Genomic DNA, 115,343 nt, shown 5'->3' on the forward strand with positions numbered 1-115,343 from the left:
CACCAAACGCTTAAGCATATCGTCCGCACCCAAGAGCCCTTGCGCATACGTTTCAATAAGACCCTTGGACTCTCCGGTCACTCCGGTCACCTGAATCGTATTTTCCTTGAACTTCCCGGGGGAATAGTGGTAATGGTTCTCCATCGTATTGGCAAAAACAAAATCGGGTCCCGGCGTCTCATCGCTTGATTGAATGATATATTTGGCCACAGCCCGGTCGGCTATATAAGGTCCCTCGTAATCCGGTTCAAAAAATTCCTGCGAAATATATTTGGAGAAGCCGAAATGGTTGTATACGTTCTTGCTGTTGTAAAACCAGCTGTGAAACGGGTTGATCGCCGTAGCTTCATACCCCTGACGCCTCAAAATGCTCGCAAGCGAATCGGTTGCTTTATGGATATATTGGTTATACGGAATCGAGCCCTGCGGCAAAAAGCGCATCGAATTGCCCGTCAGCACTTCAAATTCCACATTTGCGGTCCCGCCGCCATACTGTGGGGACAGCAGGGTGCCGCTTGTATACTTTTCGACTAACGAATGGTAGAACGGCAGAGGATCCCGACTAAACTTCAATCCCTCAACCCGGGTGATGTCCCAGAACGATTCGCTCAAAACGATAATAATATTAGGCTTGACGTCCCCCGCCTGCGTTACCGCAGGAGTGACGCCCGAGGCAATCGACCGAATGGAGGACTCATCGTACCCCTTCGGCGCTTTCAGGAAAAGATATTTTAAATTCATCATGGTCGTTAACAAAAAGCCGTTGGTTTTTACATTCAGCGTTTGGTCGTATGCGATATTTTTGATCTTTGCCAGCCTGGTTAACGAGAGCTCTCCGTCGTTATAGATAGAAACCAGCAGCAAGGCGGAAATCAGCCCCATCGCAACCCGCTGCTTTCTGCCTATCTGAAGCGCTGTCTTCGAAAGCTTGTAAAGCAGCAGAATGCTGATCACAAAGAATAGAATGAACCCGGACATGACCGTAAAACTCAGCAGACCGCCGAGATAGGGTGTCATATCTTTCGTTTCGCTGGCCAACAGCAAATCCCATGGCAAAAAAGGCACGCCCAAAATTTCCAGTTTAATTCCGCTGATCAGCCCGAAAGCTAAGCATAATGCGGCTATGAGCCAAAACGAAAGACGTATGCTGCCCGTGAGCGCCGTTAGAAATAGCAATAAGCCTAAAACAATCAAGGTATTGAGAAGCAGCTCCGGGACCGCATCGAAAGTCCATCCGAAGGCATCCAGCCATTGGCCGCGGCTTAATAGCTCTACCAAAAATACAATCCAAAGAGAACATAAAAGCAGGGGCAGACGGCGCACCGTAACAAGCCCGTATCGACGAAGTGAAAGTTGCAGTTCTCCCATGTTTTCCCCACTCTTTTGGAAATATTAATGTTTTGTAAATTCCATGCAATAGTATAGCACAATTTATTCTTTTTGGAGCTTGCTCCGGCTTAATTTTTTTGGTTGCGATGAAGTCATTTGGTATAATGGGGGGGAGCCAGGAAATGGTTTGATCCTGCTATCCAAAATTCTAATCAATCGGAGGAAACTTATGGATACGTTTATGTACTATAATCCGACCCGACTTTATTTCGGTAAAGATACAATGGAGCATCTCGGTACGCAAATCCCGCCCATCGGCAGGAAGATTCTGCTTGTTTACGGGGGAGGCAGCATCAAGAAAAACGGGGTTTACGATGAAGTCATGCGCCGGTTGAACGGTTTTGATGCTCACGTGCATGAATTAAGCGGCGTCGAACCAAATCCCCGATTGACCACTGTACAAAGAGGGATCGACCTCTGCCGAAAAGAAGGGATTGATTTCATTCTCGCCGTTGGCGGGGGCAGCGTCATCGATTGTGCTAAAGCCATTGCCATTGGCGCCAAGTTTAAAGGCGATGTATGGGATATTATTACACGCAAGGCGACGGCTGAAGAAGCCCTGCCTCTCGGTACGGTGCTTACTTTGGCGGCCACCGGATCGGAGATGAATTCGGGTTCCGTTATCACCAATTGGGAAACGCAGGAAAAGTACGGTTGGAGCAGTCCGCTGGTGTTCCCCAAATTCTCCATCCTCAATCCCGAGTTTACTTATACGGTGCCCAAAGACCAAACGGTTTACGGGATCGTCGATATCATGTCGCATGTGATAGAACAGTATTTCAACCATACCGGAAATACCCCGGTCCAGGACGGGTTTTGTGAAACCATTCTCCGTACCGTGATCGCCACAGCGCCCAAGCTGCTGGAAAATCTGAAGCAGTACGAACACCGCGAAACGATTCTGTACTGCGGGACGATGGCTTTAAACGGCACGCTTGCCATGGGAATCCGCGGTGACTGGGCTACCCATAACATTGAGCACGCCGTGAGCGCCGTCTACGACATTCCGCACGGCGGAGGATTGGCGATTCTTTTCCCTAACTGGATGGAACATGTGCTGGATGAAGGCGTCTCACGGTTCAAGCAATTCGCCGTTAATGTATTCGGGATTGATCCCCAGGGCAAGAGCGACCGCGAAACGGCTTTGGAAGGCATTCGGGCACTTCGTTCCTTCTGGTCCTCCATCGGCGCACCCAGTCGGCTGGCGGACTATGGCATCAACGCAGAGAAGTTGGAGCTGATGGCGGACAAAGCGATGGCCAGGGGCGTGTTCGGACACTTTAAATCCCTCGACCGTGAAGATGTCCTTGCGATTTACCGCAAATCGTTATAAAACAAACGAGAAGGCTGCTAACCGGCTTGGGCAAGTGCGGTGCAGCCTTCTTCTTTGATTGACTCCATTGGCTCGGGTGCCGAATCGCTTAAACTATCTGAATTATCCGGGATATACGCTCAGGCCGAGCAGCGGCCAATAGAAGAAAGCGGCAAGCATCGTAACCAGGAAAAGAAGCAGGGTGATCCAACTGCCGACGACCAGATAATCCTTCCCCGTGTAATAACCCATAGCAAAGGTAGTCATGCTGCCGGCAGATTGGGTCGGGATAAAATAACCGATGCTGCTGGCCGCTACGCAGAGCATCCCGAGCCAGAGCGGATTCAGTTCGCTTCCGGCGGCGAACGTCAATGCCACGGGAAGCAAGGAAGCCACCATGGCGGTATAGTTGGTAAATCCGATTCGAATAAGAATAAAGGCCGTCATCATGGCAGCGGCGAGAATGGCTGCCGGCAGATCCGCCAATAAGCTCGTGGCCAAACCGGAGGCCCATCTTACCACGCCGCTTTCATTGAGAGCATCCGCCAGCGCAAAGCCGGCGGCAAACAACAGCGGAACTCCCCAATCCACCTTGCCCATCGCTTCTTTCCAGGTTAATAATTGAATGCCTGGAATGAACAACAGCGTGACCACCAGAACGCCGGTCAGGGCTATCGGAAGATGGTGCAAACTGCCGGTCATCCAAAGAAGCGCAAGCAGCAGATAGAGTGCAATCAGTTTCTTCTCCGCTGCAGTCATAGGGCCGAGCTTCTCTTTTTCCTGTCTGAAAAACCGATCGCTCCCGGTCAATACGGCTGTTTCGGGCGGAAATAAATAAAGGAGCAGCATCCACATAGCGGCGAGAACAACGACGACAATCGGCATCATCAACAGCATCCAGTCTACATAACTCCACCGATGACCTAACATGGAGTCAAATAATCCTACGGCATAAATGGAGCCCCCGGCTCCCGTAAGCAGACCGATCGTGCTGACATAGGGTACGAAAGTGACGGTGAGGAGCACTAATTTCCCGAAATGGGCGCCACCTTGTTCTTTCATGGTTTCAATCATCCCTATGCTTACCGGCAAAAGCACAGTTAACCGGCCCAATGCGTTCGGCATGAAAAACGTAAGCAAAAATGCGATCACAATCAGGTACAAGATAATCGATTTGACGCTGCCTCCCGCCAACAGCAGCATATTATAGGCAAGACGCTTGTCTAAAGCATACTTCTCCACCGCCACTCCCATGATGAGCATGGATAAGATCAGCCATATTTCTTCTTCGCCCAGCGCCTGCGCAGCCTGTTCGAACGGCAGGATGCCCAGCAGCGAGACGAGAACGACGACCATCATACTGGTGACGGAGGCTGGAATGACGTTGGTTAACCAAAGGACGACCGCCAAGACCAGAATCGCTATAGCGCTCCAGCCCTCGCTGCCCATCGTTGAAGATTGCGGTAATACCGGCGACAACAATACAAACAGAAAACAAACCGCGACCGCTGCCTGTTTTAACATGATGTACCACCTCATCAAGTCATGCTGCAAATTTTATTTCATACGATACGTCTTAACATACGAGGCAAATCCGCATGCCGTGCCTGCGTCTACTTTAATTTGGAAAGGGTTTGCCGGTATTGTCCCGGCGTCATCCCCGTCAGCTTCCGGAATGTCCGGATAAAGCCGGTTGAATTCGTATAATTGAGACGGTCCGCGATTTCCGTAATCTTCAGATCGGTATGTTCTAACATCATTTTTGCCATCGTCATCCGGTAATCCGTCAAATATTCAATGAACGTAACGCCGATCTCCTTCTTGAACACCCGGCTTAAATACACCGGATGAAATTTGAGCGCCGCTGCGCACGACTCGAGCGATATATCCTCATCATATTGCTCATGAATCATTTGAACCATTTGATGTGCGGTATTAATATATTCTGAATCCGTACGTTTTTTAAAAAACGCAATGGTCGGCGGCAGCAGTTCCGTCTTAAACCATACCGACACCTCTTGCACCGTATTCAACTTCACGAATTGCGTTACGGCGGAATTGGAACCGATCAGTCCGTCCAGCCTCCCTCCTTCATTCCGAACCAATTGATAGATGCGTGCAACCAATTGAAGCATGAAAACCTGATAGTCGTTAAACTGGATGTCTCTCTCCGTGATCGAGGCCACATAATGATCAAAATGCTCCATCGCCGATTCGGCATCTCCGGATGTAAACGCATTCACGATGTAGTCTTCCAGATGATGTAATGGAGGAATCAGGCTTTTGACATCTCCATGCACCGGGACGAAATCGTCATAATGGAGAATGATATCGCTTCCAAGTCTAATTCTTCGTTTCAGCGCATCCAAGGCTTCGGAGTAAGCGTTCATTGCATCGGTGTACCGGAAAAACGAACGGCTGATCCCGATGCTTGTTTTAAGCTGCAGCAGCTCATGAACCTTCGATTTAATCTGTTCGGCCGTTTGATGAAAATACGCCTTGTTCTCAGCGGGCTCGTCCGTGTCCCCGGTCAACAGCGATACCTGAGACTGGTCGAAAAGCAAGGCGCCAACCAAACGATGGCCGGGCAGCAGTTCGCCTACGATATTATTGATCGCAAAAAGAAGCAGTTCCTTATCGCTTTCCATATATCGGGTTTCCTGCAGGGAATCGATTTGCAGCGCCAGCACCCCCAAAGCCTTCCCCTTGCCGGCGAAACCATAAGTCTCGCTTTTAAACAAAAATTCACTCTCCGTAATTTGCCCCATAAACAGCTTAAGCAAAAAAAACTCTTTCATCTGCGAAAGCTGCCCATGAAGCTGCTGCTGCAGCTGTTTTCGCGTACTGAATAAAGCATGGAACCGGTCCTCGATAAAAGCGAACTCATCTTTCTTCTTTGAATCGGCGGGTTCTCCTCCGATCTGTTCCATAATGACAAACAGTCTTCGGATAGGCGAATACATTCGCCGGCTCCCGTAAAAAGCAATGGCGGCGATCACGACAAAGATAACCAAACATACGTTTAACGTTAACATAGCAATTTTTTTGGACTCCCTGGTCATTCCCTCAATGGATACGACGGAAGCATATGTCCAATTATTATAGGGAGACACCTTATAGTTAACCGCCATAGCGTCTCCTTCAAAATAACCGCTGGCATCGGTCACGGTCCTCAGCTTCTCCATGACCACATCCTGTATAGGAACAGAACCCGGATTGGACAAAAAAGGAACCCGTTCGCGATTCAAAATATAAATATCTCCCAAGGTTTTGTCCTGTGCCAAATCTTGTTCCAGCTCGCTATGGGACATATCTATGAGCAGCAAGGCCTTGGGTGCCGTCGACGTGGCAATCATCGGCAGCTTGACGATCAGGCGAATCCGGTCCCCCTCCTTTTCTCGAACGCCGTTATCCTGCTTTCCTTGACCGGAACCGGAAGCAAGCCAAAACAAATTTTGCGGATGATCCGCATATTCATCCAGGACATTCCGGTCAGAAAATTCCTTGATCGTTGTAAAACCGAGTTTGCTGATCATCCAATCCATTTCCATATTCACCAGATAGGTGTCGGCTACCCCCGATAACGAATGCAGATTGTACAGACCTCTGCCCAGATTCGCTATCGTCTGAAAATCCTCAGGCGTCAAAGGATCGTGAATCGAATCCATCACCAGAGACGAATTTAAATATTGTACCGCCGCCATCTCTACATTTTTTAATACTTCCTCGATTCGCATTTGGTTTTGCAACAGGATTTGCGCATTGCCCTCATTGACCTTTCTTTCGATATCCTGAGAAGCGATGTGATAGGAAATCATCCCGATGGATACAACGGGTGCGGCTACCAACAACAACGTGAACAGAATCAATCGATAGAAGTACTTAGGCAATAGATAATCTCTCCTACCCTATGGAAAGTATCAAAATACAAGAAAACGGGGAAAGGATAAACAGCCCAACCAGATTTTTGATTATCATTATATCAGAAAGCATGTCTACCCGTGATAGAAAAGGGTTATCACACGTTAATTTCAATTTTATAAGCGTTTTCAACCAATAAAAACGATGGCGCCGGATTTCCCGCGCACCATCGTTTTGGTTTCCGTCTATTTCTACTTCCTGGCTTGAGAGGTTCGATCCTGGAGCTGGTGAACTGAAACATTCCCCCAGCTTAAATCATCCGCTTTATATTTTTCTATTTGTTCCCAATCCAATTCGACCCCCAAACCATGCCGTTCACGGCCGGGCACAAGGAGATATCCGTTCTCATAGATGACCGGATTTTTAACAATGTCTCCTGCATACAACTCAGGGCCTATCGGATCCGATGTATAATTTAAATTGGCCAGGGAGCTGCCTAAGTGCGCCATGGCGGCCGTTCCGACCGACAGCTCTTGCGTCGTGCCGATCAGGCAGGATTTCCCCGCAACCTCCGCTGCCGCCGCCGCCTTCCTGGCGTTCGTTAGACCGCCGATAAAGATGGGAGAAATATTAAAGATATCGACCGAATCATGCTTGATCATTTCGTACTGCTGACGATAGCTCCATACGTGTTCGCTTACCGGATGATCCACTTTCATACGGAAATGGCGCAGCCCTTCAAAATCGTTCTGTACGGCAGGACTTTCAATCAGCTGAACATCATATGACGAGAAACGTTGTGTCGCCTGTACAGCGGATTTCCAGTCCAAGAGGTGGCTAAAATCCAGCGACTTGATGGTAACCTTCGAGCCGAATTCCGTTCTTACCCCATCGAGGAACGCTTCATCCGCATCCAGATTTTTTCCGGCATACAACCGGAACACATCGAAGCCCTGCCGAAACCGCTCGCGGACCACCTTCAGATTCTCTTCCACCTCTTCCATGAAACGGTGTCTGAAAATCGGATAGCAGACTTTTATTTTTTCCTTCATTCTTCCGCCGATGAAATCGGCCACGGAAATCTGAAGCGCTTTGGCGCAAAGATCATGCAATGCCGCGTCAACCCCGTTGCGGATAAAATTGCCCTTCTCATAATAAAACATCGTTTCCGGGAAATGACTAAGGAGCTCTTGATTGATCAAAGTGATATCAAACGGATTTTGACCTACTAATATGGACTTCAATACAGCCTTCATATCCCGAGTATCGAGTGAATAATGAGGCAGGTGGGAAAAATCCGACATCTCTCCAATTCCTGTCAGACCTTCGTCCATTTCGATTTCGACGATCACATGCTTGCTGACAAAGCCCGTATGTCTGGGCATTCCAACGACAGTTAACCTAATATCCGAAATTTTCATGGGCTACTCTCCTCGTACGGCTTCGCATAAAGCCAGCAAAGCCAATCCTTGGGTAAATGGGGTAATACCAAATGCAATGCGGTTATATTCCAAAGCGTTCGCTTTCACCGGCGTTCCCGTAGAACCTCCCGTTACATAGCCTTCTTGATCGATGTTGTCCGCCACAGCCGATAAAGCCCGCTCGCCCATGCCACGGAATTTCGGATCGATCAGGCCAAGCCGGATTCCCTTCATCACGCCATATGCGACCCCTGCCGTTACCGAGGTCTCCAGATAGGTTTCTTCGTGATTCAATACCGTCCTCCATAATCCGGACGGATCCTGCAGCCCGGACAAAGCCTGCAGCTGCTTGTGCAGGGTATCCGTCAGCTCCCGGCGTTGGGGCAAATCTTCAGGTGCGATCTCCAGCAGTTCGACAATCCCCGCCGTCATCCAGGCATTACCGCGCCCCCAATGCACACCGATCGGTTTACGCTCCACGTCGTGCCAGCCATGCACAAATAAATTCACCTGCGGATCAAACAACAGCTTGCAATGAATGTCAAGCTGCTTATACGCTTCCCGCCTGTACTCTTCATTGCGCAAAGCCAGTCCTCTCTGCGCCAAATAAAGCAAGCTCATAAATATCGTGTCCGCCCATACCTGATGAGCCCAGTTGTTATCCAATACCGTATGCTCCAATGCGCCGGATGGGGTACGTCGGCCCTCTATCATCAGATAGCGATCAAACGTCTGGAACACTTTTTCATATTTTTCATCCGGATCACGTTCGTTCAGCTCTAACATGGTCATTAAAAGAGAATTCGAATTTACGCATATTTTCTCAATGGCGTCGATCCGCTGATCGATCCACTGCTTCATCTTAATGGGAATCTCCTCATCCCTGGTCATTTCATACGTTTTCCATAGTCCATAAAAAGCGACGCCGATGGACCAATCCCACCTGCGCCAGCGAATGCCTCCGGGCTGATCCGAGTGTTCAAAGGTCAAATCCAGTGTGCGGGCTGCCGTGAGCTTTAACAAATCCAAATGGTTCATCGTTTGATCTCCTTTACTAGAGGAAGCAGGCCCCATTGATGAAGGATGGCCGTCACTTCTTTCTTATCCGCTTCATTCAGCGGATCGACAGGCTCGCGCGTGATGCCCGCACGAAGTCCCCGCTGTTCCATGGCTTCTTTCACGACAGCCACGTTGTTTCCTGCATGATATTTAGCCCGCAAGTTTTCAAAAGGCAACGCCTCCTCCCACAGCTTCCATACGGTTTCCCAATCATGGGTTTGCAGAGCCTTCAGCATCCCTTTGGACAGGTCCGGGTGTACGTTGATTAATCCCGAGGTAAAGCCTTTGGCGCCTGCGTTGTAGAAATACGGCGCCCATTTCTCCGCCGTGCCGCAAATCCAGGTCACATGGTGCTTCGCCGAAACCTGGCGAACCGTCCGGGTAAACCGCGGTAAATCGTTGATGGCGTATTTCACGCCGACGCATTTGTCCAATGGGGCCAGCTCCAATAGGATATCGTCCGAAAGATGCGCATCCTTAAAATAAAGAACCGACGGGATATCAAGGCTTTCGATCACCTTACGGTAATAAGAGACCGCGCCGGGAGTTGTGATGTAAGGATGAACCGGCTGGTGAATCATGACGCAATCGGCGCCCGCTTCCTGGGCATACCTGCCCAATTCGACCGCCGTATCCGCCGCATACCCGATTCCTGCCATGACGATTGCCCGTTTGTTTACCGTATCGATCACACGCTTCATGACCGCCTTCGCTTCTTCGAGGGTGAGCGCATAAAATTCGCCGGTATTCCCGCACGGGACAATGACTTCCGTGCCGTTGGCCATCAAAAACTCAATGTTGGCCTCCAAGCCTTCCCAGTCGATTTGGCGTGTCTCCTCGTCAAAAGGCGTAATATGGATCGCCGTAATCGTTTCAAGCTTCTTGCCGAATGCTGCGTAATCCATCTTATTCCTCCTCCCTTTATGAAGGGCTCTCCTACTTTTTCTGTTTGCCGTACTCCGCCGTAAATTCTTCCATGACCTGATCGCCGCCCGCTTTTTTCCATCGTTCGAGTTCAGCTTCCCAACCGGCGTCGTCGATTTTGCCCATAATATATTTGGTCTGGGCGTCGCGAATCAGGGTATCCAGCTCTGCGCCCTTTTCCATATAGGTCTTCGATGTAAGCGTCAACGCCACATTCGGAACCGCATTTTGCAGGTTATCCGCAACCACCTTCCAGCCTTTGGCCTGCAGTTCGTTTAATTGCAATGGAAGACCGGTGCCTGTAACCTCAAACGACGGAAGGCTGTCGCGGTACGGCTTCACCTCGAGGTTAAACAGTGTCAAATCTTTAAACTTGGCTTTGCCGTCAGGCGTCTTCTCAAAGTGCTTCCCTTCAAATCCTCTGGTCAGCAGCGTGGACATTTCCGGCTCCAGAAGTTGATCGAAGAAGCCCAGCAGACGTTTCAACTCCATTTCATCCTTTACGCTGGATTTCGGGAATACGAAAAACCCGTTGTTCCCCGGCTCGGCAGGCACGCGATTGCCGGAAGGCCCCATATAAGGCGCGATATCTACGGCAGCATTCGGAACGGATTTGGACACGTTGTCATAAGAGGTGGCTGCCGCCGAAGCCACCGTATTAATACGGATGCCGGCTTTTCCCGAATTCCATTTGTTATCGGCATCCGCTGTCTGAACAACGGAGAAATCCTGATTGATTAATTTTTCGGCATACAATCTTCTGAGCAGCTTCATCGAATCCTGATACGGTTTCGTCATAAATTCAGCTACGACTTTCCCGTTTTCGATCCCCCATTTATTGGGAGCCCCTTGCGAAACCGAGAGACGAGTCAAGAAGCTGCTGCTAAGGGCCGTGTCGTTATACGATCTGTCCATAAACAAACCGTACGTATCATTTTGACCGTTTTGGTCAGGATCCTTTTCAGCAATCGTTTTTGCAATGTTATACCAATCATCCAGCGTTACCGGCGGTTTCAGGCCTAAGGCGTCAAACCAATCCTTCCGGTAAACGATTCCGGCTCGTCCGATATCCCGGTACAACGGCAATCCGTACAGTTTTCCTTCCACCTTGATATTGTCGTAATACATCGGATTGGCATCCGATAAATTCTTGTATTCATTTAAGTAGGGTCCGATCTCCCAAAACAATCCGGATTGAATGGCATTGAGAGTTGTGGCGTTATACGTCAATTTAAACGCTTTCGGCATTTCGTCAGACGCAATCATAATATTCTTTTTATCTTCAAATGCAGCCGCCGGAATCCATTGAATGTCTACTTTGGCATTCGTATATTTCTCGATAGCCAGCTCGACTTCACTGTCTTTTTTGGGCGCTTCCCCTACTTGCGGCGTGGCGATGGTCACCTCAAGAGGTGTGCTGTCGGGCTGTCCTTCCGCCCCTTGCCGCGGTTCACTTTTTTCTGCGCACGCTGCAAGCGTTCCTGCGGTTAACGCCAACGACAAAAGCAAAGCTGCACAACGTTTTCTTTCCATGTTTACCCCTCCCGGATATAAAGTAGCATAACTTTTAGAAGAAAAACTTCTTATCGAAGTCATTCTGCGGAGTCAGACCTGCAGATCTTTCAGATCATCCTTTGACCGAGCCTAACAGGACGCCTTTGGCAAAATACTTTTGCAAAAACGGATAGACCATGACAATGGGAAACGTCGCGACGACAATAGAAGCCATCCGTACCGTTTGCGGCAAATAATCCATCGGATCCTGCTGGGCAGTGGAATCTCCAATGCGGTCCTGGGACATCAAAACGATCTGCCTTAATACGATTTGCACCGGCCATTTCTCGGAATCGTTGATATACATGACCGCATTAAAAAACGTATTCCAGTGCCCCACAGCATAAAATAATCCGAAGGTCGCCATAGCCGGCATCGATAAGGGGATGACGATCCGAAACAAGATCCCCAAATCATTGCAGCCGTCCATTTTCGCCGAGTCTTCCAAGCCGTCGGGAATCTGTTGAAAAAAGTTTTTGAGAACGATTAAGTTAAACGCACTGATAGCCGTCGGGATCATAAGAGACCAGTAGGTGTCGATCATTCCTAAAGATCTGACGACGAAATAGGTCGGAATCATGCCCCCGCTGAACAGCATCGTAAGCAGCACCATCAAAAGAATCGGACGGCGTCCCCGCAACGTCGTACGAGCTAACGGATAGGCCATAAACGAAGTGAACAGCAGATTGATGAACGTTCCGAATACGGCTACATAAATCGATACAACAATGCTGCGAGCCATGGTGTCGGTGGAAAATATGTATTTATAGGCGGACAAGGTGAATTCGGAAGGAAACAACAGCAGCCCTCCCTTGGATACCTCCTCCGGTGCGGCAAATGAAACGGCCACAATATAAACGAACGGAATGACGGCAGCGATAGAAACGATAAACAGGAGCGAATAGTTCACCGCATTGAATACCCTGCTGCTTAAAGATTTGTCTTCCATGGCATTGAGCCTCCCCGATGTTTTAGTAGACGCCCTCTTCGCCGAATTTCTTCGCCAGCCAGTTGGCCCCGACCACCAGCACTAGTCCGACAAGCGATTTGAACATACCGACAGCCGCACTGTAGCTGTACTGAGCCTGCGTCAAGCCCTTCACATACACATAGGTGTCGAACACTTCCCCAACTTCCCGGTTCATCGAATTCAGCATCAGGAAAATGTGCTCAAAACCGGTATCCAAAAAGCTTCCCAGCCGCAGGATAAACAAGATGACGATGGTACTCCGTATAGCGGGCAGCGTAATATGCCAGAGCTGCCGCCAACGGCCGGCTCCGTCGATACGTGCCGCTTCGTACAGCTGCAGATCGACTCCCGAGAGAGCGGCGAGAAAAATGATCGTCCCCCAGCCTGCCTCTTTCCAAATGGATTGGCTGATGATCATCGTCCGAAACCATTCTTCGCTGAGCAGGAACGGTATTTTCTCCATACCCATCTGTGCGATCATCTCGTTAATGATTCCGCCCTCTGTTGTAAACAGCACATAGAATATGCCTACGGCAACGACCCACGAAACAAAGTGCGGCAAATACAGCAGCGTCTGCGCAAACCGTTTAAACATTTCCTTGCGTACCTCATTTAACATCAGGGCCAAAACAATCGGAAGCGGAAAAAAGAACACCAGATTGTAAATCGCGAGCAGCAGCGTATTTCGAAGCAGCATCCAAAACTGCGGTTCCGAGAAAAATCGTTCGAAATGCTTCAGTCCTACCCACGGGCTCCCCAGGAAGCCCAAATGAGGCTTGTAGTCCTGAAACGCCATGATCAGGCCCCACATCGGCACATATTTAAATACCAGAAAATACAGCACCCCCGGGAATAAAAGAAAATACAGCCATCGGTCTCTGATGATGTCCCGCATAAGCGGCGACCGTTTGGCCCTGTCGGCCAATATCATGGATGGCTGTGCATCATATCCCTGCTTCATCCGACGACCTCCTGACTGGATTAGTACGCAAGTCCGCATTTGTAATAGCGCTTACATTTCATATCATAGGTTCGGGTATCATGACTGGCAATAGTACTGTTTCAACCATTTCGCTTTAGAGGTAAACATGCCGCCGGAGCAAGGGTTTCCGGCTGTTGAGCCTGGTGTATTATCATTTTTTTCAACCGCATCGTACCGGTTTAACCTGCCGGTTCGGCAGCAAAAAAGCCAGCTTAAACAGCTGGCTTGTAGCGTTCAATATCATCCCCACAGATCCCTGTGAACCTTTACCACAATCTTTTTGATGCTATGCTTCTCCCCATTGACATGACAGCACGGACGGTGAACATCCTCCGGGAAAAACACGGCGAACATGCCGGGCTTAAGCACAATCTCGGACTCATCATGACTATACTTGTAATAAGCGACATCACGTGCAGCAAGCTGGTTGTCCGCCATCTCCAGTTCCGCCGATAACCGGCTGAATCCGATTTTTTCTTCCCCGCTGACTAACAATTGGATATCTGCGTACGTCATATGGGATTCCGCCCGCTGCTCCTCCGCAGGCTTCGTTGACATTTCCTGCACCAACGCATACATCATTTGCCCGTCGAGCTCATATCTCCCCGGTTTCTGTGCGGCAAGGTTTCGGCTTACAATCTGTTCCAGCCCTTGTTGAATCGCTGGGGGGTATAAATGCTTTTCTTCATTATACTTATGCATGTCGCCAATCATCATAAGGATATCCCATCGTCAGCCCGCTTTACTGCAGCGGATGGTTTGGCATAGGCTTTGGTCAGCCGATACAGCTGTTCTACTTCCAGCCGGTTGGTGGCCGTGAACTCCAGATGATTTTTAGACCGGCAGTTGTAATTGGTAAAGATGCCTTCCAGCATAAGATAGTATTTGGCGTTCACCGGATAAAGCTGCTTTTCAATCAAAGAGGCGATGCTCAAAAAATTGCTCAGTTCGTCGGCTTCCTCCGGTTTATCGGACCAGTTGCGCATCAACCAAACATACAAATCCGGATGGAAATTGGCCATGACACCGCTGTAGCCTGTAATGCCGAGCTTCATGGTTTCAAGCAGCGTCGCCGAGTTCGCGTTGTATATATTCAAGCCGGTGCCTTGAACGGCTTCCATTTTCGCTTTCATATTATCCAAATCGCAGCTGGTATCTTTGAGGAACAGGAACCGTCCCGTATCCGCACACCATTTTAACAATTCAGGTGAAATCAGGCGTTTGTACGGAAAAGGACATTCATAAAACCCAAGCGCGATATCCTCCGGTATTTCGTTCAGCAGTTTTTCCAGATTGGTTTTCCAGACCTCGTCTGATTCATCCTGCCGAGCCAGCCGATTCGTAATCAAAACCAGCGCATCAATGCCTGTTGCAGCCATCGCGTTGAGTTCGGTTACCTGATCTTCGTAACGGTCCGAAATATGGCCTGAAGCAATGACAGGCACGCGCCCCGCTGCCTTTTCTTTGACGAACGCCGCGAGCTTCACTCTTTCCTCCAGGCTTAAAAAAAACATTTCACTGGATTGGCAAACGGCAAAGAGACCGTCCACCCCGTTTTGGATATACCATTCGATCGCCCGTTCCAGAGCATGGTAGTCAATTTCGTTGGATGTTGTAAAAGGGGTGACCATCGTCGGCCAAACGCCCGCGGAAATTTGTTTCTTCATAGGTTTCTCCCTCACTGTCCGATATTTAGGAAGGTTATCTGTACGTGTGCTGCTATAAGGATACCGATATTTTCCTGAATGCGATGCTTTCTCTTTTCCAAGTGTACGTCAGGTACAGATGGTTCCCCTGCGCAATCATGGCAGGATAAGAAAATTCTCCCTCTTCATCTTCCAGAATGAATTCGCAGCTCCAGGAGCGGCCGTTATCCTTAGATACCATGAATACAAGCGGTGTCCTCGGACCCCAGTTGACCCCAACCGGGTTGCATACCAATACGAGCATCCCATTATCCAGCTTTACTAGATCGATTCCACTGTTATTATTCGGCAGCGAAGTGGGATAAGCATCGCACCAGGTTCGTCCACCATCTGCGGAATCACTGCGATAAATAAAGCCTTCCGTACTGCGGAGCAGCATATGAACTTTGCCCGGTTCGGACTCCCATAGCGCCGGCTGAATCACGCCTCTGCCCGCAAACGATTGCTCCGAAACCGGAATATCGCTGTCTGTGACGGCTTGGATGCTGCTGTAATCGATATCCGGTATCCGAATGCCGCCGCTCTTCGTCCAATGGCCTCCCTGATCCTCAGACCGGTCGACAAAAGCCTGCCAAATCCCGTCTTCCGTGGACCCCGGCGCAAGCCATGTTCCGTCCGCCAATACGATCAGCTTGTTGCGGACCGGCCCCCGGCCGCCCCGGTCCCCCGCAACCAGCTCAACCGGCTCCGACCAGGTCCGTCCTTGATCCTGAGAAACCTTGAACAGGGTGTACCAGTCTTTCAATAACCGTCCCACTTTGTAAAAAAGGATGAGTTCCCCGTTGTCCTTCATGTGAAAAACAGGATTCCAATGAGGCAGTCCTTCCTCATCGGCCAGTTGAAACGGAGCCGACCAGCTTTCTCCCTGCCGGCGAGAGCACCAGATGGCCACATCGTCAGCGCCTTCCCTGCTTCCGCCAAACCATGCGGCCAGCACGTCTCCATTAGGAAGCAATGCCAAATGAGAGGCATGACAGCTGACAAAAGGACGATCGTGATCAAAAATGAGCTCATGGACTAAGGATGTGAACATCCCCTATTCCTCCTTTTCAAGATTCTATCCCTTGATCCCGGTATTGGATATGCCTTCTACGAAGTACCGCTGCAGCGACAGGAATACGATGACGGAAGGAATAATCGCCATGCAGGCTCCCGCAAGAGAAGTACCGTATTGAAACTGGGCGGTGGAATTGGCGCCGCCCATAAACTGGGCGATCCCGACGGTTAACGGCTTCAGGCTGTTTTCCCTGATGGCAATCAACGGCCACAGGAAGTTATTCCAGTTCGTAATAAACATCAGAATCGTAACCGTAGATATGGCAGGTTTACAGAGCGGCAGCATGATTCTTGCAAAAATGCCGAAATCTTGACAGCCGTCGATGCGCGCCGCTTCTTCAAGCTCGTTCGGGATGCTTTTGAAGAAGCTCGTTAAAATAAACACGCTGGTTACGTTTGCGCCGGCTACCAGAATAATGGAAGAATAGGTATTCAAAATACCCAGCTTGGATACAAGCAGAAACAGTGGAACAATATACGCTTGAATCGGAATGAGCAGCATCGAAACGACCAGGGTAAAGAGAATTTTTTTGCCTCTGAAATGCAGCCGCCCGAAAGCATACGCCGCCGGTGTGGTCAAAACCAGAACAAATATCGTAGAGGCGACAGTCATATATACGCTGTTCTTCATCCAGCTTAAATAAGGATAATTTTGCAATACCATTAAATAATTATCCAGCGTCATTTTATCGGGTATCCATTTGGGAGGATAGCTTACGATATTGGCTTCCGGCTTCAGTGATGAGATCAATGACCAGAGCAAAGGAAACAAGAATACGACGCTGGCAAGCAACATGATGATGTATACGGGAATCTTTTTTACATTCATGCTTTCATTCACTCCTAGTCATCCAGCTTCAGCAATTTCGATTGCAATTGAACCATCAGGACCAACATCGCAAGAATGGCGATGCCGATGGCGGAACCGTAGCCAAGGTTATAGTTCTGGAATGCGGTTCCATACAAATACTGAACAAGCGTAAGCGTTGCCGTTCCAGGTCCGCCGTTGGTCATGACAAAAATCTGGTCAAAGATTTGAATGGTGTTAATCAGCGTTAAAGTAATGATCATCGAGGTAATCGGCTTTAAAAGCGGCAGTGTAATTTTCATAAACGTCTGGTATTTGTTGGCCCCGTCAATGGTGGATGCCTCATACAAATCCTTTGAAATGTCCTGCAGGCCCGCCAAGTACAAGATCATATTGTAGCCGAGATAAGACCATACGGTAACAATCGCTACGGAGAAAAGCGCATATTTTTCATTCGTTAACCATTCTACCGGCGCCATGCCCAACCATTTCAAATAATAATTCAAAATCCCGAAATTGTTATCGTACAACCAGTTCCAGATAATTCCCACCACCGCCGGGATCAGAATATACGGAACAATGGATATGGTTCTGACGGCATTGCGGAACCGCAGCTTTTGGTTAAGCAGCACGGCCAGCAGCAGACTGAAGATCACCAGCGGAGGCAAAGTCATGAGCAAAAAAAACAAGGTGTTCTTTAAAGCAACATAAAAAATAGGGTCACGAAAAAGCTTCGTGAAATTGTCCAAACCGGCAAACGTCGCGTCGCCTACGATATTCCATTTCAGAAAACCGACAAACAGCCCGGCTACGCTCGGTCCGAAACGAAAGACAACGAATATCAACAAGTAAGGCAATAAAAACAACGCGGCAACCTTTCCTTGTCTTCTCATAAAGTCTACAACCCTTCCGCAAATAATATCAGCTTACGTAGAAGGGATACAGCCGGCATACTGCCGGCCGCATCCATGTAACCAGGTTTACCTGTCAGCCAAAATGGCATTCATGTCTGCTTGCAGCTTTCTCGCAATTTCAAGCGGATCTTTGTTATTCAGTACGGCGTCTTGAGCTGCAGTCAAAATCGGGCTCGGTGCCGTGCTGGAGAACAATTGGGTTGCCTTAGGATGGGACGGCAGGAGCACCGAATGATCCAAGCTTTGTACGAAGGCCTCTCTTCCAGGGAGCTTCTTGGCCGCTTCCATTCCATTGTTATTGGAAGGCAGCTGACCCGATTTAGCCCAATCATTGATGTTTTTATCCAACCACTGGACGAATTCGACAGCGGCTGCTTTTTGGCTTGGATCGGCTTTGTCGTTAACCGGGAAGGTCAGAATCTCTGCTGCCCCCCACGCCGCCGGTTTCTCGAAGACTTGCGGATACGGAGCGCTGCCCCATTTGATGTTAGAGGCTTCCAGCTTAGGCATTTGCCAAGGACCGTCTATGAACATCGCTACTTTCCCCGTAGTGAAATCGTCTACAGGAGACTTTTGCCCCTTCGGAACGATTTTGTGCTTGAAGATCAGATCCTGCAGGAAGCCGAAGGCTTTAGCGGCTTTCTGTTCATCCAGCTCCAATTTCGTCATGCTCTCCGTAAACGGGTTGCCGCCCTGTTGGTTAATCAGAGCATACACCTGGTAGAAAGAATGATGATTCATGCCAAAGCCCAAACCGTACTGCACAATATTATTTTCATCGAAACCGCTTTCGTTAGGATGCTTGCCGTTTTTGTCCACGGTCAGCTTCTGGCCGATGGCAATCAGTTCTTCCCCTGTTTTCGGCGGAGCCGTAATTCCGGCTTTGGCTAACAATTCCGTGTTATAGAAAAGACCGTGCATGTGAACATCCAAAGGTACGGCGTATTGCTTCTCTTTATAGAACGTTCCTTCCCATGCGAACTCCGAATAATCCGATTTGTTCAGCTTCGCCGTTTCCACGGGCTTGGGATCCAAGACGCCCATCTCCACAAATTGTCCGAGCTCGAACGGGTGCATAGCCAGTACATCCGGAGGATGTCCGCCTCTCATCTCCGTCAAAAATTTTGTAAACAGCGGAGTCCATTGCATGGATGAAAATTCAACATGAATTTTATTCTGTTCAGCATTAAATTTTTCGACCAGACCCTTCATCGTCTCTAGGTCGGGACCGGTCCAACCGCCCCAATAATCGATCCTGATCGGACCGCTTTGCTGCGAGGTACCGCCTGCTGCGTTATTTTCCCCCGCTGGCTGCCCGCCATTGCTTTGGCATGCCGTAAATACGGTCGTCATCAATGCGGCTGAGGCAAGAACTAAAGACACCCTTTTGAGCTTCATACAAGTTCCTCCAGTCATAAATTTATATATCTTAAAGAGCTTTGATCCGGAAATGAGAATATGAAATCAAAGCTGCTTTTAAGCCCTGTATGATAAAGCGTTTACTTCAAAATACGAGAAGGCGGGTTCACCTTCTCAACAGAACATTAGCGTTTTCCATTCCCTCCGCAAGACTTGCGGATCACCAAATGTGATTCGAACAATTTGTGAACCGATTCATGGGATTTATACTGCATCAAATCGGTCAGCACCTTGACACACTCCGCCGCCATCTCTTCAACAGGCAAATGGACCGTGGACAGCGTCGGAATCGTAAACCGCGTCACTTCGTCATCGTCATGGCCTACAATCTCCATGTCTTCGGGAATTCTCTTGCCGGCTTCCGTTAATGCCATCAAAGCTCCGACGGACATTTGATCGCTGATGGAAAACAGCGCCGTAGGCAGGTCTCCGCTTGCCAGCATCTGCCGGATCGCTTGATAACCGCCTTTTTCCGAGAAATCCGAATACACGATATGCCGGTCTGCAATCTCCATACCCAGCTCGCGGGCCTTCGACAAAAAGCCTTCCATTCGGAGGCGAATCGCCGAAGAGGACACATCCGGAACAATAAGCCCAACTTGTCGATGATCACGACTAGCAAACAGCATGGCCACTTCCTCGCCCGTCTTTTGGCTGTCGACATTCACCCAGGAATACTTGCTTGAGCTTCGCTGATAAAGCACGATGGGAACCATAGGGTTTGCTTGCTCCAAATATTCTTCATCATCCTCGGTGGCATTGGCAATAATCGCTCCGTTAAACCGGGTTCCTGTAATCAGGCTGCGTACTTCATGCAGTCTTGTGCCTACAAACGGTTGGATCAGTAGTTCATACTCTTGGTCCAAAAGGGCAAATGAATGTTGAAGCCCTTTCAAAAACCGGTTGATCAGGGCTGCACGGGTGTCGATCGACCAAAACAAAGCGATGATCGGCAGAACGGTTTCACCGCCACTGCGCAGCCGTCTTGCGGAAATATTCGGCTGGTAATTCAAGCTTTTGGCAGCCTCCCACACTTTTTGCTGCGTAAGGGCCGAGATCCGGTATTGATCGCCTTTGCCGTTAAGCACCATGGAAGCGGTGCCTTGGGACACATTCGCAAGCTGTGCAATTTCCTTTATGCTGGCTATACCTCTCACCTCGTTGCCGTAGTATCCACAAACTGCTAATACGTTTTGCTAATACGTTTTGCTAATACGTTTTTAGTATATTTAATAAGCGTTTTCATGTCAACGACTTTTTCGATTGGCAAGTCCCTAAAATAAAAAAAACTCCGATCGGAGAATTTCTCAGTTCCCTTTAACGTTTTAGTGAACTTAGTACCGTTAAAAAAAGCTTTCCCTCATGTCTTAACGACTTGAGCGAAAGCCCTTTCCCCGCTTCTTTATTTAAACCCGCCGCAGGAGCTGCGGATAACCATGTGCGTTTCAAAAATTTTCGTTAACGGCCCGACCGCTTTGTGGTGCATCAAATCCGTCAGCATGCTCACACACTCGCCCGCCATCTCTTCAACCGGCAAATGGACCGTGGATAACGCCGGGATCGTATATTGCGTCACCTCATCATTGTCATAACCGACGATTTCGATCTCTTCCGGTACTCTCCTGCCGAATTCGTTCAATGCCGATAACGTGCCGACGGCCATCTGGTCGCTAATCACAAACAAGGCCGTTGGCGGCTCTTTACCAGAGGACAGAAGCCGCCGGACCGCCTCGTATCCTCCATGCTCGGAAAATTCCGAGAATACGATATGCTCCGGCGCTGCCTCCAAACCTAATTCGGAAGCCTTCGCCAAAAAACCTTCCTTGCGTAGCCGGATGGCTTTGGAAGAGACATCGGGCACAATAGCCCCGACGGTCCGGTGTCCCCGGCCGGCAAACAGGCGGGCGACTTCCTCTCCGGATTTATAGCTGTCGACATAAACCGAAGAATACCGGGTGGAGCTTCTTTGGTATAAGACAATCGGGACGTTGAACTGTGTCTGCTCCAGAAATGCCTCGTCTTGCTCCGTCGGGTTTGCGATGATCGCGCCGTTGAACCGTGTGCCTGTGGCCAGGCTTTGCACTTCGTGCAGCTTTGTTCCCACATAAGGCTGAATCAGCATTTCGTATTCACCTTCAATATCCAAAAGCTTTTGCTGAAACCCCTTCAAAAAGCGGCTGATCAGCACCGTCCGGGTATCCAGCGCCCAAAACAAGGCAATGATCGGCAGTACAGTTTCGCCTCCGCTGCGCAGACGTCTTGCGGAAATATTCGGCTGGTAATTCAATTGTCTGGCCGCTTCCCAAATTCTTTGCTGCGTTACTGCAGAAATCCGATACTGCTCTCCCTTGCCGTTGAGCACCATGGAAGCCGTGCTCTGCGATACGTTAGCCAACCGGGCGATTTCTCTTATGCTGGCCATTCGGTTAACACCCCGTTACCTGTATATTAGCGGTTATTGCCGATGAACCTAATACGTTTTACTAATATTACTCGTCAAATCCATTTCATGTCAATAATAGGGTGAAGGAAGGGAACTGGGGATAAAATTACATGATCTGAATGTTTCCGTTCATTTTTTGAATGAAACCGCAAACAATCATAAGCACGAAAACAGAGCAGCACGGCATGATACTCCGCACTGCTCCGATTTTTTGTTTTTTAACAACAGCGATTGACTTTCCCGCTTTCGTATCGCTCCTTCAGGGACAGCATATAGAACTCTTTTTCCGTCAAGGGCGTTTGATCCGGGTGGTGGTCCTGTTGATGCTTTATATATTTCTCATAATCCGGAATGTTGAAAATAACCTTGATCGTCGCCTTGGCTTTGTTCGCAAATCCCGTTAGGTTTACCATCGGCATCACGCTCCAAATGTAGATTTGACATACGGTGCTTCCTGCAGCTTCAGCTCTTGTTTTTGAACCAGAATTTTGTACCATACCCGCAAAGATTCGATAATCATCAGAATGACCACGATACCGAAAAAGAGAGTAAGAATCGCATCGACATAGTTATTGGTCACAATTTGCTGCATGACTTCCATATTTTTGGCCGGAGCGATCACTTGCCCGCTGTTGATCCCCTCTTGATATTTTTTCGCCGCCGCCAAAAATCCGATGCTCGCCTGTTCGGAGAACACTTTTTGGAATCCGGCAGTCAATGTCGTCACCGACAGAAAAACAAACGGAACGATGCCTACCCAGGCGTAACGGGCCTTGCCCATTTTAATCATAATCGTTGCCGCTAAAGCCAAAGCGATGGCCGCCAGCATTTGATTCGCGATTCCGAATAGAGCCCACAAGGAGTTGATGCCTCCAAACGGATCGACGGCTCCCTGATACAAGAAATATCCCCAGGCGACGCAAACCACAAAAGAGGCGAGAACATTGTATTTAAACACCTGGGTTTGGGCGAACGGCTTATAGAAGTTGCCGACCAAATCCTGCAGCATAAACCGGCCCACCCGGGTACCCGCGTCAACCGCCGTCAAAATAAATACGGCTTCAAACAAAATCGCAAAATGATACCAGAACGCTTTGGCGCCGGCCAGGAACGTGGAGAAGATTTCGGCCATCCCGACGGCGAGCGTCGGCGCTCCGCCCGTTCTGGAAAGAATGGTGTTCTCCCCGATTTCCTTCGCGGTACTCGTAATTTGCTCCGGTGTTACCGTGAAGCCCCATGACGAAATTTTGGCCGCCGCTGCCGCCGCGTCCGTGCCGATTACGGCCGGGGAGGAGTTCATTGCGAAATAAATGCCCGGCTCCAGGGCGCATGCCGCAATCAATGCCATAACGGCAACGAAGGACTCTGCAGCCATCCCTGCATATCCGATAAAAGGCGCATGGCTTTCTCTTTCGATCAGCTTCGGGGTCGTACCGGACGATATCAGGGAGTGGAATCCGGATACGGCACCGCAAGCAATGGTGATGAATAAGAACGGGAATAAATTGCCGGAGAATACGGGTCCGGTACCGTCGATAAATTGGGTTACCGCCGGCATTTGCAGTTCCGGCAGGGTGACCAGGATCCCGCCGGCCAGCAGAATGATCACGCCGATTTTCAAGAAAGAGCTTAAGTAATCCCGCGGCGCAAGAAGCACCCACACCGGCAGAACCGAGGCAATCAATCCGTACACCACCATCATGATGGCGATTTGCGGAGCGGTGAAGGTAAACATTTGGGACAGCGTCTCGCTTTGCGCTACATACTGTCCTGCCCATAAAGCGAACATTAATAAAACAAACCCGATAATCGACCCTTCGATCACTTTTCCCGGCCGAATAAAGCGCATATAGAAGCCCATAAAAATGGCGATCGGCATCGTCATGGCAATCGTAAACATTCCCCACGGAGACTCCGCCAATGCTTTGACGACGACAAGTCCGAGCACGGCGACAATAATGATCAGGATCGCGAGGGTGGCGATGGAGGCCAGGGTTCCGGCGAATCGCCCCACTTCGTCTTTGGCCATTTGACCGAGCGACTTCCCGTCTCTGCGCATGGAGCCGACAAGCGTCACAAAGTCTTGTACGCATCCCGCAAGAACGGCCCCGATGATAATCCACAAAATACTGGGCAGATAACCCATTTGTGCGGCCAGAATCGGACCGACTAACGGTCCCGCGCCTGCAATGGCCGCAAAATGGTGGCCGAAGAGTACATATTTATTCGTCGGGACAAAGTCTTTACCATCGTTATGAACTTGAGCGGGCGTTGCCCGATCGTCGTTTAATTCATAAATCTTCTTGGCGATAAAACGGCTGTAAAAGCGATAACCGAACGCATAGGTACAAATCGCCGCTATGATCAACCACGCCGCCGAAATGCTCTCGCCGCTCGCCAGCGCGATCATGGCAAAGCCCGCCGCACCTAACACCGCAATAGCTGCCCATACAACATACGAAACGAATTTGTTTTTCATCATGTCACCACTCCATTGTAAGCGTTTTCTTATTATGCGCAAACCATCATATGCGATGCGGAAGCCATCATCTCTCAGCTTATCGTACCCATGTGATACCCCCCAAACGGCTTAAGATTGGCAACGCTTGCAATCAGTATAAACCGTTTGGAATTTGCGCGAAACGCCTGGAACGCAACATGCATGATTACCGAAGCATGATGTTAAATTTCAAGCTTCAAACGTAAGCCCTTCACATAATTCCGGCTGACTGGTATACGGCTTTCCGCCGCGTCGTCCATCAGCAGATCGTAGGCGCCGTTAACCCACGTTTTCATTTCGACAATCGAAGCCAGGTTCACGAGAAAGCTTTTGTGGCAGCGAAAGAAGCCGAACGGCTCCAGCTTTTGTTCCAGCTCCGACAAGGTATAGGCCCCCCCGTAAGCCTTGTCATGCGTGTGAACCTGTACATATTTTCCCTCTTTGCTGATAAACACAATATCTTTGGGAAATACATACTTGATGCCTTCATCCACTTCAAGCGCCAGCTTAACGGGGGCAGGGGCGGCCAGGCTTGGCGATCCGATCTCCGTGCGTTTTTTGCGCAGCTCCCGGAAAACTATGTTCACATCTTCTTCGTCATAGGGCTTGAGCATATAATGGAAAGCCCTCAGCTTGAATGCATCGACCGCATATTGATCATAAGCGGTAGAAAAGACGATCTTCATCTGCGGATTCATCCCGCCGACGATTTCGGCCACTTGAAGCCCGTTCAAATCGGGCATGTTCATATCCAGAAACAGCACATCCGGGGCATGTTCTTTTACCTTTTTGATGGCATCCATACCGCAGTTGGCCTGTATCACACTTTCCACATCATCGATCTGCTCCAATAAATAGACAAGCTCTTCCCTTGCCGGAGCCTCATCGTCCGCAATCACGATATTCCAACCCATCTGCCTTCACCTCACCCAAAAGCTGATTTTTGTGCCTTCTCCCGGTTTGCTGTCAATTTCAAGAGGACGTTCATTTCCGTAATGGTAGCTTAGACGCTGCTCAATATTGCGCAGCGCCATACCCGCGTGTTCCTCCTGACGTTTTAATCCGCCGGCTTTCAGACCTACCCCGTCATCTTCAACGGAAATTCTCGTCTGCAGCTCCTCGCCGTTCTGCTCTTCCTTGACCCGAACTTGAATCACTCCCGGTCTGCCTGCGTTGGCAATCCCGTGAACGATGGCGTTTTCTACGAGAGGCTGAATCGTAAAAGGAGGAATCTGACGATCTAAAACATGTTCATCGATATCGATAAAAAAATCCAGTTGATCTCCCAGCCGCGCTTTGATTAAGTTCAGGTAGGACATCACCAGCTCGATTTCATCACGGATCGGAACCAGCCTTTGATTGCCGTTGCTCATATTTTTACGCAAAAATCGGGACAAATGCATGACCATCTGGCGAGCTTCTTCCGGCTTCGTTCGAATAAACGATTTGACCGTATTGAGTACGTTAAACAAAAAATGCGGATTCATCTGCGCCTGCAGAGAACGGATTTCGGCGTCTGCAAGAAGCTGTGCCTGCCTCTGGGTTTCCACAAAGGCATACTGCTGGGAAAGCAGCCCCGCCAGAGAGGCCAGCATTCTCCTCCGGGAAGGATGATCATCCTGGTCCAAACGTTCGAAAAACAAACGAAATTGTCCTATCGGTTTCTTATTCTGGATTTCAATATTCATATCTATCCAAAAGCCGGTTTTTCTTCCCTCCGCAATCCATTCCGAACCGTTTTTGCTGAAAAACACACCTACAGCCTTCGTCTCCTCGTTAAGCACCTTGGCGATTTCACGAACCGCCTGATCGAATTCCAGCCGCCACAGCGGCATCGTCATGTCGGCGATTTGCAAAGCTTTATGGGCATGCTCCATACCGATTCGTTCTTCCTCGCGTACCATGGAGTTATACAAGACAAAATAAAGAGCGACGCCAACGCTGTTAGCGAATACCTGAGGAAAGCCGATGAGCGATACTAACTCTACTGCTTCATCCCATGGCTTGGCCAGCATCAGAATGAGCAACATTTGCAGTAGCTCGGCAAAAAAACCGACGACAAACGCAAGCTGCATCGATGAAAATTTACGGAAACGCCTTTTCAACGCATTTCTGCAAAGTCCGGCCAAGATGCCTTGAAGGATAGGGGCAACCATACAAGCCACCGCTACAAAGCCGCCCAAGCTGTATCTGTGCAAACCGGCCACCGTTCCGACCACCAGCCCGCTTTTCACTCCGCCAAGCAAACCGGCAATAACAACGCCAACGGTTCTGGAATTCGCTATGGCTGCCGTCGGGGTTACCTCACCGATCCACGGGGCCGGCTGGTAGGTGTAATTTGAAACGCTTACACCGGAATATGTGCCTAGCATCGCATAGGCGCTAAAAAAGACAAGGAACCGCCACTGATACGACTTGTCCCCCTGATAATTCATATAGCTTCTCATCCAACGGCTGCGTGAGAAAACAAAAGCCAATGCGATCAAAAATCCAACTCTTTCCAGCATGTCGACAGACAACTGCAGCATCGGTTCACGCACCTTCGAACATCTTCATCCTGTAGTCCAACATAGGCCACACACTTCACACGGTCACCCGGCCCATCTAAAAAACATTGGCTGATGTACGCCGCGGCGCAGAGCCAATGTTTTAACCGGGAGCAAGATCAACGACGAATCATCGTTATTGCAGTATTCGCGCCGTTACCATGGATCTCGCCACACGAACGCCATTGCACATCATTTCCAAATCGATCTTGCAAAATCTTCGGCTTAATTCAATAATCGTGGGCACGATTTCGATCACATCGTCGATTTGCAGCGCCACGAGAAAATAACTGGAGCAGCTGTCTATGATCAAATCGCCTTTTTTATGCTCCTGTACCGTACGGTACGCGGCTCGAATCATCAGGGTCGATAAGACTCCCTCCGACACCATGCCTTCATAATTGGTCATTTGGGGTGTCACCGAGCCTCTGAAATACAGCTTCCCTTCCGAGTTCCGCAGCTCTTCAAATCCCGCGCTGATTTGAACTTCAAAGGTTTCCGCATTTTGAGGCTGTTTTTGCATGTATTGCATCGCTTTCATGACGTCTTTACGGCTGATGACTCCAACCATTTTCCGATCCTGGTCAATGACCGGAAGCAGTTCGATGCCTTCCCAAACCATCGTATGGCCTGCGGAAGCTACAGACGCTTTGCTGCTGATCACGAGCGGATTCAACGTCATCAATTCTCCGATCGGCTGGTCAGGTTTGGCGCCGATAATGTCTTTGGTCGTAATAATGCCGATCGGGTTTTGGTCTTCATCCACCACAGGATAACGGGTATGTGACGTTTGCTCCACCAGTTTTTCCATTTCTTTCACCGTATTTGTCGGCAGTAAGGAATAAACCGGCGTGTCTTTGCGAATGATATCTTCCACGATCAGGATCTGCTTCTTGATTAATCGATCCTCAATGGCCCGGTTAATCATGGCGGCAACGGTAAACGTATCATAGCTGCTTCCGATAATCGGCAGCTCCAGATCGTCAGCAAGCTTCTTGACCTCGGGGGTTGTGTCAAAACCTCCCGTAATCAATACGCCCGAGCCTTGGCTGAGCGCACACATATGGGCTTGTACACGATTTCCGACAATAAGGAGATTTCCCGGCTCAATATACTTCAGCATCGCTTCAAGCTGCATCGCGCCGATAACAAATTTGTTCAACGTTTTATGGATTCCCGCGGATCCGCCAAGCACAACCCCTTCCACCACTTTGACGATTTCCGCAAAGGTAAGCTTATCAATCTGGTGCTCCTCTTTCTTCTCCACCCGGATGGTGCCGATTCGTCTTTTGGTGCTGACCAGTCCGCTATTTTCAGCTTCCTTAATAGCACGGTACGCGGTGCCTTCACTAACGTCCAGCTCTTGAGCGATTTTCCGAACGGACAGCTTCGTCCCTACGCTTAATGACTCAATGTATTTGGTTATTTGTTCATGCTTTGTATTGAGTTCCGAATTGTCCGAGCTCATCTTCCGCACCTCGCTGAACTGTTCTATAATATTTAGACAATTATATAATAGCTCAGCAAAAAAAAACAGCACCCGATTTGAACAGCACCTCCAATGGCTAGTTATGTCTAACCATTGGGGTGCAGTTCAATGAAGGTGCTGTCCGCTTTTTATTTAATGAGCGAACTGCTCTTCCTCGGTCGAGCCCGTCAGTGCCGTAGTGGAAGAGGTCCCGCCCGAAATGACCTGTGATACTTCATCGAAGTATCCCGTACCAACCTCGCGCTGATGGCGAGTCGCCTCATAGCCCTTGGACTCGCTGGCAAATTCACGCTGCTGGAATTCGGAATAAGCGGCCATGCCACGGTCTTTGTAGTCGTAAGCCAGTTCAAACATGCTGTGATTGAGCGCATGGAACCCGGCTAAAGTGACAAACTGGAATTTGTATCCCAACTTTCCAAGCTCTCTCTGGAATTCGGCTGTTGTTTTGTCATCCAATTTCTTTTTCCAGTTGAAGGACGGGGAGCAGTTATAGGCAAGTAATTTCCCCGGAAATTTCGCATGGATAGCTTCCGCGAACCGCCGGGCCTCATCGAGGTTCGGCTCGGATGTCTCGCACCAGATCATATCGGCGTATGGAGCATATGCAAGACCACGGGCAATCGCTTGATCCAGCCCTTCCTTGACGTAGTAGAAGCCCTCCGGTGAACGTTCCCCTGTAAAGAAAGGACGGTCGTACTCATCGATGTCGCTCGTGATCAAACGGGCGGCATTCGCATCTGTTCTTGCGATCAGGACCGTCTCCACACCCAGGACATCGGCAGCAAGTCTGGCAGCGATTAAGTTCTTGACCGCTTGCTGTGTAGGAAGCAGCACCTTCCCGCCCAAATGGCCGCATTTCTTCTCCGAGGAGAGCTGATCTTCAAAGTGGACAGCCGCAGCTCCTGCTTCGATCATAGCCTTCATTAATTCGAATACGTTCAAAGGTCCGCCAAAGCCGGCTTCCGCATCGGCCACGATAGGCAAAAAGAAATCAATGTCTTCTTTGCCCTCCGAGTACTGGATCTGATCCGCCCGCTGAAGCGCCTGATTAATCCGTTTTACCACGTGGGGAACGCTGTTGGCCGGATATAAGCTTTGATCGGGATACATATGACCTGATAAGTTCGCATCGGCGGCCACCTGCCAACCGCTTAAATAAATGGCTTTAAGTCCTGCTTTGGCTTGTTGGACAGCCTGATTTCCGGTAAGCGCTCCGAGTGCCGGGACGAAATCTTCCGTATTGACCAGTTCCCACAGCTTCTTTGCTCCCCGGGCGGCCAGCGTATGTTCAATTTGCACGGAACCGCGAAGGCGAATAACGTCCTCTGCGGTATACGGCCGCTTAACTCCTTCAAATCTCTTCGAATTCCAACTGGATTGCAATTGCTCCTCTTGAAGCCGGCGGTTACTCATTTGTATCAGCTCTCCCTATTTTAAAATAAAATACACGGTTGCTAGCCTTGCGAATGGAAATTAAATCGATTCTTCCAAATACCCGCTGCCTCCGCAAATCGGGCAAGTGTACGGCAAGGACGTTCTATCCCGATTAGTTCCAGCATGCTGATCTTCTTTCGAATGCTGTTCCTCATCGCTGTAGTTTATCCCTTCCCATTCCCCTGTTCCATAACACTTGGGGCAGTCCATCACAACCAGCTCCTTTTCATTTGTTATAATACAGTTTATTTTTTATATTTATTTTATAACATATAAAATAAAATTGTTCAATACTGTTTTTTATATTTTTTATTTGTTATATAATATTTAGACCATTAAAAAGTCCGCCATTGGTTTGGCGGACTGCAGAGCCGTGTATTCGTTCTTTATGAAATATCCATATCAGGATCAAATGCTGCATAATACAAGGACATATGAACAGGAGATAAATCATAAAAAACCGTTTCTCCCAGTTCATCATGTTCCGTGCGCGCCACCGCTCTTGTTTCTTCCTTGCTCGCTTCCAGCACATGTATTTTCCCAATCCTGCCAGTATTACATTCAGCCGACAATGCCGTGCTATTCATCATTACCGCTCCCTTCGAATGTAATATTATAATACTACAGCATATATAATTTTAATTTATTATATAACAGAAATTAATTATATGCAACAGATAAAAAAAATGATGATTTTTTATATAACAAAATATTTCCCCGCCTTGGATCATGTCGGGCGTACATAAAAAAGGGGCCGTCCCATAAGTGGGACACCCCCTTTGTTTGTTCTTTTAATAAGCATGTTTCTCTTGATTAAAAACGGCTTGCTCCTTCAGCTTGCGGATGTCTCTGCGAATCAACAAGGAAACAATAAGTGCGATAACGAACAGGCCGGCAAAGAAGCTCAAGCTGTTCGCATAGCTTCCTGTTGTATCTTTGATCCATGCGGCAAACATTGGACCGGCCAAGCCGGCGGCCGCCCAGGCGGTTAAAATATACCCATGAATCGCACCAAGCTGCTTGGTTCCGAATAGGTCGCCGATATACGCGGGGATGGCCGCAAAGCCTCCTCCATAACAAGTGTATATCACGGCAAGCATAATTTGGAATAATATAACCGTTGTTGTATAGGGCAGAAGTGCAAACAGGATGATCTGAAGCACAAAGAACGTCGTGTAAGTGTTGGGACGGCCAATGTAATCCGAGACGGATGCCCAACCGATACGTCCGAGACCGTTGAACAGCCCCAGTACGCCAACCAGGGCGGCGGCTTCCGTCACAGACAGCCCGATGCTCTCCTGAGCAAGCGGCTTTGCCGCCGACAGGATGGCAATCCCGCAAGTGATATTAATGAACAGCATAATCCAAAGGTAATAAAAGCGGGATGTCTTGATCGCTTCATTGGCCGTAAGCTGAGAGAGATCGGTATACCGCGATTTGGAAGCCTTGACTTTCTCCTGAAATCCAGCAGGCATCCAACCGGCAGGCGGCTTCTCAAGGTACAAGGACGACACCAGCATCAATAGAAAGTAAGCCGCGCCCAGAATATAAAACGTCTTGGCTGTTCCCACCGACTGGATTAAGGAATTCATAATCGGACTGCTGATCGCGGCGGCAAATCCAAAGCCCATAATCGCAAGACCCGTAGCCAACCCGCGGCGATCCGGGAACCACTTGACCAATGTGGACACGGGCGCAATATAACCAACACCCAGGCCAATTCCGCCAAGCACTCCATAACACAGGTAAAGCAGATTGAGCGATTCCAGGTTCACCGCAAAACCGGAGCCGAATGTCCCTATACCGAAAAAGACGGCGGCAACCAAACCGGACTTGCGGGGACCGTGTTTTTCCACAAAATGACCCATGAAAGCCGCTGACAACCCTAGAAACAGAATGGCCAAACTAAACGTAAACTGAACTTGACTTGCTGTCCAGCCGAACTGTTGGATCAGCGGGTTGGTAAAATTGCTCCATGCATAAACAGATCCGATAGAAATATGGATCCCTACTGCTGATGCAGCAATCAACCAACGGTTTTTAATTTTCTCCATACATTACACCTCTTCATCAAAATTCTCTTATGCAGAGAAATAAAAAGCATCACAAACGCCTGTCCTTGGATCGCATGAGAGCAGTGGACAGGATTTGTGACGCTAGTATACCCGCAGGAGCGCTACGTCAAACCAGCATATTGTGATTATTTCGTATGTTCCGGGAACAGCTTAACGTGGAACAGGATCGCTGCTCACGAATCAAGCGCTTCCGGAATAAATTCCGATTACCATTTCGTTAATATTCTCGTTAATATTCTCGTTAATTATTTCGTTAACATGTTAACAATTTCGACAAATATTAGACTTCCTCATTCTACCATGCAACCGTATTCATGGCAATAGATTTGTTCTGTGTTACAAATCGCAAATTAACGTTCTACAACGAATCGTTGAATCGGTTTCGTATGGACATGAATCCCCTTTCAGCTTTTGGTTGCATACGTTTACAGTGATTTGCTATTCTTGGGATAGGGAGTGGGACTGCGATGGATGAAGATTTTCAAATTCATTTTGCAAAAGGCGAAAATTTCGCTATGCGAAAATTTCACTATCATGATCATTATGAAATTTACTACTTGTTCGCGGGAGAACGTTATTATTACATTGAGAACCGGACTTACTATGTACAAAAGGGCTCGATGATTTTCATTAAGAAGAATGAAATCCATAAGACCATAGCGGGCGGCAAGCTGCATGAGAGGGCGGTCGTTTATTTTACCGACCGCTTTGTCGACCAGTATCACGGGCAGCATATGGATATGCTGCTGTCCTCTTTCATGAGCGCCAACAGAATCGTTGAACTAAACAACCTCGAGCAAAACTATATCGAAAATCTGATCTTCCAAATGAATAACGAATACTCCGATCGCGGCCGTCAAGGACGCTCCTTATACTGCGAAACGCTGCTCGTTCAATTGCTGTTGTTCGCTTCCCGCAAAATGAAAGAAACCGCGGAGGCGGCCCATATTCCAATGCATCCTAAAATTTCGGAGGTCATTGAATACTGCAACGCCAATTTTGTGAAATCGCTTACGATGGAAGGGGTAGCCGCCCGCTTTTTTATCAGTCCGTTTCATTTCAGCCGTTTATTCAAGCGGTATACCGGCTTTAATTTTACGCAATACATTCATACGCTGCGCATCCGCGAGGCCCAGAAGCTGCTCCGGGAAACACCGCATAAAGTGATTGAAATCGCCGGGCAGGTTGGATACGTCAATATCGCCCACTTCAATCGCAAATTTAAACAAATCGCCATGATGTCGCCGATGGAGTACAAAAAAATGATTAAATCCTCGGGTATATTTACGACCGATGCTGCAGCTGCGTCCGGGACTCCGTCTCCCGCAGCCTATGAATCTCCACACCGGCCAATATGAACGGGGCAAGCCCCATCATCGCATCCCGGACAACCTTTTCACCGATATAGTATGAATAGCTTCCGTCACGATAAGGAGTTCCGCCCAGCCCCGCGCCATGGCAGATCTGATTCAAGTGAACGCCGGTTTCATCCGTCTCTACGAGCCGTTCAAGCATTCCCTGATAGCTTTTGACAGCGGCGGGCTTGAATTTAGGCGACAAATATCCTAAACGCACCCCTTTGGCGATCGCATAGGTGAACATCCCTGTACCGGAGGCCTCCAGGTAATTTCCTTCCTTTTGCCCCATATCCAGCACTTGATACCATAAACCGCTCTCCGCTTCCTGCACCCGCACCAAGGCACCGGCCATACGTTCAAAAATGCCGACAATCGTTCCTCTCTTGGGATGATCCGCCGGAAAATGCTCCAGCGCATCCACGATCGCCATCGTATACCAGCCCATAGCCCGGCTCCAAAAATGCAAGGACTTTCCCGTGTCTGGATTACACCAGCGCTGTTCCCTGCTTTCATCCCAGGCATGAACCAGCAGCCCGGTTACGGGATCTCGCGTTTGTTTCTCCACCAGCAGGAGCTGCCGGGAAACTTCGTCAAACCATTCCGGCTGTCCGAACGTTTGGGCATACTGCGCAAGGAAGGGGGAAGACATATACAATCCATCGAGCCACATTTGGAACGGATAAATCTTTTTGTGCCAAAATCCGCCCTCGCTTGTTCTCGGGTGTCCCCTCAGCTGGGCCGCAAGCAAATGCGCCGCCTTCTCATACCGCGTCTCCCCGGTTTGACGAAGCAGCGGGAAAAGCACCTTGCCTTGATTAATTTGATCGAGATTATACTCTTCCAGCACATACGTTCTGATGGCTCCGCCAGGCTCTACGAACAAATCCATATGTTTCTTCATGTAGTCAAAATATTTTGCCTCGCCGGTTTGTTCCCACACCCTCCCGATCGACAAAAGCATCATCCCCGGCACATAAGCCCATCGCTTGGCCAACTCCGGATGATAGCCTTGCAAATCGGAGGCGGACATGAACGTTTCCGCCGTTTGGACTGCCCATTGTAATCCATCCATCGGGTTCACTCCCTTTGCGAACCTTTTATCGGCTTGCCGATTCCTGGTATAACAACTCTTGAATACGCACCGGCGCACCGGATTTAACCGATTTCCAAATGGCCTCGCCGGCCAATACGGAATTCGCTCCCGCTCGGGCTCCCGTTAAGATTTCGTACGGTTTGCGGGGATCGGGGCCAAGAAACAAGTCCTCCAGAATGAGCGGGTCTCCTCCCCCGTGTCCTCCCTCGGTAAACACAACATGAATGGTTTCCTTCGAGCCGAATAAAGGGAAATAATCGATCGTCTGTACAGGTACGGGAAAAGGAATGCGGCCGGGCGCATGGAATTCCTGAGTCTCCAAACGGCCCCTTGTCCCGTTAATGGCCAACCGATAGCCTTCATAAGGTACGGAGAAATTGACCGAGTAGCTGAGCAGCGCACCTTTGTCAAATTTGACGGCTGCCGTATAGGTATCCTCGATATCGATCTCCGAATCGAAAATACAGGCGTCCGGACGGTAATTCGTGTAGCTGCCCGGACCCTTGCCGAACGCAGCCTCGCCGATATGGTCGTCTTTCGGAACCGCCTCCCTGCTTCTGCCGAACCATCTCATGTAATAAGCGCAATCCTGTTTCACATTACAGGTCCCGCAATATCTCCTATCCTCCTTCCTCGGATTCAGCTCTCCTTCAGGACCGTAATAATTCAATGCCCCGTAAGCAAAGGCTTCTACAGGAGTCTGATCGATCCACCAGCTCACCAAATCGAAGTGATGCGTGCTTTTGTGAATGGACAAGCCTCCCGAGTTGCTTCTTTTCCGGTTCCAGCGTTTGAAATAGCTGGCACCATGGTAGGTGTCGATGTACCAGTTCAAATCAACGGAAGTCACACGCCCGATTTTCCCTTCCAGAATAAGCTCTTTGATCCTGGCATGAATCGGCATATACCGGTAATTGAACGTTACGCTCACCCTGCCTTTGGACTTTGCTTCAGCCTCCAGAATTTTCCGGCATTCTTCGCCGGTCACAGCCATAGGCTTTTCCGTAATCACATCCAGATCATGCTCGAGCGCTTTGACAATGTAAGTTTCATGCGTATGGTCCGCTCCGGCAACGATGACCGCATCCGGCCCGGTCCCGCGAACCATGTCTTCGAATTGTTCCGGGCTGTACACGGGAACTCCTTTGAGCTGGGGATATTTCTCAAAGCATACTTCAAACCGCCTTGGATCCACATCAAGCAGTCCCGCAATTTCCGCATGCGTTGAGAATGTTTGAAGCATAGGACCGATAAACATATTCATCGCTCTGCCGCTTACTCCACAAATGACATACTTTTTCACCTGGCTCATCCCCCGTCAGTCTTTTTTCATTTCCATTGCATTGTAGAACAAATCGAAGATGAAATCTTGGACGGATTTTGTCATGATCCATAAAACTTTGCTATTTATGCTCTTTTTCACAAAACAAAAACCGTCCTCTCTCTAGTGAAAGGACGGCTAATCTTTGCTTACATGATTTCGTTTGCTTCGGCTTTCAAAGCTTTGTACTTTGGAGATGATGGCAGAAGGCTGTACAGAAAGCAGCCCTGAAAGGCTTGCGTTACTTACTTCTTTCCAATCGACCATAGCTTCCCGGTTACGAAAGAAGCTGTTCGTCCTTTAATTTTTTCAATACCACGCGGTCTGTCGGGAACGCCAAAACCGGCAGTTCCTCATAAGAGAAGAATCCCACTTCCTCTAGATCATCGCCCGCGGCAAGCTCGCCCTCTATCTCATTGGCCAAAAACCAGATGCCAACGGTTTGTTGTTCAGGATTGTGGAAGTTTGAAAGAACGGTATATACCGCTGTAATCTCTATCTTTAAACCCGTTTCTTCAATAAATTCCCGTCGGGCCGCCTCATACACATCCTCATCCCACTCGACGTAACCACACGGAATACACCATTGTCCCTCATAGCTTCCCTTTCTTTTGCCCAGCAATACCTTTTTATCCCTGATGATGATCGCCGCTACACCTACCACCGGATTTTGATAGAAGACAAAGCCGCATGAAATACAGTAGGGTCTGGAGATTTCCTTTTTTTCATTTAAACTTAGCCTTCCTCCACACTTAGGACAGAAATGATATCTCATTTCCTCAATCACTCCAAATCTATAAGCCGCTTTTGTTTATCTTAACAGAAAACGCTTGGAAAATGATAGAATAAATGAATTTTTTTCCATGACGGGGAACCTGCACTGAAAAGGAGGCATGTATAAATATGATATACTACTGGAAAGAACCTTACGAGCACTGCAAGGAGATGGTTTTCAATGAAGCTGGTATCGTGGAATGTTAACGGCTTAAGGTCATGTGTGAATAAAGGATTTTACGATTACTTTAAAACAGCTGACGCAGACATTTTCTGCATTCAAGAAACGAAGCTGCAGGAAGGACAGATTCGTCTGGAATTGGATGCGGAATATGTTCAATATTGGAATTATGCAGAGAAGAAAGGGTACTCGGGAACCGCAGTATTTACAAGGATCGAACCGGTTTCCGTACGATACGGCATGGAGGAGGAGCAGGAGCCGGAGGGACGGATCATCACTCTGGAGTACGACGCCTTCTATCTTGTTAATGTATACACCCCGAATGCGCGGCGTGATCTGTCAAGGCTGGAATTTAGACTGGCATGGGAAGATCAGTTCCGAAGCTTTCTTCAGCGGCTGGACGCCCATAAACCCGTTATTGTTTGCGGCGATCTCAATGTGGCGCACCAAGAGATCGACCTCAAAAATGCGAAATCCAACCGTAACAACTCCGGATTCACCCCGGAAGAACGATACCAAATGACCCAATTATTAGAAGCCGGTTTTATCGACACCTTCAGACATTTCTACCCCGACCGGACTGATGCCTATACCTGGTGGTCCCTTATGCCCAAGGTGAGAGAGCGGAACATCGGATGGCGAATCGATTATTTTCTTGCCTCATCAAGACTTGCTCCCTTTTTATTGGACGCACAGATCGATGCCCATGTTACAGGCAGCGATCATTGCCCTGTGATCCTGAAAATCGCAGATATAAGCTTGGACGACGGCGCCGGTCCGGTCGACCGGCATGCGGCGGCGGACTCTGCCGATGAGTTCAGGACGCCTCTTCGCATCTACTGTTGAAACATATCTGATATCATGCTTGGCAATGCAAACCCCCCGAGAACGGTGTCCCGGGGGGTCAGTATCAAGTTACTGCGCTTGGTCTTCTTCCACTATTTCCCAATGTATGCTGATCATCTTGTCTGCCCAGCTGCGGATATTGATTTCGATCGCTTGTTCGATCTCTTCATCTGTAAGTTCCCCGAGCTTGCTTTCCTCGATCACGAGCTCGTCTTCCTTTACCGCTTGGCCACCCAAAGACAATTGGACTTTAATTCGCATCCACAGCCCTCTTTTCGTCTTCCAAGTCGGTCCAAGTCCATCTCACGCGCTGCAGCCTTCACATTCATAATACTGGTTTCCGGTCGTTTCCTTTATTTCAATCAGTTTGCCTACCACAACATCTTCCGCTGCAATAAACTCGAAATCGGCTATTTTAGCTTGAACGCCTTTCCTTGCCTCATCCTCCGAGTTAGCTACCCAACTGAATGTGCCTGTTTTTTGGGCTGAGGGAATCTCATATTCAAAATGATATCGTTTCATATATTCAGTCTCCCTTCGATTCGTCTGTGATCGTAATGCTTGAATGTAAAGTATAACTATACCACAGACCGGTCTATTTTTCACCTCATTTCATTTATCTTTTGGGGCTTATATGGACATAAAGCTGTAGATTCCAATCCCAAGCATAGCCACAGAAACAGTACAGCACAGGTAAGTATGCAGGCCGCCCTTTCGCTTTTTCCATGCCATGGCAAGCTGCCTGACGGCAAAGTACATGCCCGTTCCGTTGATGATGAGAAGTACCCAGGTTAACAGTTCCATCGATGCGGAAGCGTCATGCATCATCCCGTGATGGTGCTGCCCATGCATCTCCATCGCACCCATGAGCAGCGGTGCGGAGAACCAATGAATCAGATGCAGAAGCAGGACCAGGAGTACCGAAAGACCGGACACCGTGGTATATTTCATCTCCGCACCCATTTGTCTTCGTTTCTGCATCAATTGCGTTCACCCCTTAACTCTGGCAACCGTTCGCTGTAACCGCGCTGCTGCAGTAATTTTTCTTTGGGGACGGCGGGAGATTGATCGCCGGGCTCTGGTTGAAAAAGCTGACCGGCTTTAATGAGAAGCCGATATAGGCTGCCGGCATAACCGGCCAATCCTCGGGCCGGGGCACATGCGTATGCCCCATCGTGTACCATACGACGATATCTTTATTGCTGATCTCCCGGTTCTGACTCGTCCAAAATTCAAGGCCGTCTCCGCCGGCGTGCTGGTTCGGATAATTTCCGGACGCATAGATTTCATCCTCATGATAAGGCGTCACCCACAAGTGCTGTTTGATGAAACCTGCGCGCTTCATCAGGCTGGAGTTTTCCGAGGCGAACGGGAAGCAGTTTTCTCCAGTTACCATCTTATAGCCTACGGACTGCCCGTACTCGTTTTTCACATTGTCGTTCACGATTTTCCAGTATCTCGCCGTCTCCAGGCAAATATTTCTTCTGGCCTCAAGTTCCGTCGCAAGCAGCGTAGACTTCGCATAGAAGGCGTTCTCTCTCGGGTTATGCTCTCCCGGTTCCTCGGCCACGACATTGACTTCATATACGGAGTTCTCATTTCCGTCAATCTGCATATCCATCCTTACGTTGAAGAAGTGCTGATGGTTCGGAGCATACAAATCAGGGCCTATCATCGTACCGTATTTCGGCGTATCGCCCGGATGCAGGCCGGCTGTAGACAGAATGCCGGTCAGTTTCACTTCGAACTGAATGTTGCCATCCTGATAGAAGTACCAGAAGAAACCATACTCATAGTTGGCAACCGTTGATATCGAGGATATCACAAGTCGGCGGGAGCGTCTTACTTCCACGTCATTGGTCCGCCAATCCGTATGCTTCCAAAGAATGCCGTAGTCCTCCTCATGCATACAAATCGCATTCTTAATAACGACCAATTCGCCCTTGCTGTTCGTCATCGGAGCATCAAAGTACTTGATATAGCCCACGCAGTCGCAGCCAAGCTCCAGAGAATTCGCCAACTGCCCGATTCCGTATTCCCCGCTGTCGAACGCGTTCTTGCGATTCTGAATCGCTCCCGGATCGCCATATGGAACCACCATCTCCGACAATGCGGCACGGTACAGGATCGGACGCTTACGCCCCCCATCCTCGTATGTCACTGTGTGAAGCGTCAGCCCTTCTCGCGGGTTAAAGCCGATGCGGAAATTCCAATTTTGCCATTCGACTTCATGGCCATTTACTGTAAAACTCGGTCCTTCAGGCTGGATAATCTCTATCGGCTTGATCCCTGTACGAAGCGGCCCCACCCGATCAGGCGTGTAATTCGCTTCTTGAGCCGGGATCTTCGTATATTCGTATTCTTCTACCCGGAGAATTTCCATCTTATTGAGATCTACGATCGGAATCAAAGGAAGCGGCCGGGCATATCCGTTATCCTTCTCATCACTGCGCAGGAAGCAGAGCGGACGCGCCAGGCGTACCAAGGAATCCTCCTCCGCCCCGAAATGTCCCGCCGACCACAAATCCACCATAACCAGACTCGGGTCATCAATCCCAAGACGCTTCAGCGCCTCTTGGAATAACGGGCTTCTTTGCACCACCTTCTCGCACTCCAGGTGTTCATCCAGCATGATCATCGGATGTACGCCCGGGATAAGTTTCCAGGAGGTTACTTGCTGCTTCGTCAAGGATACTACCGCCTCGTAGCAGGCATTGTCCAAATTGTTAAGAATAATGATCAATGCTTCCCTCTCTATCGGATTGCTTCCGTCATAAGCCTGCACCAGTTCTTTTTTCGGTTCCTTCAATTGAACCGACACGAATCGGTGGTATGCTCCAAGTCCTTTTTGTTCTTTCAGGATGAAGACGGCGATCCCGATCTCCTCCTTGCTCAACGGCTCCAACGGATGATTCTCAATTTGTACGGTATTTTCGGCCATTCCGATCTTCCTCTCTGTAAGGTTATTGTACTGCATCTTTGCCGGTTGGTTTTGTATTCACCAAACCGTGTTACGTTATATCACAATCATATGACGCAATTTTATTTTCTTAAAGCGATGATTACCGAATATTGAGATGCTTAGAAAGAACTTTTGGTTCTTATGGGAAACAAACCTTTATTTAAATCGATAAAGATTACGGAAACCGAGCTCCCTGGAGATGTAATAAGCATATTTCTTGGTATAAGAACTGTACTTCTCGATATGTTGAGGTGTAAAGCGGGTTGACGGTCCGGCGCAATTCAGCGAGCCGATCACCGTATTCTCACGGGAGAAAATCGGAGCTCCAATGCCTGTTGTTCCGTCCGTAACTTCTCCAACTGACACCGCAAAGCCTTTTTCACGAATCTTCTCAAGTTCGTATTCTACGGATTCTTGAGTCAACCGTCTCAAAGACGGAACGGAAGACCAGTCCACATTTTTCAACATGTTATCCCTTGTTTTTTGCGATAGGTAAGCGAGCATGGCGCGGTTTGAGGCACCGATATATAGGGGCAGCCTTAATCCGATCGGTTCGGAAATGTTGAGGATCTGTGAAGAATCAATCCTATCGATGTAAACACCTTCCATATTTTCTCTCATGGTCAGATATACCGTTTCTTTCGTTTGCCTTGAAAGCTCCTCCATATAGGATCTGGCGACTGACCGGAGCATTAAACTATCCCACATCAGAAAGCTGTATTTCATGATGGTAAAGCCCAATTTATATTTTCTCGTCTTGCTGTTCTGCGAGACAAAGCCGTGCTGCGACAAACAGCCTAAAATCCGATGAACGCTTTGAACCGGCATTTCCAGTTCTCTGCTGATTTCGGTCACACTTACCTCCTTTTCATTTCCCTGCGGCACAAGAATGTTTAAGATACTGATCGCTTTGGATATCACAGACATGAATCCCACCATCCTTGTAATATGAATTTATATTAACAATTTTGCCGGATAATCTGTTTATAATTGACAATCGCCCGAATGGGTGAAAAGGTGTCCAGTATCTGCATTCCGTATTATTGACTCCGTTTCATTCGGTTTCTGTATCCCAACTCCTTCGAGATCATATTTGCATACTTCTTGGCTTGCTGGCTGAAGATTTCTATTTTTTCGGGGGTAAAACGAATAGAGGGGCCGGCGACGTTAAGGGAGCCGATAACAGTGTTGTCAAACGAAAAAATAGGGGCACCGATGCCGGTAGTGCCATCTGTCGCCTCCCCTGACGTCACCGCATATCCTCTGGAGCGAATGATTTCAATATCTTTTTGTATGTATTCCTTTGTGAGTGGAATTAAGGATGGAATGGAATCCCAATTTACGTTTGTCAGGATGGCCTCCTGCACTTTTTGCGGCAGATAGGCAAGTATGGCACGATTGGAAGCCCCTATATAAAGCGGAAGTCTTAATCCGATCGGTTCGGAAATTTTGAGAATCTGCGGGGAGTCTATGGCATCAATATAAACCCCTTCCCGGTTTTCCCTGGTTGCCAGATAAACGGTTTCCTTCGTTTTTTGCGAAAGCTCCGCCATGATCGGACGAGCCAAGGATCTCAACATAAGACTGTCCCACATCAAAAAGCCATATTTCATGACCGATAATCCCAGTTTGTACTTTTTCGACTTTTTATCTTGCGATACAAATCCGTGTTCGGATAAGGAGTGAAGAATCCGATGAACGCTCTGAACGGGCATGGCGAGCTCCCTGCTGATTTCAGTTGCGCTCATTTCCTTTTCACTGCCTTGCGGCACAAGCAGATTTAGAATATAAATAGCTTTTGAAATAACTCCAGACATTGATTGCACCTCCAAGTCGAACATTTGTTATATTATATGACGTGATCATACCATATAAACTACAGCTTTGAAATACAGTTTCCCACGATTCGGGAAAGAGGTTAAAAAGCTTGAAGTGTCGCTTGAATCACTGTCTTTCGTTATATATTCCCGCTTCTTCTCTTCCTTGCGGCATTTATTTTTTTTCGTTTTATCACCATGCGGGATAATTGTCTATGAACTCCTCTTCATCTTATGTGAATATATCGTTAAATTATTTAACATTAGGAGGCTCATCCATGCTATCGAAATCGCGATTCGTTTTGTTCTGTTTCAGCCTGCTGTCCATGCTGTGTCTCGTATTCCCTCTCGGCGCCTTCGCCGCAGACACCGCTGTGCCACAAATTGACACCGGCGACACCGCCTGGCTTTTGGTCTCGACGGCTATCGTTTTGTTTATGTTCGTCCCCGGTCTCGCCTTGTTCTATGGAGGAATGGTCAGCCGGAAGAACATTCTTTCCATCCTTATGCTTAATATGAGCAGCCTGGTCGTGGTCAGCATCGTTTGGGTCCTTTGGGGTCACACCCTTACCTTCGGAACGGATCTTTTTGGAATCATTGGCGGTATGGATTACTTGGGCTTTGCCGGCATAGGCCAGGAGCCGCTCGGAACACTCACGATTCCCCATGTACTTTTCGCTGTTTTCCAGGCCTTGTTTGCAGCCATTACTGTTGCTCTGATTGCGGGCGCTGTCGCCGAAAGAATCCGTTTCTCCGTCTGGATCTTGTTTTCCGCCGCCTGGGCAACCTTCGTGTACGCGCCTATGGCCCACTGGGTTTGGGGTGGAGGCTGGCTGTCCAAATTGGGCGGCCTCGATTTTGCGGGAGGCACCGTAGTTCACATCCTCGCCGGCGTCGGAGCCCTCACGGCCGTCATCGTCCTCGGTCCGAGAAAAGGATTTCCAGGGCGAACCCTCCCCCCGCATAATCTTGTCTTCTTTTTTATTGGAGCCATGTCCCTCTGGTTCGGGTGGATGGGCTTCAACGGAGGAAGCGTATTGGCAGCCGGGGGGCTGACAGGCTTGGTATTTGCCACAACCCACGCAGCCGCCTGCTCGGGAGCGATCGCTTGGGCTGCCATAGAATGGCTCATTCACAAAAAACCGACCCTGGTCGGAACCGTTACAGGCATCATAGCCGGACTGATCGCCATTACACCAGCCGCAGGCTACGTATCCGTCCTGTCTTCAATTCTTATTGGAGGAAGCGCCAGCTTCGTCTGTTATTGGGGAGTCAACATCCTAAAAACGAAATTCAAATATGACGATACCCTCGATGTGTTCGGCCTGCATGGGATCGGGGGAATCTGGGGAGCTTTGCTCACCGGTATTTTCGCAGACATCCGTATCAACCCTGCCGGAAACAACGGATTGCTGCACGGCAATCCCAATCAATTGCTTGCACAGGTATTGGATGTCGCCATCGCCGTAGGCTGGGCCGCGGCCGGCACCTTCGTCGTCCTGAAGATCATTGCTCTTTTCACACCGCTTCGGGTTAGCTCCGAGGAAGAAAGCTTGGGGCTCGATCTGAGCTTCCACGGAGAGCAGGCCTACAACGAACAGGAATCCGGCACAAGCGAAATGCGCCCTCCCTCTTTCCCCGCGCTCGGAATAGAGACAACCAAGGTCACCCAATCGGCCCCATAACGGTATTTTTCACAAAATAATCAATCGCCTTAGTTAGCATAAAAGGAGGAAATGAAATGCTGCCAAAACCAACCCTGAAGATTCTTTCTCTTTGTTTTATCTTGTTATTGTCCTTTCCTTTCTCGGTCTTCGCCGCAGAAGCCGAGACCGCCATCGATACCGGCGATACCACCTGGATCCTCGTCTCGGCGACCTTGGTACTATTTATGTTCGTTCCGGGTTTGGCTTTATTTTATGGAGGCTTGGTAAGCCAAAGAAACATTCTCGCCACGATGATGCACTGCTTAAGCGCTCTTTCCGTTGTCAGCATCGTATGGGTGCTTTGGGGGTACAGCTTTGCTTTTGGCCCCGGGGACAACGGGGTCTTCGGAGGATTCTCCTATTTGGGATTTCATGATGTCGGCCAAAGCCCTAAAGAGGGGTTAACCATCCCCCACCTGCTGTTCGCCTTGTATCAGGGGTTATTCGCGGCAATCACTACAGCCCTGATTTCGGGAGGCGTTGCGGAACGCATCCGGTTTCCCGTTTGGCTTCTCTTCTCGATCGCCTGGGTTACCTTGGTCTATGCTCCAATGGCGCATTGGACGTGGGGCGGCGGCTGGTTGTCCAAATTGGGCGGTCTGGACTTCGCGGGAGGTACGGTGGTTCACATCCTGTCCGGCGTCAGTGCGCTGGTGGCGGCCATCGTTGTCGGCAAGCGCAGAACGTTCCCCAACCAAACCCATCCTCCTCACAATCTGGTATTTTTCTTTATCGGAGGCATGTGCCTGTTTTTTGGATGGTTTGGATTCAATGCCGGCAGTGCATTGGCATCCGGCGCCCTAGCGAGCCAGGCTTTTGCCACAACGCTCATGGCCGGCTGCGCCGGCGGGATATTTTGGATCTTTTTGGAATGGAGGCTTCGAAATAAGCCTACCCTGGTTGGCGGAGTCACCGGGGTCATCGGAGGCTTGGTAGCCATCACTCCGGCTGCAGGATACGTAACCGTCCTGTCCTCCATCGTCATCGGCGGAGTAGCCAGTCTCGTTTGTTATTGGTCCCTGAATGCTCTCAAAGCCAAATTCCAGTATGACGATTCCCTCGATGTGTTCGGTCTTCACGGCGTTGGAGGCATCTGGGGCGCCATGGCAACCGGGATTTTCAGTACAAAAGAAGTCAACGCCGCCGGTGCTGACGGCCTCTTAGCAGGCAATCCGATGCAGGTGCTCATCCAACTGGAGGATGTGCTTGTCGCCGTTACCCTGGCCTTCGCCGGAACCTATGTCATCCTCAAAGCCATCAGCTTGTTCACTCCGCTGCGGGTAAGCGACGATCAGGAAAGCACCGGGCTCGACCTCAGCCTTCATGGAGAAAATGCTTATAACACCTTCGAACTAAACAGCAGTGAACCGCACGATACCCCGTTGTCCGTTTATGAAAAGGATTCATATAACGCCAACCAAACTTCTTTGAAGGGAGTCTGATCTATGAAGCAGCTTACAATCATTGTAAGGCCGGAGAAACTTAGCAGCGTTACCGCAGCGCTTCACCATATCGGTGTAACAGGAATGACAATAAGCGATGTAAGAGGACAAGGAACTCAGAAGGGCGTTACCACCATTTATCGCGGAGTCGAATATCAAACCAATTTCGTCCTCAAAAACAAAATCGAAACCGTCGTGAGCAATGAAATTTACGAGAAAGCCATCGAATCGGTGTTGGAGGCTGCAAGAACCGGCAAAGTCGGCGACGGGAAAATTTTTGTTACCGAGATTACCGATGCCATAAGAATCCGTACCGGCGAACACGGCCAAGCCGCTCTGGACCAGTAAATGTTCAACCCCTCCAAATCCAGCCTTGCCAATGGCGGAATTGGAGGGGCTTGTCGTCTTTTTCAGGGAGGGCTTTCCGCCGCAACAAAAGCGGGTTGACGCCGTTTTCTCGGCATCAACCCGCTTTTGTGCCCTGACAGCATAAACCCACGCTACGCATGAATGATCAAGAAATTACTCTTGGCTCTGGAGATGCAAGGCATCATCACGTTCCGCGAGTTCTTCTCATGGTCTGACAAGAAAAAGTCCCTGTGATCGACCTCCCCCTGTTCCACTTCGATCTCACAGCTGCCGCATCCGCCCACCTTGCAAGAATAAGGCGCATCGATCCCATGTTCCAACATCACATCAAGCAAGCTTTTGTCCTCCGGAATCCGCAGTCTTATATTGCTTTTCGTCAGGACGGCTTCAAAGGGCAGACATGGTCCTGTGTCAGGCGGACTGAACAACTCGTAATGGATGCTCGATGGCGGATAACCGTAATCCAATGCCGCATGTTTAAACTGTCTGATCATAGCCTCCGGACCGCAAAAATACACATGGGTCCCGATCCGCTGCTTCCACATCACCCTGGTTGGCATCCGTTCCCGCTGGCTTGAAAAATAGAAACGTACGCGTTTCCCATAAGCGGTTCCGATTTCTGAATAGAAGGGACAATATTCTTCGGAAGCCGCAGCATAATGCAGTTCAAAGGACTTCCCTTCGGCAGCGAGTTGCGGCATCATCGCCATAAATGGAGTTATTCCGATTCCTGCGGCAATAAACACATGATGCCGCCCTTCGAAGCTCAGCGGCAAATGATTTTGGGGATGACTAATTTCAAGGGTATCTCCTTCTTTCATACGGTCATGCCAATACACCGATCCGCCCCTGGAAGTTTCGCTTCGCCGAACGGCAATCTTATAATATTCGTCCTGCAGCGGATTTCCTGCCAAGGAATAGTGCCTTTCCAACAACCCTCCATCTGTCTCGAGATAGGTTGTAATGTGCGCCCCTGGCGAGAACCCGGGAAGCATTCCTTCGGCGGCAGACAGCTTGAAACTTTTCACAACCGGCGTTTCCTGCATGATTTCCGTCACGACGACTTTCAGTTTCGGACTGTACATGATTGTTTCACCTCCAAGAACAGCACGGATTATACGGATATATACCCCAAATAGGCATTCATTCGTTCAGAATAATGGCTGGACACCAAAAGCGGCGCCCCGCAGTGCTCACACTCCATTTCAGCTTCGGCCGTCTTTTTTTGAAGCCGGTAACATCCCACGCAAAACACGGTCTCCCGTGCTTCTCCGGTAGGATACCCGTCGATTTCATCTTTAGCGAAACCTAGTCCCCGTGACAATGTTAACAAAGGATGATACATTTCCATATCGCAAATCACGATTAGCTGAACTTCCATCGTCTGATTCTCAAGCGTCCGGGATATTGCAGATTGATCCCATACTCCCAACCAGCGTACAGGAACATCGATGCTTCTCGTAAATCTCTTGAATGCTTTGTGGGATTCTCCGCGTACCTTCTGCAAATAATGCACCTCCGCCTGCTTTCCTTGTCTGCCTAAAGCAAGCAGTATCGGAATCGCGTGAAGTATGCTTGTTTCGTCCACAAACAGGATATATTTATGTTTATGATTATTCATGGTGACGGCCTTCTTTGGTGATGGGCATTGGAGAGTCCCTGACTTGGAGTGATACAGAAGATGCATCCTTTCCTCCATCGTGCAGCTCTCCAAGTCGAAATAATACCGGACTTGAGGCGTTTGCCCTCCATTCAAACGGAGAAACGTGACCGGCACATCAACATATATACCATTTAGCTCTACTCCCTGAATCCATCCTGCAGTATGGCTGCACTCCCCCTGGACCCGTTCGGCATGAACGCAGCAATATCGTGCAAGAAAAGTTCCTGATTGTAAAATATGATATACGTTGTCCACGGTAGTCCCTCCTTGATCTATTTCCGGGCGCCGATATGATCTTGCAGATATTCCAGCAGCAGCGGCTTAAATGAAATGAACCCTTTATATTCCGCCAAAGGATCAGGAAGATCTTCTAAAACCTTGTAAAACCGTTCGGCCCACACTTGATTTTGCACCAGCATTTCCAAAGGGAGCAGATGGGTATGAATGCTGAATAAAATGCCGTTATTGCCCGATAACCGGAACAATCTCTGATCCTCTGTGCGCAAGCGCACCTCTTGACCCACATTACCTAGATGGAGCAAGTATTTGTTTTTCCCCCAATCACCGAATTCCTCGGGCGATGTGTCCAGCCTGTCCCCTACATTGATCGTCCAGTTCAAACGGGTCCATGGCTTTCCCGCTTCCATTCGCAGCAGAAACCCGAGCACTTTTTGCGCCAATCCGCTCTCCGAATAGATGGGAACAGGAGAATGAAACTGCAGATAGGTCATTCCGAGATCAAAGGCAAGGGACCAATTGGCGGGAAAACAGAGCTGACCGGCATCCATGTACAGATCACCGTCCCGCTGCTGCAAATAGATCAGATCCTCCTGCACATGACGGCCGATAAAATCAAGCGGTTCATAAGGCAGTGTGGAGGATTCTCCAAAAATAAACTTGTGTTCTTCATGGATGAGCTTGTTTTGAAATGTCCACAGCCGCCCCTCTTTCTCCAATCTGAAATACCGGGGATATACATGGGACATTTCATGCATCAGCATGCCGGCAATTTCCCATTGGGCTGCAAGCGTGTGCGGAAACGACCGGAAGGTCCGCTCGGGGTATTGTTCCAAAAGCCTTCTCTTTTCAAGCACTTCTTCCCGGTATTCCGGAGTGACATCAATGCAAACGGGCGGCACCAGAGCTCTTGAATTGTTTGAATACCGGTAGGAATCGCCTTGAAACGGAAACGGAAACCTTTCCAGCAGCGATCGATCCTTGATTTTCACTTTGAAAGCATCCGTCATTTCTTATACCTCCTCAGAGCCCATAATAGAATCGGGCTCCGGAGCACCCAAGAAGACAAGCTTCTTGTCATGACCGGGGCCCTCTGCAAATAACCCTTTGATTGCGTATCATGTGCAATGCTGCTGTCGGTTCAATCGCCGTGAATGAAACTTATGCTTCGCCCGGTTTACGCAGGCCGCAGAAAAAACCGATTCCGTAATCCGGCGAATCAAACGTGATTCGGCTGCCTTTCTCAAAAAACAGGACATCTCCTTGAACCGCTTTTACCGTATTGCCCGTTTCATCCGAAATGTGCATTTCCCCTTCTACAATGATTTTCATCTCATCGTAAGTATAGGTATAGGACAGCGGTTTGGACTTTTCTAACCGGAAAAAACCGCTTGTCATGGTTTTTTCCTGATCATTAGAAGACAGGACATCCCCCAAAAAGGCATTCGTCTCCGGAACTCCCATGGAAGCCAAATCTGTTTTGATTGCTTGATTTACATACTTCAGCGCCACTTTGAATATCCTCCTTAAAAAATATGTTATATTTCATGACTTGATCATTACATATACATTGAATTCATGAAACACTTCTCTCTCATATAGTGAGAAACAGTGAAATATGATCCCCTGCTTTCGCATCGCAGCAAAGAAAGCTGCGGTTTTACATCTTGGCCATATATCCTCTCGTAACCACGCCAGTCCGGATGGAATTAGCGAGCATACATAGAGCGCTGCCTAGAGCGATCCGGCGGTAAGTTTCCGTTATACGCCGGTCTTCTGCCATGGCCAGCCGGCTTGCAAGAAGCCGCTCCTTACATTCCGTGCTTAAGTTTTCCGTACCTCTTATGGAAGCGGCCACCAGGTTTTCGGCCGCCTGCGTGCTTCTCACCCGAATATCCCCGTCTCGCGTCCGACCCGATGGAGAATAGGCAAGAGAGGTAAGAATCCGCTTCTCCGCACTGCTGATGGTTTCCTGTAGGAACAGGGCACATTCAGGATCGATGGACTCTTCCGGGATAGGTTCATAAAGCGCTGCGGCTTGGTAGGGAACGGCATCCTGAACGAGCAGACGCGTAATGCCCCGATCATTGATCGCTTCCAGAACGAGTTCCGGTTCGTCCCCGACTACCACTTCCTTATGCGGCGGCCAAATGTCCATCCAATAATGATCCAAATGCCGGATGCCCACGTGAAATACATAGTAATCCGGATAAATTCTGAGCTTGTCGGGCCCATTCCCCAGATGCTCCCGGTAAAAATCATAAAATTTGGCTATGGAAGCGGCAAGGAGGCCGCTGGCTCCGATGCTGCCCCCGGAATCACGGACCACGATACCGACGCGGTCCGCCGCATGAAAGCCCGGGAATATCTGCTCAAAGGATACCGGTTGGCCGTCCAGCTCAAAAGCAAAATCAGACGTTCGAATGAGATCAGTCGTATGCATCAGGCAAAGCTCCTTTCCATCACGTTAGAACAAATTTTATCAACAGCTGTTTTTTACGAAAGATAACTTTACATCTATTTGGGAGAACAGCAAAATAAAAATGAAATATAAGACCAATTGTTTAGAATCCCAATAGTCGAGAAAGAAAAGTTGATGCATCCGTAAATATATGAAATATTATTGTTATGTAATATGACATAAAAGGTGTTTGGAATCTTTTACTGAGGAGTGATGTGTGTAATGCCAGCCAACCCAACTACGATGGCAGACGAAAGTTTATTGATGAAAGTCCCTGCCTGGTGGAACTGTATGACGGGATTTGAAGAGATGCGCGACAAAGCCAGACTCGTCAGCGAACAAGTGCTTCGCCCCAATGCGGAAATCTCAGATCGGGAAGGCACATATCCCCGAGCCAGTTTGCAGGCCTTGGCGGATGCCGGTTTTGGTGCGGTTACGATTCCAAAGGAGTACGGGGGGCTTGGGGCAGGATGTTCGGGTTTTGCTATCCTGGCTGAAATCTTTGCCGGCTACTGCGCTTCTACGACCATGGTATGGGTCATGCATACCGCGGCTGTCCAGACCCTTTTTATGGCCGGCTCCGAGGAACAGCGGCAGCGTTATATTCCTCATGTCGTTCGCGGTCAGATCGGAGGACTGGCATTTAGCGAGCCTGCGACCGGCGGCCATTTTTGGAATGTGGTCAGTAAAGCTCCGCGTCATGGCGACGGCTATCTGCTGAATGCGCACAAATCCTTCGTAACCAGTGCGGGAGAGGCCGATTGGTACATCGTAGAAACCAATTCCCCGGACAGTCCGCTGTCCGATCCCTTGATGTTTTTGATTGTTGAAAATAATCAGGAAGGCGTCGTAGCCTTTCCATTTGACGCGCTCGGATTGAGAGGGAACAACAGTGGCCCTATGAAATTTAACGATGTGTTCGTTCCCGAACATAACCGCCTCGGTGAAGAAGGAGGCGCCGGCTTCTATAATGACACGGTCATAGACCCCTTCTTTCTTCTGGGTTCAAGTGCATGCTGGATTGGCATCGCCCAAGGAGCGATCAGCACGGCGGTGGACAATGCCAAGAAAAAGATTCATGCCGACACCGGTCAGTCTGTCGCCAACTATCAAGTCATCCGCCATGAGATGGCCAAAGCTCAAATCCTTGTTGACAGTGCAAGAAGCATGCTGTATCGAGTTGCCGAAAAAATGGATGAAACCACCCGGAAAGGCGAGCTTCTGAGTTCCTGCCTGTACCCGCTTTGGGAACTGAAAACCCATGCTGCGGATATTGTGATTGAGGTAACGAATAAGGCGCTGCAGATCTCGGGAGGCCGAGGCTATTTAAAAGGAAATATTGAACGATTTATGCGTGATGGAAGAGCGGGTGCCATCATGGGCCCCACCAATGAAGTTTTACGGGAATGGATCGGCAGAACGATGATCGGCGTTCCCTGGCTGTAAGTCCCCTAGTTCGAACGAAAAGGGGCTAATGGTATGGTAAAGGCGATGAAGCAGCGATACCGTTTCGACGGAAAAAGCCTGACGCTCCAGGAACTTTATGCCCTTTTGCCAAAGCATAAAAACAAGGAGATTCTGGGCTCGATCATCGTTCAAACCGCCTGCGGTCTGCCGATCAAACTGGTCTTTGTTCAAAATCGCAATCGGCGGCGGGATTGGCTGGTACTGCTCAGTACCGACTTGGCGTTGACAGATGCCGAGGTCGTTCGTATTGCGAAAGTTGAGTTAATAACTTGGAAATTTTTGAACCGGCCGAAAGCGTGTTTTAATAAGGGCTTGCAGAATGGGGTTGAGCTGTTTCAGCTTCAGCCCATTTTGTATGTCTATATCTGCACATCGGGGTGAAGCCCCTTTTTTATGCTTGGAAAATTGGAATGATAGCGTTCGTTTCTCCATAGAGGGGAAAGAAATCGGCGGATTAGAAATTGAAGGTTATATCGAAGATCAAAAACTGGCATATGATTTGTACTTTAACCAAGCGTATATAGATGAACAAACCATGATGAACATTGCCAAGAGCCTGAAGTTAAATCATTAATTTACGGGTTTATTCCCTATCTGGCAATATAACCGCCGTCCACAGGTATGATGGTACCCGTTACATAATCGGAAGCCTCGGACGCCAAAAACACGGTGATGCCCGCCAAATCCTTCGGCGTCCCCCATTTGCCCGCCGGGATGCGGGCCGTGATTTGCGGGTAGCGAGCTTCGTCCTGAAGCAGGTCATGATTCATTGTCGTGGCCATGTAGCCGGGCGCGATGGCGTTCACCTGAATACCGTGCATGGCCCATTCGTTCGACAGCGATTTGGTTAACTGCACCACGCCCCCTTTGCTGACGGCATAGGCCGAAGCTTTGAAGCCGCCGATAAAACTCAGCATGGAGCCAATGTTGATGATTTTGCCCGTCTTCTGCTGCACCATCTGTTCACCGGCCATTTTGCACAAATCGAAAACCGCGGTCAAGTTGATCTCGATCACGGTATTCCAAGCTTCAAGCGGAAGATCCAAGCAGGCCCTGCGATCGTGGATGCCGGCGGCGTTTACCAAGATGTTCATTTTTCCCTCTGTCATTTCAAGCGTTTGCCGGAAAGCCTCCACTCTACCCTCGTGGCTGGATAAATCCGCCCTCACGCTGTGTACGCAAAGCCCCTTGGCCTTCAATTCATCCCTAGCCGCATTGACCTCCTCCGATTTGTCGACCAGGACGACACGGGCTCCCGCCTCAAGCAGCGCTTCCGCCATTCCGCGTCCCAGACCGCGGCTGGAACCCGTCACCATGGCGTTTTTCCCTTTGAGATCAAACATGATGTGATTCACCCCCATCCGTTAGTTTAGCCGCCTATCCTTTCACTGCCCCCATCGTAACACCGCTTATAATATATCTCTGCAGCACCAGCGCGATAATCAGAATCGGCATGGTAATGATGACCGCTGCGGCCATTAAGCCGCCCCAATTGATTTCCGAATACGACAAAAAGTTAAATACGGCAATCGGCAGCGTCTTTGTTTTATCCCCTGACAAAACCAGAGAGAACATAAAATTGTTCCATGAGAAAATGAAAGACAGAATGGAAGCCGTCACCACGCCCGGCATCGATAGCGGAAGCATAATACGGAGGAAAGCGCCCTGAATCGTGCATCCGTCCACCCTGGCCGCCTCTTCCAGCTCACCCGGCAGCCCTTCATAAAACGAGATCATAACCCAGATGATAAACGGCATCCCGACCAGCATGTGGCCCAAAATCAATGACGTATAAGAATCCACCAGTCCGATTTTGCTGAAAATGATAAACCACGGGATCATAAACGAGATACCGGGAATAATTCTCGCAATCAGGATCAATAATCCCAAGCCATGCTGTTTATATTTGGCGATGGAGTATGCCGCAGGTAAACCCAAAAGCAATCCGAACAGCGTGGAAAAGAAGCCGACGATAAAACTGTTCATAATAAACTTCGTAAAATTGTGCTCCTCGAACACGGATAAATAGTTATTCAGCGTAGGTTTAAACAGGAGTATGTTCCCGGTAGACATAATTTGCACCTGCGTTTTGAAAGAGGCCAAAATCATCCAGAAAAACGGAAACAAAAAACTGACTATGATCAATAGAACCAGCAGCATGTAAAACCGCCCGAACCAAAGCTGTTTCGTTTTCAATTGAGCACCTCCAAGCGTCTGCGCAATTGAATAATCAACAGACTGATGCCGAGTACCAGGAGGAAGAAGAGCATTAACATCGCCGAGGTCATGCCTAATTGGAAATACTGGAAGCCGAGTTGAAAGCCGTAGATGTTCAGCGTTTCCGTAGCGAATCCGGGTCCCCCTTGGGTCATGGCATAAATAATGTCGAACGTTTTCAACGCGTCGATCGCCCGCAGCAGACCCGCCGCAAAAATGGTGGGCATAAGCAAAGGCAGCGTGATCTTCCAAAACATTTGCCAGACATTCGCGCCGTCAATTTCCGCCGCCTCATAATTTTCTTGCGGCAGCGTCGCCAAACCGGCTAACAAGATTAAAGAAATCATCGGTGTCCACTGCCAAACGTCAACGAGCACAAGCGACGGGATAGCCTGATCAGGAGAAGCGATCCATAACAGCGGCTCCAAACCCAAAAACTTCAAAAATTGGTTGCCGAACCCGATCGTCGGCTCGAAGATCAACAACCAGACCAAACCGATGGCGACCGGTGTGGATACCATGGGAAGAAGAAATAATGTTTTCACCAGATTTTTCCCTCTAAACTTACGGTTAAACAGCACCGCAATGGCGATTCCCAAAACCAGTTCGAACATCATCGCAGCGATGGTGAAATAAAACGTGCGCCCAAAGGCCGCCCAGAAACGCTCGTCATCGAACAGCAGATGCTTGTAATTATCCATAAATACCCAAACCGGTTTTTGTACACCGGACATGCTCCACTCAAAAAAACTCAGATATAACGTATAGCCGATGGGAAAAACAATCATGATGCCTACAAATAACACAGCAGGCAGGACGAAAATATATTTGATGTTTTTTTCAATGAACCGTTCGATAGGTCTCACCCTCTCCCTCCACGCTGAGATGTGAAACCAGGTTGAACATTCAACCCGGTTTCACGCTATATGCAAAGCTCCCGAATTGTGCCGCAGGATATGATTATTTCTCTTTGTCGATTAAAGCCTGGAACTTGGCGTTTTCTTCTTTCGCCGTTTTGTCCACGTCCCCGCCGGTAATGGCCGTCACGATCACCGTACCGACCAAGTCGCGCGCAGCACCTACATTGATGACCAGCGGACGGTCATGACCTACACCGATTTGGCTGGATTTGTCCATCACCTCGGCCAGCTGCTGAGGGAACGCCTTCGTGCCTTCGGGCTTCGACCAGACCGATTTGCGTGCCCCCGGGTTGCCTGCGCCTTGAATCTTCGTGGAGTTTTCTTTATTCGTTGCCCACTTCACAAACTCCCAGGCAGCATCCTGCTGCTTGGATTTGGAGTTCACCGAAAGCCCCCAGGACGTCACATTGTACGGTTTCTGTCCTGTGGCGCCGGCCGGAAAAACGGCAAAGCCGATTTGATCAGCCGGAACTTTCGATTTTTGTGGATCCAGCATGTTCGGATAAAGACTATCGGCATCCGTGTACATAGCGGCTTTGCCTTGAGCGAATACGCCCAACGCTTGCGGCCAGCTCATGTTCAATACGCCCGGAGGTCCGTAGCTTTTCAGCAGGTCGCCGTAAAGCTTAAACGCTTGAATCGCTTCCGGCGTATCGATCGTCGCTTTGCCGTCCTTTATGAAATCGCCGCCGGAGCTGTAGAGGAAGCTCGAAAACTGGGTCACGGCCGGCGAACGCTGTCCGCGGGCGACAAAGCCGTAGAACTCGTTTTTCGGATCGTTCAGTTTTTCCGCCGCCGCTTTCAGTTCATCCAATGTTTGGGGGACCTGGATGTTATTCTTTTCAAAAATATCTTTGCGGTAGTAAAGAATTTCGCGTTCGGTGATCAGCGGAACGCCGTATAATTTTCCGTCCTGCATCAAGGTGCTGACGGAGCCTTCGCTGAAATCGTTAAAATCCCACTCGGTGTCCTTTGATTTTTCGGTAAGGTCGGCCACCCAGCCGTTTTTCATATACAGCTTCGCATCCTGCAATGGACGTATCATGAACACATCCAGGCTTGAAGAGCCTGCCGTAAGCTCAACGGTCAGTTTCTGCGTCAGCTGATCTTCAAAGAATTGCTCCAAGTTGACTTTCATTCCCGTTGCCTGTTCAAATTCCGGAATCATGGGCTTCAAAGCTTCGGTCCAAGGATGGTTGGCCGTCACAACCCTTAAGCTGACGCCGTCGAATTTTTTGGCCGGGGCGGCTGAATTCGCATCGTTGGCTGCCGCTCCTCCGGAAGGAGCAGGACCCGAACCGGAGCCTGAATTGCCGCTGCAGCCGATGAGGCCGGCAAGCATGACTGCTGACATCGACAGTACTGCCAATTTATTCGCCTTTTTCACCCAAATCATCACCTTTTCTTATAAAAGTAGGTATAAAAGAACTCCGTATTGCCCTTTACACGCTTCTTTTTACTCTTGCCACCAGCTCTTCAAGAATCGTCTTGAGTTCTTCCGGGTTGGCGCTCGGACTGAACTCTTTTTTGTCAATGACCAGCGGAGCGCCTACTACAACCAACGGGGCACCATGTTTCGGCATGTCCGCCGCCTGATCGATGGACAGCCCGCCAACGGCCTGAACCGGAATGTTAACCGCTTTCACAATATCATGCAGATGATCGTATGGCGTCCTGGCAGGGTCTACCGCTCTCTCATCGTAGCCGGTATGGACGATAATATAATCCACTCCGTTAGCCTCCAGCATTTTGGCGCAGGCTACCGGGTCGGGAGACGCCATAATATCGCCCATGACCTGGATGTTGAAATCTCTGGCGGCTTTCACTACCGCACGGATCGTAGCGGGATGGGCTACCCCCATAACGACAACGTGCGTCGCCCCCGCTCTGGCCATCATTTCCGCTTCCAAATAACCGCCGTCCATCGTTTTTAAATCCGCCACGATCGGATGATCCGGAAAGGCCTCCCGCAGCCTTTTTACGGCATGCAGCCCTTCACCCAGGAGCAGGGGCGTGCCGGCTTCGATCCAATCCACCCCGGCTTCCACAGCCACCTTCGCCATCTCGAGAGCGGCTTCAATATGAGGTAAATCCAAAGAGATTTGTAAAATCGGCTTCATAAATGACAAGACCTCCTCTGATTGGTGCTTCGAGCGTTGCGGACTGGCCAAAATAGGCGATTAGGCGTGAACCCATACACTGGATACAATGTGGAGATCGCTTCAGCAGACGCCGGCCCCTTATCTCGAATCCGAATGTCTTTATAGCGGCTGGATGCTCATGGTATGTAACCGCTATCATTTTGTACAATACATTATATGTATAGTTACATAAGTAATACTTATCGTAATAACTTCGATAATTAATACCTCACAAACCTTCATCCGCCGCTTTTTCATAAGCGGCGCGAGGTACCTGGGTCGCCAACTTTCCGCCGCTCACGTCGATCATCGTCCCGGTGATGTAAGAGGCATAATCGGAGGCCAAGAAGCAGATCAGGCAGGCCACATCCTTCTTCTCCCCCCATTTGCGCAGTGTCAATGTATCCAGCAACCGCTCCTGCTTCTCCTTGGGCAGCTCGGTAAAATGGTTCAGCGTTGTCGGGATCATACCCGGGGCGTACGCATTCACCGTAATATCCCACGGCCCCAATTCACCGGCAAGGACGCGAGTAAACTGCCCGACTCCTGCCTTGGCCGATGCATAGGCCGCACTTCCGATACTCGGGATCATCGCCGCAAACGAAGCCGCGTTAAGGATTCGCCCGTATTTCTGTTTTTTCATGACCGGAATGACCGCCTTGCACATCTGAAAGGTGCCCTTCATATTGATATCGTGGCACAAATCCCATGCCTCTTCCGATATCTCATCCACCCAGCCGTCACCCGTGATGCCGGCATTGTTAACGAGAATGTCGATGCGACCGTATGCGGCCGTTACTTCCTGCACAATTTCCTGGATGCGGTGATAGTCTCGCACGTCACAAACATACTGGCGTCCCGTACAGTTACTTGCGGCCAGTTCCTTGGCCAAGTCATCCAATTCGGACGGATTCACATCCAATGCGACGGTCGTTACGCCTTCCGCGGCTAAAGTCACAAGAATTTCGCGGCCTATCCCCCGGCCCGCCCCCGTTACGATGGCTACTTTTCCACGCAAATCGATAAGCACACGTCATCTCTCCCTTGATTATGGAGTTAAGCGAAAAAGCTTTTGAGATTCCCTTAACAGTTACACCTCACACGTCCCCCAAAGAAAAATAGTACCGCTTTCAAATACAAATACACCTCTAATGGCAGACTATGGTTTCTCCGGTAAGGTAGTCGGATTGGGAGCTGGCCAAAAATAAGACGATTTTAGCCATATCATCGGGTTGGGCAACCTGCTGCAGGCGGGACCCCTCCGTTTTGATCTGGTCACCCGCGACGCGGGTAGCCCTAAATCTGCCCGTGTACGTCGCCGCAGGGGCAATACAATTGACATTCACATCGTAGGGGCGAAGCTGCTCGCCTAAACAGAGCGTGTAATGGGAAATGCCTGCTTTTGCGGCCGCATAAATCACACCGACCGTTGTTGCCACGTGACCTGCAGCTGAACCGACGTTCACAATTTTACCGGAACGGCGTTCCCTCATATGGGCTCCGACATATTTACACATGCACATCACATTCAACAGATTGAGATTAAGCACAGCCTGAATATCTTCTACCTTAATATCGATTGCATTGTTAGGATCGGGACGGGGAGTGCTGGCACCGATATCCCCTCCTGCGTTATTAACAAGAATATCGATATGCCCAAATTGATTGATCGCCTGCTCGACAAACGTCTCTATTTGCACAGGATTCGTCAAATCGGCAGCCAGAAAGGCCGAACGCCGGCCCAATGCACGGATCTCGTCTGCCACCGCTTCTCCCGAAACGGCCTCGCCGAATTGAGCGGCCGCTGTCGGACTCACATCATGAATAATGACGTCCGCGCCGGCCCGAGCCAAATACAAGGCATAATAACGGCCCAGCCCCCGGCTGGATCCGGTTACCAATGCTATCTTTCCCGTCAGGTTCATGTCAGTCATCGCTGCACCTCTTTGTTTTATATTTGCGGGGCATCCCGCATTAAGAAAAATATTGGGTTACTTTGCCTTTCAAAAATTGAACCGACTCCCGCAAATCGCCAAGACCGTTCACTCCATCTTCTATCGAGATCCAGCTGCGGAAGCGGATGGAGTGAAGCTGCTCAAAAATTCGATCGTAATCGTTAATGCCTTTACCGATCACGCCATGGGCCAGCGCTTGCGAATATCCTTGCAATGAATATTCTTTTAAATCGTCCAGCGTGTATCCTTCTTTCAAGTATCGATCGCTCGCATGCATGGTGATCAGGCGGTGCTTGACCTGGGCGAGCAGTTTCAGCGGGTCCTCTCCGGCAAAAATGGCATTGGACGGATCAAAGTTGACCCCAAACCATGGTGATGCGATCTGTTCGACGATTTCCAAATAAATATCGGATGGCTGGGCAAACTCGGGATGAATCCAAAACCCGTCTTTGTAGTGATTTTCCATCACCAAATGAACATTTTGGCGTTCGGCATACGGCAGCAGCTCTTGTATGGATTCGACAGTCCAGCGAATGCCGTCTTCCCTGGATACCTCCGGGCGCTTTTGACCGGACAATACCCGGCAGCTGCGGAACCGGTCAGGTCCCAGGAATGCCATGATATCGATGATTTGTCTCATTTTCTCGATTTCTTGCTTGCGAAAGGATGGGTCAGGGTGGGTAAAATCCGGGGAGGAGCACATCATGGGAATTTCCAAACCTTGTTCTTGTGCTGATTCTTTCACTTGGGTCAAATACTCCGCATCCTGCTGTTTCAGGAAAAGCGGGTACAATTCCAATCCGTCAGCGCCTAAGGTCCCTGCCATTTCGATCCACTCAAACAACGTCATTCTGCCATCGGACAATTCGTCCATATAGCCCTTGGGAAAAACCGAGATTTTAGGCCCGTCTTGTAGACTCATCCAGGTTGCTCCTTTTCTGTGGTTTTGAATGAAACGTTTCATGTTTAATGTGAAAATAGTCCGGTCTCTCCCCTGCTTTACGTAATATAAGCGTTATCTATCCACTTCAAGAGACAGCACCTGACGATTCCCTGACGAACAACTCGGGCTTAATGAATACATGGGATACCTCGTTTTGATCCCGGTCGTTCAAACGCCTGAGAATGATCTCGGCCGCTTTGCGCCCGATCGTTAAAGGTGACTGGCTGACATAGGTCACGGAGGGGATGATCAGATTCCATTGATATTCCAATTGACCGAACGTAACGAGAGTAAGGTCTTCGGGAATCCGAATTCCTTTTTCGCGGCAAGCCATGACGATGCCGGCCGTCATGTTGTTATTAACCGATAAAATCGCCGTTGGCGGCTCATCCTGCGAGAAAAAATAGGCGACTGCCTCATATCCCCCGTTATATTGAAAGTTTCCATAGAATTGATTTTCTTCTGAAAGCGGAATCCCATAAGCGGAAAATGCACTGATTATACCATCGTGACGGATTTTTCCATGCACCGTATGGATATCACCGTGCACGACCCCAATTCTCCAATGCCCCAGTTCAACCAAATGCCGGGTCAATAATTCCATGCCTAGCATATTATTATCGGCCACGATATCAGCCGGCACTGACAACACGGGACGATCGACAAGAACGATCGGAATTTGGCGTTCTATGAGTGTACGTATTTCATCATTGACTTTTCCCGTCGTGCAGACGATAATGCCATCCACTCTTTTTTCATACAGCATTTTTAATTTTTTTCGTTCAATCTCAGGATTTTCCTTGGTCGAGCTGATCAGCAATTGGTAATCATGTTCATTCATCACATCTTCGATGGCCTTGGCCAATGTCATTTGAAACGGATTGGTGATATCGCCCAAAAGAACGGCCAATGTATTGGTAGTGGATGATTTCAAGCTTCTGGCAACGGCATTCGGGTGGTAATTCAGCTCATGCACTGCCTTCCAAACCTTTTCCTGGAGCTCGGGTTTCACTTTGCCTTCTCTGTTAATCACTTTGGAAGCGGTTCCAACAGAAACACCGGCTCGCTTCGAGACATCTTTAATGGTTGGTTTCATAATACTTTATACAACCTCCATGCTTCCCTCCTTGACAAGAGAAATGAAACGTTTCATAACCAATATATTCCTGATTTCATTTGGTGTCAAGTGTATTTTATGTAAAATTATGTATAAAAACCATTCCAGCGTACGGGCCGGAATGGTGCATCTTATTAAACATATTTATTAGGGGGTAAACTGACGAGAAAGATCGTGGGGATGGTGCGGATTACTCGTCTTGGCGGTAAATCGGGGCTTCATCATCGTCTTTTTCAACGAGCTTCGCATGCACTACTAATCTCCCATCGACCTGATCAAGCGTATAATCGCACGTGGACAAGGTGACGATTCGGTCTTCAGCCGTCAAAGCCGTATCCGACTTGTACAGCGATTTTTCTTGAATGGTTTGCAGGAACGATCTGTATTCATCTTCGCTATCGAACTCCGTTTGAATATAGTTAAAGTCCGTCGTCGTATAGTAGACCGAAAAAATTTCAGCCCGATAGCTTTGATATAAGGTATCGAAAGTGAAGGTCCGATGACGATTGTAAAAATCTTTGTTAAGAAACTTCTTCAGGTCGCCAAACATGGAACCGTCTTTCATCCGATGCCCGTAAATAACGGTATTCGGATCGGGTGCAATGATCGCGTTGCGAAAGTCCATAAAAATACTTCCTGACCTCGCGTTCTCCCGCTTGTAATTCCGGTTTAAGTAATAGTCATTATTCATCGTTTGCAGGATCGGGTAAGAGATACGGGTGTCATCGATTTTAATCCATCCGACCACATCCCGGTTCACTTGAAGCAAGTCGATAAACGGCGAACGCACATCGGGCACGGCTTCGGCTTGAGCAGCGTTAAAGCTAACGCCGGAAACCGTGTCCCCAGTCCGGCTAAGGGCAGCCTGAGGGTTATCCTCATCTGCGGAGCCCTCATAAAGCGCACGGGCTTCGGCCAATGCTTGCGAATTTCTATAATAATCGATGAAGATGCCGCTTAATTGGAACAGCGAGAAAAAAAACAACACAGTCATCAGGACGTTTACAAGCCTACTGGCTTTCATTTTTAAATACCCACCGGAACCACGTATAATCCCGCAGCGTCGTCATGCTTCACGACCACTTGAACCCCATAGATCGAATGAATCGTCTTCTCCGTAATCACTTCATCCGGTTTGCCTTTCAGTTCGATGACCCCATTCTTCATCACCAGGACGTTGTCGCTATAACGGATCGCTTGATTAATGTCGTGCAGCACCATGACAATCGTCAATCCATAATTTACATTCAGGCTTTTAATCAACTCCAACAGTTCAAACTGGTAATAAATGTCCAGAAAAGTGGTCGGTTCGTCCAAAAACAAGATCGGCGTTTTTTGGGCCAAAGCCATGGCGATCCAAACCCGCTGCCGTTCCCCCCCGGACAGTTGATTTATCGTTGTATGGCGCTTGGTTTGAAGATTCGTGCAAGCTAAAGCCCAATCGATGGCTTCAGCATCCTCATCCCTCCGGGAAGCAAACATGCTTTTATGCGCCAATCGGCCAAAGCCGGTCAGCATTTCAACGGTCATATCGGCAGGCGCATCGTTATGCTGATGGACAACCGCCAATTTTTTGGCGAGTTCTTTCGGTGTGTAGCTGTAAATCGATTTGCCGTCCAATATCACTTGACCGCTATGAGGAGCATAATGCTGCGACATGACCCCAAGAAGCGTCGACTTGCCGCAGCCGTTCGGACCAATAATGGTCGTGATTTTGCCAAGTTCGATTTCACCGTTTACTGATTTCAGATGATCCACTCTTCGATCATACGAAAAGCTTACTTGATTAATTTCCATAGACGCGGTCACTCTTTCTCAGCAGGAATATTAAAAAAGGGCCGCCGATCACGGTCATAATAATGGATGCCGGTATTTCCGCAGGTGCAAGCAGAGTGCGGCCGAGTGTATCAGCCGTCAAAATAAGCAGCGCTCCTGCAAGGGCGGAGAACGGAATGAGAACCCTATGGTCCGAGCCAACCAGCAGCCGGGCAATATGAGGCACCAGCAAGCCGACAAAAGCGATGAGTCCCCCGATCGCGGTGGATACGGCGGCCAAAAGTACGGCGACCGCGGAAATGAGCAGCCTGGCCCGCGATACGTTTAAGCCCAGATTTTTTGCCGATTTGTCCTGAAGCGACAGCAGGTTGCACCACGAGCATAAGAACAAGGAAAGGAGCAGTCCGATCGAACCGTAAATGGCAATCGATTGGACGTCGCTCCATGTTTTCATCGTAAAAATGGAAGTCGTCGCCTGATTCACGGTTGTCACCGCATAGCTGCCTCTGTAATTGAACGATTGTCCTAAACCCGTAAACGTAGCGTTAATGGCAATCCCGACCAGAATGATCCGTATGGGACTAAGACCCGACTTCCAGGAGAGCGAATAGACCAGAAAACATGCCAAAGCGCCGCCGATAAAAGCGAACAGCGGCAGCCAGAAAAAAAAGGTCGGAAAAATCGTGACAAAGAGGACGGATATGAATCCGGCTCCCGAAGAGATGCCGATGACGCCGGCATCCGCCAGAGAGCTTCTCATGACGGCTTGCAGCAGCACACCGGATACCGCCAACGATGCCCCGACAAACAGAGCTACGATAATCCTTGGCAAGCGCAAATCTTTAATGACTTCCACATTTTTATTCGTACCGGTAAACAGACCTTGAATCAGCTCCAAGCCGCCAACCTTTATACTTCCTGTAGTTACGGAAAAGACGGTCACGGCAAGGAGCAAAACGACGATACCGGTAAAGCTTAAAACGATTTTATTCATAACCATTGCCCTCTATCGTTTCGTAGTTAAGGATACAGCATCTTGACGAGTTCATTCAAAGCTTCAACCGCAGCAAGATTACCTGTTGTTCCAAACAACTCTTCTTTCAGGTCGTAAACTCTGTTGTTTTTCACAGCGTCAAAATGCTTCCAAATATCATTTTTCTTAAACTCTTGATCAAACATTTTGACGACCTCGTCCGGCATGCCATGCGCCGCCCTAAGAATGACGTCGGGATTAGCCTGCTGTAAATATTCGGTGTTGGAAGCCAAATATTCGACGGTTTCGCCCTGCACAATATTTATCCCACCGGCCAGCTTCACGAGATCTCCAATGTACGAATGTTCGGTAGCCACAAGATAACTCCCCGGCACGCCGAGCAATATAAGAACGCTAGGTCTTTTTTTGCCCTCCGTTTCTTTTCGGATTTGTTCCATTTTGTCGTTAAACCGATGAATGATCGCTTCCGCTTGCTTTTCCCGGCCGTATTTGTCGCCGAGCGACCGAATCGCGTCGTTCATCCTGCCGATGCTGGTCAGGTCCAGAAAGTTCGCCGGAACAGCCGCGTTTTCAAATACCGGTGCCAGATCGTACTCCAGTGTGGTCACGGAAAGCACTTCCGTCGGGTCGAGCGATTTCAAAATTTCCATATTCGGACTCATCGGATTGCCAACCTTCGTAATTCCTTCGTATCGTTTGGGCAGCTGCTTATAGCTGGTCGGGATGCCTACCAAATCAAGTTCCAATGCATCCATGATTTCCGTGGCTGCTACTGTCGTCGCCACGATTCGATGCCCGGTATTCTCTTCCGCTGCAGCCGTATCGACCTTCGCATTCGAATTCGCGTCAGCTTCCGATGAGCAGCCTGTAATCACAGCTAACAGAAGAATAGTCATTATCGCGCTTATTACTTTGTTCATCTTGCTATTGCCTCCTTTCGTCGGATCGAAGCGGCCTGTCAGGTATTCCAAAAATACGGAGGACGCCGGTCTCCCGGCCTCCCCCTGTATGCATCTACTATCGGTTATCCATTCGTTTCTTACTTGATTTGGTTCATCATCGCAAGAATGTAGGCTACTGCTTCTACGCGGGTCGCACTTGCCTTCGGCGCAAAATGCTGATCGTCTCTTACATTCATTATCCCAAGGCTGAGCGCTGTGGCCACTTCGGCTTTCGCCCACTCCGGAATTTGATCCGCATCCGCGAAAGTAAGCTCTGCATTCGAAGCCAATGGAATTCGTGACGCCCGAATCATCATCACCGCCAACTCGGCGCGGTTAATGGTGTGATCTAAACGGAAGGTTCCGTCTTCATAGCCTCTAACCACTTCCGAGCCCACCATTTGTGCCAGGCCCGGTCTGATCCATTCCGGGATGTTCTCGAAATCGGCAAGGGTCGGTTCGGCTGCAGCGGCTTTCGGCTTGAGCGCCCGGTTGATCATCACCATAAATTCGGCACGGTTTACCTGGCGCTCCGGACGGAAGGTACCGTCCTCATAGCCGTTGACGATGCCGAGTCCCACGGCCCGCTCGATCAAAGCCTTCGCCCAATGGTCCTCGATATCCTTCAAGCGTACCTGCTCAATGATGGGGCTAGAGCCGGAAGGGTGATCGGCATTGTCCGAATCCTTTGGATCCTTTGGTTCCTTTGGTTCCTTCTTTTCCTCGACATAGGTCTTGATGCTGTCCTTGTCAAACAGGATTTCAACATCATAATCGCCAACATATTTGTCCGGAACAGCCATGCGGATTTGCGCATAAATCTTCGTCTCAGCGTCTACTACGTCGAATTGAACCGTTCTTGAATTGTCTTCCTTGCTCGACGCAATGACCTCTGCATTGACCAGCTTGCCGTCCACCTCTACCTTGAAGCCGGGCACTTCTTTGCTTTGGTTCAGAATGAGGGCGACATAGCTTTTTCCGTCTTTCACCGTCAATTTCGCGGGATGCTTCACATAATCGTTCGCGACCGACGCCTGATCTGTCCCCCGCCTGTTTATGACGAAGTCAATCGCGTATTCGCCGGGCTCCAGCTCTTCCGTAAACGGCTTGACAGTCGTCTTGGCCCCGTTCGCGTCGATAGGGATCAGGCTGGACTTATCGAAGGTAATGTGAATATCATAATCGTGGAAATATTTGAACTCCGGCCATTCGATTTTCACCCAAGCTTTAAGCTTGGCCGTCAAATCCGCGACCTTGAATCGAACGACGCGCGTATTTTTCGCCTCATCGACGCTCATGACTTCGGTATCCACGAGACTGTCCCCGTCCGCGACCCGAAACCCGGTCACTTCTTTACTTTGCTTGAGCGTGATCGACGCATACATCTGTCCGTTGGTTACCGTCAACGTTCCGGGGGTTATGACGTAATCCTGCATGACCGACTTCTGTTCGGTATTATACTTCAATATTTTGTAATTGATGCTGTAAGTGCCATCTTCAATTCCATGAATATTGGACGGGATCGTCCCGCCTCCCGGATTTGTTCCTGGATTTGAGGTAACGGGATTGATTTGACCCAACGCAATCCGGAATGTGCGCGTTGCCTTATCTTCGCCCTGTGGCACCTCAAGAATAAGCCTGTAGCTCGCCGACAAGTCTTCCAATTCAAACTGAGCCTCTGTAGTGCTTTCTCCGGCGCTTAACACGCTTACGACTCCGGATTGCTTTAAAGCAACTTTCGGTAAAATATCTTGTGTTGACCCATCGGATTTCAGCATTTGCAATTTCGTTATCGCAGCACCGTTTTTCAGTTTAAACGAAACGATATTTTTTCCGTTTTCAACTTTGATTTCCCCGGTATTCTCCATATAGGAGCTCAACGGAATGTCCGACTCATCCTCAGAGGTTCCGACAATCTCGAACGTATACACTCCGTCTGGAAGCGAGCCGCTTCCCGGATGGCCAATGACCGAGGCCGTAAACTCCGAAAGCGCCGTTTGCAGCGCGGTTACGGCCTGATCCACCTGCTGCTGGGTCGCTGCCGGATTCTCAGCCGTCGCTTTAGCCTGATTGATCGCAGCCTGCAGCGCGCTCTTTGCTCCCGCCGGATATTGTCCGGCTGCGCTTCCTTCCACCGCTGCGTCATGCTTCGATTGGGCATCCGCGATTAACGCATTCAGCTGCGTTTTGTTCACGATGGCGGCAATATCGCTAAAGCCTAAATCCACCTCGTACTCGTGGTCGTAAACACCGATCGGGGGAGGCAGCACCCAATACACCTTTACCCAACCAGCTAACCTGGCCGACAAATCGTCCACTTCGAATTGCACGACCCTGGTGTTCGCCGCCTCGTCACGGCTTACCGTGGTCGTTTCTACCAAAATGCCGTCCCGCTCCGTCTTGAACGACAGCGTTTCCGCACTTTGCTTCAAGGTAAAGGAAACCAGCTTTTTCCCGCCCTGGACCTTCAGCTTCCCGCTGTTTCGATCCACATAATCATACATTACCGACGGTTCATCCGTGCCCTTTTTATAAATCGTAAACCCGATATTGTACTCTCCGTCTGGAAGCGAACCGCCCCCCGGATGGCTAATGACCGATGCCGTAAATGCCGTAAGCGCCGTTTGCAGCGCGGTTACGGCCTGATCCACCTGCTGCTGGGTCGCTGCCGGATTCTCAGCCGTCGCTTTAGCCTGATTGATCGCAGCCTGCAGCGCGCTCTTTGCTCCCGCCGGATATTGTCCGGCTGCGCTTCCTTCCACCGCTGCGTCATGCTTCGATTGGGCATCCGCGATTAACGCATTCAGCTGCGTTTTGTTCACGATGGCGGCAATATCGCTAAAGCCTAAATCCACCTCGTACTCGTGGTCGTAAACACCGATCGGGGGAGGCAGCACCCAATACACCTTTACCCAACCGGCTAACCTGGCCGACAAATCGTCCACTTCGAATTGCACGACCCTGGTGTTCGCCGCCTCGTCACGGCTTACCGTGGTCGTTTCTACCAAAATGCCGTCCCGCTCCGTCTTGAACGACAGCGTTTCCGCACTTTGCTTCAAGGTAAAGGAAACCAGCTTTTTCCCGCCCTGGACCTTCAGCTTCCCGCTGTTTCGATCCACATAATCATACATTACCGACGGTTCATCCGTGCCCTTTTTATAAATCGTAAAGCCGATATTGTACTCTCCGTCTGGAAGCGAACCGCTTTCCGGCTGGCCAATGACTGACGCCGTAAACGCCGAAAGCGCCGTTTGAAGTTCCGCTTGCGCCGTATTCAGCTCCTGCTCGGAATACTCTGCGGATCCTTCTTTGACGAATTGATCGGCCTGGGTAATCGCAGCCTGCAGCGTATTTTTCGACCCTATCGGATATTGACCGGGTGCGCTTCCTTCCACGGCCGCGTCATGTACGCTCTGAGCCTGTGACACCAAAGCCCTCAATGCCGTTTTATCTCCAGCAGGCACCACATGAACCGTGTACGACACATCGTTTAATTTCAGCTTATCCCCTTGTCCGTTCGTAATGTAAATGTCGGACACGGTAACTACAGGGTTACTGGCTGCAGGGATTTTAGACTTAAAAACAAATACCGAGAAGCTTTTTTCCGCGCCGCCACTGAAGGCATAAGGGTTGCCGGCGCTTTTGACCGTGTGGGTAGTTTTAACGACCCCCGGCGATAGCTCGGTTGATTCGGGAGCATGGAAATAACTGTCGTCTATCGTCGGAATCCGGACGAGCTCCAGCTCATTCGGATCGAAATGGACCGTCGCTTCATGCTCATGCACCTGCTCATAAACCGCATCTGTCACGCCGCTAATCTTAACGGCCACCTCGATCTCATTGCCGAAAACGAATTGAACAGCCCCGGCAGGTCTCGAGTCCAGCCTCGCTTCAGGACTGTCAACCGCATGAGCGACCGGAACCGGGATATGTATGGTGGCCAAAAAAACAAACAGCATAAGAAAAAGGGAAACATGTTTCCTGAATGATCTGTTCAAAATGATACGCTCCTTTGAAACGGTAGTCTGCACTCTCCAATCAAGCCGGGCAGCAGGCGCTCACTCTGTTTCTCCGCCAGGCCGATGCATTCTTTTGGCACAGCTACAATGTGATCTAATCAATGTCAACATCCTATTCATGGTAAGGGAGTTGTTTCAACGGACCGTTTTCTACTCACTACCAGCCCCCATTGTATTCCGTGTTGAATTTTTAAAATGCGGATTTGATTCTAACCATCACAAATACAGACGAAATCAGCAGCAAAACGACCAACCCCGCGATCGGCGCCGTATCTCCCGTTTGGGGATTTTCAACGGTCTGCTTCCCGGCGGACGCATCCGCTGTGGCAGCATCGGACTTATGCCGAGTCGCCGGTTGAGATTTTCCGGAAACCGCTGCTGCATCGGACGAACGGACGGAAGCAGCGGAGGTCCCGCTTTTGGCCTGCCCGCTTGCTTCGGCAGGTGCCGCATCCTTTCCGGTGCCGACACTTTTTATACTTTTTTCATCAAAAATAAAACGAATGGTGTAATCGTGATCGTAATCAATCGACTCTACCGTGACATGTATTTTTGAAATTAACGGCTTGGACAAGTCGTCCACTACGAATTCAACTGTTCTTTTGTCGGCAGCTTTGTCACTGCCTACCACTTTGGCATCGACAAAGCTGTCGTTGACAGGCGTTTTGAAAACCGTGATCCATTTGCTGTGATTCATTTGAATCTGTGCAGTTACAGTACCGTTCTTGACCGTCAGGGTAGCCGGCTTTTCAAAATAATCATTCGCCATCGATACCGAATCGTTCTCCGCTTTTGTGATGACATAGTCAATGGTGTAAGTACCGTCGGAAAGGGAGGGAGCGGCACCGGCTGTTTGCGGTGAAACTAACAAGGCGAAAGCGAGCACCAGCGACAGTGCAAGAAACGGGGCGGCAAAAAACCTTTTCACGTTGATGTCCTCCATTGTTATGGTACCCCCCAAGAAAATGATTATCATTCTCAGTTGGAGCTTAAAAAAAATGACTTCCGTTGTGCGACTATGGTACTTTTGACTACTGTCGTTTTTCTAGCTCATCTGTACAACACCCCTGCCTTCTTTGAGAAAAAAATAGTTGTTATCCAAGCTTTCGATTTGATATTATCTCAGCTTCCTAAATATTGTCAACCATTTTATTTACCCTCGCGGCCATCCTTTTTCGGCCTCAAGTCACAAAAAATTGGGTTAATAGCAATAAATTTGGCTAATGATTCCATAAAAAGCTGTTGACATTGATATTCATTATCATTTATGATTCTCAATAATCACATAGCGCCCAGTACAAGGAACAGGAGGATTTTTATGAAAAAATACGGGGGCTTTATCTGCATGGCTATAGCGCTATTGCTGGCTTCAGGCTGCAGCCAAACGCAACCTGACGGTACCGGCGCTCTTGCAGCATCTGCTCCGAAGGCCGTATCCATTCAAGATTTTGCCGGACGCAGCATTGACTTTCCGTCCGTTCCCCGCAAAATAGCGGTTCTAAGCAACGGAGATATGGATATTATATATGCTCTGGGAGGCGAGGTGGTCGGAAGACCTACATCCAACGGCCCCGTTCCAATCAAGGATGCTGCCCAAGCGGAACAAATCGGAACTACGCATGGCATTGATCTGGAGAAAATCGCGTATCTAAGTCCCGATGTCGTACTTGGGAACTATCCGATGAATACGAAAGACATCCCCTCCGTCGAAGGCATCGGCTCTAAAATAATGTTGACCTCAGCCAATTCGATCAGCGATATCCAAAAACAAATACAGCTTTTCGGTCAACTTTTGCAGAAGGAATCCAAAGCAAACGAGCTGATTCTTGCCATCGATCAGAAAGTGAAGGAAATCAACCCGGAGGAGAATACCGTAAAACCGAGAGTGTTATTAGTCTATGGAGCCCCCGGCACCTATATGGCCGCTTTGAACAATTCCTTAAGTGGCGATATCCTGGTCAAGGCCGGAGGAGAAAATATTGCAGCCGATTATCCGAAGCTGGAAAACTATCCTCAATATGCCCAGCTAAATACGGAAAAAATAATCCAATCGAATCCTCAGCTTATACTTCTCATGAGTCATGGCAACCCCGAACAAGTGAAGGATGGATTTTTAAAAGAAATGCAGCAAAACGCGGCCTGGCACAGCTTGGACGCCGTCAAAGAAAATCGCGTAGACGTTTTGCCGGCGGATCTTTTTGGCACCAATCCCGGCACCAGAGTGATTGAGGCGCTTGATCTGCTGCATAAACGGCTGCAAGACGTGAAGTGACATCTGATGAATATTACACAACGCCGCTTGAGAAGAAAGCTTGTGATTACCGTTGTCCCTATGTTTCTTATCATTGTAGCTTTTTACGGTTTAACCTACGGTTCCGTCACGATATCCCTGCAGGAGATATGGGCTGTGTTTCATGCCGACGGCCAGCCTGTACACGAAAAAATCATTATGAATTTAAGATTGCCCCGAGTGCTGATCGGCCTTTTGGTGGGAGCTTGTTTAGCCGCTTCCGGAGCTCTTTTGCAAGGTGTGATGAAGAATCCTTTGGCCGATCCCGGCATTATCGGGGTTTCCGCAGGAGGCGGTCTGGCTGCGATTATTTCCATGATCGTTTTTCCGCAGCTGAGCTACCTGCTCCCCGCTCTGGCATTCCTGGGCGCCTTGATCACATCCCTTATGATTTACATGATGGCTTGGGATAAGGGAGCGTCGCCGCTCAAAATCATTTTGGCGGGCGTGGCCATCAATGCCTTATTAGGGGCTATCACCAACGGGTTTATGGTTTTATACAGCGAACGGGTTCAAGCCGTCCTGCCCTGGCTGGCGGGAGGATTAAGCGGGCGGAGCTGGCATCATCTCGAATTCATGGCTCCTTATGCCATCACAGGGCTCATTTTAACCCTATTCGCGATTAAACCGTCAAATCTGCTGCTTTTGGGGGATGATTCGGCTAAACTTCTCGGCCAAAAAGTGGAGCTGCAGCGATTCCTGATTATTTTACTGGCCTCTTTGTTGGCCGGGACTGCCGTCAGTGTAGCCGGTTTAATCGGCTTTGTCGGCCTGGTCGTCCCTCACGCCATCCGGCTGCTTGTCGGCGATGATTACCGTTTCTTGCTGCCTCTTTCCATTGTGGGGGGAGCGGCACTGGTCGTTCTGGCGGATACGATAGCGCGCTCGTGGTTCGATCCGATTGAGCTGCCTGTCGGTATATTGCTGGCCGCCTTAGGTGCGCCGTTCTTTTTATTTTTACTGAAGAAACGGGGAATCATGCGATGACCGCTATTCAAACCAACCATATGGCATTCCATGCAGGCGCATTCCGACTGCATGATATCTCCCTTTCGATCCCCAGTGAGTGTATGACGGCCATTGTGGGTCCCAACGGCTCCGGCAAGTCGACCTTGCTAAAACTCATGAGTCAATTACTGCTGCCGGATCAGGGGGAAATCTATATTAGAGGAAAGCAGGCGAAAACCTATCCGGCCATCGCCCTTGCCAAAATCGTCTCCATGCTGACCCAGTCCAAGCATTCGCTTCCCGATATGACGGTAAGAGAGCTTGTTTCGTACGGACGCTCTCCCTACAAAAGACTCTTCGATCGTATGACTGCCGACGACGAACGCATCGTGGATTGGGCCATGGAAGTCACGGGCACAAAAAGACATGAGCAGCGGATGTTTCATACTTTATCTGGAGGTGAGCAGCAAAAAGCGCGTATTGCTATGGCGTTGGCCCAAAAAACGAGCATCATCCTGCTGGATGAACCTACAACGTTTTTGGATATCGCACATCAGCTGGACGTTATGGAAATGCTGCAGAAAATTAATCGGGAATACCGCATCACAATCGTCATGGTGCTTCATGATCTGCAGCAGGCTGCCCGTTACTGTCATTACATGATCGCCGTAAAAAACGGGAAAATCATGACAACGGGAAAACCAAAGGATATCATTAACCCCGCTTTTTTAAAGGAGGTCTATCAAATTGAAGCCAAAGTAACCTTTGCAGACGAATATCCGATGATTATACCTGTTAAAACTTTAGAATCGATATAGGAGGAATAGACCATGGTCATTGTGACAAATACTTCTCAAATTACAAAAGGAAATGCGCATAAATTAATCGAACGATTCGATAAAGTAGGAAAAGTGGAGTACATGGAAGGCTTTCTCGGATTGGAAGTCCTGCTGACAGAAAATACGCCCGAATATGATGAGGTTACGGTCAGCACGCGGTGGAATCGCAAGGAAGACTTCCAGGCCTGGACCCGGAGCGAAGCGTTCCGCGAAGCCCACTCCCACCGCGAGGGATTACCGGAGTATATTATTTCGAACAAAATATCGTTTTATGACGTAAAAATTGTCAGACACCCCATCACAGCCAGTTAACGGCCCAAACGAAAACCGCCTCCAGTCCGTCGTCAGGGAGTGAGGCGGTTCCTTCCTACCCCCTGATGAGACCGCCGCATACCGGGATCACCTGTCCGGTCACATAATCCGATAAACCCGTCGTTAAAAATTGAATGACATTGGCACAATCTTCAACGGTACCGAGCCGTTTTAACGCCGTGTCGGATTCCAGCTTTTCTTTGCCGATCTTTTCAAATTGCACGTTTAATCTGCCGGTCGCAATATACCCGGGAGCGATACAGTTCACTTGTATCCCATACGGTCCCAATTCCTGTGCAAGATATCGGGTGTAGCCGACGATGCCGGCTTTGGCTGCGCCATAATGTGCGTAACTGCCGTCAACATTGCCCTGGAGGCCGGCAATAGACGATACGGTTACGATTTTTCCCGACTTTTGTTGTTTCATAAAAGGGGATGCCGACATGCAGGTGTGAATCGTACCGTACAAATTCCTTTCCATTATCCTTCGCGTCTGGACCATATCGAGCCTTGAGGCAAAGCTTTCCGTAAGCCCTCCCGCGCCTCCGCCCGCATTACAAATCACAATGTCGATCCGTCCGAATTCATCCATGGCTTTTTCCATCAAAGCAGTACAAGCTTTTGCATCGGTTACATCGATTTCATAGCCTGATGATCGTACCCCACGCTGCCTTACTTCTTCTACTACCGTTTCTCCCGTCATCTGATTTTTTTCCATTTCAAAATCGGTAAACGAGTGTAAATCGAGATCCGCCACAACGACATGGGCCCCCAAATCCGCCAATCTGAGGGCATAGCCTCTTCCAAGTCCCCGCGCGGCTCCCGTAACGACAGCTGCTTTGTCCTTCAGCGGTTTATGTTCCATATTCATTCCTCCGCTTCCCCTCGCTATATGCCCAAGTAAGCCGAAAGAAGCTCGTCGTTATGAAGAAGTTCTTCTCCGCTTCCGGATAATGTGATTTTACCGTTTTCCAGCACATAGGCGTAATGACATATCGAAAGGGCCCGATGAACGCTTTGCTCGACCAGCAGTACCGTTGTCCCGTCCTTATTGACCTTCGCAATAATTTCGAATACTTGCTCGACCATGGAAGGGGCCAAGCCTAATGAAGGTTCATCCAGCATTAAGAGATCCGGCTGCGCCATCAATCCGCGTGCGATCGCACACATTTGCTGTTCACCCCCGCTAAGCGTTCCTGCGATTTGTTTTCTTCTTTCATAGAGCCGTGGCATATACGCATAAATCATCTCCAACCGCTCTTTCATGGAAGCTCTTGCCCTCTTGCAAAAGGCTCCGAGCTGAATGTTTTCGATAACCGTTAAATCGGGGAAAAGCTTCCTTCCTTCAGGAACTTGAACGATTCCCCGTTCCACGATCTCTTTGGGCGTAAGCTGATGGATCTTCTCCTCCCCTAACAGGATAGCCCCCTCCCGGAGACGGTAAATACCGGAAATCGAATTGATGGTTGTGCTTTTGCCGGCGCCATTGCTGCCCAGCAATGCGACGATCTTTCCCTTTGCTACTTCAATAGAAGCTTCCTTTAGAGCCAAAACATCCCCGTGATATACTGTGACCTTCTCAAGTTTCAGCAAACGCCACACCCCCTCCCAGATAAGCTTTAATCACTTCGGGATTTCTTTTCACCTCGTCCGGAGTGCCTTCGGCAATTTTTTGGCCGAAGTTGATGACGATGATCCGGTCGCTTAAGGTCATGATCGCCTTCATGATATGTTCGATGATAACGATGGTAAGCTCCTTGCTTCGAAGGGACTTAATGACATCGATCACTTGATTCATTTCACTCTCCGAAAGACCGCCCATTACCTCATCCAGCAGAAGGAGCGCCGGTCTTGTTGCCAGTGCTTTGGCCAATTCCAGTTTTTTTCTTTCCCCTATCGTCAATGTGCCGGCCAACACATGGGTGCGGTGGGACAACAGAGCTTTTTCGAGAATTTCTTCCGCCGTTTTTCCGGCTTCTTCTATCGTCTTCACCTTACTGAAAGCAGAAACCATAACGTTTTCTTTTACCGTCATATCCTGGAACGGCTTTACCTTTTGAAAGGTTTTGGCAATGCCATTCTGCGTAAAATCACTAGGTCTTTTCCAGTCCGCCACATCCCTGCCCCGGTACAATATCCTCCCCTCATTCGGCCTCAAAAAACCGCTTAACAGATCGAATAAAGTCGTTTTTCCTGCTCCGTTCGGACCGATAATCCCGAGTATCTCCCCCGCTTCCGCAGCAAAGCTGATATCATGAACGGCAACGACACCTTTGAATCGTTTCGTCACATGCTCGACCCGCAATACTTCCATATCCATCATTCCTTATTCAGACTGATATTTCGACAGCCGTCTCGTATTCCATTTGCGCAGCATTCCAATCACGCCTTGAGGTGCAAGGATGATAATCAGCATGAGAATGGCGCCGTATAACATCCCGTGTATACCGTCGCCGAATTGCGCCAATTCCGAACGTAAGACCTCATTCACCGGCACCAGAAGAAGAGCCCCGATCATAGGTCCCAAATAAGCGGCCTGGCCTCCGATCATGACGATCAGAATCATGAGAATATTCAGTTCGAGATTAAAAACGCTGTAAGGGTCAATATACATAATGTACTGTGCGTAAAAGGTTCCCGCTAAAGAAGTGAAAAAAGCGCTTAAGCACATGATTCTTACTTTGAGCTTCAAGGAGTTAATTCCTACGGCCTCCGCAGCCGCCTCCGACAATTTCAACGCTTTCAATAAGTATCCCGTCCGGGAATTTTCAATTCGAACAGAAACGGACAGCCCGATGAGTACAAGTACGCATATGATAAAATAATAGGCGGCTTTGGAATCGAAGAGCATGTTTTGGAACGACATGGCGAGCGGGAGGCTCAAGCCCTGGGAACCTCCCGTTAAATCTTTCCAGAATACGGCCACAATTAAACTCACTTGGGATAAAGCGAGGGTAGCCAGAGCAAAAAAGGGGCCTTTTAGCCTTACGGTCCAATAACTTAAAAAACCCGCAATCACAGAGGAAAGGATTCCCCCAACAAGCATTCCGAGCCAGGGAGAGACGTTAAAATGAAGAAATAACAAGGTCGAGGTATACGCTCCGATCCCAAAAAAGACAATATGGGCAAATGATAACTGGCCGGTATATCCCCCCACCCAATTCCAAAATAAAGCGAGGGCGGCATACATTAAGGTCATCACTGCGATATTCAAATGGTGCTTATCCGTTAAAAAAACCGGCAAAATGAGCAACACAAACCCGAGTGTCATGGCAACGTAATATTTTTGTAATCTCATATCATTCAACCACCAGGTCTTTATTTCTGCTGCTTAACATTCCGGCAGGTTTAAATATCAATACGAGGAAGAAGATGACAAAACAAAACGCTTCCTTCAATCCCGGACTCACATAATATCCGCTCGCCGATTCGATGACACCGATCAAAAGTCCCCCAACCAGAGCGCCTCGAATATCGCCTAACCCGCCAAGAACCGCTACGACAAAGCTGATGAGCACAAAGTTCATACCGACCGTAGGATATACGTAAAATATGGGCATCAACAAACAAGAAGCTACCCCAACGATCGCTGCGCCAATGCCAAAAGTAACTTGAAATACCTGATTCACAGGGATGCCCATCAACAGCGAGGCATTTCGATCCTGAGCCACCGCGCGAATCGCTCTTCCATAGAACGTTTTCTTTAGAAAAAGAAACAACGCCGCAATAATGAAAATGGTGATCGCAAAGGAAACGGCTTTCGTCAAGCTTACATTCAAGCTTCCTATATTCATGACGGTATTCTGATAGTCTACGCTAATGGTTCGGTACTCTCCGCCGAATAAAAACAGCGCTGCGTTTTGCAGAAAATACATCATGCCTACCGTAATGATGAGCTGGGAATTTTCGTCGCCAAGCAAGGGCTGTATAAACACCTTTTGAGTAAAAGCCCCGAGGGCAAATAACACTGCAGCAACCGGCAGCATGGTTAGATAAGGGTCGATACCCAAAGAAGTTACCAAGAAATAGCAAAGAAACATGCCCAGCATGAGAAACTCGCCATGAGCAAAGTTAACGATGCGAACCACGCCGAAAATTAACGTCAGCCCTATGGTAATGAGGGAATACATACCGCCCAATAATATGCCTGATACGATAACCTGCAGCAGCATTTGCATCATCCCCTCCTTTTTATGCGATTCATTACTCTAATGTAAATTCACTCAAAGCGGCCGCTCTCGGCCATACGACGATCATTTTGCCGTCTCTCCATTGGTGGGCAAACAAATTGCCGCGTTGATTTTGTCCGTCCTCCCCGAACTTAATGCCCCAGCCCGTCGGGCTTTGCCCCTCCGGCTGATCCCATGTAAATACAGCCTCGCGAATTTTATCCGGTTCAACAGACTCCGCTTTTTCAATCGTTTGGAAGAGCAGTTTAGCAGACCAATAATGAATCAGAGAGTGAGCGCTGTGCGGCTCTTCGCCATATTGCTTCTTATAGGCTTCGATAAAATGATCCATTCCCGGTGTATATTTCGGATTAGTCGTAAACTGCGGCACATCAAAACTAATGTTGCCTTCTACTTTATCGTTGCCCAGCGCTTTCGCATAATCCGTAAGGGAATAACCGGCGCCGGCGCCGAGGAATACGGGAACCTCGACTTTATTTTCAAGCATCTGGCGAGTCAACAAAATACCGTCGGTCACATATGAGACCGCAAACAGGATATCCGGTTGGGCATCCTTGATCTTGAGAACGATCGATGTCAAATCTTTGGCTTGGGCGTTATAAGGATAAACGGGAGGTGCTTTGGCTCCTACAGCCTGAATCGCTTTCTTGAATCGGTCCGCCCCGCTCGTTCCAAACTCGGAATCTTCATGTACAATCATAATCTTCAGATTGCCGATTGGTTTATTGAGACTCTTTGTCAGTTCATCCGCTACAAATTGGGCTTGATCCCTTGACGACATCGTGTCGTTGGGTTGGGTTCTAAACACATATTTAAAGCCTCTGGAGGTGATTGCTGTAGAAACCGCTCCTCCCTCCCAATAGATCACCCTATTCTTTTCAGCAACCTGGCTTGCCGCCATCGAGATGGAACTGGAATAGCTCCCCAAGATCGCTGTTATTTTTTCCTTGTTGATTAAACGGTCGGCTTCCGCTTGTGCGGCGTTGGGGCTAGGGGCATCCGCTTCCTTGAATGCGACTGTTTTGCCCAGCAAACCGCCGGCCTGATTTTGCTCGAGACGGGCCAATTCCGCACCCCTGAAGCTTTCAATTCCAAGTGGAGCCAGATTTCCGCTTCGGGGGAACAGCGCGCCTATATAGAGCGTTTCTTTGTTCTCACCGGAATCGGCGTGGTTTGAGGTACCGGACGGATGGCCCGGGCTGCATGCCGACACCGTCACCATGATGAGAATAAGAAGCAAGGCTATAAGCTTCGGTTGGAAATGTTTCATCATCTGACTACCCCCTTCTTCCATGATGGGCAAATCTCAATCCTCCAGGGACACGGCCATGGCGGACATGACCTTCTTATAACTTTCCCGGTCTGTTGTTGCTACATCAATCACTGTCGTACGCCCGGAGGCCAATGCACGCTTGATGACGCCGACCAATTCATCGGGATTTTCCACTCTGATGCCGTCGCACCCCATCGCTTTGGCCATATCGGCAAAGTTGCAGTTGTCATATTCGGAAGCGATAATCCGGCCGTGTTGAGCATTTTTGACCCAGCCTAACGCAGAATTATTAAAAATAATGGTGACGAACGGAATCGTGTACTGGACGGAAGTAATCAGCGCGTTCATGGTCATCGCGAAACCTCCGTCGCCCGTAACGGCCACGACTTTACTTTGCGGTTTTACCAATTTAACGGCCAGCGCAGCCGGCATGGCATATCCCATTCCCCCGGCCGAGGCGGGCGGTATAATGCTTCCTGCCGCTTTCGATTTAAAGAAGTGGGTCATAAATACGCGGTTTTCACCTGCGTCCAGCGTAATCACCGTGTCTTCGTCAACGGCTTCCTGCAGCTCCTTCACCAACCTCTGGGGAAGAATCGGGATCGCATCCGATTCCATCTCATCGCAAACCATGTACCGGTTTGCCAATTTACAAGCTTTTATTTTTTCTGTTCTTGCTTGAAGTTCCCCTGCATCCAAAGGCGTGATCGTGTCTATCAATTGATTCAGGATGATTTTGGCATCGCCAATCAGCGGAATATCGACAGGATATACCCAACTGGCATGTTTGGCCTCAATATCAATTTGGATCATCGTTTGTCTCGACGGATCAATGAGTTTCGTCGTTTCGTTGCATGTATCCGTAGGCGCTAGCCTGGAACCGACGGCAAGAATCACATCGGCTTCTGATAAAAGCTCATTCGCGGCATCCTGTCCCCAATTGCCGAGCACGCCTACAGCGTTCGGATGCGTTTCGGCAATAGCGCTTTTCCCTTGCGCCGTCGTTCCGACGGGCGCTCCGATCATTTCGGCAAAGGTTTGCAGCTCGGCATAAGCTTTCGAACCGTGAACCCCGTTTCCGGCAATAATAAACGGTCTTTTGGCGCCGGACAGTACTTGGCATGCCTGTTTGATCTTGTCATGGGTTTCTCCCTTTTTATCATTCACAAGATAGCGCCGGGAGTGATAAATGATAGGGGAGCTGTCGGGTTTGATTTTTCCGTTAATGGCCGAGCTGTGGAACACTACGCCCACAGGTCCCGGATTTCCCGAAACGGCATGTTTTACCGCCAACTGAACACTTTGCAAAGCTTGCTCCGGACCATATACCGCCGTCGCATATTTTGTAACCGCATCCAAAACTTTCTTTACGTCATAACCTCCATATTCTCCTGTACCCGCTTGATATGAACCATGATGGGAATACGGGAAATTATCCGTCATATCCGTTAAAATCAACATAGGTGAACTACCCTGAACGGCTTCCAAAGGCCCCATCAATCCATTCGAAAGGGTCCAGGCACCCTGTGCTGTGAAAACCCCCGGCTTGCCCGTCAACCTGCCGAATACTTCCGCCATAATACTTGCAATTTGTTCATGCCGGACAAGAATCGGTTTTACTTTTGGGGACTCGTACAATGCATCATACAATTTCCCCATATAACCGCCGGGAATGCCAAAGACATATTCCGCATCAATTTCTTCCAATATTTGGCATAATCCATCCATTGTGCTGCATTCTTTTGTAATCGAACCACTCTTTAGCGTTTTCGGGATTTCCGTCATCGTCTGTCAACCTCCATTTGAAATAATGTACTGACACAGGAATGAATTCGTTCGGTATAATTTAAGAATGTGCTCCATAGATCACTACATTGTATTTGTATTCCTTACTGTTTTGTACACATGTCAATGAAATTTCGCGCAGCATGTGACTGCCTGCTGCGCATAAAGGGTGTCACCTATGGGTGACACCCTTTATGCGGTCTTTCCATATCAAATTCATCGGTTGTCAAAAATTCCCCGGTTCTCGCCCGGAGGTATTTGCCTGCTCTGCATTAGGCTACTCCGTTGCCAATTCACGGATCACAGCCGCTTCAACATCAAAATCGTAGGCGCCTAGCGTAATGGCTACATGGTCGATCGTGCCGGTGAAGGCAAACGGCGCCGCGTAGGCAGGACTGACGGCGCTTTGATCGTCACGCCCAATTTGAAAAGCTCCGCCGGCAAATCCGAGAAAGCCGGTATGACCGACGGTTCCTTCCCCGATCTGCCGATTCTCAATGAACATTTTGACTGTCCCTTCATTGTCACCTGTGTTCAGCATCAACAAACGGAGAACGATCGAACCGGCAGGAAGCTCCTGATCCGAGATGACCGTGTATTTCCCGATACCGGAATAGTTGTAGTAAAATACAAGCCGGTTGTTTTGGATATACAGTACATAACCGCCGGAACCGTCCCCCTGGGAAATCAACACTCCTTCTTCCTCGGAGGTATGACGGGATAACGGCACACGGATCTCAAAGGATTTATTGCGAAGATCCGGGGCGACCGAGGCATGGAAACGGGACGGAGACGGATAATACTTCCTCCGTACCGGTCCGGCGGGTTGGGTGATGACCGATTTCCGGGCACGGATTTTCCCGGCCAGCGAACGCCCGTCCAGCGGAAGCACGCCATATTTGCCGGCCTCCACCCACCAGCGGTCGATCAAATCACGCAATATTTCGGGCTTTTGCCCGGCCAAATCGTTCATTTCCGAGTAATCCTCATCCACCCGGTACAGCTCCCAGGAATCTTCTTCAAACGGGGTATCCGGCTTATGGGCCGCCACGGCTTTCCAACCTTTATAGTAAATGGCCCGATTGCCCACCATTTCGTAATATTGAATCTCTTTGCGTGTCGGCAACGATCCATCATCAAACGTGTACGCCAGGCTGACTCCCTCGATCGGCTTCTGCGGCACACCCTTCAATACGGATGGAGCTTCGATATGAAGCAGTTCCAGAATGGTCGGTACGATATCGATGACGTGGTGATACTGGCTGCGAATAGCTCCGGCATCTTTGATCTTCTCAGGATAATGGATAATCAGCGGATCCTTGACTCCTCCCGCATGAACGAACGATTTATACCACTTTAAAGGCGTATTCCCGACTTGCGCCCAACCGGCAGGATAATGATTATTGGCCAAAGGGCTGCCTATTTCGTCTATTCGTTTCAATTTACTTTCAAACGACTCTTGAGTCCCCAGCCCGTTCCAGGAATTTACCGTTCCTTCTTTTCCGCCCATAGCGCAAGCCCCATTATCGGAAAGCAGGAGAATCAAGGTATTGTCCAGTTGTCCGATGGTCTTCAGAAAATCGATAAAGCGTCCGATATGATAGTCCGTATGTTCCAGAAAGCCTGCAAATGCTTCCTGCATCCGGGCATACAGCCTCTGCTCGTCGGCGCTTAATTCATCCCACGCCTTCACGCCTGGATTGCGGGGCGGCAGTTTCGCATCCGCAGGGATAATGCCCAGCGCCTGCTGTCTGGCAAACCACTCTTCGCGGGTACAATCCCAGCCTTTGTCATATTTCCCTTTGTACTTATCGATAAACTCCTTGGGAGCATGATGAGGCGCGTGCGTAGCACCGTAGGCCAGATAACAGAAAAACGGCTTGTCCGGCGCGGCGCTGTGGTGGTCACGAATATATTCGATCGCTTTATCCGTCAAATCCTCCGTTAAATGATAGCCTTCCTCCGGTGTTTTGGGCTGGGGCACCCTGCGGTTGTCCTCCACCAGGTCAGGATACCACTGGCTTGTCGCGCCGGACAAAAAGCCGTAGTAATGCTCAAATCCTCTTCCTAAAGGCCAATTGTCGAAAGGCCCCACATTGCTTTGCTCTTTGCCCGGCGTCAGGTGCCACTTTCCTACGGCATAGGTACTGTAACCATGTTCCAGCAAAATCTCACTGATCAATGCCGTATCTTTGCGTACTTTTCCGCGGCTATGAGGAAAACCGCTGTCATATTCGGAGACGAACGACACCCCGGCGCTATGCGGATTTCTCCCGGTCAGAAGCGATGCCCTCGTCGGTGAGCAAATCGCCGTCGTATGAAAATTATTGTAGCGGAGCCCCCCCGCTGCCAGCGCATCCATATGGGGCGTGTGAATATCGGAACCGTAACAGCCCAGATGGGCGAAACCAAGATCGTCCAACAGGATGATCACGATATTGGGGCGTCCTTCGGACGGTTTATCCGGTTTTGGCCACCAAGGCACCGATTCTTCCACGGTTCGGCCGATCACGCCTTGAAACGTTTCCTCTTTCCATGCAGACATGCCAAGCCCTCCTTTAGATTGAAATTACTTTAATTTCCCGCGAAATACGGCCCCGCCTACAATACCGTAACGCGACAGCGCGACGCTCCCGAACCAGCCGAGCAGACGGTCCGTGACAAATCCCATCACGCCCAAAGAGAACAAGCCTACAAAAATCCAATCCGTCTTGAAGTACAGTCTGGAGCTCCAGATCATGAATCCGACGCCTTCATTGGATGCCACCATCTCTGCGCCAATAATCGCCATAAACGATGTGCCCATCGCAAGCCTCATGCCCGTGAATATATAAGGCACCGTCGAAGGAATGATCACATGGAGCAGGATTTGCCACTCGGAAGCCCCCATGCTTCTGGCCGAACGAACCTTATCCTCCTCGACCGACAGCACGCCGGTCATCGTATTCAGGATGACGATAAATAATGTGGCGTACATAATCAAAACAATCTTGGACGTTTCCCCAATCCCGAACCACAGCAGAAATAAGGTGATGAAGGCCAGAGGCGGAATAAACCGGATGAAGTTAAGGAATGGTTCCGTCAACGTGCGGATGATGGTCACCCTGCCCATCAGCAGCCCGATCGGTACGGCTACAGCACAGCCGAGCACCCAGCCTGTAAGCACCCGCGCGAAACTGATCCCGATGTAACGAAAAAGCGATCCGTCCTGGGCTAATTCCACCATTCCCCGAAACGTATGCACAGGACCGGGCAGAAAATCCGGATGGGAACTCACCGACAGGAGCTGCCAACCGATCAATACGATGATCCAGGTTACTACGCCCGTATTCAGCAGTTTTTTATAAAAAGCCAAGTTTGGCGCCCCCCTCTATTCTTCAAAATGGCTCTCAATGGCTTGCAAGAGCTCAAGGAATCTCGCATCCGCCATGTCTCTGGGATACGGCAGCGGAACGTCATACACTTCGGAGATCCGCGAATTCGGACCGATAGACATAATGCCGATTCTTTCACCCAGAAGGAGCGCCTCCTGAATATCGTGCGTCACAAACACAACGGTCTTGTTCGTCTGCCGCCAAATACGTATCAGTTCTTTCTGCATCGTACGGCGCGTCATGGCGTCCAATGCGCCAAACGGCTCGTCCATGAGAAGAATGGCCGGATCGTTCGCCAGCACCCTTGCCAGCTGCACCCGCTGCTTCATTCCCCCGGACAGCGCTTTGGGAAATTTGTCTTCGTGCCCTGCAAGCCCGACGAGCCGAATAAATTCGTCGGAAATCCGGTTCCGCTCCGCCTTCGGAACTTTCTTCATGCGCAGGCCAAACTCCACATTTTCCCGGACGGTGAGCCACGGAAACAAAGAAGCGTCCGCGCTTTGAAATACCATGGCCCGGTCGCTGCCCGGCTTGTTAATTTCTTCATCGCCGAGAGCAAGACGCCCCTCCGTTTTCGAGATAAAGCCTGCGATCATATTCAGCAGAGTCGATTTCCCGCAGCCGCTCGGCCCGAGAAGAACGAAAAACTCTCCTTCCTGAACGACCAGATTCACATCTCGCAGCACATAGTGGACATTGGTCCCGGAAGCATCAGGGAACGCTTTATTGACGTTTTCGATATGAATGGTCTTCGGTGTTGCAGATAAAGCCATATCAACCCATCTCCTTACGGCTCGTAGCTTACCGTTTCAGGCAGCGCTTTTTTCAACGGCTCGATATTAATTTTATCCTTCAGTTCGTACTTGTCTTTTAATATGCCTTTGCTTTCGACCCATTTCTTGACATCCTGCAGATGAAGATAATCCTCTTGGGTAAATCCAAGCGTATAGTTCGTCGATTGCAAGTCTTCCAAAACGCGGTCTTTCGGCAGCTTCAGCTCCTTGAACGCCACCTCCGCCGTTTCTTCTTTATGATCCGGAATATAGCGAATCCCCTCATCCAACGCTTTGAGCACCGAGCTGACGGCATCCGGGTTGTTTTTGACGAACGCCGTATCGACCAGCAAATATGAACTGATGTTTACACCGGAGCCGGATACATCGATTAACGCTTTGACGCCCTTGATAGCCTTAAATTTATCGACCAGCGCGCCTCCGATCCACACGGCATCCATGTCTCCTTTTTGCAAAGAAACGATCGCTTCATCCGGCGTACTGTATGGCACATAGGTCACTTCTTTTTCGTCGATATTGTTCTTTTCCAGATACTTGGCCCAGACGTATTCATACACGGTTCCTTTGGCCACGCCGAGCTTCTTCCCTTTAAAATCTTCCGGCGTATTGATATGGTCTCTCGCGAATAGCAGCGTCTTGGCGGCGGATTGCTCGTTTGTGCGAGTAAGCGCACTGACAACCGTCATATCCCCTTTCCCCAGCGAGTTGACCAAAGCATAGTCTGCCGCAAGCGCCGTATCCGCTTGGCTGATCAGCAAAGCGTTGACCGTATCGATCCCGTAAGCGAAATTGGATATTTCCGGTTCAATGCCATGCTTTTGAAAAAAACCTTTTTCCTTTGCGATACGGAATTGAAAGGAGCCTCCTGCCGCCGTATCGATCGCTAATCTGACCTTGACCGGCGTTGTCTGCTTCGCGCCGGCTGCACCCGTTTGGGCGCCTGTCGCGTTATTTTCCGTAGTCGACGTAGAGCAAGCGGCTGTTAAAGCCAGCGTAAACACACTAAATGTAAGAACTGCCGTTTTCAATGCATTGATTTTCATATGGTTTTTCCTCCCTTAAATGATAGTTGATGTAACGTTATTCGTTTCTCGGTGTGGTAAATGGCTTCACCGCTTCGGACATTCTCGGCAAGTTGGCCAAAATTCGTAGACAAAAATCCAGATGAATTCTTTTTTCTTCTTCCGTAAATCCATCAAAGAGAACCCCGGGCACTTTCCCCTTTATGCCTTCATTGCGCTTGAGAAACGCTTTACCCGCTTCCGTAATGCGTACAATGACGATTCTGCGGTCTAGATCGGTTCTTGCGCGCTCTATCAACCCCGCCTTTACCAACTTGTCGCACAGCGCCGTGATCGCGCCGGTAGTAAAATCCAGTTCATCCGCCAATTCGCCTGCTTTGTGCGGCCCTTTTTGATCCAGCAGCCTCAGAATCAAAATTTGGGGAAGGCTGACCAGGCCTTCGATCGCAATTTTGTCCCGTTCGACGACAAACTTCCGGACCATTTTGCGAAAGTAGTAGTCCAATTCCTCCAATAAATGATCGTGATGATGTTCCATGATTTCCCTCCATTTTTTAAATCAGGTATTGTGCCGGAGTCCATTTACGTTATCTGCTAAAAAACGCAAAAAGACCCCTGTCCTTTCGCAAATGAAAGGAAATTCAGGAGCCTTTGGCATGTCCAATCGGCGTCGATTTTATTAATGCAGTTAATAAATGAATAGAAAGATACTTTTGGATAAGGAAATTTTATATCGATAATTCCGATATGTCAAGTATGAATTTGAAAAATCCCTCCATGAATTTGGAGGGATGAACCATAACGAAATACGGCCCGCCGCTCAAGAGCTTGCCGCTTGCCAAACGTTGTGCGCCGTGTTCCTGGCAGCTTCGGCGAATCGCCGGCCATTAAAAGATAGGTATCCTGTATTTATCTCCCGCATTGAAGTAAAGTACCGCCTCCGAGCTATACAAGTCAATTTGCCAGGGCGGCTCCTGAATGGACGATAACGTAATTTTGTTCTGCTTTAGTGCGGATAATAAGGATGGAATCAGCTTAAGATCGGTTCCGATCAAATTCACGACTACGGGAACTTCATTGTATAAAATGGAAATGCTCATCCGGTTCATCGCATCATGACTCCTTGTTTGATTATTTTTATTCGGTTTATCCATAACAAAACCCGCAAGATCGCAGCAGCACCATGCCGCCGCTCTCTTACGGGCTTCCATAGACCCGTTGTTATGCCGTCGCCTCGTCCGATAAGCCATCATTCGGCAGCTTCTTGCGCGTTACACTTTGTCTTCCGTCCACACCGACAGGAATATCGCCATCCACCGTCACTCTGCGTACAATACGCTGCTGGTCGCCGTAATCGTTGATGGCATAATGCTGAGTTGCGCGGTTATCCCAGATCGCCACGTCGCCGGCGGACCAGCGCCAGCGCACCGTATTTTCCAAGCGAATCACATGGTTTTGCAGCAGGCTCAGCAGATAAGCGGAATCGGCGGACGACAGGCCGATAATTTTCTTTACAAAATGCCCCAGCAGCAGTGAACGCTCGCCTGTCTCCGGATGCACCCTTACGATCGGGTGCTCCGTCTCATACAGCGTGGATGTGAACACTTCCCGGTGATAGCGAAGCGCCTCGTCCGACACTTTGCTTCGATTTGCGGCATAGTCGTATTCATTCGTATGCAAGGCCCACAGCCTGTCGACCAGCTTGCGCAGCTCTTCAGGCAGATGCTCATAGGCAGCCGCAGTGTTGGCCCAAACGGTATCGCCGCCCGATTTCGGAACAGTTACTGCTCTCAGGATCGAAATCTTCGGATAAGCATCGACGAAAGTGACGTCGGTATGCCACGAGTCCGCGCGGCGTCCATGTGCGGCATTGAGCTCCAGAATGTAACCCGTTCCCTCCTTCTTGGGCACGGTCGGATGTGCAACCGGGTCGCCGAACAATCCAGCCAACGCCTCCTGTCCTGCATCATCCAGATGATGCTGGCCGCGGAAGAAGATGACTTTATATTTCAATAAAGCCTCCTTAATTACTGCATCAGTCTCCGGATCCAGATCCGCGGAAAGCTTCACACCCGTAATCTCTGCACCGATCCGCCCGGCGATCGGGTGCACCTTTGCCTTCAACTCCACCGCATTGTCGTTGCCCACGTTACTCATTCCAAAACCTCCTCAAGAATATGGTTGTATCCGGGCAGCCTCCAGCTCCACTGCCCTGATCTTCTGTTACACACCCGGCTGCTGGCCGCCGTCCACCAATATTTCAGCACCCGTAATGGACTTAGCCCGATCGGATGCGAGAAATAACACAATATCCGCAATTTCCTGCGGATCCACAAGCCTGCCCAGCGGGATCGCTGCTGTGCTCTTCGCCTTATACTGCTCAACGGAAATTCCTTTCGCCTCAGCTTGCTGCAGGGCAAGCACTTCCGCTCTTTCCGTAGCCGTAAGCCCCGGAGACACCGAGTTGATCCGAATCCCGTATTTCGCAAGCTCCTTGGAAAAGCCTTTGCTGAAATTTAACAGCGCGGCGTTGGTCGTTCCACCGGGAAGGAACAAAGGAGAAGGCGTCCGTCCGGCACCGCCGACGATATTGACGATACTGCCCTGCCGTCTTTCCTGATAATGCGGCAAAACCGCTCTGATCGTGCGTATATAACCAAGCAGCTTCAAATTCCATGCGTCGGTAAAATCTTCATCCGTCAAGGACTGCGGCTGCGGTAAATGAATTGACCGGTCTTCTTAAGCCGTAGTGCTCGCGGAGTGTCGAGCCGCTGTATTCTGTGCGGAATAATCCTCTGCGCTGAAGCTCCGGTACAACTTGCTGCGCAAACTCCTCCAGTCCGCCAGGCAAATAGGGAGGCATGACGTTAAACCCGTCGCCGGCCCCCAACGTAAACCATTCTTCCAACTGGTCAGCGACTTGCAGCGCCGTACCGGCAAATACACGGTGCCCTCTGGCGCCCGCAAGCTTATGAATCAATTGGCGGATGGTCAGCTGTTCCCGTTTGGCGAGATCGGCGACCAGTTGGAAACGGCTCTTATTGCCGTTAATCTTGTCAATATCAGGCAATTCGGGCAGCGGACCGTCAAGAGGATATGTATATAACTCTACGCCCAGCATGTTTGACAGCTGCTGCAGCCCGTAAGCCGGCACTGTCAATTCATTGATCTCCTGCTCCTTTTCCTTCGCTTCCGATTCCGTGTCGCCGATGATCGGGCAAATGCCCGGCAATATTTTCAACTGATCCGGATCTCGTCCGTATTTCACCAGCCTGCTTTTCACATCGGAATAAAACTGTTGCCCGTCCGCCAATGTTTGCTGCGCGGTAAAGATGGCTTCGGCATACTGGGCGGCAAACTCTTTGCCGTCCTCGGAGGAACCCGCCTGCACAAGCACCGGGTATCCCTGCGGCGGTCTGGGGACATTCAGCGGCCCCCGTACTTTGAACGTGTCTCCCGTATGGTGAATGGGGCGGACTTTACGGCTGTCGGCAAAAGTACCCGACTCCCGGTCGATAACAATCGCATCATCTTCCCAACTGTCCCATAAGCTGGTGGCCACCTGCAGAAATTCTCTGGCCCGCGCATACCGTTTGCCGTGTTCCAAATGCGTGTCCCTGTTGAAGTTGTGCGCTTCGAATTCACTTCCGGACGTGACGATGTTCCAGCCTGCACGGCCTTTGCTGATATGATCCAGCGAAGCGAACTTGCGGGCCACATGAAACGGCTCGTTATAGGTCGTCGATACCGTTCCGATCAAGCCGATCCGTTCAGTAACGGCAGCCAGCGCGGACAACAGAGTGAACGGCTCCAATCCGATAAAAGCGCCGTGCTTAATATTAGGGCTTACCGCAAGTCCATCAGCTAAGAACAGCGAGTCAAATTTCGCATTTTCCGCTGTTTGTGCGAGACGCTGAAAGTACTTGATATCGGTAATATGGTGCGGCTCCGTATCCGGGCGGCGCCATGCCGCCTCGTGATGTCCCGCGTTCATAAGAAACACATTTAAGTTCATTTGTCTTTGCGCTCTGCTCATGTCATCTACACCTTTCCCAATCAAATGATCATTATTCGTTTATGGATTGCTTCCAGGAAGTCAACTTTTTCTCTGTAAACACCAGGACATAGTTGATCACAAGACCAATTAAAGAGATAGAAATGATACCCGAGTACATTTGAGGGATTTGAAAACTAAACTGCGTATATTGGACCAAATAACCCAGGCCGGATTTCGCTCCAACCATCTCCGCAGCAACCAATACAAGAATGGAGCTGGCGCCGGCTTGTCTAATGCCAACAAAAATGGTAGGTACTGAGGCGGGAATAATGACTTTGCGGAACAGGCTGATCGAGGACAGCCCCATCGATCGGGCCGATTTAATTAAAAGCGGGTCTACGTTGCGGACACCGCTGATCGTATTCAGCAGCAGAGGGAACACGCAGGCGTAGAACACGATTGCAATCTTCGATGTTTCACCAAGACCAAGCAGCAAAATAAATACAGGGAGAATCGCAAGCGCCGCCGTATTGCGGAACAGCTCCAGCAGCGGGTTAAGAAATTCCGCAACCGGCCTCCACCAGCCGATGGCCAGGCCGAGCGGAATGCTGATGGCAATCGCCAGAAAAAATCCGCTAAACGAGCGCGTCAGGCTCGCTTCGGTATGCTCGGCCAAATCTCCGGATATCAGCAGTTCCCACCATGAACTAACCACTAGGGAAAAAGGGGGCAGAAAGGTCTCGTTGGTTATGCCTAACCGCGGCGCCAGCTCCCATAAAGCAAGAAATGCGATAATGGCCATTGAGCTTTTAAACAACGAATACAGATTCTTTAATGACCACCGCAGCGCGTACAACCCCCGTTTGCGCTCCGTGATCGCTTTCTCCTGTTTCAGTCCCGTCTGCAGTTCTGCCGCAGTTGCATTACTCATTGGCTGCAGCTCCTTTCGAATTCGGTTTCGCGCCTGCCCCATGCAGGCTTTTCTCCATTTCCTGTTCCTGCGATTTGTGAACCTCATCCTTCAGCAAACCCCAAATTTGATGGCGGATCGCCACAAATTCCGGATGGGAGCGCAGATCTTCCCCCGATGTTCTGGCGTTAAAAGGAATATCGATGACCGCTTTAATGCGGCCCGGACGCGACGACATGACGGCTACCCGCTGGCCAAGATAAACGGCTTCTTCAATCCCGTGCGTGATGAAAATAATCGTCTTCCCCGTAGCTTCCCAAATGCGAAGCAGCTCACTTTGGAGCGTTTCTCTTGTCTGTGCGTCCAGTGCGGCGAAGGGTTCGTCCATCAGAAGCACTTCAGGATCATAGGCCAAGCTTCTGGCGATCGCAATCCGCTGCTTCATCCCGCCTGAAAGCTCATGCGGATAACGGTTTTCGAAGCCGCCGAGGCCGACCAGTTGAATGAATTCGCGTGCGGTTTTCTTGCGCTCCTTCCGCCCTACGCCTTTGGTCTCCAATCCGAACTCGACATTCGCAAGAGCCGTTTTCCAAGGGAACAGCGCATATTGCTGGAAGACGATACCGCGTGATAAGTCGGGGCCCGCAATCGGTTTGCCGTCGAGCAAAATCTGACCGCTGCTCGGTTTCGTTAAGCCGGCAAGCAGATCGAGCAGCGTCGATTTGCCGCAGCCGCTCGGGCCGACAATCACCATAAATTCCCCGGGCCTCACGTCCAAGCTAATGTCCTGCAGAGCGTAGACAGGCTGGGCGCTTGCCTTCAGGTGTCCGAGATTCCGCTGGATCTGAAACGACTTGTGCACATGCTGAATGCTGATTTTGGCTGACATTTGCATACTCCTCTCACCGTTTATTTCTTTTCGTTTGCGTATGGATTAAATTCATTCGTGTATAATCCCTCGACCTTTAATTGTCCTTTTTTCAACACCTCTTCTTTTTCAAGCCATTTGATCCATGTATCGAACTCCTGATCCGAGATGAGCCCGCCGGCCCCGGCAACGCCTGTGCTCTTCCAATACTTAATGGCACTTGTATCTTCTTTACGGCCCCGTGTATTAATGATATTTTCGAAACGGGCAACGACTTCGTCACGCGGTGTCGTGCGCGCCCACTCGATGGCTTTCGCGGTGGCTTCCACAAATTTGCGGGCCGTGTTGGGATTCTCTTTGATAAACTTTTCCGTCAGCACGTAGCTTCCGGCCGTAAAATTGCCGAACAGTTCCCGATCCGTAAACAGCGGATGAATGCCGCCGCGCTCCAATGCTTTGTCGCGCAGTATTCCGCCGAGCGTGGCAACGTCTACCTGATTTGCCCGCAGCGTTTGCTCCGAAGTGACCGGCGGGATAACGACGAGTGTCACTTTCTCAATCTCTTCCTTCGTCAGTCCTTCCCGGTGCAAATATTCTTTAATAACAAATTCATGATGGGCACCGAGCGTATTTACGGCGATTTTTTTCCCGATTAAATCTTTGGCCGTCTTGATCGGACTGCCGTCCAAGACGTAATAACCGGTCCATGTTTCATCATCGACACCGTAATATCCGATCACCGGCTTAATGGGCGCTCCCGCGGCAATCAGCTTCACGATCGCCCCGTTAAAGGCTCCGCCAAAATCGGTATCCCCGGTCACAACGGCTTGGATATCCTGCGGGCCGCTGATCGTATTGCCGATGTGATTCAGCTTCAGAGGCGCCAAATATCCCAGGTCGGCAGCTAATTCAGGAAACGTTACCGCACCGACCGAACCTTGGTATCTAAGCTCGGTCACTTCCAGTTCGTCACCTTTGGAGCCTTTGTCAGCATCGTTGGACCCGTCGGCCGCAGAAGTTTTGGTTTGACCGCAGCCTGTAAGCAGGATGGAAGAAGCGAGTAAAAGAAATACCGCCGCGCTGATCCATTTTTTTACCCAATGTTTTTTCATGGTTCAAACCTCCGCTTTTTTGTTTTGTTCATTTCAGTACGCCCCGTATTTTGTCGATAAAAAAAGACACACATTCATCTCAAGATGATGGTGTCTCCGGAAGTCCGGTCGATTAACCGGTAATACCTATAGACTTACTTTGATTTAACGCAATATTACCCTTGATGTTTACCCATGTCAACAGGTTTTTTTGCAAAAATGGCAGCTGAGCCGATGAATTCAAGGCCTTTATTCCTCGCTCTAATGTAGGGAAAAATTGGATTGACTCCCAAAAAAATCATTGATAAGATAGAATCCAACGTCAGACGATAGGGTTAAAACAAAATCAACCGGACCTCCGGAGACATGTGCAGGGCAAGCAGTCATGTCTCTTTTTTGTTTTTAAAGCAAAGGAGTGGTTTATATGAATACCGCAGCCCGTCCTGTGAAACAAACGGCATCATCTTCCTATGTTCCTGTACTGGTCGTTGTGATCCTCGGATCGTTCATCTCGATTTACAATATTTGCTCTATGAACGTCGGCATCCCCTCCTTCATTCGTATTTTCAACTCTGACCTTGCGACTGCCCAATGGCTAATGACCGGATTTACGCTGACGGCAGGGGTCATCACTCCCATTACCGGATACCTTGGCGAGAAGTTCAGCAACAAAAATTTGTTTTTGTTCTCGATTGCCGGGCTTCTTGTAAGTTCCATTCTTTGTTCGATTTCTTGGAATATTTATGCCCTGATCGTATTCCGGATGCTGCAGGGCATCTTTTGCGGATTAATTCAACCTGTAACGCTTACGATTATTTTCCAGGTCACACCGAAACCGAAACAGACGATGGCCGTCAGCCTTTGGTCGGCATCCACCATTCTGGGTCCCGCCCTTGCGCCCACGATCAGCGGGTGGCTGATGGAGCATCAATGGCCATGGATGTTTCTGGTGCTCATCCCGCTATGCCTGTTGACGCTGCTGCTCGGCTGGAGGACGATTCCTTTCCAACGCGGGAACGTACCCAAGCGTTTGGACGGCTGGGGGTTGGCTTATGCTGTGGCAGGGAGTCTTGCGCTGCTGACATTCTTCACGAATGTGTACAGCTGGGGCTTCGCCTCCGGAGCTTCCGTATTGTTTCTGAGTATTGGCTTATCGGCGATACTTTTGTTTGTTATTCTTGAACTGAGAACGAAGGAGCCTCTGCTGCAGCTGCGGCTGTTCCGCAACCGGATCTTCACGGCAAGCATCACCGTTTCCGCCGTGCTCATCGTGGGCTTGTACTCGGGAATTTATTTTATTCCGTTATATCTTCAGGAAATTCATCAGATGAGTCCTTCCCATGTGGGTCTGCTGCTTCTGCTGCCGGCGCTGACTCTCGGTGTCGCAACCATTGCGGCCGGACGCTGGTATGATCGGGTCGGACCGCTTCGACTGGTGCTCGCAGGCGGTTTCCTGGTGGTGTTCGCCTCGTGGATGTTTAGTTTTCTGCAGCTCGATACCAGCTACACGTACGTTGCGGTTTGGATGGCCGTCCGTTACATAGGCATCGGCCTTTCGCTGACCCCTGCGATGAACGCCGGAATGCAAGCCGTGCCGCCGGAGCTGTATGGCCATGCTTCGGCATTGATCAATTGGTTAAGACAAATTTTCGGGGCGTTGGCGCTGGGACTGTTCACCTCCATCTTCTATGCCCGGATGAATACCCATACGCATGTTTTGCAGCATACGGCTGCCGACGAAAGCAGCAGATGGATACATCTGACCGCCTATACGATGAGCATTGATGATGCATTTTTGTTCGCGGCCGCATTTTCGTTTATTGGGCTGCCGCTTGCGTTCATGCTTCGTACGCAGCGGTTCGGCACAGCCAAGAAAAACGCCTGACCCATACGGACACACGATGCGAATCAATAAAAAAAAGCAGGGGTGTTTATGCATCCCTGCCCTCATGCTTTGTCATTATATGATCTCCCATGGCATACGTTGTATAGAGCGTAATGATTCTCCTTGGGAGAGGAGTACCCGGACGGAAGAGCCATCTATTTAAAGATGGAGGAGATTGGTATGAGTCTTTCAGAGCTTATCCAATTGCTCTTGCTCATTGTGATGATCATTGATCTGAACAGGCCGGGAAAATCATAATGTTCCGGAAAATGGAGGCACTCATTAAGAGATGCACTCCTTTTTCTGTTTTGGGACTTCGCCCATTTTGCAAGCACTAACCCGTTCTCTTGAATAAAGTGTACTCATGAAGGAGTGAGTGCGTTGATTCAAATCACCATTGCCGCAGTAGGAGATCTGTTAATGAAAAGCAGAATCATTGCCTCGGCCAAACAAGCTGGCGGCTATGCGTTCGATCCTATCTTTAAAAACGTTAAACCTTATTTAACAAAGCCCGACATTACGATTGGGAATCTGGAAACGACGTTTTCCGGGAATAGGCGCCCGGGAGCTGGCGGAAAACAGCCGAAGGGCCGTGCCCCACAAGAGCGAAGGAATCCGAGAACGGGCTTTCCCCTATTCAACTGTCCTGACGAACTGGCATCGACCCTTAAAAACATCGGCTTTCAAGTGTTGACCACCGCAAACAATCATTGTATGGACGGGGGAGCAGCTGGTTTAAAAAGAACATTAAACGTCCTCGACAAACATGGTTTAAAGCATACCGGAACTTTCCGTTCCCCCGCAGAATCCAGACGGCATCTGATTTTACGGGTGAAGGGCGTAAAAATTGGAATTTTGAACTATGCCAAAGGGACAAACTCCATCACCGTACCGAAACCGTGGCTTGTCAACCGAATCGCCTTAAAGAAGATCATTACGGATATCCGCAAATTGAAAAATAAAACCGATTTTCTTATTGTATACCTTCATTTCGGGCAGGAGTACCGGCCTTCCCCCAATAAAAATCAAAAACAATTGATGCATGCCTTATTTAAACAAGGTGCGAATGCGGTTTTAGGGGCGCATCCCCATGTGCAGCATCCTATAGTGATTTACAAAGTAAAAGATATCGACGGTCGTGTCAGAAAGCGGGTCGCCGCATCGTCATTAGGCAATTTCATCTCAACCCGATTGAAAAACAATGCGAATACAACCCGGGGAGTGATCCTGACCATGACTTTAACGAAAAATAACAGAGGAGTAACGGATCTCTCCAGAGTCGATCGTTTGCCCACGGTGGTCCAACGCAAAAAAGAAAAAGGGAAAACGGTCTATCGGGTTGTACCGATCGTCAAATAGTAGAACCGGCGCATAGGACGCTAACAGTAAAGTGTGAAAATCAGCCTTAAAGCCGCCTCACGACTGCTTCTCCATCGCGCCCTTCACCTCCGAATGCCTGCTGTGCCCGTCCTGGTGCCTCTCCCTTTTCTCCGTTTTTACGGACAAAAGCAGCATGATCACGGCAAGTGCCGAACACACCCAGGCCATTGCATGCAACGAATCCGTAGCCATCCGGATGCCGAAGAAGGCCGCCAGTATGCTCGATGACAAGATTGTACCGATAAACCGGGAAGTCATGAACAGCCCGGAAGCAATCCCCGTATTCGCACGGTCTATATATAAATAAAGCGCCGTCTGCAGGCCGAGATTATGGAAGCTGCCGCTCATGCCGAAAAGCGACAGTACGAAAAAAATCCACCCCGAATCGGCTTCATCACCCACCGTCTGCATGAATAAGGTGGCCGCAATGACCAAAATAGCGCCAAAGATCAAGGGAGAGCGGGAACCGCTTCGATCAATCCATCGCGCCGCCAGCGGATTGACGAGAATGCCGAAGGCAGCCAGCCCGAGCATGATCGTGCCGACTTGCTGACTGTCGAAATGCCTGACCTGCTGTAAATAGGAAGGAAAGCCAAACATGATCGCATAGTAAATCGCATTGACCAAAATAAAGTGAATATATATCTGGCATACAGCCGGATGACTCCGCAAAAATTTGACATCGATGAACGGCTGCTGATGCCGTGCTTCAAACCGGTAAAAAAAGACCGATCCAATCGTCCACAACACCAGCCAATGCCAGCCAATGCGCTCCGGCAAAGACAGTAAAAACAGCAGCAAGACGAGAATCAGCGAAGAAAAAAGGGCGATTCCCCAGCCATCCAGTCGCAGCGCCTCCCTTTTGTTGGGAGGATCGCCCGGCATATATCGAAGAGCCAGCAGGAACGATACAACGATCACCGGAAAATTGACGAAAAAGATCAAATTCCAGTCCCCATAATAAAGCAAATACCCGCTAAGGGTGGGGCCAATTGCGGCCGATGTCGTTGCAAAGATGGACAGCACGCTGAGCGCCCTGGCCTGATTGCCGGTAATTTCGTTACGGATCAAGCCCATGCCGGCCGGATGAAGAGAGGCGCTTCCCCAAGCTTGAATGATCCGAAAGCCGAGCAGCCAGCCATAACTGGGGGAGAAAGGCGCCAGCAAAGAAGCTGCCGTCACCATGAACAATCCAAGCATAAATATACGTTTGCGCCCGTACATATCGCTTAATTTCCCCATCACCGGCTGACCGACTGCGCTTGCTATATAATAGGTAGAGATTAACCAGGACAGCTCGGAAAAGGTTAAATCGAAATCAGCCTGAATCCGGCTGAGCGCGACGGAAATCATCGTTGTATTCAATGGGTTAAGAAGTGTGCCAAGGGCAACGGCGGAAATTAACAGTAGCTGCCGGCGTGTCATCGTCTAAAAGCTGGTGCGAATCTTCATCGGACGCTTGGACAAATGACCGGACTTTTCGGGCTGAAACAGACCAACGAGCGGCAGTTGCTCTTGATCCGGCAAAGGCAGCAGCCGCAGCTTATCTGTTAGCAACGCTTCGATCGGCGATGGTTTCATAAATGATGTTCCTTTCCGGTTTAATAGCGCATTAACTCCAGGTGTCGCCCACGATGCTCTCGCTTAAAGGCCGGCGTCCATTAGGCAGCTCCCGGTCGCGGAAGCTTTCGTGAAGCGTCTCTTTTCCTCCCGGATATCCCAGCGCAATGACCGCATGCAGCTCGAAGGTGTCGGGAACCTGCAGTTCCCTGCGGGCCGCCTCCTTGTCGAAGCCGCCCATAGCGCGGGTCGATAAACCGAGCAGGGACGCTTGCAGCGAGAGAGCTGCCCAAGCCGCCCCTGTATCGAACGAATGAATCGGTTGCGGATCCCCGTTTTCTTTCACCCTGGTGGAAGCAATGACAATAAGCACAGGAGCCTGGTCGGCCCAAAGCCGGTTATTCGGAAAAAGAAACGATCGAATTTGCTCCAGCTTCTCCTCCGTATTAGCCACAATAAATCTCCATGGCTGCAAATTGCTGGACGACGGTGCCCACCGGGCCGCTTCCAGCACCGTATACAGGGTTTCATCGGAAACCGGTTTACTCAAATAGGAGCGGGCCGACCAACGGTTTAAAAATAACGGGTGAACGGGATAATCCGCCGTTCGGTTTGCCTTCACTTCCTCCAACAGCTCGTTGTTCTTCCAATCCGCTTTTATGCTCATCGTCATCCATCCCCTTATTCATTTAATGATCCAGTCGTTTAAATCAAAGTCCCGGGCCGCCAGTTGCTCCTCGACCAAAAACTGCTTCGTCCCTTCCATCAGCTTTAAGCCTTCTTCCGTAAAGGCCTCGGCTTGAATTTGGCTGATCGGATGTACCTGCTTTACCAATTCAACGGTGCTGTTGTACACTTGAGCGACAAATTCATAGTATTTTTCTTCATTCGCCAGCAAGTCCTCATACGCCTTCTGACGGGCTTCATTCCAGACTTTAGGGAATTCGGGGAACTTTTGCAGATACTTCTCCGTCACAACCGTAGCACTTGTTCCAAGAAGCTCGGGATTTTTCACCGCATCGTCAAGCAGCGGGTAGCCTTGTTCGATCTGTTTTAATGCATACACCCCGGTATTGGTCATCGCATCAATCTCACCCCGGGCTAATGCCGCTTCACCGTCCGGACGGAGCAAATGAACGATATTGACATCGGTAATGTTATGCTTTTTCAACAAACCGGCCAAAAAACGGTGATGGAATGACCCTTTTTGCGTAGCCACTGTCTTGCCTTTCAAATCCTCCAGCTTGGCAGGACCGCCCTTTTTGGCAATCAAGTAACCAATGCTGCCGACGGTTCCTTGAGAGATCAGCCTTGTCGGAGCATCTGTCGAACGGGCGATAATCGCGGGCGTATCGCCCAAGCTGCCGAAATCCAAGCGGCCGCTAATTAACGATTCCGTCTGGTCAGGCCCATTCGGAAAGCCGGTAAAGGTCACTTCGGTAATGCCATGCTTCTTCAACTCTTCCTGAATAATGCCCGTATAGAAGCCCCAGCCTTCGGCGCCGCCCGGCAAATTGAGCTTGTTGCTGCCGATATAGCCATAATTTAATGTGGCCGGAATCCCGGATGCCCCCGGCTCGCCCGAGGCGCTGTCGTCACTGACCGTACCGCAAGCTTGCAGCCAGATCAAGGAAGCGACGATCATGAACAATAGACCGGAATGCCGCATTTTGCGGCCTGTTTTGATTTTCCTGGCGCGTATCATTGAAGCTCCCCCTTTTTATATCCTTATAGATGGTGCAATCGCTCGACCCACTAAACGAATCATGGCCCTCTCCGCCATCCTTCTTCAATGTGCGTTAAGGTATCGCCCTTTTCGCCAATTGATACATATACTCGTGCGCTGACACCGGTTTGCGGCCCGGCCCCCAGCCCACCTTCTCGCGATAGCTTCCCAGTATACCACCCTGCTCCAGTGCCTCCTCGCTCGCGCTGACCGGCTTATCAAACTCGGGATCGACATAGATGGCATCGGCCGGGCAGTACAGTTCGCACATAAAGCAAGTTTGGCAATCGTCCTGTCGGGCAATGACCGGGATGCCGCCCTCCACGCGGTCAAATACGTTGGTCGGGCACACCGATACGCACTGATTGCATTCAATGCACCGGGATTCGCTGATTATTTCAATCAATGCAATACAGCCTCCTTATTCACCGGCGACGTTCTTACCCATACCTGATCCAGTCCTCCGCTGACGAGCCGGTAGCGCTGATTGCTGTCCAGCTCCGGGAAATCCTCGCGCTTATGCATCCCCCGCGTTTCGGTGCGGACCCTGGCCGACTCGTACATCCACCGGGCAGTAGCCGTCATAGCCGCAGCTTCGCGGGCTTTGACTGCATCGATGTTCAAAGCAAGGCTATCCTTGTTGATTTCTTTCCACAATTGATCAAGACGTCCAAGGGAATCGCCCAGCCCCGCATCCGTACGGAACAAATTGCGGTCGTACGGAGTTACCTCCTCCTGCACGGCGCGAATATGCCCGGCCGTCTCCGATGGTTTCGCCGCATGGCCGTGTGCCGATAACGGCGAAGAGGACAACCCCTTCAAATTGCGGCGAAGCGCATGCGTACCCGTGCGCCGTACATAGTCTGCCGCTCCCTTGCCGGCGAATGTGCCTGATGACATGGCCCATGCCGCATTGTGGCTGCCTCCGCCGGTAAACCCTCCGCAAATGAGCTGGCGCGTTGCCGCGTCACCCGCTGCATACAAGCCCGGCGCTTTCGTGGCGCAATATTCATCGACGATTTCGATGCCTCCTGTTCCCCGTACGGTTCCTTCCAGCCGCAGTGTGACGGGAAACCGTTCAGTGAACGGGTCGATGCCCCTCCGGTCAAACGGCAGGAAGAAGTTCGTCTGTCCCACGCGCAGCAGCGGCTTAACATCCTCCGGCGCCTGATCGAGACGCGCGTACACTTGACGATTTTGCAGCAAATTGCGGGCAATCACCGAGCGACCGCGTGTCGAACCGGCCCCCTCCACTACCGTACCGTCCTCATAATAAAAGGTGGCATACCGGTAATACGCTGTCTTGGTCACCGATGAGAAGGTCGGGGCAATCGCATATGCATTGGAGAATTCCATGCCGGACAGTTCGGCCCCCGCCTCGGCAGCCATCAAGTAACCGTCGCCGGTCAGTACGTTGCAGCCCAGCGCCTTGCTCAGGAAAGCACAGCCTCCTGTCGCTATGATGACGGCTCCTGCCCTGACGCTCCACGATTCCCCGGTTTGCGTTCTTACTCCGACCGCGCCGCCGACGCCGTGCTCATCGGCCAGCAGCTCCAGCGCCGGGCTATGATCCAGAATGCGCACGCCGGCCTTCTTGACGAGCTTGCGCATCAGCTTCATGTATTCCGGCCCCTGCAAGCCTCTGCGGTAAGGGTTGCCTTCATCGTCGGTCGGAAACGGATAGCCCCATTCGGAAAGCTTGTTCATATTTTCGTAGGTTTGATCCAGCACCCGGTCCATCCAATCGGATTCCGCCAGTTGCCCGCCCAGGCCATAACGGCTCTGTTTGGCCTCTTCCCTCAGCTTGGCGTCAGGACTGACATACCATACACCTGTTCCGGACGGTGCCGTCGCCCCGCTCGTGCCGCAGTACCCTTTATCCGCCAGGATCACCTTTGAGCCGGATACCGCTGCGGTCAGTGCCGCCCACGTTCCGGAGGGACCTCCGCCGATCACCAGCACATCCGTCTCCAATTGCAAATCCGTGCTTTTCCATGCTTCGCTCAATGTGTTGCCCTCCCCGAAAATAGAATTGAAAGTTGTTTGCAGTCTTGTCCGGCCTTCAAGCCGGTCAGCCCTGAAAGCTGTCGCGCCACTGCAGCAGCGACCGTTCCAATAACCGCACAAATGAATCCACGAGCTTGCCGACGATCGCAAAAATGATGATGCCGACAAAAATGAGCTCTGTACTCGACGTTTGCTTGCCAAAGTTGATCAGGAATCCGACACCCGACTGCGATCCGATCAGCTCGGCCACGACGAGACTGAGCCAGGAAATGGCCAAAGACAGCCGAAGACCCAGCAAAATATGCGGCAGCGATGCCGGCAGGATCAGCCGGACAATTTGTTTGAACCGGCTAAATTCCAATACATGCGCTACGTCAAACATTTTATTGTCCACACTGCGGATGCCGAGAAGGGTGTTTACATAGAGCGGAAACAGCGCCCCCTTGGCAATAATCAATATTTTCGATGTCTCCCCGAAGCCGAACCACAAAATAACCAGCGGAGCAATCGCCAAATGAGGAATCATTCGGAACATTTGCATCGATGGATCCAGCACGTTCTCCGCATTCCTCGACAGCCCGGTTATGATGCCAAGCAGCAAGCCGATGCTTCCTCCAATCGCAAAGCCCGTCGCCGCCCTCCCCAGACTGATGGCCAAATGCTCGGTTAATTCCCCCGTAACAGCCAATGTTCTAAATGCCTCGGCAATCATAAGCGGCGTCGGCAAAAAAAACGTCGAGATCAGACCTAAATCCCCGAGCAGTTGCCAAGCCACCACGATCGTTACGGGCAGAATCGCTCCGACGATCATCCGGTTCCATCGTTCTTTCCATTTGGCGTGGATCAGCCCTCTGTCGGTCTTGCCGACGCCGCTGACCGGCTTGGAAAGCGCCTCCGCCTGATGACTCATACCAGCAACCTCCTGACTAAAAAATGCAATACGTTATTTGCCTTGAAAACTATCGCGCCACTGCAGCAATCGCCTCTCCAAAAAACGTACCAGTGCATCCGCCAAATAACCGACCAGAGCAAAAATAATGATACACACAAAAACGACCGACGTTCGTGAAAATTGTCGTGCATCCGACATCAAGTAGCCGATGCCGGACGTAGAGCCCATCAGTTCCGCCACCACCAGACCAAGCCAGGCGACACCGAGCGAAAGACGAACGCCAAGCAGCAGATTCGGCATCGCTGCCGGAATGACGAGACGGATGATTTGCTTCAATTTGCTGAATGAGAGCACCTTCGCCACTTCAAACAGCTTATTGTCCACATTGCGGATACCTAGAAAAGCATTAATGTAAATCGGAAAAAACGCGCCCTTGGCGATAATGAGTATTTTGGATGTTTCTCCGAGACCGAACCAGAGGACGAATAACGGAGCGACAGCCAGATGAGGAATCATCCGAATCATCTGTACAGTCGGGTCCAAGGTTTTTTCCACGCTGCGCATCAGACCTACCGCGATACCGAACAGCAGCCCGAGGCTGCCGCCCAAGGCGAAGCCGGCCGCGGCCCGGATCATGCTGATGCGCAGATGCTCCCACAGCGCGCCGGAAGCGATCAGTGCAATGAATGAATCCGCAATCGTCAGCGGGGTTGGAAACAGCAGCCGGGAAATGAGTCCAATCTGTCCGAGCAGCTGCCAAATCACAAGCACCAGCGCGGGGAGCAGCGCGCCGACCAGCAGCCTGCTTCTGCCGCTATGTCCAAGCCGTATTTTATTGCGCCACCAGCCTGTTTTTGACGGTAATACTTCGGTCGTGCGACTCATAGCCTGACTCCTTTACCTGTTTTAAATGCCGGAGCTGTCGATCAGTTCAAGCTCCTCGATCTGTTCAAACTCATTCATTACTTTGAAACGGATTTCCTGAAACGAGATGCTCGATTTCTTACGCGGAAACGGCAGATCCACCGTAACGACGCTGCGGATCGAACCCGGCCTCGGCTTTAAAATAACGATCCGATTCGCAAGAAAAACCGCTTCGTCGATATCGTGCGTAACAAAAATCATCGTCGTCCTGTTCTTTTGCCAGATGTCGAGCAGCACCTCTTGCATGTGAGCCCGGGTGAACGCGTCGAGCGCCCCGAAGGGCTCATCGAGCAGCAATACTTTCGGCTTGCGCAGCAGCGCTCTGGCAATAGCAACCCGCTGGGCCATCCCTCCGGACAGCTCCCGCGGATACGACTTTTCAAAGCCTGTCAGCCGGACCAGTTCAATGAGTTCATCTACCTTGCGGCGCACTTCCGGATTTTTTAACGACAGGTCAGCGGCGATATTTTTTTCGACCGTCAGCCAAGGGAACAAGCGGGGCTCCTGGAATATAAAGCCTTTATCAATACCCGGCCTGCTAATCGGCTCTCCATCCAGCGCGACCTCTCCGTCGTATTGAAGATCAAGGCCGGCGATAATTTTGAGCAGCGTGCTCTTGCCGCAGCCGCTCGGCCCGATGACGGTGATCAATTCGCCCTCTTTAATGTTCAGGTCGATTTGATGAAGCGCATGGACGGGGCCTTTATTCGTCTGAAATGTTTTATTCAGCTTCGAAATGTTCAGCAGCGGGATGCTCATCTTCTGTTTTCTCCTCTCTTACGGTTTGTCATTAAAATTTGCCGGAAGTATTCGGTCGATAAACGGCGTTTGGTCCATAGCGGCCAGCTTCGTTCGTCCGGGCCCCCAGCCGATCGTCTTTCTCCAGCTTCCCAATATGCCGGAAGCGATCAGTTCCTGCTCCTCCACCTTCACCTTCTCATCGGCATATGGGGCAACGTACAGCGCATCGGCCGGGCAATACGCTTCACAAATATAGCACGTCTGGCAGTCCTCCTGCCGGGCAATAACGGGGGTATCGTCCGGGCCCAGGTCAAACACATGGGTCGGGCAGACTTTGACGCATATACCGCACTGCACGCAGCGGTCGGCACTGACCCATTCAATCATCGGATCTGCACCTCCCTTGCCGCTCCGAACAGACCGCTGTCCGCAGCCGGCTGGGCATATGACCCGGGCACCTGGTCAAACCGGGTCTGAATTTCATCCAGCCCCGACACAATCAACCGGCGCTGCTGATGGAGATCAGCGAAGGGATACTCCGCAAGCGTGTGCATTCCTCTGGTTTCCGTACGGGTCAGCGCTGCGGTATACATCCAGCGGGCGGTGGCGATCATCGCCGACGCTTCTCTCGCCCGCACCTTCGCCTGTATCGATTGCGGTGCTTGCGCATACGTCTGCCGCCACAGCCTATGGAGCCTTTGCAGCGATTCGCGCAATACGGGAACGCTGCGGAAATAATTGATTTCGAGCGGAAACACTTCGCGCTGCACCGCCTCCACCAAATTGGACATATCCGCTTCCGGACGGATCGGACCGCTGTCGGGCTCAATCCCTGATCGTCCCGCCGGTTTCAGATGGCGCGCAGCCGCTGACTTGCCTTGCGTGAGCGCATGCCTCGCTGCGCCTTCCCCTGCCCAACTGCCCGAGCAGATCGCCCACGATGCGTTGAACGCTCCGCCGCCGGATTGTCCCCCGGTCACCCGCTCCCTTGTGGCCGCATCGCCTGCCGCATACAAGCCGTTCACCGTCGTCGAGCAATCGTCGCCGACGATCCGGATCCCGCCCGTTCCGCGTACCGTACCTTCAAAGCGAAGCGTGAGCGGGAACCGCTGCGTGAACGGATCGATGCCGGCGCGAAGGAGCGGAAGAAAGAAAATGGCGTGCGAGCTTCGCAACATGTTCCGTTTCTCTTCAGTATCTGCCTGGTCGAGCACGGCATATACCGGACCCTTGCTCAGCATCTTCGGCAAAAAATCATGAGGACGCCGGGTTCCCGGAGTGTGCAGTATCGTTCCGTCCTCCGCGCTGAAGGTAGCCCAGTTTAACAGCCGTCCGCGCGTATTGGTGGCAAAGGCGGCGCTTGGCGCATACTGCCTGCTGAACTCCATGCCGGAAAGCTCGGCGCCGAGCTCGGCGGCCATCAGCAGTCCGTCGCCGGTCAAGACGTTGCAGCCAAGCCCTTTGCTCAAAAAGGCGCAACCGCCGGTCGCGATGACCACGGCGTTTGCCCGCACCTCCCATGTACGGCCATCCAGCCTGGAGATGCCTCTGGCGCCACCGACGCCATGCTCATCGACCAGCAGCTGCAGCGCCGGCGATTGATCGAGAATGCGAACACCCGCCCGGCTGACCGCACGGCGCATCAGCCGCATATATTCGGGACCTTGCAGATGATCCCGCATCGGGGTGCCGTGCTCATCGCGGGGAAACGGATATCCCCAGGACTCGACCAGTTCCAGCCTTTGATACACCAGGTCCAGTACACGATGAATCCAGTCCGGTTCGGATAAGAAGCCGCCCCCCTTCATCCTCTGCTGCACAGCCTGTTCCCTAAGCTCGCGGTCCGGCGGCAGGTATAATAAATTCGTCCCGCCCGGTGCCGTCGCGCCGCTTGTGCCCAAATAGCCTTTATCCGCCAGGATAACGCTCGCCCCTTGAGCAGCCGCGCTCCATGCCGCCCATGCACCGGCCGGCCCCCCGCCGATAACCAAAACGTCCGCGAGCTGTTTGCCGTCTTCTACACTTTTGTTCATCAGCCCGCCTCCTCACGGCTTCAATGTAACCTCATCCGGCTTCCCGGCCGCCGCTGCGGCCGACGATGACTGCCGCTCTTCATAAGCCTCCTACCGGTTAACCGCTTTGGCGTATTGTCCTCGCCCTGACGGCCTGGCCAAACCGAAATGCTCCCGTAAGGTCGTTCCCTCGTATTCCGTACGGAATAACCCTCTGCGCTGCAGCTCGGGCACAACCTTATCCACGAAATCTTCCAATGCACCGGGAAAATATGGGGGCATCACATTTAAACCGTCCGATGCGTTCGGTTACAGCAGCCAATGCAGACAATAGAGTGAACGGTTCCCGACGCTGCGCCTGCAAGCAGCAGGAGCGAGAAGGCGCAGCCGAATGCCGGCAAACGTCGCCGGCTGCTCCGCAGACAGGAATGCTTTAGCATAAAAAAAGAAGACGATAGCACACAAGGCTTCGTCTCCGGTCATCCGGTCGATATGTAATTGCACTTTAGTTTATATGAAATGCATCTATCTGCCGACGCCCTGTATGGGCTTGCTGTGCCGGATGACCGCGCTGCTGCGGTCTGAATCGGCTTCAAAACGCTTGCGCTCCGTTCTTTCAATCTGCACAATACGACCGTCATGAACAACAATTTGAACGGATCCGTATTCCAAACCATTTAAGCTTTGAGCGATACGCTCGTTCCACAGTTCGTTGACATTGAATTGCTTTGCCATACTTGATCCCTCCTGTAACCCATCGTTGAATGCTTCGAATGTATCAGGTCATTTCTACGATATTTCCGATGCACATACTGGGTTTTGTATGAAGTATATGATGGATGAATAGGTATGTCAATGGAAATCTCAGTTTTTCCCAAATTGGCATGAATGCGGTATACTTCACGATTCCAATCTAGTTCTTTCAGCACAAATAGGGGATCTAACGTTCATTCCCCGCTTCTGCTTTTATATCAGGAAGATTTTTAGTTTGTCCGTTCAGACAGGCAAATGTCTCCGGGTGAAGGTGTGTCCTTCCTGGAATCATGTGATATTGAAAACTTTTATATCAAAATAGAATATTTCTCTAATAAACCCGATATGAATAGTAATATTTTGCGTTTATAATGAATTTGTTACCAGACATCAACCAGACATCATTTGGCGTGAAATGAACACATTCCAAACAGAAAGGATAGGCAGGTATATGACACTTCAACCCAAGGTTGTCATACGCGATGCGAAGGATTCGGAGAAAGAACAGCTGTGGGCGGTTTTACTCGAGGCCTACCGGCAATACGCAGACGTTATTCCTGATAAATGGGAAGCCTACCGGCAAAATATATACGATTCCGTCTATCAGGATGGTGCTCTCGCACGAATTGTAGCCGAGATCGACGGACAAATTATCGGCAGCGCCCTGCTCTATGACTCGGCGGATTCTGCTTACGGTAACCCCGATATCGTCATTCCTTCACCCGTTATGCGCCTGTTAGCCGTGTCGCCACGCGTCAGAGGTAAAGGCATTGCCGCACTGCTGGTCAAGGAAATCATTGAACGCGCCAGATCGCTTGGAGCCGACTCTCTGCATTTACACACATCGGACATGATGGCTGCTGCCATAAAACTGTACGAACGGTTGGGCTTCCAACGCGCCTATGAGACCGATACGCATAACGGAAGCACCTTGGTCAAAGGCTACAGGATTGAAATTAAAAGAGCCGATTATCCGCTTGAAGCCTGAATGTATTTTGCACCCGTCAAATCATAAACGCCCGGAATGCTCCGGGCTCTTTGCGTTTATCGGCTTATGCCATATTTACTTCATATACAAGTGGCAGCTTACCGCATGCCCTTCCTTCCACTGAACTAGCACCGGAGCTTCTGCCTCGCAGCGCGAGAACGCATACCGGCAACGTGACTGAAACGGACAACCCGACGAAACTTCCAACGGATTGGGCAAGTCGCCCTTTAATATTATTTTTTCCCGTTTCGCATGCCGGGCATCCGTTGGAATGGAAGATACCAAAGCTTCCGTATAGGGGTGGAGAGGATGATCATACAATTCCTCCACCTCCGTGATCTCCACCACTTTCCCCAAATACATGACGGCCACCCGGTCGCTCATATAATGAACAACATTCAGATCGTGTGAAATAAACAAATAGGTCAGCGACAGCTCCCGCTGCAGGGATCGCAGCAAATTCAGGATCTGCGCCTGAACCGAAACATCCAGGGCCGATACCGGTTCATCGAGCACGACAAATTCCGGCCGGAGCATCAGCGCTCTTGCAATGCCGATTCGCTGGCGCTGTCCGCCGCTTAATTCATGCGGATAACGGCTCCCAAAGGAGGAGTCTAATCCAATGGTTTCAAGCATCTCGTCAACCCGGCGTCTCCGCTCCTTTTTGTCCCCCAGCCGATGGATCGCCAGGGGTTCCTCTAATAACCGGCCTATAGTATATCTGGGATTAAACGACGAATAAGGATCTTGAAAAACGTACTGGATGCGTTGGCGAATCTTCCGCGGGTGCATGGAATGACTGCCGTCAAGCTCTGTGCCGTCATAGATGAGTTTTCCGCCGCTTGGCTCCAATAATCTGGCCGCGATTTGGCCGACGGTCGACTTCCCGCAGCCGCTTTCGCCCACAAGCCCTAACGTTTCTCCCTTCCCGATGGAGAGGGATACACCGTCTACCGCGCGAAGAGTTTGAGCTTTCCACGGCCATGATTTCCGCAAATAATGCTTTTGAATATGCCTTAACTCGATCAGTCGATCAGCTGACGGCATCGGCCTTCACTCCTTCCCCGGCAGCCAAAATGCACCTTGCCCTGTGGGCTTCATCGATACTCAAGAAAGCAGGCGCTTCCGCCGTACAGCGTTCCGTCGCATACGCGCACCTGGGAGCGAAGCGGCAGCCTGTCCCCCGATCCTGCAAAGCGGGAACGGTTCCCGGTATCGAGTAAAGCGCCTTTTGTTTCTTGGCGGGTGTCGGAATCGAATGAAGAAGCCCTATCGTATAAGGATGCCTTGGCCGCTCGAAAATATCGTCGACCGTCCCTTCTTCCACGATATTTCCCGCATACATGACGGCAATACGGTCGCACATATCGGCAACGACGCCCAAATCATGCGAAATGAGAATGATGGACGTTCCATCCTCTTCCCGGATTTTCTTCATGAGGTCCAGGATTTGAGCTTGGATCGTGACGTCCAAAGCTGTCGTCGGCTCATCCGCGATCAGCAGCCCGGGATTGCAGGAAACAGCCATCGCAATCATGATCCGTTGGCGCATGCCTCCGGAGAGCTGATGCGGATATTCGGATAACAGCGCTTCCGGCCGTGAAAGACCCACTTTACGAAACAGTCGGACCGTACGTTCGACCGCTTCCTTGCGCGAACAGCCCAAATGAAGCCGGAACGTCTCTATGACTTGCGTCCCCACGGTTAAGCCGTCATTTAAGGAGCTCATGGGATCCTGGAACACCATGGATAGCTCTTTTCCCCGGAATCCCCGAAGCTCCTTATCTCGTAATTGATGAAGCGGGTGCTTTCCTTTATACCAGATTTCGCCTTCGGTCATTTGCATGGCATTCGGCAGAAGACCCAGCACGGAAAGCGACAATACGCTTTTCCCGCAGCCCGATTCACCAACGATCCCTACAATTTCCCCTTTTGACACGGAAAGAGAGACGCCGTCGAGTACGGATAACCTCCCTTTGCCGCGGGCTTGGTTTAGCTCCACCCGCAAATTGCGTATTTCAAGCAATGGTTGTTGTTTTCCCGTCTTGACCCCGTCGTTCAACGCCTTCTACCCCCTTTTATCCCGTATGTCCCGGATCCCGTCGCTCAGCAAATTAAAGCCCAATACCGACAATGTAATGAAAATGCCGGGCGCCAACGTATACCATGGAGCTTTGCCCAAATAGCTTTGGGACTCGTTGAGCATCCTGCCCCAGCTGGGATCGGGCGGTTGAACGCCAAGCCCCAAATAGCTGAGAGCAGCTTCGATCAGTATGGCCGCTGAAAAGTTTAATGCCGCCGTCGTAACGATCGTAGGGGCGATATTCGGCAAAATTTGTTTGAAAATAATATTGGCATGCCCCGCCCCGATGCCTTTGGCCGCCTTCACGTACTCCGCTTCCTTATGCTGCAGCACCCCGCTTCGAATCACCCGGGAAAACGACGGAATCGACAGGATGCCTATCGCGACCATCGTTTGAAACATGCTCGGTTCAAAAATCGTGACGAGCAGCAGCGCAAGCAAAATTCCAGGAAAGGCCAGCAGCGCGTCCGTTGCCCGCATGAAGAGCTCATCGACCCATTTGCCGATATATCCGGAGAGGGTGCCTATCACCAGCCCGCATGCGAGCCCGATGGCCACAGAAACGGCGCCGACCGTAAATGCCGTCTGCGCTCCGATCATCACCCGGCTCAGGATGTCTCTTCCAAAATGATCCGTACCGAGCCAATAGGTGAAATTCGGGGCCTGCAGCCTGGCGGCGATGTTCATTGCATTGGCTTCATGAGGCGTATATACCAAGCTGATCAGCATCATCAGGAATAAAAAAGATACGAAGGAGAGGCCGAGGATAAGACTGTAATTATATTTCGTGTTCATGGCAAATGGCCCTCTACATGATACGAATTTTGGGATCCAGCCAGCGGTACGAAAGGTCGACTACAAAATTGACGATGATGACGATGAAAGCAATCAGCATGACCAGCCCCTGGACCAACGGATAATCACGGTTTCCAATCGACGTAATGAGAAGGCTGCCGAATCCCGGAAGCGTGAAAACCTGCTCAATCACCAGGCTTCCCGCCAGCACTTCTCCGAAATTAATGCCCACGACGGTAATAACGGGAAGCAACGCATTTTTCAGCACATGCTTATACTGAATGACGGTTTCCGACAGACCCTTGCTTCTTGCGGTGCGAACATAGTCCAGGCTCAACTGCTCAAGCATCGTCGTCCGTAAATACCGGACGACGACCGCGATTTGCGGAATCGCCAATGCGACCGAGGGCAGAATCATGGACTTGAAGGCTAATCCCGGGTTTTCGGACCAAGGCACATAGGTACTGACCGAGAACCATTTTAAGATGAGGCCGAACAGCAGGATAAGCATGATCCCCATCCAGAACGAAGGTACGGCCAGGCCGAACTGCGTCCCGACCGATATGATCATGTCCATCGCCTTCCCGCGCGACCGTGCAGCAATGATTCCCAGCGGAACCGCCGTAACTATGGTAATCGTTAACGCCATAAGCGCCAACGAGAGCGTCACGGGGAACCTGCTCGCGATCAGATCCAGCACCGGTTCGGAGAACCGCAGCGATTCTCCGAAATTCAGGACAAAGACACCGCCGAGCCAATCCGCAAATTGCTCGTGCAGCGGACGGTTCGTGCCCAGTTTGGCCTCCAGCATTTCGATTTGCTCATCGGTCGCTTCCGCCCCCAATATAGCCAGAGCCGGGTTGCCGGGAATGATGCGAAAGACAGCAAAGGTCATCACGACAACAAAAAACACGGTAAGCAGGAGAGTCAGCAATCGGCGTATGAGATATTCCATCCGATCTATCCCCTTCGCCCGTTACTCGGTATAATAAACGACCGACAAGTCTTGCACGTATAAAGGATACTGCTTATACCCGGCAAGCTTTTTATTTAAAGCCACATTCAAATTCGGATCCATAATGTATACGGCAGCCGCATCCTCCGTGAGGATCGTTTGGGCTTTCTTGTACAGCTCAACCCGCTTCGCATCGTCGATTTCCGTGACGGCCGCTTTTAGCGCAGCATCGAACTCCGCATTTTTATAATTAAAGAAATTGTTGGACGCGTCGGACAAGTATTTATTAAGGATTTGATACGGATCAAGCTTCCCGTCAAGACCGATGATCGTCAGCTCGTAATCCCTTCCTTTATAGATACGATCAAGCCACACTGCCCACTCTACCGGCTTGATCGTCACCTTAATGCCGATTTTCCCCAACTGCTGGGCAATGACTTGTGCGGTGTCGACGTGGAATTGATAGTTGGATGGAACCGAAAGCGTCGTTTCAAATCCGTCTTTGTAGCCAGCCTCGGCCAGCAGGCTTTTTGCCTTCTCCAGGTTGGTTTCGTAGGCTTGCTCAAGACCTTGCTGATAATATTTGGCCAGAACAGGACTGAGGTTGGAGCCCAGCTTCGTTCCTTTACCGAGGGCGACGCCGGCGATAATCTCATCTTTATCGATCGCATAATTTATCGCTTGTCTTACTTTAATGTCGCTAAACGGCTTCTTGGCCAAATTAAATGTCATGAGCTGCACGAGATTTTGCGGGGCGCTGACGGAATGAAAACGATCCGCAACCTCTTCCAGCCGCTCCGTGCCGATCCTTGGATAAATGTCGGCCTCACCCGATTTTAAGGCGATCAATGCGGCTTCGGCATCGGTGATTATACGGAACTCAACGCTGTCAAGCGAGGGAACATCCGGCACGTAATAATCCTCGAATTTCTCGACGGATAACCGCTGCCCGGGCAAATATTCCTTGAACTTGAACGGACCGGTTCCAATCGGTTTTTTATTGCTGTCCTCATAGCCGTTTGGAATGACTGCGGACGTCAGAGAGGTCAGAAACGACGAGTTGTTTTCCTTCAACTTAATAACAATGGTGGACGCATCGGGAGCTTCGATCGATTGAACGCTGGAAAACGCCGACGACAAAGGTTTCCCCGTAGCCGTTCCGGCCAGCCGTTCATACGAAAACTTCACATCTTCGGACGTAACCGGATTGCCATTATGAAACTTCACCCCGTTTCGAAGCTTGAAGCTATAAGTCAATCCATCCTGCGATACCTGATACGATTCGGCGATGGCGGGATACAGCTCTCCCTTCTCATTAGGTTTCAGCAAGCCTTCAAATACATTAAACAGCACTTCCGCCGTCCCCGCCGCCACAGCAAGATGAGGGTCCAAATAGTCCAAATCCTGTGGAATAATGACGACGACATTCCCCCCCGCCTTCTTTTTCCCCCTTTGCTCTGTGCTTTGCTCTGTTCCTGCCGGCTCTGAAGGACTTGTTTTAGCCCCGGAATCGGCGGAAGGGGGTGAAGACGTCTGTGTACCGGCGCTGCAAGCCGAAACAAATAACGTCACCATTGCAATGGCAAGTAAGTTTGTGAATCTGAATTTCATTACGGATTTCTTCATTTTTTTCCGCCTCCCATTGAAAATTCAAGAAATATGCATCGTTGCCGCGACCAGCAGCCTGGGCAGATCCGCAACGGAAGAAATCGTACGAACCGAATCGATCTCCTCGATCCCAACGTTACCGAACCGGTTAATCAGGCAGGATTCCATGCCCACCTTCGAGCTGCCGATGACATCGTCGTAGTAGTTGTCACCCACGTACAAGCTTTGCTCGGGCCCAACTCCTGACACTTGTAAAGCTTTTTTGAAGATTTCTACATCAGGCTTCGCCACGCCAACCTCGGATGAAACGATAATGTGGTCGAAATATTCCGACAATTTGTTTTCCTCCAGCACTTTCCTTGCGGTCAGGTCCCAATTGCTGATCAGACCAAGCCCGAGAGACCGTTCCTTCAGCAGCTGCAGCACGCTCGGAACGAAGGGATACGTCCTCCAGAATAAGCCGCGACACTTCTCGATTTGGCGGAGACGTTCGCACTGATCGCTTAAAGGAAAACTTAATTGCAGCGTATAGTTCAGCACACCGATGTACCATGGGTAGAAAGTATGCATCTCCTGACCCAAGGCTCCCGGATATTCGCGCATGAACAACTTGTCGGTCAAATGATAGGCATGCTCAATGCTTTCCAAACCGATATCGATGCCTTGCTCCAGCAAAAACTGGCGGTATACGTTTTCTCTTTCCTGGTACACAAGCGTATAGCCTAGATCGAACCAAACAAAGGAAACGGGCATTCTTTTTTACACCGCCTTTACTTTTATTCGCGCAAGATAGGCAGCCAAATCCTGGAAGGTCGGCGGCCGTCGTGATGTATCGTCTGTGTCGCCGTAACGAAATCCGCTTCCGTGACCTCTCCGGGATTCATAAGGCGATTTGGATTTCGATCATATGTCGGAAACAATGAACTGGTAATATCCAGCCTGATCGAATGTCCTTGTTGAAACACAACAGCCGTCGGGCCTAATGAAATTTCATATTTCACAATGCCGTCCGGAGGCACCGGCTCCGGACGCTCCAGCCCGTTTCGGTAACTTGCCCGAATGATCCCTTCTGCAATGTTGTACGCTCTGCCGTCGGGATACACATCGACAAGCTTGGCGACAAAATCGGTATCTTCGGCCGAAGTGGAGGCGTACAGCTCAAGCGTGACGTTTCGGCCCAATCTGTCCGCCCCTTTCGCAGCGCCGTATCCTGGGCAACGAACAGCACCCAGGACTGTGTACAAGCAAGTGCGAAGGCCCCGTTCCTGTATGTTTTGCCTTGATAAGAATCGGAGCCGGTCATGGCTGGCGTAATGCAGGTCAAGTGAGGCGGGCGATTCGCCGCAGCGAGCCACTGCACGGCTCCGGCGTAGGAAAATCCGTACATGCCCACCTTTGGAACCGTGTACGGAAGAGACGCCGCCCATTCGATCGTGTCATATCCGTCCTGTCCGTCATCCGCATAAGGTTGGAAGTCCCCTTCGGATACCCATCTGCCCCTTGTATCCTGGACGATCACCACGTATCCGTGGCGGGCATACCAGCTCGGATGCGCATAATTCATCGTCTGGGCATCCTCTTTATTATACGGCGTTCTAAGCAGTAATACCGGATGCCGCCTTCCGTCATCGGGCCGGTATATATCCGCGTATAACCTTATGCCGTCCCGCATCGGCACGGACACATTTTTCTCAAGTATCAGCCTCGCCGTGTCGGACATCCTTTCCGCTCCTTCCCTCCTGCTGCATGTGGATCAGAAACAGCTATAAAAAAAGACGCCCTATCTGATAATGAGCATCAGATATCGACATCTCCAGTTGACTGGTAATGAAAGTATTCATACAAGTTTAGTTGGTTATATATGGAAGTAATAGTAGCATACGTATATGAAAATGGTCAATAGATGTTTTTTTATAAGGATGAGTTGACAAGAACTCATTTTCTGATTAGGATTTCAACTATAAGCTTCTAATTCCTGCTATTTATGCAGGTATTTGTTATCCGATGGATCGACCAGACCGACTGGAGACACTTTCTTTTGCCGCAGAAGGTGTCTTTTTTTATTTTTATTCCCCCCATCAGACATAGGAGTGGTGTCCATGGCCCGTAAGAGACAAATGAAATTGTCGGCCTACTTGGTCGGAACCGGAATGCACGCTGGCTCATGGAGGCTTGAACAAGCCCATCCGGGAGCAAGCATCGACATCGACTATTACCGCAGGCTGGTTCAGACCGCCGAACGCGGTAAATTCGACATCGCCTTTCTCGCGGACAGTTTGGCGATTAATGAGCAGTCCCACCCCAATATTCTGAACCGCTTCGAGCCGATTACGCTCATTGCCGCATTGGCGGGGGCCACATCCCGTATCGGACTTGTCGCAACAGCCTCTACTTCTTATATCGAACCGTTCAATCTCGCGCGTTTATTTATGTCGGCCGATCATATCAGCAAAGGGCGAGTCGGGTGGAACATCGTCACGACGCGAGACTTATCCGGCAGCACGGCCCGAAATTTCGGCGCCTCGACCCATCCGGAGCTTGCCCTTCGCTATCAAAAGGCGGCGGAATTCGTAAACGTCGTTCTGGGTTTATGGGATTCATGGGAGGATGACGCCTTTATTTTCAATAAAGAAACCGGCGTTGTCTTTGATCCGAACAAGCTTCATCGCATCCGGCACAAAGGGGAATTTTTCGAGGTGGAGGGTCCGCTGAATATCGCACGCTCTCCCCAAGGGCATCCCGTACTCGTTCAGGCGGGG

At 50.1% G+C, this 115,343-nt stretch carries 110 protein-coding genes and 3 pseudogenes (2 of these 113 only partly in view); 17 read left to right on the top strand and 96 right to left on the bottom strand.

The window, feature by feature from the left end; all coding sequences use genetic code 11:
* Positions 1-1,368 carry the 5' portion of an LTA synthase family protein gene (locus BLT35_RS03340; RefSeq protein WP_082660672.1) on the bottom strand. The gene continues 738 nt to the left of window position 1, outside the view, so only the first 1,368 of its 2,106 coding nucleotides appear in the window; its start codon is at positions 1,366-1,368; the stop codon falls past the left edge of the window.
* A gap of 190 nt (positions 1,369-1,558) precedes the next feature.
* Here BLT35_RS03340 and BLT35_RS03345 point away from each other — a divergent pair, with 190 nt between their 5' ends.
* Complete coding sequence (locus BLT35_RS03345; protein ID WP_054820146.1) at positions 1,559-2,722, top strand: iron-containing alcohol dehydrogenase; 1,164 nt, start codon at positions 1,559-1,561, stop codon at positions 2,720-2,722.
* 102 nt (positions 2,723-2,824) lie between these two features.
* Here the strand turns inward: BLT35_RS03345 and BLT35_RS03350 are convergent, their stop codons facing one another.
* From BLT35_RS03350 to BLT35_RS03465, 24 genes are all read right to left on the bottom strand, one after another.
* Positions 2,825-4,225: an SLC13 family permease gene (locus tag BLT35_RS03350; RefSeq protein ID WP_074726998.1), complete on the bottom strand. Its 1,401-nt coding sequence runs from the start codon at positions 4,223-4,225 to the stop codon at positions 2,825-2,827.
* A gap of 89 nt (positions 4,226-4,314) precedes the next feature.
* A complete protein-coding gene (locus BLT35_RS03355; protein WP_074726999.1) occupies positions 4,315-6,591 on the bottom strand; it encodes a helix-turn-helix domain-containing protein in 2,277 nt (758 codons plus the stop codon).
* A 222-nt stretch (positions 6,592-6,813) separates the two neighbouring features.
* Positions 6,814-7,983, bottom strand: coding sequence for a mandelate racemase/muconate lactonizing enzyme family protein (locus BLT35_RS03360; RefSeq protein ID WP_074727000.1), 1,170 nt, complete (start codon positions 7,981-7,983; stop codon positions 6,814-6,816).
* Positions 7,984-7,986: 3 nt separating this feature from the next.
* The gene (locus BLT35_RS03365) at positions 7,987-9,021 is read right to left on the bottom strand and encodes a glycoside hydrolase family 88/105 protein (protein ID WP_062407452.1); all 1,035 of its coding nucleotides are present in this window, start codon (positions 9,019-9,021) and stop codon (positions 7,987-7,989) included.
* Positions 9,018-9,947 (bottom strand): dihydrodipicolinate synthase family protein, encoded by a 930-nt coding sequence (locus BLT35_RS03370; RefSeq protein ID WP_074727001.1) that lies wholly within the window; start codon positions 9,945-9,947, stop codon positions 9,018-9,020. Before BLT35_RS03370 ends, BLT35_RS03365 begins: the two co-directional genes overlap by 4 nt.
* 31 nt (positions 9,948-9,978) lie before the next feature.
* Positions 9,979-11,499 carry an extracellular solute-binding protein gene (locus tag BLT35_RS03375; RefSeq protein ID WP_062407448.1) on the bottom strand — a complete coding sequence of 507 codons (1,521 nt, stop codon included), beginning with the start codon at positions 11,497-11,499 and terminating at the stop codon, positions 9,979-9,981.
* A gap of 94 nt (positions 11,500-11,593) precedes the next feature.
* Positions 11,594-12,469 carry a carbohydrate ABC transporter permease gene (locus BLT35_RS03380; protein WP_074727002.1) on the bottom strand — a complete coding sequence of 292 codons (876 nt, stop codon included), beginning with the start codon at positions 12,467-12,469 and terminating at the stop codon, positions 11,594-11,596.
* Positions 12,470-12,491: 22 nt separating this feature from the next.
* On the bottom strand, positions 12,492-13,421 hold the full coding sequence (locus BLT35_RS03385) for an ABC transporter permease (protein WP_235594329.1): 930 nt from the start codon (positions 13,419-13,421) through the stop codon (positions 12,492-12,494).
* Positions 13,422-13,712: 291 nt separating this feature from the next.
* Positions 13,713-14,174: a NanQ anomerase/TabA/YiaL family protein gene (locus BLT35_RS03390; protein ID WP_175471918.1), complete on the bottom strand. Its 462-nt coding sequence runs from the start codon at positions 14,172-14,174 to the stop codon at positions 13,713-13,715.
* An 11-nt stretch (positions 14,175-14,185) separates the two neighbouring features.
* Complete coding sequence (locus BLT35_RS03395) at positions 14,186-15,139, bottom strand: dihydrodipicolinate synthase family protein (protein ID WP_054818767.1); 954 nt, start codon at positions 15,137-15,139, stop codon at positions 14,186-14,188.
* Positions 15,140-15,191: 52 nt separating this feature from the next.
* Complete coding sequence (locus BLT35_RS03400) at positions 15,192-16,211, bottom strand: sialidase family protein (RefSeq protein ID WP_074727004.1); 1,020 nt, start codon at positions 16,209-16,211, stop codon at positions 15,192-15,194.
* Positions 16,212-16,235: 24 nt separating this feature from the next.
* Entirely contained in the window at positions 16,236-17,063 is an 828-nt protein-coding gene (locus BLT35_RS03405) for a carbohydrate ABC transporter permease (RefSeq protein ID WP_062407436.1), read from the bottom strand.
* Positions 17,064-17,077: 14 nt separating this feature from the next.
* Positions 17,078-17,935 (bottom strand): carbohydrate ABC transporter permease, encoded by an 858-nt coding sequence (locus BLT35_RS03410; protein WP_074727005.1) that lies wholly within the window; start codon positions 17,933-17,935, stop codon positions 17,078-17,080.
* Between the two features lie 87 nt (positions 17,936-18,022).
* Entirely contained in the window at positions 18,023-19,354 is a 1,332-nt protein-coding gene (locus BLT35_RS03415) for an ABC transporter substrate-binding protein (protein ID WP_062407432.1), read from the bottom strand.
* A gap of 146 nt (positions 19,355-19,500) precedes the next feature.
* Positions 19,501-20,532: a LacI family DNA-binding transcriptional regulator gene (locus BLT35_RS03420; RefSeq protein WP_235594250.1), complete on the bottom strand. Its 1,032-nt coding sequence runs from the start codon at positions 20,530-20,532 to the stop codon at positions 19,501-19,503.
* 245 nt (positions 20,533-20,777) lie between these two features.
* Positions 20,778-21,797, bottom strand: coding sequence for a LacI family DNA-binding transcriptional regulator (locus BLT35_RS03425; RefSeq protein ID WP_054818764.1), 1,020 nt, complete (start codon positions 21,795-21,797; stop codon positions 20,778-20,780).
* Positions 21,798-22,036: 239 nt separating this feature from the next.
* Positions 22,037-22,231, bottom strand: coding sequence for a YbdD/YjiX family protein (locus tag BLT35_RS03430; protein ID WP_054818771.1), 195 nt, complete (start codon positions 22,229-22,231; stop codon positions 22,037-22,039).
* 5 nt (positions 22,232-22,236) lie between these two features.
* Positions 22,237-24,297 (bottom strand): carbon starvation CstA family protein, encoded by a 2,061-nt coding sequence (locus tag BLT35_RS03435; protein ID WP_062410848.1) that lies wholly within the window; start codon positions 24,295-24,297, stop codon positions 22,237-22,239.
* Between the two features lie 203 nt (positions 24,298-24,500).
* Positions 24,501-25,232 carry a LytR/AlgR family response regulator transcription factor gene (locus BLT35_RS03440; protein ID WP_074727006.1) on the bottom strand — a complete coding sequence of 244 codons (732 nt, stop codon included), beginning with the start codon at positions 25,230-25,232 and terminating at the stop codon, positions 24,501-24,503.
* Between the two features lie 6 nt (positions 25,233-25,238).
* Positions 25,239-26,846: a LytS/YhcK type 5TM receptor domain-containing protein gene (locus BLT35_RS03445; protein ID WP_074727007.1), complete on the bottom strand. Its 1,608-nt coding sequence runs from the start codon at positions 26,844-26,846 to the stop codon at positions 25,239-25,241.
* 154 nt (positions 26,847-27,000) lie between these two features.
* Positions 27,001-28,332, bottom strand: coding sequence for a DRTGG domain-containing protein (locus tag BLT35_RS03450; protein WP_074727056.1), 1,332 nt, complete (start codon positions 28,330-28,332; stop codon positions 27,001-27,003).
* Between the two features lie 153 nt (positions 28,333-28,485).
* A complete protein-coding gene (gene aceA / locus BLT35_RS03455; protein WP_062407426.1) occupies positions 28,486-29,766 on the bottom strand; it encodes an isocitrate lyase in 1,281 nt (426 codons plus the stop codon).
* 407 nt (positions 29,767-30,173) lie between these two features.
* On the bottom strand, positions 30,174-30,377 hold the full coding sequence (locus BLT35_RS03460) for a hypothetical protein (protein WP_137670466.1): 204 nt from the start codon (positions 30,375-30,377) through the stop codon (positions 30,174-30,176).
* A gap of 201 nt (positions 30,378-30,578) precedes the next feature.
* A complete protein-coding gene (locus BLT35_RS03465; protein ID WP_062407422.1) occupies positions 30,579-31,841 on the bottom strand; it encodes an L-lactate MFS transporter in 1,263 nt (420 codons plus the stop codon).
* A gap of 488 nt (positions 31,842-32,329) precedes the next feature.
* Between BLT35_RS03465 and BLT35_RS03470 the strand changes: the two genes are divergently transcribed.
* Positions 32,330-33,220 carry an AraC family transcriptional regulator gene (locus tag BLT35_RS03470; RefSeq protein ID WP_062407420.1) on the top strand — a complete coding sequence of 297 codons (891 nt, stop codon included), beginning with the start codon at positions 32,330-32,332 and terminating at the stop codon, positions 33,218-33,220.
* Here BLT35_RS03470 and BLT35_RS03475 read toward each other — a convergent pair.
* From BLT35_RS03475 to BLT35_RS03485, 4 genes are all read right to left on the bottom strand, one after another.
* Positions 33,147-34,292, bottom strand: a complete 1,146-nt coding sequence (locus tag BLT35_RS03475; RefSeq protein WP_074727009.1) for a glycoside hydrolase family 88/105 protein — start codon at positions 34,290-34,292, stop codon at positions 33,147-33,149. The genes BLT35_RS03470 and BLT35_RS03475 overlap by 74 nt on opposite strands.
* A gap of 25 nt (positions 34,293-34,317) precedes the next feature.
* Complete coding sequence (locus BLT35_RS03480; protein ID WP_062407417.1) at positions 34,318-35,625, bottom strand: Gfo/Idh/MocA family protein; 1,308 nt, start codon at positions 35,623-35,625, stop codon at positions 34,318-34,320.
* A gap of 147 nt (positions 35,626-35,772) precedes the next feature.
* The gene (locus BLT35_RS27760; RefSeq protein WP_302848182.1) at positions 35,773-35,901 is read right to left on the bottom strand and encodes a hypothetical protein; all 129 of its coding nucleotides are present in this window, start codon (positions 35,899-35,901) and stop codon (positions 35,773-35,775) included.
* Positions 35,902-35,911: 10 nt separating this feature from the next.
* Positions 35,912-36,298 carry a nucleotide triphosphate diphosphatase NUDT15 gene (locus tag BLT35_RS03485; RefSeq protein WP_217634695.1) on the bottom strand — a complete coding sequence of 129 codons (387 nt, stop codon included), beginning with the start codon at positions 36,296-36,298 and terminating at the stop codon, positions 35,912-35,914.
* A 291-nt stretch (positions 36,299-36,589) separates the two neighbouring features.
* Between BLT35_RS03485 and BLT35_RS03490 the strand changes: the two genes are divergently transcribed.
* A complete protein-coding gene (locus BLT35_RS03490; protein WP_083351165.1) occupies positions 36,590-37,435 on the top strand; it encodes an exodeoxyribonuclease III in 846 nt (281 codons plus the stop codon).
* Positions 37,436-37,504: 69 nt separating this feature from the next.
* On the opposite strand, the gene BLT35_RS03495 is transcribed toward BLT35_RS03490, so the two are convergent.
* From BLT35_RS03495 to BLT35_RS03520, 6 genes are all read right to left on the bottom strand, one after another.
* A complete protein-coding gene (locus BLT35_RS03495; RefSeq protein WP_062407413.1) occupies positions 37,505-37,696 on the bottom strand; it encodes a hypothetical protein in 192 nt (63 codons plus the stop codon).
* A gap of 42 nt (positions 37,697-37,738) precedes the next feature.
* Complete coding sequence (locus BLT35_RS03500; RefSeq protein ID WP_054818760.1) at positions 37,739-37,957, bottom strand: hypothetical protein; 219 nt, start codon at positions 37,955-37,957, stop codon at positions 37,739-37,741.
* A gap of 108 nt (positions 37,958-38,065) precedes the next feature.
* On the bottom strand, positions 38,066-38,416 hold the full coding sequence (locus BLT35_RS03505) for a hypothetical protein (protein WP_074727010.1): 351 nt from the start codon (positions 38,414-38,416) through the stop codon (positions 38,066-38,068).
* Between the two features lie 16 nt (positions 38,417-38,432).
* Positions 38,433-40,376 carry a primary-amine oxidase gene (locus BLT35_RS03510; protein ID WP_074727011.1) on the bottom strand — a complete coding sequence of 648 codons (1,944 nt, stop codon included), beginning with the start codon at positions 40,374-40,376 and terminating at the stop codon, positions 38,433-38,435.
* 177 nt (positions 40,377-40,553) lie between these two features.
* Positions 40,554-41,324, bottom strand: coding sequence for an IclR family transcriptional regulator (locus tag BLT35_RS03515; protein WP_054818757.1), 771 nt, complete (start codon positions 41,322-41,324; stop codon positions 40,554-40,556).
* 113 nt (positions 41,325-41,437) lie between these two features.
* Positions 41,438-42,214 carry an IclR family transcriptional regulator gene (locus BLT35_RS03520; RefSeq protein ID WP_062407407.1) on the bottom strand — a complete coding sequence of 259 codons (777 nt, stop codon included), beginning with the start codon at positions 42,212-42,214 and terminating at the stop codon, positions 41,438-41,440.
* A gap of 383 nt (positions 42,215-42,597) precedes the next feature.
* Here BLT35_RS03520 and BLT35_RS03525 point away from each other — a divergent pair, with 383 nt between their 5' ends.
* The 3 genes from BLT35_RS03525 to BLT35_RS03535 all read left to right on the top strand — a co-directional run bounded on the left by BLT35_RS03525 (position 42,598) and on the right by BLT35_RS03535 (position 45,710).
* Entirely contained in the window at positions 42,598-43,899 is a 1,302-nt protein-coding gene (locus BLT35_RS03525) for an ammonium transporter (protein WP_217634696.1), read from the top strand.
* A 152-nt stretch (positions 43,900-44,051) separates the two neighbouring features.
* The gene (locus tag BLT35_RS03530; RefSeq protein WP_212741250.1) at positions 44,052-45,362 is read left to right on the top strand and encodes an ammonium transporter; all 1,311 of its coding nucleotides are present in this window, start codon (positions 44,052-44,054) and stop codon (positions 45,360-45,362) included.
* A gap of 3 nt (positions 45,363-45,365) precedes the next feature.
* On the top strand, positions 45,366-45,710 hold the full coding sequence (locus BLT35_RS03535) for a P-II family nitrogen regulator (RefSeq protein ID WP_054818756.1): 345 nt from the start codon (positions 45,366-45,368) through the stop codon (positions 45,708-45,710).
* Between the two features lie 152 nt (positions 45,711-45,862).
* On the opposite strand, the gene BLT35_RS03540 is transcribed toward BLT35_RS03535, so the two are convergent.
* The 5 genes from BLT35_RS03540 to BLT35_RS03560 all read right to left on the bottom strand — a co-directional run bounded on the left by BLT35_RS03540 (position 45,863) and on the right by BLT35_RS03560 (position 50,074).
* Positions 45,863-46,816 (bottom strand): PDR/VanB family oxidoreductase, encoded by a 954-nt coding sequence (locus BLT35_RS03540; protein ID WP_054818755.1) that lies wholly within the window; start codon positions 46,814-46,816, stop codon positions 45,863-45,865.
* A gap of 29 nt (positions 46,817-46,845) precedes the next feature.
* The gene (locus BLT35_RS03545; RefSeq protein ID WP_054818754.1) at positions 46,846-47,352 is read right to left on the bottom strand and encodes a dimethylamine monooxygenase subunit DmmA family protein; all 507 of its coding nucleotides are present in this window, start codon (positions 47,350-47,352) and stop codon (positions 46,846-46,848) included.
* A 314-nt stretch (positions 47,353-47,666) separates the two neighbouring features.
* Complete coding sequence (locus BLT35_RS03550; RefSeq protein ID WP_054818753.1) at positions 47,667-48,641, bottom strand: heme-dependent oxidative N-demethylase family protein; 975 nt, start codon at positions 48,639-48,641, stop codon at positions 47,667-47,669.
* Between the two features lie 151 nt (positions 48,642-48,792).
* A complete protein-coding gene (locus BLT35_RS03555; protein WP_201023589.1) occupies positions 48,793-49,143 on the bottom strand; it encodes a cupin domain-containing protein in 351 nt (116 codons plus the stop codon).
* Between the two features lie 148 nt (positions 49,144-49,291).
* Entirely contained in the window at positions 49,292-50,074 is a 783-nt protein-coding gene (locus BLT35_RS03560) for a hypothetical protein (RefSeq protein WP_062407397.1), read from the bottom strand.
* Between the two features lie 240 nt (positions 50,075-50,314).
* On the opposite strand from BLT35_RS03560, the gene BLT35_RS03565 reads away from it, so the two are divergent.
* The 3 genes and pseudogenes from BLT35_RS03565 to BLT35_RS26735 all read left to right on the top strand — a co-directional run bounded on the left by BLT35_RS03565 (position 50,315) and on the right by BLT35_RS26735 (position 52,133).
* On the top strand, positions 50,315-51,538 hold the full coding sequence (locus tag BLT35_RS03565; RefSeq protein ID WP_083351166.1) for an acyl-CoA dehydrogenase family protein: 1,224 nt from the start codon (positions 50,315-50,317) through the stop codon (positions 51,536-51,538).
* 30 nt (positions 51,539-51,568) lie between these two features.
* A pseudogene (locus BLT35_RS03570) lies at positions 51,569-51,808 on the top strand (IS4 family transposase); the annotation flags it as partial.
* A gap of 148 nt (positions 51,809-51,956) precedes the next feature.
* Positions 51,957-52,133: a hypothetical protein gene (locus BLT35_RS26735; RefSeq protein WP_160327343.1), complete on the top strand. Its 177-nt coding sequence runs from the start codon at positions 51,957-51,959 to the stop codon at positions 52,131-52,133.
* 16 nt (positions 52,134-52,149) lie between these two features.
* Here the strand turns inward: BLT35_RS26735 and BLT35_RS03575 are convergent, their stop codons facing one another.
* The 15 genes from BLT35_RS03575 to isdC form a co-directional block, all read right to left on the bottom strand.
* On the bottom strand, positions 52,150-52,902 hold the full coding sequence (locus BLT35_RS03575; RefSeq protein WP_074727059.1) for an SDR family oxidoreductase: 753 nt from the start codon (positions 52,900-52,902) through the stop codon (positions 52,150-52,152).
* Positions 52,903-52,936: 34 nt separating this feature from the next.
* Positions 52,937-53,719, bottom strand: a complete 783-nt coding sequence (locus BLT35_RS03580) for a carbohydrate ABC transporter permease (protein ID WP_137670526.1) — start codon at positions 53,717-53,719, stop codon at positions 52,937-52,939.
* 32 nt (positions 53,720-53,751) lie between these two features.
* Positions 53,752-54,642: a carbohydrate ABC transporter permease gene (locus BLT35_RS03585; RefSeq protein ID WP_074727014.1), complete on the bottom strand. Its 891-nt coding sequence runs from the start codon at positions 54,640-54,642 to the stop codon at positions 53,752-53,754.
* Between the two features lie 94 nt (positions 54,643-54,736).
* Positions 54,737-56,083: an ABC transporter substrate-binding protein gene (locus BLT35_RS03590; protein ID WP_375162505.1), complete on the bottom strand. Its 1,347-nt coding sequence runs from the start codon at positions 56,081-56,083 to the stop codon at positions 54,737-54,739.
* Positions 56,084-56,138: 55 nt separating this feature from the next.
* Positions 56,139-56,816: an orotidine 5'-phosphate decarboxylase / HUMPS family protein gene (locus BLT35_RS03595; RefSeq protein WP_054818748.1), complete on the bottom strand. Its 678-nt coding sequence runs from the start codon at positions 56,814-56,816 to the stop codon at positions 56,139-56,141.
* Between the two features lie 250 nt (positions 56,817-57,066).
* On the bottom strand, positions 57,067-57,867 hold the full coding sequence (locus BLT35_RS03600) for an SDR family NAD(P)-dependent oxidoreductase (protein WP_074727015.1): 801 nt from the start codon (positions 57,865-57,867) through the stop codon (positions 57,067-57,069).
* Between the two features lie 118 nt (positions 57,868-57,985).
* A complete protein-coding gene (locus tag BLT35_RS03605) occupies positions 57,986-58,771 on the bottom strand; it encodes an SDR family NAD(P)-dependent oxidoreductase (protein WP_074727016.1) in 786 nt (261 codons plus the stop codon).
* A 40-nt stretch (positions 58,772-58,811) separates the two neighbouring features.
* Positions 58,812-59,714: a sugar phosphate isomerase/epimerase family protein gene (locus BLT35_RS03610; protein ID WP_054818746.1), complete on the bottom strand. Its 903-nt coding sequence runs from the start codon at positions 59,712-59,714 to the stop codon at positions 58,812-58,814.
* A gap of 106 nt (positions 59,715-59,820) precedes the next feature.
* Positions 59,821-60,831 carry a LacI family DNA-binding transcriptional regulator gene (locus BLT35_RS03615; protein ID WP_074727017.1) on the bottom strand — a complete coding sequence of 337 codons (1,011 nt, stop codon included), beginning with the start codon at positions 60,829-60,831 and terminating at the stop codon, positions 59,821-59,823.
* Positions 60,832-61,042: 211 nt separating this feature from the next.
* A complete protein-coding gene (srtB, locus tag BLT35_RS03620; protein WP_062407381.1) occupies positions 61,043-61,876 on the bottom strand; it encodes a class B sortase in 834 nt (277 codons plus the stop codon).
* Positions 61,877-61,878: 2 nt separating this feature from the next.
* Entirely contained in the window at positions 61,879-62,649 is a 771-nt protein-coding gene (locus BLT35_RS03625; RefSeq protein WP_054818743.1) for an ABC transporter ATP-binding protein, read from the bottom strand.
* Positions 62,639-63,622, bottom strand: a complete 984-nt coding sequence (locus tag BLT35_RS03630; RefSeq protein WP_062407378.1) for a FecCD family ABC transporter permease — start codon at positions 63,620-63,622, stop codon at positions 62,639-62,641. Before BLT35_RS03630 ends, BLT35_RS03625 begins: the two co-directional genes overlap by 11 nt.
* 26 nt (positions 63,623-63,648) lie before the next feature.
* Positions 63,649-64,542, bottom strand: coding sequence for a heme ABC transporter substrate-binding protein IsdE (gene isdE / locus BLT35_RS03635; RefSeq protein ID WP_062407376.1), 894 nt, complete (start codon positions 64,540-64,542; stop codon positions 63,649-63,651).
* Positions 64,543-64,661: 119 nt separating this feature from the next.
* On the bottom strand, positions 64,662-68,522 hold the full coding sequence (locus BLT35_RS03640; protein WP_175471919.1) for an NEAT domain-containing protein: 3,861 nt from the start codon (positions 68,520-68,522) through the stop codon (positions 64,662-64,664).
* A 250-nt stretch (positions 68,523-68,772) separates the two neighbouring features.
* Positions 68,773-69,471, bottom strand: a complete 699-nt coding sequence (gene isdC, locus BLT35_RS03645) for a heme uptake protein IsdC (protein WP_437438526.1) — start codon at positions 69,469-69,471, stop codon at positions 68,773-68,775.
* Positions 69,472-69,900: 429 nt separating this feature from the next.
* Between isdC and BLT35_RS03650 the strand changes: the two genes are divergently transcribed.
* From BLT35_RS03650 to isdG, 4 genes are read left to right on the top strand one after another with little or no spacing between them, the layout of a single operon-like run.
* On the top strand, positions 69,901-70,854 hold the full coding sequence (locus BLT35_RS03650) for an ABC transporter substrate-binding protein (RefSeq protein ID WP_074727019.1): 954 nt from the start codon (positions 69,901-69,903) through the stop codon (positions 70,852-70,854).
* Positions 70,855-70,860: 6 nt separating this feature from the next.
* Positions 70,861-71,859: a FecCD family ABC transporter permease gene (locus tag BLT35_RS03655; RefSeq protein ID WP_074727020.1), complete on the top strand. Its 999-nt coding sequence runs from the start codon at positions 70,861-70,863 to the stop codon at positions 71,857-71,859.
* Positions 71,856-72,638 (top strand): ABC transporter ATP-binding protein, encoded by a 783-nt coding sequence (locus BLT35_RS03660; protein ID WP_062407366.1) that lies wholly within the window; start codon positions 71,856-71,858, stop codon positions 72,636-72,638. Before BLT35_RS03655 ends, BLT35_RS03660 begins: the two co-directional genes overlap by 4 nt.
* Positions 72,639-72,650: 12 nt before the next feature.
* Positions 72,651-72,971, top strand: a complete 321-nt coding sequence (isdG, locus tag BLT35_RS03665; protein ID WP_054817948.1) for a heme oxygenase — start codon at positions 72,651-72,653, stop codon at positions 72,969-72,971.
* Between the two features lie 55 nt (positions 72,972-73,026).
* Here isdG and BLT35_RS03670 read toward each other — a convergent pair whose 3' ends face one another.
* From BLT35_RS03670 to BLT35_RS03755, 19 genes are all read right to left on the bottom strand, one after another.
* The gene (locus BLT35_RS03670; RefSeq protein ID WP_062407365.1) at positions 73,027-73,836 is read right to left on the bottom strand and encodes an SDR family NAD(P)-dependent oxidoreductase; all 810 of its coding nucleotides are present in this window, start codon (positions 73,834-73,836) and stop codon (positions 73,027-73,029) included.
* A gap of 23 nt (positions 73,837-73,859) precedes the next feature.
* Complete coding sequence (locus BLT35_RS03675; RefSeq protein WP_367888772.1) at positions 73,860-74,573, bottom strand: ABC transporter ATP-binding protein; 714 nt, start codon at positions 74,571-74,573, stop codon at positions 73,860-73,862.
* On the bottom strand, positions 74,551-75,294 hold the full coding sequence (locus tag BLT35_RS26165) for an ABC transporter ATP-binding protein (RefSeq protein ID WP_254777502.1): 744 nt from the start codon (positions 75,292-75,294) through the stop codon (positions 74,551-74,553). The genes BLT35_RS03675 and BLT35_RS26165 overlap by 23 nt, the downstream gene beginning before the upstream one ends.
* 3 nt (positions 75,295-75,297) lie before the next feature.
* The gene (locus BLT35_RS26170; RefSeq protein ID WP_062407361.1) at positions 75,298-76,269 is read right to left on the bottom strand and encodes a branched-chain amino acid ABC transporter permease; all 972 of its coding nucleotides are present in this window, start codon (positions 76,267-76,269) and stop codon (positions 75,298-75,300) included.
* Position 76,270: 1 nt separating this feature from the next.
* Entirely contained in the window at positions 76,271-77,152 is an 882-nt protein-coding gene (locus BLT35_RS03685) for a branched-chain amino acid ABC transporter permease (RefSeq protein ID WP_083351170.1), read from the bottom strand.
* A 22-nt stretch (positions 77,153-77,174) separates the two neighbouring features.
* Positions 77,175-78,434, bottom strand: coding sequence for an ABC transporter substrate-binding protein (locus BLT35_RS03690; RefSeq protein ID WP_175471920.1), 1,260 nt, complete (start codon positions 78,432-78,434; stop codon positions 77,175-77,177).
* A 33-nt stretch (positions 78,435-78,467) separates the two neighbouring features.
* Complete coding sequence (locus BLT35_RS03695; RefSeq protein WP_074727023.1) at positions 78,468-80,219, bottom strand: thiamine pyrophosphate-binding protein; 1,752 nt, start codon at positions 80,217-80,219, stop codon at positions 78,468-78,470.
* A 277-nt stretch (positions 80,220-80,496) separates the two neighbouring features.
* Positions 80,497-82,764, bottom strand: coding sequence for an arylsulfatase (locus BLT35_RS03700; protein ID WP_074727024.1), 2,268 nt, complete (start codon positions 82,762-82,764; stop codon positions 80,497-80,499).
* A 24-nt stretch (positions 82,765-82,788) separates the two neighbouring features.
* A complete protein-coding gene (locus BLT35_RS03705) occupies positions 82,789-83,574 on the bottom strand; it encodes an ABC transporter permease (RefSeq protein WP_062407351.1) in 786 nt (261 codons plus the stop codon).
* Between the two features lie 15 nt (positions 83,575-83,589).
* The gene (locus tag BLT35_RS03710) at positions 83,590-84,366 is read right to left on the bottom strand and encodes an ABC transporter ATP-binding protein (protein ID WP_074727025.1); all 777 of its coding nucleotides are present in this window, start codon (positions 84,364-84,366) and stop codon (positions 83,590-83,592) included.
* Positions 84,367-84,380: 14 nt separating this feature from the next.
* Complete coding sequence (locus BLT35_RS03715; protein ID WP_074727026.1) at positions 84,381-85,430, bottom strand: ABC transporter substrate-binding protein; 1,050 nt, start codon at positions 85,428-85,430, stop codon at positions 84,381-84,383.
* 37 nt (positions 85,431-85,467) lie between these two features.
* Complete coding sequence (locus BLT35_RS03720; RefSeq protein WP_054817960.1) at positions 85,468-85,947, bottom strand: MarR family winged helix-turn-helix transcriptional regulator; 480 nt, start codon at positions 85,945-85,947, stop codon at positions 85,468-85,470.
* Positions 85,948-86,296: 349 nt separating this feature from the next.
* Entirely contained in the window at positions 86,297-86,518 is a 222-nt protein-coding gene (locus BLT35_RS03725) for a hypothetical protein (protein WP_074727027.1), read from the bottom strand.
* Positions 86,519-86,630: 112 nt separating this feature from the next.
* A complete protein-coding gene (locus tag BLT35_RS03730) occupies positions 86,631-87,566 on the bottom strand; it encodes a TauD/TfdA dioxygenase family protein (protein WP_062407345.1) in 936 nt (311 codons plus the stop codon).
* A gap of 66 nt (positions 87,567-87,632) precedes the next feature.
* Positions 87,633-88,112 carry an SDR family oxidoreductase gene (locus BLT35_RS03735; RefSeq protein WP_074727028.1) on the bottom strand — a complete coding sequence of 160 codons (480 nt, stop codon included), beginning with the start codon at positions 88,110-88,112 and terminating at the stop codon, positions 87,633-87,635.
* Entirely contained in the window at positions 88,102-89,445 is a 1,344-nt protein-coding gene (locus tag BLT35_RS03740) for an LLM class flavin-dependent oxidoreductase (RefSeq protein ID WP_074727029.1), read from the bottom strand. The genes BLT35_RS03735 and BLT35_RS03740 overlap by 11 nt, the downstream gene beginning before the upstream one ends.
* A gap of 31 nt (positions 89,446-89,476) precedes the next feature.
* Positions 89,477-90,337, bottom strand: a complete 861-nt coding sequence (locus BLT35_RS03745) for an ABC transporter permease (RefSeq protein ID WP_082660658.1) — start codon at positions 90,335-90,337, stop codon at positions 89,477-89,479.
* Positions 90,330-91,205 carry an ABC transporter ATP-binding protein gene (locus BLT35_RS03750; protein WP_054817964.1) on the bottom strand — a complete coding sequence of 292 codons (876 nt, stop codon included), beginning with the start codon at positions 91,203-91,205 and terminating at the stop codon, positions 90,330-90,332. The genes BLT35_RS03745 and BLT35_RS03750 overlap by 8 nt, the downstream gene beginning before the upstream one ends.
* Before the next feature lie 20 nt (positions 91,206-91,225).
* Positions 91,226-92,296: an ABC transporter substrate-binding protein gene (locus tag BLT35_RS03755; protein ID WP_062407340.1), complete on the bottom strand. Its 1,071-nt coding sequence runs from the start codon at positions 92,294-92,296 to the stop codon at positions 91,226-91,228.
* A gap of 403 nt (positions 92,297-92,699) precedes the next feature.
* On the opposite strand from BLT35_RS03755, the gene BLT35_RS03760 reads away from it, so the two are divergent.
* Complete coding sequence (locus tag BLT35_RS03760) at positions 92,700-94,160, top strand: DHA2 family efflux MFS transporter permease subunit (RefSeq protein WP_062407338.1); 1,461 nt, start codon at positions 92,700-92,702, stop codon at positions 94,158-94,160.
* A gap of 372 nt (positions 94,161-94,532) precedes the next feature.
* Positions 94,533-95,519 carry a CapA family protein gene (locus BLT35_RS03765; protein WP_437438525.1) on the top strand — a complete coding sequence of 329 codons (987 nt, stop codon included), beginning with the start codon at positions 94,533-94,535 and terminating at the stop codon, positions 95,517-95,519.
* A gap of 57 nt (positions 95,520-95,576) precedes the next feature.
* On the opposite strand, the gene BLT35_RS03770 is transcribed toward BLT35_RS03765, so the two are convergent.
* The 14 genes and pseudogenes from BLT35_RS03770 to BLT35_RS03825 form a co-directional block, all read right to left on the bottom strand.
* Positions 95,577-96,965 carry an MFS transporter gene (locus tag BLT35_RS03770; RefSeq protein ID WP_074727031.1) on the bottom strand — a complete coding sequence of 463 codons (1,389 nt, stop codon included), beginning with the start codon at positions 96,963-96,965 and terminating at the stop codon, positions 95,577-95,579.
* A gap of 3 nt (positions 96,966-96,968) precedes the next feature.
* Positions 96,969-97,121 carry a hypothetical protein gene (locus tag BLT35_RS26740; protein ID WP_171005847.1) on the bottom strand — a complete coding sequence of 51 codons (153 nt, stop codon included), beginning with the start codon at positions 97,119-97,121 and terminating at the stop codon, positions 96,969-96,971.
* A 31-nt stretch (positions 97,122-97,152) separates the two neighbouring features.
* Complete coding sequence (locus BLT35_RS03775; RefSeq protein ID WP_074727032.1) at positions 97,153-97,767, bottom strand: nitroreductase family protein; 615 nt, start codon at positions 97,765-97,767, stop codon at positions 97,153-97,155.
* An 18-nt stretch (positions 97,768-97,785) separates the two neighbouring features.
* On the bottom strand, positions 97,786-98,805 hold the full coding sequence (locus BLT35_RS03780) for an ABC transporter substrate-binding protein (protein ID WP_062407332.1): 1,020 nt from the start codon (positions 98,803-98,805) through the stop codon (positions 97,786-97,788).
* Positions 98,806-98,899: 94 nt separating this feature from the next.
* Positions 98,900-99,232 (bottom strand): 4Fe-4S dicluster domain-containing protein, encoded by a 333-nt coding sequence (locus BLT35_RS03785; protein WP_062407331.1) that lies wholly within the window; start codon positions 99,230-99,232, stop codon positions 98,900-98,902.
* Positions 99,229-100,833 (bottom strand): FAD-dependent oxidoreductase, encoded by a 1,605-nt coding sequence (locus tag BLT35_RS03790; protein WP_054817969.1) that lies wholly within the window; start codon positions 100,831-100,833, stop codon positions 99,229-99,231. Before BLT35_RS03790 ends, BLT35_RS03785 begins: the two co-directional genes overlap by 4 nt.
* Positions 100,834-100,897: 64 nt before the next feature.
* Complete coding sequence (locus BLT35_RS03795) at positions 100,898-101,743, bottom strand: ABC transporter permease (RefSeq protein WP_062407329.1); 846 nt, start codon at positions 101,741-101,743, stop codon at positions 100,898-100,900.
* A gap of 33 nt (positions 101,744-101,776) precedes the next feature.
* Positions 101,777-102,610 (bottom strand): ABC transporter permease, encoded by an 834-nt coding sequence (locus BLT35_RS03800; protein WP_062407327.1) that lies wholly within the window; start codon positions 102,608-102,610, stop codon positions 101,777-101,779.
* Between the two features lie 21 nt (positions 102,611-102,631).
* Positions 102,632-103,408 (bottom strand): ABC transporter ATP-binding protein, encoded by a 777-nt coding sequence (locus BLT35_RS03805; protein WP_062407325.1) that lies wholly within the window; start codon positions 103,406-103,408, stop codon positions 102,632-102,634.
* Between the two features lie 18 nt (positions 103,409-103,426).
* A complete protein-coding gene (locus BLT35_RS03810) occupies positions 103,427-103,777 on the bottom strand; it encodes a 4Fe-4S dicluster domain-containing protein (protein WP_054817970.1) in 351 nt (116 codons plus the stop codon).
* Positions 103,774-105,423, bottom strand: coding sequence for an FAD-dependent oxidoreductase (locus BLT35_RS03815; RefSeq protein ID WP_074727033.1), 1,650 nt, complete (start codon positions 105,421-105,423; stop codon positions 103,774-103,776). Before BLT35_RS03815 ends, BLT35_RS03810 begins: the two co-directional genes overlap by 4 nt.
* 90 nt (positions 105,424-105,513) lie before the next feature.
* Positions 105,514-105,705, bottom strand: a pseudogene (locus BLT35_RS03820) (LLM class flavin-dependent oxidoreductase); the annotation flags it as partial.
* Between the two features lie 6 nt (positions 105,706-105,711).
* Positions 105,712-105,906 carry a hypothetical protein gene (locus BLT35_RS26745; RefSeq protein WP_175471922.1) on the bottom strand — a complete coding sequence of 65 codons (195 nt, stop codon included), beginning with the start codon at positions 105,904-105,906 and terminating at the stop codon, positions 105,712-105,714.
* A 21-nt stretch (positions 105,907-105,927) separates the two neighbouring features.
* Positions 105,928-106,137, bottom strand: a complete 210-nt coding sequence (locus tag BLT35_RS03825; protein WP_054817971.1) for a YezD family protein — start codon at positions 106,135-106,137, stop codon at positions 105,928-105,930.
* 469 nt (positions 106,138-106,606) lie between these two features.
* Between BLT35_RS03825 and BLT35_RS03830 the strand changes: the two genes are divergently transcribed.
* Positions 106,607-107,143, top strand: a complete 537-nt coding sequence (locus tag BLT35_RS03830) for a GNAT family N-acetyltransferase (RefSeq protein ID WP_054817972.1) — start codon at positions 106,607-106,609, stop codon at positions 107,141-107,143.
* Between the two features lie 75 nt (positions 107,144-107,218).
* On the opposite strand, the gene BLT35_RS03835 is transcribed toward BLT35_RS03830, so the two are convergent.
* The 8 genes and pseudogenes from BLT35_RS03835 to BLT35_RS27470 form a co-directional block, all read right to left on the bottom strand.
* Entirely contained in the window at positions 107,219-108,190 is a 972-nt protein-coding gene (locus tag BLT35_RS03835) for an ABC transporter ATP-binding protein (protein ID WP_074727034.1), read from the bottom strand.
* Positions 108,177-109,205, bottom strand: a complete 1,029-nt coding sequence (locus BLT35_RS03840; RefSeq protein ID WP_054817973.1) for an ABC transporter ATP-binding protein — start codon at positions 109,203-109,205, stop codon at positions 108,177-108,179. Before BLT35_RS03840 ends, BLT35_RS03835 begins: the two co-directional genes overlap by 14 nt.
* Positions 109,206-109,211: 6 nt before the next feature.
* A complete protein-coding gene (locus BLT35_RS03845) occupies positions 109,212-110,021 on the bottom strand; it encodes an ABC transporter permease (RefSeq protein ID WP_074727035.1) in 810 nt (269 codons plus the stop codon).
* Positions 110,022-110,034: 13 nt separating this feature from the next.
* Positions 110,035-110,976, bottom strand: coding sequence for an ABC transporter permease (locus BLT35_RS03850; RefSeq protein WP_074727036.1), 942 nt, complete (start codon positions 110,974-110,976; stop codon positions 110,035-110,037).
* 21 nt (positions 110,977-110,997) lie between these two features.
* The gene (locus BLT35_RS03855; RefSeq protein ID WP_074727037.1) at positions 110,998-112,602 is read right to left on the bottom strand and encodes an ABC transporter substrate-binding protein; all 1,605 of its coding nucleotides are present in this window, start codon (positions 112,600-112,602) and stop codon (positions 110,998-111,000) included.
* Positions 112,603-112,626: 24 nt separating this feature from the next.
* On the bottom strand, positions 112,627-113,337 hold the full coding sequence (locus BLT35_RS03860; RefSeq protein ID WP_074727038.1) for an HAD family hydrolase: 711 nt from the start codon (positions 113,335-113,337) through the stop codon (positions 112,627-112,629).
* Between the two features lie 23 nt (positions 113,338-113,360).
* Complete coding sequence (locus tag BLT35_RS27465; RefSeq protein ID WP_254777503.1) at positions 113,361-113,939, bottom strand: CocE/NonD family hydrolase; 579 nt, start codon at positions 113,937-113,939, stop codon at positions 113,361-113,363.
* A pseudogene (locus BLT35_RS27470) lies at positions 113,843-114,304 on the bottom strand (CocE/NonD family hydrolase); the annotation flags it as partial. The gene BLT35_RS27465 and the pseudogene BLT35_RS27470, both read right to left, overlap by 97 nt.
* Positions 114,305-114,683: 379 nt before the next feature.
* Between BLT35_RS27470 and BLT35_RS03875 the strand changes: the two are divergent.
* Positions 114,684-115,343, top strand: partial view of an LLM class flavin-dependent oxidoreductase gene (locus tag BLT35_RS03875; RefSeq protein WP_074727041.1) — the start only. The gene runs 678 nt beyond the window's last position; the window shows 660 of its 1,338 coding nt (coding positions 1-660); it begins with the start codon at positions 114,684-114,686; its stop codon lies off the right edge, out of view.

Origin of the sequence: Paenibacillus naphthalenovorans (genome assembly GCF_900099895.1) — a bacterium.
GTDB classification, from domain to species: domain Bacteria; phylum Bacillota; class Bacilli; order Paenibacillales; family NBRC-103111; genus Paenibacillus_G; species Paenibacillus_G naphthalenovorans.

What these genes read in the sequence shown, in the direction of transcription:
- BLT35_RS03345 (WP_054820146.1), top strand. Translation starts at nt 1,559, where the DNA reads ATGGATACGTTTATGTACTATAATCCGACCCGACTTTATTTCGGTAAA.
- BLT35_RS03350 (WP_074726998.1), bottom strand. Translation starts at nt 4,225, where the DNA reads ATGTTAAAACAGGCAGCGGTCGCGGTTTGTTTTCTGTTTGTATTGTTG.
- BLT35_RS03360 (WP_074727000.1), bottom strand. Translation starts at nt 7,983, where the DNA reads ATGAAAATTTCGGATATTAGGTTAACTGTCGTTGGAATGCCCAGACAT.
- BLT35_RS03365 (WP_062407452.1), bottom strand. Translation starts at nt 9,021, where the DNA reads ATGAACCATTTGGATTTGTTAAAGCTCACGGCAGCCCGCACACTGGAT.
- BLT35_RS03370 (WP_074727001.1), bottom strand. Translation starts at nt 9,947, where the DNA reads ATGGATTACGCAGCATTCGGCAAGAAGCTTGAAACGATTACGGCGATC.
- BLT35_RS03375 (WP_062407448.1), bottom strand. Translation starts at nt 11,499, where the DNA reads ATGGAAAGAAAACGTTGTGCAGCTTTGCTTTTGTCGTTGGCGTTAACC.
- BLT35_RS03380 (WP_074727002.1), bottom strand. Translation starts at nt 12,469, where the DNA reads ATGGAAGACAAATCTTTAAGCAGCAGGGTATTCAATGCGGTGAACTAT.
- BLT35_RS03385 (WP_235594329.1), bottom strand. Translation starts at nt 13,421, where the DNA reads ATGATATTGGCCGACAGGGCCAAACGGTCGCCGCTTATGCGGGACATC.
- BLT35_RS03390 (WP_175471918.1), bottom strand. Translation starts at nt 14,174, where the DNA reads ATGCATAAGTATAATGAAGAAAAGCATTTATACCCCCCAGCGATTCAA.
- BLT35_RS03395 (WP_054818767.1), bottom strand. Translation starts at nt 15,139, where the DNA reads ATGAAGAAACAAATTTCCGCGGGCGTTTGGCCGACGATGGTCACCCCT.
- BLT35_RS03400 (WP_074727004.1), bottom strand. Translation starts at nt 16,211, where the DNA reads ATGTTCACATCCTTAGTCCATGAGCTCATTTTTGATCACGATCGTCCT.
- BLT35_RS03405 (WP_062407436.1), bottom strand. Translation starts at nt 17,063, where the DNA reads ATGAATGTAAAAAAGATTCCCGTATACATCATCATGTTGCTTGCCAGC.
- BLT35_RS03410 (WP_074727005.1), bottom strand. Translation starts at nt 17,935, where the DNA reads ATGAGAAGACAAGGAAAGGTTGCCGCGTTGTTTTTATTGCCTTACTTG.
- BLT35_RS03415 (WP_062407432.1), bottom strand. Translation starts at nt 19,354, where the DNA reads ATGAAGCTCAAAAGGGTGTCTTTAGTTCTTGCCTCAGCCGCATTGATG.
- BLT35_RS03425 (WP_054818764.1), bottom strand. Translation starts at nt 21,797, where the DNA reads ATGGCCAGCATAAGAGAAATCGCCCGGTTGGCTAACGTATCGCAGAGC.
- BLT35_RS03430 (WP_054818771.1), bottom strand. Translation starts at nt 22,231, where the DNA reads ATGGTAAACCTAACGGGATTTGCGAACAAAGCCAAGGCGACGATCAAG.
- BLT35_RS03435 (WP_062410848.1), bottom strand. Translation starts at nt 24,297, where the DNA reads ATGAAAAACAAATTCGTTTCGTATGTTGTATGGGCAGCTATTGCGGTG.
- BLT35_RS03440 (WP_074727006.1), bottom strand. Translation starts at nt 25,232, where the DNA reads ATGGGTTGGAATATCGTGATTGCGGACGATGAGGCTCCGGCAAGGGAA.
- BLT35_RS03445 (WP_074727007.1), bottom strand. Translation starts at nt 26,846, where the DNA reads ATGCTGCAGTTGTCTGTCGACATGCTGGAAAGAGTTGGATTTTTGATC.
- BLT35_RS03450 (WP_074727056.1), bottom strand. Translation starts at nt 28,332, where the DNA reads ATGAGCTCGGACAATTCGGAACTCAATACAAAGCATGAACAAATAACC.
- aceA (WP_062407426.1), bottom strand. Translation starts at nt 29,766, where the DNA reads ATGAGTAACCGCCGGCTTCAAGAGGAGCAATTGCAATCCAGTTGGAAT.
- BLT35_RS03460 (WP_137670466.1), bottom strand. Translation starts at nt 30,377, where the DNA reads ATGATGAATAGCACGGCATTGTCGGCTGAATGTAATACTGGCAGGATT.
- BLT35_RS03465 (WP_062407422.1), bottom strand. Translation starts at nt 31,841, where the DNA reads ATGGAGAAAATTAAAAACCGTTGGTTGATTGCTGCATCAGCAGTAGGG.
- BLT35_RS03470 (WP_062407420.1), top strand. Translation starts at nt 32,330, where the DNA reads ATGGATGAAGATTTTCAAATTCATTTTGCAAAAGGCGAAAATTTCGCT.
- BLT35_RS03475 (WP_074727009.1), bottom strand. Translation starts at nt 34,292, where the DNA reads ATGGATGGATTACAATGGGCAGTCCAAACGGCGGAAACGTTCATGTCC.
- BLT35_RS03480 (WP_062407417.1), bottom strand. Translation starts at nt 35,625, where the DNA reads ATGAGCCAGGTGAAAAAGTATGTCATTTGTGGAGTAAGCGGCAGAGCG.
- BLT35_RS27760 (WP_302848182.1), bottom strand. Translation starts at nt 35,901, where the DNA reads ATGGTCGATTGGAAAGAAGTAAGTAACGCAAGCCTTTCAGGGCTGCTT.
- BLT35_RS03490 (WP_083351165.1), top strand. Translation starts at nt 36,590, where the DNA reads ATGAAGCTGGTATCGTGGAATGTTAACGGCTTAAGGTCATGTGTGAAT.
- BLT35_RS03495 (WP_062407413.1), bottom strand. Translation starts at nt 37,696, where the DNA reads ATGCGAATTAAAGTCCAATTGTCTTTGGGTGGCCAAGCGGTAAAGGAA.
- BLT35_RS03500 (WP_054818760.1), bottom strand. Translation starts at nt 37,957, where the DNA reads ATGAAACGATATCATTTTGAATATGAGATTCCCTCAGCCCAAAAAACA.
- BLT35_RS03505 (WP_074727010.1), bottom strand. Translation starts at nt 38,416, where the DNA reads ATGCAGAAACGAAGACAAATGGGTGCGGAGATGAAATATACCACGGTG.
- BLT35_RS03510 (WP_074727011.1), bottom strand. Translation starts at nt 40,376, where the DNA reads ATGGCCGAAAATACCGTACAAATTGAGAATCATCCGTTGGAGCCGTTG.
- BLT35_RS03515 (WP_054818757.1), bottom strand. Translation starts at nt 41,324, where the DNA reads ATGTCTGTGATATCCAAAGCGATCAGTATCTTAAACATTCTTGTGCCG.
- BLT35_RS03520 (WP_062407407.1), bottom strand. Translation starts at nt 42,214, where the DNA reads ATGTCTGGAGTTATTTCAAAAGCTATTTATATTCTAAATCTGCTTGTG.
- BLT35_RS03535 (WP_054818756.1), top strand. Translation starts at nt 45,366, where the DNA reads ATGAAGCAGCTTACAATCATTGTAAGGCCGGAGAAACTTAGCAGCGTT.
- BLT35_RS03540 (WP_054818755.1), bottom strand. Translation starts at nt 46,816, where the DNA reads ATGTACAGTCCGAAACTGAAAGTCGTCGTGACGGAAATCATGCAGGAA.
- BLT35_RS03545 (WP_054818754.1), bottom strand. Translation starts at nt 47,352, where the DNA reads ATGAATAATCATAAACATAAATATATCCTGTTTGTGGACGAAACAAGC.
- BLT35_RS03550 (WP_054818753.1), bottom strand. Translation starts at nt 48,641, where the DNA reads ATGACGGATGCTTTCAAAGTGAAAATCAAGGATCGATCGCTGCTGGAA.
- BLT35_RS03560 (WP_062407397.1), bottom strand. Translation starts at nt 50,074, where the DNA reads ATGCATACGACTGATCTCATTCGAACGTCTGATTTTGCTTTTGAGCTG.
- BLT35_RS03565 (WP_083351166.1), top strand. Translation starts at nt 50,315, where the DNA reads ATGCCAGCCAACCCAACTACGATGGCAGACGAAAGTTTATTGATGAAA.
- BLT35_RS03575 (WP_074727059.1), bottom strand. Translation starts at nt 52,902, where the DNA reads ATGTTTGATCTCAAAGGGAAAAACGCCATGGTGACGGGTTCCAGCCGC.
- BLT35_RS03580 (WP_137670526.1), bottom strand. Translation starts at nt 53,719, where the DNA reads ATGCTGCTGGTTCTATTGATCATAGTCAGTTTTTTGTTTCCGTTTTTC.
- BLT35_RS03595 (WP_054818748.1), bottom strand. Translation starts at nt 56,816, where the DNA reads ATGAAGCCGATTTTACAAATCTCTTTGGATTTACCTCATATTGAAGCC.
- BLT35_RS03605 (WP_074727016.1), bottom strand. Translation starts at nt 58,771, where the DNA reads ATGACTGACATGAACCTGACGGGAAAGATAGCATTGGTAACCGGATCC.
- BLT35_RS03610 (WP_054818746.1), bottom strand. Translation starts at nt 59,714, where the DNA reads ATGAGTCTACAAGACGGGCCTAAAATCTCGGTTTTTCCCAAGGGCTAT.
- BLT35_RS03615 (WP_074727017.1), bottom strand. Translation starts at nt 60,831, where the DNA reads ATGAAACCAACCATTAAAGATGTCTCGAAGCGAGCCGGTGTTTCTGTT.
- srtB (WP_062407381.1), bottom strand. Translation starts at nt 61,876, where the DNA reads ATGAAAGCCAGTAGGCTTGTAAACGTCCTGATGACTGTGTTGTTTTTT.
- BLT35_RS03625 (WP_054818743.1), bottom strand. Translation starts at nt 62,649, where the DNA reads ATGGAAATTAATCAAGTAAGCTTTTCGTATGATCGAAGAGTGGATCAT.
- BLT35_RS03630 (WP_062407378.1), bottom strand. Translation starts at nt 63,622, where the DNA reads ATGAATAAAATCGTTTTAAGCTTTACCGGTATCGTCGTTTTGCTCCTT.
- isdE (WP_062407376.1), bottom strand. Translation starts at nt 64,542, where the DNA reads ATGAACAAAGTAATAAGCGCGATAATGACTATTCTTCTGTTAGCTGTG.
- BLT35_RS03640 (WP_175471919.1), bottom strand. Translation starts at nt 68,522, where the DNA reads ATGCTGTTTGTTTTTTTGGCCACCATACATATCCCGGTTCCGGTCGCT.
- BLT35_RS03650 (WP_074727019.1), top strand. Translation starts at nt 69,901, where the DNA reads ATGAAAAAATACGGGGGCTTTATCTGCATGGCTATAGCGCTATTGCTG.
- BLT35_RS03655 (WP_074727020.1), top strand. Translation starts at nt 70,861, where the DNA reads ATGAATATTACACAACGCCGCTTGAGAAGAAAGCTTGTGATTACCGTT.
- BLT35_RS03660 (WP_062407366.1), top strand. Translation starts at nt 71,856, where the DNA reads ATGACCGCTATTCAAACCAACCATATGGCATTCCATGCAGGCGCATTC.
- isdG (WP_054817948.1), top strand. Translation starts at nt 72,651, where the DNA reads ATGGTCATTGTGACAAATACTTCTCAAATTACAAAAGGAAATGCGCAT.
- BLT35_RS03670 (WP_062407365.1), bottom strand. Translation starts at nt 73,836, where the DNA reads ATGGAACATAAACCGCTGAAGGACAAAGCAGCTGTCGTTACGGGAGCC.
- BLT35_RS26165 (WP_254777502.1), bottom strand. Translation starts at nt 75,294, where the DNA reads ATGATGGATATGGAAGTATTGCGGGTCGAGCATGTGACGAAACGATTC.
- BLT35_RS26170 (WP_062407361.1), bottom strand. Translation starts at nt 76,269, where the DNA reads ATGAGATTACAAAAATATTACGTTGCCATGACACTCGGGTTTGTGTTG.
- BLT35_RS03685 (WP_083351170.1), bottom strand. Translation starts at nt 77,152, where the DNA reads ATGATGCAAATGCTGCTGCAGGTTATCGTATCAGGCATATTATTGGGC.
- BLT35_RS03690 (WP_175471920.1), bottom strand. Translation starts at nt 78,434, where the DNA reads ATGATGAAACATTTCCAACCGAAGCTTATAGCCTTGCTTCTTATTCTC.
- BLT35_RS03695 (WP_074727023.1), bottom strand. Translation starts at nt 80,219, where the DNA reads ATGACGGAAATCCCGAAAACGCTAAAGAGTGGTTCGATTACAAAAGAA.
- BLT35_RS03700 (WP_074727024.1), bottom strand. Translation starts at nt 82,764, where the DNA reads ATGTCTGCATGGAAAGAGGAAACGTTTCAAGGCGTGATCGGCCGAACC.
- BLT35_RS03710 (WP_074727025.1), bottom strand. Translation starts at nt 84,366, where the DNA reads ATGGCTTTATCTGCAACACCGAAGACCATTCATATCGAAAACGTCAAT.
- BLT35_RS03715 (WP_074727026.1), bottom strand. Translation starts at nt 85,430, where the DNA reads ATGAAAATCAATGCATTGAAAACGGCAGTTCTTACATTTAGTGTGTTT.
- BLT35_RS03720 (WP_054817960.1), bottom strand. Translation starts at nt 85,947, where the DNA reads ATGGAACATCATCACGATCATTTATTGGAGGAATTGGACTACTACTTT.
- BLT35_RS03725 (WP_074727027.1), bottom strand. Translation starts at nt 86,518, where the DNA reads ATGAACCGGATGAGCATTTCCATTTTATACAATGAAGTTCCCGTAGTC.
- BLT35_RS03730 (WP_062407345.1), bottom strand. Translation starts at nt 87,566, where the DNA reads ATGAGTAACGTGGGCAACGACAATGCGGTGGAGTTGAAGGCAAAGGTG.
- BLT35_RS03740 (WP_074727029.1), bottom strand. Translation starts at nt 89,445, where the DNA reads ATGAGCAGAGCGCAAAGACAAATGAACTTAAATGTGTTTCTTATGAAC.
- BLT35_RS03745 (WP_082660658.1), bottom strand. Translation starts at nt 90,337, where the DNA reads ATGAGTAATGCAACTGCGGCAGAACTGCAGACGGGACTGAAACAGGAG.
- BLT35_RS03750 (WP_054817964.1), bottom strand. Translation starts at nt 91,205, where the DNA reads ATGTCAGCCAAAATCAGCATTCAGCATGTGCACAAGTCGTTTCAGATC.
- BLT35_RS03755 (WP_062407340.1), bottom strand. Translation starts at nt 92,296, where the DNA reads ATGAAAAAACATTGGGTAAAAAAATGGATCAGCGCGGCGGTATTTCTT.
- BLT35_RS03760 (WP_062407338.1), top strand. Translation starts at nt 92,700, where the DNA reads ATGAATACCGCAGCCCGTCCTGTGAAACAAACGGCATCATCTTCCTAT.
- BLT35_RS03770 (WP_074727031.1), bottom strand. Translation starts at nt 96,965, where the DNA reads ATGACACGCCGGCAGCTACTGTTAATTTCCGCCGTTGCCCTTGGCACA.
- BLT35_RS26740 (WP_171005847.1), bottom strand. Translation starts at nt 97,121, where the DNA reads ATGAAACCATCGCCGATCGAAGCGTTGCTAACAGATAAGCTGCGGCTG.
- BLT35_RS03775 (WP_074727032.1), bottom strand. Translation starts at nt 97,767, where the DNA reads ATGAGCATAAAAGCGGATTGGAAGAACAACGAGCTGTTGGAGGAAGTG.
- BLT35_RS03780 (WP_062407332.1), bottom strand. Translation starts at nt 98,805, where the DNA reads ATGATACGCGCCAGGAAAATCAAAACAGGCCGCAAAATGCGGCATTCC.
- BLT35_RS03795 (WP_062407329.1), bottom strand. Translation starts at nt 101,743, where the DNA reads ATGAGTCATCAGGCGGAGGCGCTTTCCAAGCCGGTCAGCGGCGTCGGC.
- BLT35_RS03800 (WP_062407327.1), bottom strand. Translation starts at nt 102,610, where the DNA reads ATGAGTCGCACGACCGAAGTATTACCGTCAAAAACAGGCTGGTGGCGC.
- BLT35_RS03805 (WP_062407325.1), bottom strand. Translation starts at nt 103,408, where the DNA reads ATGAGCATCCCGCTGCTGAACATTTCGAAGCTGAATAAAACATTTCAG.
- BLT35_RS03810 (WP_054817970.1), bottom strand. Translation starts at nt 103,777, where the DNA reads ATGATTGAATGGGTCAGTGCCGACCGCTGCGTGCAGTGCGGTATATGC.
- BLT35_RS03815 (WP_074727033.1), bottom strand. Translation starts at nt 105,423, where the DNA reads ATGAACAAAAGTGTAGAAGACGGCAAACAGCTCGCGGACGTTTTGGTT.
- BLT35_RS03825 (WP_054817971.1), bottom strand. Translation starts at nt 106,137, where the DNA reads ATGGCAAAGCAATTCAATGTCAACGAACTGTGGAACGAGCGTATCGCT.
- BLT35_RS03830 (WP_054817972.1), top strand. Translation starts at nt 106,607, where the DNA reads ATGACACTTCAACCCAAGGTTGTCATACGCGATGCGAAGGATTCGGAG.
- BLT35_RS03835 (WP_074727034.1), bottom strand. Translation starts at nt 108,190, where the DNA reads ATGCCGTCAGCTGATCGACTGATCGAGTTAAGGCATATTCAAAAGCAT.
- BLT35_RS03845 (WP_074727035.1), bottom strand. Translation starts at nt 110,021, where the DNA reads ATGAACACGAAATATAATTACAGTCTTATCCTCGGCCTCTCCTTCGTA.
- BLT35_RS03850 (WP_074727036.1), bottom strand. Translation starts at nt 110,976, where the DNA reads ATGGAATATCTCATACGCCGATTGCTGACTCTCCTGCTTACCGTGTTT.
- BLT35_RS03855 (WP_074727037.1), bottom strand. Translation starts at nt 112,602, where the DNA reads ATGAAGAAATCCGTAATGAAATTCAGATTCACAAACTTACTTGCCATT.
- BLT35_RS03860 (WP_074727038.1), bottom strand. Translation starts at nt 113,337, where the DNA reads ATGCCCGTTTCCTTTGTTTGGTTCGATCTAGGCTATACGCTTGTGTAC.